The 101734-nt window shown below is 43.5% G+C and carries 81 protein-coding genes and 1 tRNA gene (1 of these 82 only partly in view); 31 read left to right on the top strand and 51 right to left on the bottom strand.

Annotation, left to right across the window (positions count from 1 at the left end; translation table 11 throughout):
• Positions 1-119 precede the first annotated feature (119 nt).
• The 4 genes from NG798_RS11255 to NG798_RS11240 form a co-directional block, all read right to left on the bottom strand.
• The gene (locus NG798_RS11255; protein WP_261222612.1) at positions 120-2162 is read right to left on the bottom strand and encodes a WD40 repeat domain-containing protein; all 2043 of its coding nucleotides are present in this window, start codon (positions 2160-2162) and stop codon (positions 120-122) included.
• 385 nt (positions 2163-2547) lie between these two features.
• A complete protein-coding gene (locus tag NG798_RS11250; protein WP_261222611.1) occupies positions 2548-3747 on the bottom strand; it encodes a homocysteine biosynthesis protein in 1200 nt (399 codons plus the stop codon).
• A gap of 101 nt (positions 3748-3848) precedes the next feature.
• Positions 3849-5066, bottom strand: coding sequence for an AI-2E family transporter (locus NG798_RS11245; RefSeq protein WP_261222610.1), 1218 nt, complete (start codon positions 5064-5066; stop codon positions 3849-3851).
• Positions 5067-5123: 57 nt separating this feature from the next.
• Positions 5124-5318 carry a hypothetical protein gene (locus tag NG798_RS11240; protein WP_261222609.1) on the bottom strand — a complete coding sequence of 65 codons (195 nt, stop codon included), beginning with the start codon at positions 5316-5318 and terminating at the stop codon, positions 5124-5126.
• A gap of 207 nt (positions 5319-5525) precedes the next feature.
• Between NG798_RS11240 and purU the strand changes: the two genes are divergently transcribed.
• A complete protein-coding gene (gene purU, locus NG798_RS11235; RefSeq protein WP_261222608.1) occupies positions 5526-6380 on the top strand; it encodes a formyltetrahydrofolate deformylase in 855 nt (284 codons plus the stop codon).
• Positions 6381-6495: 115 nt separating this feature from the next.
• Entirely contained in the window at positions 6496-7005 is a 510-nt protein-coding gene (locus NG798_RS11230; RefSeq protein ID WP_317619582.1) for a hypothetical protein, read from the top strand.
• A gap of 109 nt (positions 7006-7114) precedes the next feature.
• Here NG798_RS11230 and NG798_RS11225 read toward each other — a convergent pair whose 3' ends face one another.
• The 4 genes from NG798_RS11225 to NG798_RS11210 form a co-directional block, all read right to left on the bottom strand.
• Positions 7115-7954, bottom strand: coding sequence for a TdeIII family type II restriction endonuclease (locus NG798_RS11225; protein ID WP_261222607.1), 840 nt, complete (start codon positions 7952-7954; stop codon positions 7115-7117).
• An 11-nt stretch (positions 7955-7965) separates the two neighbouring features.
• On the bottom strand, positions 7966-9192 hold the full coding sequence (locus NG798_RS11220; RefSeq protein WP_261222606.1) for a site-specific DNA-methyltransferase: 1227 nt from the start codon (positions 9190-9192) through the stop codon (positions 7966-7968).
• Positions 9193-9624: 432 nt separating this feature from the next.
• Positions 9625-10227, bottom strand: coding sequence for a DUF3611 family protein (locus NG798_RS11215; RefSeq protein ID WP_261222605.1), 603 nt, complete (start codon positions 10225-10227; stop codon positions 9625-9627).
• A gap of 127 nt (positions 10228-10354) precedes the next feature.
• Positions 10355-10427: transfer RNA gene (locus NG798_RS11210), tRNA-Thr, on the bottom strand.
• Positions 10428-10663: 236 nt separating this feature from the next.
• On the opposite strand from NG798_RS11210, the gene NG798_RS11205 reads away from it, so the two are divergent.
• Entirely contained in the window at positions 10664-11080 is a 417-nt protein-coding gene (locus NG798_RS11205) for an aspartyl protease family protein (RefSeq protein WP_261222604.1), read from the top strand.
• 105 nt (positions 11081-11185) lie between these two features.
• Here the strand turns inward: NG798_RS11205 and NG798_RS11200 are convergent, their stop codons facing one another.
• Positions 11186-11503, bottom strand: a complete 318-nt coding sequence (locus tag NG798_RS11200; protein ID WP_261222603.1) for a carbon dioxide-concentrating mechanism protein CcmK — start codon at positions 11501-11503, stop codon at positions 11186-11188.
• Between the two features lie 562 nt (positions 11504-12065).
• On the opposite strand from NG798_RS11200, the gene glcD reads away from it, so the two are divergent.
• A complete protein-coding gene (gene glcD / locus NG798_RS11195) occupies positions 12066-13538 on the top strand; it encodes a glycolate oxidase subunit GlcD (RefSeq protein WP_261222602.1) in 1473 nt (490 codons plus the stop codon).
• A gap of 77 nt (positions 13539-13615) precedes the next feature.
• Here glcD and NG798_RS11190 read toward each other — a convergent pair whose 3' ends face one another.
• The 3 genes from NG798_RS11190 to NG798_RS11180 form a co-directional block, all read right to left on the bottom strand.
• Positions 13616-14752, bottom strand: coding sequence for an adenylate/guanylate cyclase domain-containing protein (locus NG798_RS11190; RefSeq protein ID WP_261222601.1), 1137 nt, complete (start codon positions 14750-14752; stop codon positions 13616-13618).
• A 143-nt stretch (positions 14753-14895) separates the two neighbouring features.
• Positions 14896-18411, bottom strand: a complete 3516-nt coding sequence (locus NG798_RS11185) for a GAF domain-containing protein (protein ID WP_263012937.1) — start codon at positions 18409-18411, stop codon at positions 14896-14898.
• A 47-nt stretch (positions 18412-18458) separates the two neighbouring features.
• Positions 18459-19970, bottom strand: coding sequence for a sensor histidine kinase (locus NG798_RS11180; protein ID WP_261222600.1), 1512 nt, complete (start codon positions 19968-19970; stop codon positions 18459-18461).
• A gap of 766 nt (positions 19971-20736) precedes the next feature.
• Between NG798_RS11180 and NG798_RS11175 the strand changes: the two genes are divergently transcribed.
• On the top strand, positions 20737-21219 hold the full coding sequence (locus NG798_RS11175; RefSeq protein ID WP_261222599.1) for a WD40 repeat domain-containing protein: 483 nt from the start codon (positions 20737-20739) through the stop codon (positions 21217-21219).
• 115 nt (positions 21220-21334) lie between these two features.
• Here the strand turns inward: NG798_RS11175 and rnhA are convergent, their stop codons facing one another.
• Both rnhA and NG798_RS11165 read right to left on the bottom strand, forming a co-directional pair.
• Positions 21335-22192, bottom strand: a complete 858-nt coding sequence (gene rnhA / locus NG798_RS11170; protein ID WP_261222635.1) for a ribonuclease HI — start codon at positions 22190-22192, stop codon at positions 21335-21337.
• 62 nt (positions 22193-22254) lie between these two features.
• A complete protein-coding gene (locus NG798_RS11165) occupies positions 22255-23739 on the bottom strand; it encodes a CIA30 family protein (RefSeq protein ID WP_261222598.1) in 1485 nt (494 codons plus the stop codon).
• Between the two features lie 180 nt (positions 23740-23919).
• Between NG798_RS11165 and NG798_RS11160 the strand changes: the two genes are divergently transcribed.
• The 3 genes from NG798_RS11160 to NG798_RS11150 all read left to right on the top strand — a co-directional run bounded on the left by NG798_RS11160 (position 23920) and on the right by NG798_RS11150 (position 26253).
• Positions 23920-24459 (top strand): cysteine hydrolase family protein, encoded by a 540-nt coding sequence (locus NG798_RS11160; RefSeq protein ID WP_261222596.1) that lies wholly within the window; start codon positions 23920-23922, stop codon positions 24457-24459.
• A gap of 345 nt (positions 24460-24804) precedes the next feature.
• Positions 24805-25017 (top strand): chlorophyll a/b-binding protein, encoded by a 213-nt coding sequence (locus tag NG798_RS11155; RefSeq protein ID WP_261222595.1) that lies wholly within the window; start codon positions 24805-24807, stop codon positions 25015-25017.
• 303 nt (positions 25018-25320) lie between these two features.
• Positions 25321-26253 (top strand): alpha/beta hydrolase-fold protein, encoded by a 933-nt coding sequence (locus NG798_RS11150; RefSeq protein WP_261222593.1) that lies wholly within the window; start codon positions 25321-25323, stop codon positions 26251-26253.
• Positions 26254-26313: 60 nt separating this feature from the next.
• On the opposite strand, the gene NG798_RS11145 is transcribed toward NG798_RS11150, so the two are convergent.
• Complete coding sequence (locus tag NG798_RS11145) at positions 26314-27099, bottom strand: GUN4 domain-containing protein (RefSeq protein ID WP_261222591.1); 786 nt, start codon at positions 27097-27099, stop codon at positions 26314-26316.
• A gap of 477 nt (positions 27100-27576) precedes the next feature.
• Here NG798_RS11145 and NG798_RS11140 point away from each other — a divergent pair, with 477 nt between their 5' ends.
• Both NG798_RS11140 and NG798_RS11135 read left to right on the top strand, forming a co-directional pair.
• Positions 27577-28287, top strand: a complete 711-nt coding sequence (locus NG798_RS11140) for a pentapeptide repeat-containing protein (protein WP_375338956.1) — start codon at positions 27577-27579, stop codon at positions 28285-28287.
• 50 nt (positions 28288-28337) lie between these two features.
• Positions 28338-28631, top strand: a complete 294-nt coding sequence (locus tag NG798_RS11135; protein WP_261222589.1) for a hypothetical protein — start codon at positions 28338-28340, stop codon at positions 28629-28631.
• Between the two features lie 194 nt (positions 28632-28825).
• On the opposite strand, the gene NG798_RS11130 is transcribed toward NG798_RS11135, so the two are convergent.
• The 3 genes from NG798_RS11130 to NG798_RS11120 form a co-directional block, all read right to left on the bottom strand.
• Positions 28826-29215 (bottom strand): phosphomannose isomerase type II C-terminal cupin domain, encoded by a 390-nt coding sequence (locus NG798_RS11130; protein WP_261222634.1) that lies wholly within the window; start codon positions 29213-29215, stop codon positions 28826-28828.
• Between the two features lie 135 nt (positions 29216-29350).
• Positions 29351-30391, bottom strand: a complete 1041-nt coding sequence (locus tag NG798_RS11125) for an LD-carboxypeptidase (protein ID WP_261222633.1) — start codon at positions 30389-30391, stop codon at positions 29351-29353.
• Positions 30392-30476: 85 nt separating this feature from the next.
• Positions 30477-31379 (bottom strand): hypothetical protein, encoded by a 903-nt coding sequence (locus NG798_RS11120; RefSeq protein WP_261222588.1) that lies wholly within the window; start codon positions 31377-31379, stop codon positions 30477-30479.
• Between the two features lie 188 nt (positions 31380-31567).
• Here NG798_RS11120 and mnmE point away from each other — a divergent pair, with 188 nt between their 5' ends.
• The gene (gene mnmE, locus NG798_RS11115) at positions 31568-32950 is read left to right on the top strand and encodes a tRNA uridine-5-carboxymethylaminomethyl(34) synthesis GTPase MnmE (protein WP_261222587.1); all 1383 of its coding nucleotides are present in this window, start codon (positions 31568-31570) and stop codon (positions 32948-32950) included.
• 70 nt (positions 32951-33020) lie between these two features.
• Here the strand turns inward: mnmE and NG798_RS11110 are convergent, their stop codons facing one another.
• The 4 genes from NG798_RS11110 to rfbB all read right to left on the bottom strand — a co-directional run bounded on the left by NG798_RS11110 (position 33021) and on the right by rfbB (position 38344).
• Positions 33021-33698, bottom strand: coding sequence for an HpsJ family protein (locus NG798_RS11110; protein ID WP_261222586.1), 678 nt, complete (start codon positions 33696-33698; stop codon positions 33021-33023).
• Between the two features lie 163 nt (positions 33699-33861).
• On the bottom strand, positions 33862-34710 hold the full coding sequence (crtA, locus tag NG798_RS11105; protein ID WP_261222585.1) for a cyanoexosortase A: 849 nt from the start codon (positions 34708-34710) through the stop codon (positions 33862-33864).
• 275 nt (positions 34711-34985) lie between these two features.
• A complete protein-coding gene (locus NG798_RS11100; RefSeq protein ID WP_261222584.1) occupies positions 34986-35702 on the bottom strand; it encodes a PEP-CTERM sorting domain-containing protein in 717 nt (238 codons plus the stop codon).
• A gap of 1547 nt (positions 35703-37249) precedes the next feature.
• Positions 37250-38344 (bottom strand): dTDP-glucose 4,6-dehydratase, encoded by a 1095-nt coding sequence (gene rfbB / locus NG798_RS11095; RefSeq protein WP_261222583.1) that lies wholly within the window; start codon positions 38342-38344, stop codon positions 37250-37252.
• A gap of 183 nt (positions 38345-38527) precedes the next feature.
• On the opposite strand from rfbB, the gene NG798_RS11090 reads away from it, so the two are divergent.
• On the top strand, positions 38528-40210 hold the full coding sequence (locus tag NG798_RS11090) for a CapA family protein (protein WP_261222582.1): 1683 nt from the start codon (positions 38528-38530) through the stop codon (positions 40208-40210).
• 107 nt (positions 40211-40317) lie between these two features.
• Complete coding sequence (locus NG798_RS11085) at positions 40318-40902, top strand: Uma2 family endonuclease (RefSeq protein WP_261222581.1); 585 nt, start codon at positions 40318-40320, stop codon at positions 40900-40902.
• A gap of 117 nt (positions 40903-41019) precedes the next feature.
• On the opposite strand, the gene NG798_RS11080 is transcribed toward NG798_RS11085, so the two are convergent.
• Positions 41020-41562 (bottom strand): pentapeptide repeat-containing protein, encoded by a 543-nt coding sequence (locus NG798_RS11080; RefSeq protein WP_317619580.1) that lies wholly within the window; start codon positions 41560-41562, stop codon positions 41020-41022.
• A 250-nt stretch (positions 41563-41812) separates the two neighbouring features.
• Here NG798_RS11080 and NG798_RS11075 point away from each other — a divergent pair, with 250 nt between their 5' ends.
• On the top strand, positions 41813-43333 hold the full coding sequence (locus tag NG798_RS11075) for a SagB/ThcOx family dehydrogenase (RefSeq protein ID WP_261222580.1): 1521 nt from the start codon (positions 41813-41815) through the stop codon (positions 43331-43333).
• A 7-nt stretch (positions 43334-43340) separates the two neighbouring features.
• On the opposite strand, the gene NG798_RS11070 is transcribed toward NG798_RS11075, so the two are convergent.
• The 5 genes from NG798_RS11070 to NG798_RS11050 all read right to left on the bottom strand — a co-directional run bounded on the left by NG798_RS11070 (position 43341) and on the right by NG798_RS11050 (position 54497).
• Entirely contained in the window at positions 43341-45572 is a 2232-nt protein-coding gene (locus NG798_RS11070) for a fused MFS/spermidine synthase (protein ID WP_261222579.1), read from the bottom strand.
• A gap of 10 nt (positions 45573-45582) precedes the next feature.
• The gene (locus NG798_RS11065) at positions 45583-48186 is read right to left on the bottom strand and encodes a CHASE2 domain-containing protein (RefSeq protein ID WP_261222578.1); all 2604 of its coding nucleotides are present in this window, start codon (positions 48184-48186) and stop codon (positions 45583-45585) included.
• Between the two features lie 262 nt (positions 48187-48448).
• Positions 48449-49201 carry a DUF928 domain-containing protein gene (locus tag NG798_RS11060; protein ID WP_261222576.1) on the bottom strand — a complete coding sequence of 251 codons (753 nt, stop codon included), beginning with the start codon at positions 49199-49201 and terminating at the stop codon, positions 48449-48451.
• Between the two features lie 115 nt (positions 49202-49316).
• A complete protein-coding gene (locus tag NG798_RS11055; protein ID WP_261222575.1) occupies positions 49317-51842 on the bottom strand; it encodes a CHAT domain-containing protein in 2526 nt (841 codons plus the stop codon).
• A gap of 39 nt (positions 51843-51881) precedes the next feature.
• The gene (locus tag NG798_RS11050; RefSeq protein ID WP_261222574.1) at positions 51882-54497 is read right to left on the bottom strand and encodes a filamentous hemagglutinin N-terminal domain-containing protein; all 2616 of its coding nucleotides are present in this window, start codon (positions 54495-54497) and stop codon (positions 51882-51884) included.
• Between the two features lie 180 nt (positions 54498-54677).
• Here NG798_RS11050 and NG798_RS11045 point away from each other — a divergent pair, with 180 nt between their 5' ends.
• From NG798_RS11045 to NG798_RS28000, 3 genes are all read left to right on the top strand, one after another.
• Positions 54678-56834, top strand: coding sequence for a tetratricopeptide repeat protein (locus NG798_RS11045; RefSeq protein ID WP_261222573.1), 2157 nt, complete (start codon positions 54678-54680; stop codon positions 56832-56834).
• A gap of 141 nt (positions 56835-56975) precedes the next feature.
• Positions 56976-59183 carry a serine/threonine-protein kinase gene (locus NG798_RS11040; protein ID WP_261222571.1) on the top strand — a complete coding sequence of 736 codons (2208 nt, stop codon included), beginning with the start codon at positions 56976-56978 and terminating at the stop codon, positions 59181-59183.
• Positions 59184-59259: 76 nt separating this feature from the next.
• Positions 59260-61407 carry a tetratricopeptide repeat protein gene (locus tag NG798_RS28000; RefSeq protein ID WP_261222570.1) on the top strand — a complete coding sequence of 716 codons (2148 nt, stop codon included), beginning with the start codon at positions 59260-59262 and terminating at the stop codon, positions 61405-61407.
• Between the two features lie 7 nt (positions 61408-61414).
• Here the strand turns inward: NG798_RS28000 and NG798_RS11030 are convergent, their stop codons facing one another.
• Together NG798_RS11030 and NG798_RS11025 are read right to left on the bottom strand one after the other, a co-directional pair.
• Positions 61415-61858 (bottom strand): tetratricopeptide repeat protein, encoded by a 444-nt coding sequence (locus tag NG798_RS11030; RefSeq protein WP_261222569.1) that lies wholly within the window; start codon positions 61856-61858, stop codon positions 61415-61417.
• A 210-nt stretch (positions 61859-62068) separates the two neighbouring features.
• A complete protein-coding gene (locus tag NG798_RS11025) occupies positions 62069-63502 on the bottom strand; it encodes a YdiU family protein (RefSeq protein WP_261222630.1) in 1434 nt (477 codons plus the stop codon).
• A 219-nt stretch (positions 63503-63721) separates the two neighbouring features.
• Between NG798_RS11025 and NG798_RS11020 the strand changes: the two genes are divergently transcribed.
• The 4 genes from NG798_RS11020 (at position 63722) to NG798_RS11005 (ending at position 66022) form a co-directional block, all read left to right on the top strand.
• Positions 63722-64045 carry a 2Fe-2S iron-sulfur cluster-binding protein gene (locus NG798_RS11020; RefSeq protein WP_261222568.1) on the top strand — a complete coding sequence of 108 codons (324 nt, stop codon included), beginning with the start codon at positions 63722-63724 and terminating at the stop codon, positions 64043-64045.
• Between the two features lie 36 nt (positions 64046-64081).
• Positions 64082-64255: a hypothetical protein gene (locus NG798_RS11015; RefSeq protein ID WP_261222567.1), complete on the top strand. Its 174-nt coding sequence runs from the start codon at positions 64082-64084 to the stop codon at positions 64253-64255.
• 54 nt (positions 64256-64309) lie between these two features.
• Complete coding sequence (locus NG798_RS11010) at positions 64310-65362, top strand: DUF3326 domain-containing protein (RefSeq protein ID WP_261222566.1); 1053 nt, start codon at positions 64310-64312, stop codon at positions 65360-65362.
• Between the two features lie 81 nt (positions 65363-65443).
• On the top strand, positions 65444-66022 hold the full coding sequence (locus NG798_RS11005; protein WP_261222629.1) for a CPBP family intramembrane glutamic endopeptidase: 579 nt from the start codon (positions 65444-65446) through the stop codon (positions 66020-66022).
• Positions 66023-66046: 24 nt separating this feature from the next.
• Here NG798_RS11005 and purN read toward each other — a convergent pair whose 3' ends face one another.
• From purN to NG798_RS10990, 3 genes are all read right to left on the bottom strand, one after another.
• Positions 66047-66733, bottom strand: a complete 687-nt coding sequence (gene purN / locus NG798_RS11000) for a phosphoribosylglycinamide formyltransferase (protein WP_261222565.1) — start codon at positions 66731-66733, stop codon at positions 66047-66049.
• Between the two features lie 310 nt (positions 66734-67043).
• Complete coding sequence (locus NG798_RS10995; RefSeq protein WP_261222564.1) at positions 67044-69311, bottom strand: heavy metal translocating P-type ATPase; 2268 nt, start codon at positions 69309-69311, stop codon at positions 67044-67046.
• 68 nt (positions 69312-69379) lie between these two features.
• Positions 69380-69574, bottom strand: coding sequence for a heavy-metal-associated domain-containing protein (locus NG798_RS10990; protein ID WP_261222563.1), 195 nt, complete (start codon positions 69572-69574; stop codon positions 69380-69382).
• 134 nt (positions 69575-69708) lie between these two features.
• On the opposite strand from NG798_RS10990, the gene NG798_RS10985 reads away from it, so the two are divergent.
• Positions 69709-70596: a carbohydrate ABC transporter permease gene (locus tag NG798_RS10985; protein WP_261222562.1), complete on the top strand. Its 888-nt coding sequence runs from the start codon at positions 69709-69711 to the stop codon at positions 70594-70596.
• Positions 70597-70825: 229 nt separating this feature from the next.
• On the opposite strand, the gene NG798_RS10980 is transcribed toward NG798_RS10985, so the two are convergent.
• From NG798_RS10980 to NG798_RS10930, 11 genes are all read right to left on the bottom strand, one after another.
• A complete protein-coding gene (locus NG798_RS10980; RefSeq protein ID WP_261222561.1) occupies positions 70826-73111 on the bottom strand; it encodes a heavy metal translocating P-type ATPase in 2286 nt (761 codons plus the stop codon).
• 140 nt (positions 73112-73251) lie between these two features.
• The gene (locus NG798_RS10975; protein WP_261222560.1) at positions 73252-75414 is read right to left on the bottom strand and encodes a PhoX family phosphatase; all 2163 of its coding nucleotides are present in this window, start codon (positions 75412-75414) and stop codon (positions 73252-73254) included.
• A 399-nt stretch (positions 75415-75813) separates the two neighbouring features.
• On the bottom strand, positions 75814-76482 hold the full coding sequence (gene phoU, locus NG798_RS10970; protein WP_261222559.1) for a phosphate signaling complex protein PhoU: 669 nt from the start codon (positions 76480-76482) through the stop codon (positions 75814-75816).
• Positions 76483-76735: 253 nt separating this feature from the next.
• Entirely contained in the window at positions 76736-78055 is a 1320-nt protein-coding gene (locus NG798_RS10965; RefSeq protein WP_261222558.1) for a cell wall metabolism sensor histidine kinase WalK, read from the bottom strand.
• A gap of 65 nt (positions 78056-78120) precedes the next feature.
• Positions 78121-78873 carry a response regulator transcription factor gene (locus NG798_RS10960; RefSeq protein WP_261222557.1) on the bottom strand — a complete coding sequence of 251 codons (753 nt, stop codon included), beginning with the start codon at positions 78871-78873 and terminating at the stop codon, positions 78121-78123.
• Between the two features lie 123 nt (positions 78874-78996).
• Complete coding sequence (arsC, locus tag NG798_RS10955) at positions 78997-79389, bottom strand: arsenate reductase, glutathione/glutaredoxin type (protein WP_261222556.1); 393 nt, start codon at positions 79387-79389, stop codon at positions 78997-78999.
• Positions 79390-79422: 33 nt separating this feature from the next.
• Positions 79423-80559: an ACR3 family arsenite efflux transporter gene (gene arsB / locus NG798_RS10950; RefSeq protein ID WP_261222555.1), complete on the bottom strand. Its 1137-nt coding sequence runs from the start codon at positions 80557-80559 to the stop codon at positions 79423-79425.
• Between the two features lie 196 nt (positions 80560-80755).
• The gene (pstA, locus tag NG798_RS10945; protein WP_261222554.1) at positions 80756-81673 is read right to left on the bottom strand and encodes a phosphate ABC transporter permease PstA; all 918 of its coding nucleotides are present in this window, start codon (positions 81671-81673) and stop codon (positions 80756-80758) included.
• 67 nt (positions 81674-81740) lie between these two features.
• Positions 81741-82703, bottom strand: coding sequence for a phosphate ABC transporter permease subunit PstC (gene pstC / locus NG798_RS10940; RefSeq protein ID WP_261222553.1), 963 nt, complete (start codon positions 82701-82703; stop codon positions 81741-81743).
• Positions 82704-82861: 158 nt separating this feature from the next.
• Positions 82862-83983 carry a phosphate ABC transporter substrate-binding protein PstS gene (gene pstS, locus NG798_RS10935; protein ID WP_261222552.1) on the bottom strand — a complete coding sequence of 374 codons (1122 nt, stop codon included), beginning with the start codon at positions 83981-83983 and terminating at the stop codon, positions 82862-82864.
• A gap of 286 nt (positions 83984-84269) precedes the next feature.
• On the bottom strand, positions 84270-84599 hold the full coding sequence (locus tag NG798_RS10930) for a helix-turn-helix transcriptional regulator (protein WP_261222551.1): 330 nt from the start codon (positions 84597-84599) through the stop codon (positions 84270-84272).
• 93 nt (positions 84600-84692) lie between these two features.
• Here NG798_RS10930 and NG798_RS10925 point away from each other — a divergent pair, with 93 nt between their 5' ends.
• Positions 84693-85439, top strand: a complete 747-nt coding sequence (locus NG798_RS10925; RefSeq protein ID WP_261222550.1) for a creatininase family protein — start codon at positions 84693-84695, stop codon at positions 85437-85439.
• Positions 85440-85737: 298 nt separating this feature from the next.
• Here NG798_RS10925 and radA read toward each other — a convergent pair whose 3' ends face one another.
• Entirely contained in the window at positions 85738-87360 is a 1623-nt protein-coding gene (radA, locus tag NG798_RS10920) for a DNA repair protein RadA (protein ID WP_261222549.1), read from the bottom strand.
• Between the two features lie 171 nt (positions 87361-87531).
• Here radA and rpaB point away from each other — a divergent pair, with 171 nt between their 5' ends.
• The 3 genes from rpaB (at position 87532) to NG798_RS10905 (ending at position 89614) form a co-directional block, all read left to right on the top strand.
• A complete protein-coding gene (gene rpaB, locus NG798_RS10915; protein ID WP_261222547.1) occupies positions 87532-88260 on the top strand; it encodes a response regulator transcription factor RpaB in 729 nt (242 codons plus the stop codon).
• A 186-nt stretch (positions 88261-88446) separates the two neighbouring features.
• Positions 88447-89109: a cofactor assembly of complex C subunit B gene (locus NG798_RS10910; protein ID WP_261222545.1), complete on the top strand. Its 663-nt coding sequence runs from the start codon at positions 88447-88449 to the stop codon at positions 89107-89109.
• A 94-nt stretch (positions 89110-89203) separates the two neighbouring features.
• Positions 89204-89614 carry a hypothetical protein gene (locus NG798_RS10905; protein ID WP_261222544.1) on the top strand — a complete coding sequence of 137 codons (411 nt, stop codon included), beginning with the start codon at positions 89204-89206 and terminating at the stop codon, positions 89612-89614.
• A 46-nt stretch (positions 89615-89660) separates the two neighbouring features.
• On the opposite strand, the gene NG798_RS10900 is transcribed toward NG798_RS10905, so the two are convergent.
• The gene (locus NG798_RS10900; protein ID WP_261222542.1) at positions 89661-90932 is read right to left on the bottom strand and encodes a hypothetical protein; all 1272 of its coding nucleotides are present in this window, start codon (positions 90930-90932) and stop codon (positions 89661-89663) included.
• A gap of 22 nt (positions 90933-90954) precedes the next feature.
• Entirely contained in the window at positions 90955-92304 is a 1350-nt protein-coding gene (locus NG798_RS10895) for an amino acid permease (RefSeq protein ID WP_261222541.1), read from the bottom strand.
• Positions 92305-92363: 59 nt separating this feature from the next.
• On the opposite strand from NG798_RS10895, the gene NG798_RS10890 reads away from it, so the two are divergent.
• From NG798_RS10890 to NG798_RS10880, 3 genes are all read left to right on the top strand, one after another.
• On the top strand, positions 92364-92501 hold the full coding sequence (locus NG798_RS10890; protein WP_261222540.1) for a hypothetical protein: 138 nt from the start codon (positions 92364-92366) through the stop codon (positions 92499-92501).
• A 332-nt stretch (positions 92502-92833) separates the two neighbouring features.
• Positions 92834-94489 (top strand): iron uptake porin, encoded by a 1656-nt coding sequence (locus NG798_RS10885; RefSeq protein WP_261222539.1) that lies wholly within the window; start codon positions 92834-92836, stop codon positions 94487-94489.
• A 194-nt stretch (positions 94490-94683) separates the two neighbouring features.
• Positions 94684-95121, top strand: a complete 438-nt coding sequence (locus NG798_RS10880; RefSeq protein WP_261222538.1) for a hypothetical protein — start codon at positions 94684-94686, stop codon at positions 95119-95121.
• Here the strand turns inward: NG798_RS10880 and NG798_RS10875 are convergent.
• Positions 95118-95612: a hypothetical protein gene (locus NG798_RS10875; RefSeq protein WP_261222537.1), complete on the bottom strand. Its 495-nt coding sequence runs from the start codon at positions 95610-95612 to the stop codon at positions 95118-95120. The genes NG798_RS10880 and NG798_RS10875 overlap by 4 nt on opposite strands.
• 413 nt (positions 95613-96025) lie before the next feature.
• On the opposite strand from NG798_RS10875, the gene aroA reads away from it, so the two are divergent.
• Positions 96026-97372 carry a 3-phosphoshikimate 1-carboxyvinyltransferase gene (gene aroA / locus NG798_RS10870; protein WP_261222536.1) on the top strand — a complete coding sequence of 449 codons (1347 nt, stop codon included), beginning with the start codon at positions 96026-96028 and terminating at the stop codon, positions 97370-97372.
• A 161-nt stretch (positions 97373-97533) separates the two neighbouring features.
• Entirely contained in the window at positions 97534-97956 is a 423-nt protein-coding gene (locus NG798_RS10865; protein WP_261222535.1) for a hypothetical protein, read from the top strand.
• A gap of 320 nt (positions 97957-98276) precedes the next feature.
• Here NG798_RS10865 and NG798_RS10860 read toward each other — a convergent pair whose 3' ends face one another.
• From NG798_RS10860 to NG798_RS10850, 3 genes are all read right to left on the bottom strand, one after another.
• Positions 98277-98708: a CAAD domain-containing protein gene (locus tag NG798_RS10860; protein ID WP_261222534.1), complete on the bottom strand. Its 432-nt coding sequence runs from the start codon at positions 98706-98708 to the stop codon at positions 98277-98279.
• A 185-nt stretch (positions 98709-98893) separates the two neighbouring features.
• Positions 98894-99901, bottom strand: coding sequence for a 2-hydroxyacid dehydrogenase (locus tag NG798_RS10855; RefSeq protein WP_261222533.1), 1008 nt, complete (start codon positions 99899-99901; stop codon positions 98894-98896).
• Positions 99902-100267: 366 nt separating this feature from the next.
• Positions 100268-101734, bottom strand: partial view of a putative Ig domain-containing protein gene (locus NG798_RS10850; protein WP_261222532.1) — the final stretch only. Its footprint extends 2034 nt past the window's final position; only the last 1467 of its 3501 coding nucleotides appear in the window; its start codon lies off the right edge, out of view; the stop codon is at positions 100268-100270.

Here is a 101734-nt window from a genome sequence, read left to right as displayed (position 1 = left end):
TTTAGCTGGCATAGACGGGCCTAATAAATTGCATAAATTTGTTTTTTCATTATACATTATAAGTGCGTAACAGCTTATTAATTGTCAGTTTTTTGATTTTTTGGCTATTTCTATTCTGGCTAATCAAAGCGTAACCATTCCCGCGCTCTATCTAACAATTCGGGTAAAGTTTCTAAGCGCCACAACCGCAACACACCATCTTTATAACCGGCAGCCAAATGTTTGCCATCGGGGGTAAAAGCGGCACTAAAAGCGGGGCTTTCCACCTCAATAAATTGCCCCCCTTCCTGATAGCCGATGAAATCAGCAATTAAATTCCCCTCCAAATCCCAAACTTTAACGGTACTATCCCACGAAGCCGTCGCCAGATAGCGGCTGTCAGCACTGATACATAGGCTTGTTACGCCGTAAGTATGGCCGGTGAAAGTGTGGAGTTTTTCGCCGGTTTGGAGGTTGTAGAGAATAGCGGTATTGTCATCGGAAGCCGTCGCTAGATAGCGGCTGTCGGCACTTATACACACGCTATTTACCCAGCCAGTATGGCCGGTGAAAGTGTGGAGTTTTTCGCCGGTTTGGAGGTTGTAGAGAATGGCGGTATTGTCCAATGAAGCCGTCGCCAGATAGCGGCTGTCAGCACTGATAGACACGCTTGTTACCCACCTAGTATGGCCGGTGAAAGTGTGAAGTTTTTCGTCGTTTTCCAGGCTGTAGAGGATGGCGGTTTTGTCAACCGAAGCCGTCGCCAAATAGCGGCTGTCGGCACTGATACACACGCTATTTACCGGGTCAGTGTGGCCGGTGAAAGTCTGGAGTCTTTCGCCGGTTTGGAGGCTGTAGAGGATGGCGCTATTGTCAGAGGAAGCCGTCGCCAGATAGCGGCTGTCGGCACTTATACACACGCTATTTACCGGGTCAGTGTGGCTGTTGAAAGCGTGGAGTGTTTCGCCGGTTTGGAGGTTGTAGAGTATGGCGCTATTGTCAGAGGAAGCCGTCGCCAGATAGCGGCTGTCGGCACTGATACACACGCTTGTTACCCAGCTAGTGTGGCTGTTGAAAGTCTGGAGTGTTTCGCCGTTTTCCAGGCTGTAGAGGATGGCGCTATTGTCAGAGGAAGCCGTCGCCAGATAGCGGCTGTCAGCACTGATACACACACTCCATAACGCGTCAGTGTGGCTGTTGAAAATGTGGAGTGTTTCGCCGGTTTGGAGGTTGTAGAGGATGGCGGTTTTGTCCCATAAAGCCGTCGCCAGATAGCGGCTGTCGGCACTGATACACACGCTTCTTACCGAGCTAGTGTGGCTGTTGAAAGTGTGGAGTTTTTCGCCGGTTTGGAGGTTGTAGACAATGGCGGTTTTGTCCCCCGAAGCTGTCGCCAGATAGCGGCTGTCAGCACTGATACATACGCTATTTACTGAGTCAGTGTGGCTGTTGAAAGTGTGGAGTTTTTCGTCGGTTTGGAGGTTGTAGAGGATGGCGGTTTTGTCCCTCGAAGCTGTCGCCAGATAGCGGCTGTCAGCACTGATACACACGCTATTTACTGAGTCAGTGTGGCTGTCGAAAGTGTGGAGTTTTTCGCCGGTTTGGAGGTTGTAGAGTATCGCGGTTTTGTCCCCCGAAGCCGTCGCCAGATAGCGGCTGTCGGAGCTGATACACACGCTTGTTACGCCGTAAGTGTGGCTGTCGAAAATATGCCGTTCTCGAATTTGACTGAGAATAGTTTGCAAGGCTAAGAGGGGGCTAGTTGCCGGTTGTTTTGGTAGTTCGGGTTCATCTTTGATTAAAGATTTCCAGGTTTGAAGTAATTTGTGCAAGTCTTCTCCTGCTTTTTTGGCATCGCGCAAGGCTTGCAATTTTCGGTCATTATTTGTATTAAAAAGTTGCAGGGCTAGGATACCGGCTCGTTCAATTTTTTTCCCCTCAAGAGAAGCTTTGATGATTTGATTGGCTTTTTCTTTGGCTTTTTTTAGTTCTTGAATTTCGTAGTCGCGGCTGGCATCAAAAAAATCGGTATCTTCATCACTTAATCTTTTTCCTTGTTTCCATTTCAAGGCATCTTCTAAAGACTTGCCCTGCAAAAGGTGAGATGTATCCTGCCGATCAGATGCTAACCAAGCAGTAATGCTTTCTTGGTAAGGTGGGAGGTTGCTGAGTTCTTGCTGCATTTTCTCCTTTCTCCTTTTTTTATTCGGAATTATTTAGACATTGCGTTGATATGCTTGCTAATACTATAACGATCATTCACCTGTAGCTCTTCCATAATTTACTTTACGCTATGGATAGGGGCAACCACAGCCACCGATTGCGCGTACAAACTACTAAATATACAATTCGTGCGTAACTCCTATTTTAATTAAATCCTTCACGGATGCAGAAACTCTCAGACAAAATTTTGCAGCTTTCCTAGACCGGCTTTTATATTGGGTCAAAGTATGTCAACAAGCCGTTATCGCTGTAGAAATTGGCAGTTTAATGGGAAGCATTTTGCTGTTGATTTCAATTCCCTAAAAAAACCCTTATTAGCCTGTGACATTAACCGGCCTTTTAAAACTACTCCAAAGCCATTTGTCCACCCCAGGCATCTTGAGGTAAAAACGCCCGATCTGTCGGCAACTTAGCCACCGGCTCACTCAACGTAAATTTCCCTTCTTCTATCCATTCTTTCAACTCCAAAGCAACACAACGCGATAAATAAATACTCGCCAAAGGTGCCACGCGAATGCTTTTCCCTTCTATGACAATACGACCGGTTTTTAACTGTGCATAACTAACTAAACCAAAAGTCGGACGTACACGCCGAGGAATCGAAAAATCCACCACCGGAGCCACTAATTCTTCATCTTTAACAGCACAAGCCGCCACCACTTCTTCCCCCAAAACCGGCAACGCCACCCCTACTCCTAACATCAAAGAGGGCCCATAATTTCGGAAATAACAACCCCTCACCCATTTTGCATTCATTTGTTTAGCATCGCCAATTAATGCAACAGTAGCCGCCGGCCCTATGGGAGTACGATTAGGAAGGCGTTTTTGTAAGGGAAAATGTTGTGTACCTTCCCAAGCAATGTAACCAATTCCCCCCCCTAAAAATATGCGCGTACCAATGCCTATAAGCCGCAAATCAGGGTCATTTAGCAGGGGGGAAAGGGCGCCGGTGTTTGAGTAAACAGCATTGGCTAAACGCGGTTGTAGCGGCCCTAAGTAGGTATATAAAGTGCGGTCGCCGCCGTTGACTCCTACAATAAAGTTTTGATATAAGTTGCGGGGATTGTATAAGTAAAATTGGTTGATGCGGTCGCGGCTGATGGTTGTCTCAAAACTCGACCGGGGGTAACAGTCGGTAACAAAGCCGGTGGCTTTCAAGTGTACGGGTTTACCGGCAATCAAATCTTCAATAACGTGCCCGCCGCCGCGCAAAGGTTGGGGGCTGGCGCTGCGGTTTTCTTCGGCTTCTGCGCTTTCGCTAATTTGGCTGGCTCCCAAATATAAATCTACGGCGCCAAAACCTGAGTAGGCCGGCACTCCATCTAACCAACACCGGCGAATTTTAATCGGGGGATCAGTGTGGCCAAGATTAATCATGGCGCCAGAGGCTTCCATTGGTTCAAAGGTGCCGGTGGTGATGATATCAACTTGTTTGGCGGTTTGGGAGATGCCATTTTCGGCGACGCGGCTTTTTAGTTCCTCAATGGTCCAGACTACGGCTTTTTTGTTATTAATTTTTTCGTTAATTTCGTCAATAGTACGCATTGATTTTAGATGGGATATTTATCACTATAAATTTTATCATAAATAGTTTTTTAGAGAATTCTGAATAAATATTTAGCTACTCAGAATTCTCTGGTTTAATGTTAGTCTTTGTCTTCTGGCTCTAAGTATTTGGTCCCATTGTCTGTTGGGGGGTTTTCTTTGTTTTGTTGTTCTGACTTTTGGGAAGTTTGATGAGTTTGATCAACATAAACCGGCTCATCGGCTCTTTCGTATCCTTGGTCGCCGAGAGGTTCGGCGGCTAGGGCTGCTTCTTTTTCTGCGGATAGTCGCCATTTATCGAGTACGTCTTTGATCAAAATTTCTTGCACCCAAACTTGTCCTACGACGGTGAGGGGTAGGGCAAGCAAAAAGCCTAAAAAGCCGAAAAATGTGGCAAAAAAGACTTGTGATAAAAGGGTGATGGCGGGTAATAAGGCGACTTGTTGCGCCATGACATAGGGGGTAAGAAAGTTGCTTTCAAATTGCTGGATGACCAGGTATAAAATAAGTACGGCTAAGGATTTCCAGGGAGCATCTAAAAGGGCGATTCCCATTGGTAAAACGACGCTGAGAGTGGGGCCAATGTTAGGAATAAAGTTGAGGAGGCCGGCTAATACTCCTTGAGCAAGGGCGAGTTGAACGTGCAGAACTGATAAGCCTATAACGCTTAATAAGCCTACAACTGTCATGCTAATTAATGCGCCGACTATCCACCGGCCTAATGCTTCTTCGCAGCGGTCTAAAATGCCTTCAATTCGGCGCCGGTAAAATGAGGGAAAAAGTCGCACAAAAGCTTTTCTATAAGCGATTGGTTGTGCGAGGAGCATGATGGTTAAAATGATGACGAGTAAGAAGTTAATTAAGGCTCCCAAGGAACTTGAGAAAAAGGCAAAGGAGCTATTAAGTAGGCGTGTGGCTAAGGATTGGATGTCTGGTAAAATTTGTTGGTTAAGGGTGTTGATGTCTGGCAGATATTGGTTGAGTTGCGGCGGGATTATGGTTCTAAGTTGATTGCGCCAGGTATTGAGAAGTTTTGCAACTTGGGGTAATTTGGTTGTGGTTAGTTCTTGATATTGGGCAATGAAGGGGGGGACAATTATTAGAAAAAATATGAAGAGGATGCCAACAAAAATGAGTACAGATAAGAGTACGGCTATGGTGCGCCAGATGCCGAGTTTTTGTAATCTACGGGCGAGCCGGTTTAAGGCTGTTGCTAAAACAACGGCGGCAAATACTAATAATAATACTTGACGAATTTGCCAGAGTATGTAAAGAGAAAGTACAAGGGCTAAAAGGCCGATCCATTTACCGAGTTGCACGTTTTTAACTCCTAGTTTGAAGAAAAAAGGGTAAAAGATGGAAGATTATTTTGCGGTTTATTGCTGTTCTGATTGTTGGAATGAACGCCAAAAGAAGATCATGGCTAGGAGGATGCTGGGTAAAAATATGGCAATTGAGGCGTTGAGTGATGTTGGGGGAATGTTTAGCTGAGGGCCAGCATATTTTATGCCGGCGGATAGGGCGAGGGAGGCGATTATAATTTTTGTAACAAAGGTTAAGTTGTTGTTCACGGTGATTGGTTTAGGACGGATGTTTGTTAGTTTACTGCCTTCTGTAGGTTTTATTTCTATTACTGGGGAGGGATGTTAGAGGTTTGTAAGGGGATGAGGGGTGGTGTTTGGGTTATATGTGAGTGTTTGGGTGGTGCTTTAAAGATTAGTTGCGTGGGTGATGATGTGGGGGAGAATATTGAGGAATTGTTATTTTGTTGAGGTTTTATGAGTAGTCCAACTGCGACGCTTTTGGTGTCTTGTCCCGATCAGCGGGGTTTGGTGGCGATGCTGGCAAATTTTATTTTTTCTCATGGGGGGAATATTATTCATGCTGACCATCATACGGATTTTGCGGCGGGTTTGTTTTTGAGCCGGCTTGAGTGGCAATTGGAGGGGTTTGATTTGAGGCGTGAGGAAATTGGGCCGGTGTTTGGCGAGATTGCAAATAAGTTAAATGCTCGCTGGGAGTTACATTTTTCTGATTCGGTGCGACGGATGGCAATTTGGGTAAGCCGGCAGGATCATTGTTTGTTAGATTTGCTTTGGCGCTGGCGCGCTAAGGAGTTTTTGGCGGAGGTTCCTTTGATGATTAGTAATCATCCGAATTTAAGGGATGTAGCAGAGCAGTTTGGAATTGATTTTTATCATCTTCCTGTGACGAAGGAAACAAAAAAGGAGGCGGAAAAAAGGCAGTTTGATTTGTTGCGGGAGTATAAGATTGATTTGGTGGTTTTGGCTAAGTATATGCAGGTTTTGACGGATGATTTTTTGGGGGTTTTTCCGCAGGTGATTAATATTCACCATTCATTTTTGCCGGCTTTTGCGGGGGCAAATCCCTATGAGCGGGCGTATGAAAGGGGGGTTAAAATTATTGGGGCGACGGCGCATTATGTGACGGCTGAGTTGGATGCTGGGCCAATTATTGAGCAGGATGTTGTGCGGGTGAGTCATCGGGATGATACGGAGGATTTGATTCGTAAGGGGAAGGATTTGGAGCGGGTGGTTTTGGCGCGTGCGGTGCGGTTGCATTTGCAAAATCGGGTTTTAGTTTATGGGAATAAGACGGTGGTTTTTGAGTAGATAGGGTGAGTCTCTGTCGGTTGGTGTAGGTTGGTTTTGAGGGAGGTTGATATAATGAGGTTTAAGGTAAGTTTTCAGCCTTTTGTTTTAAAAAGTTGAGAAAAAGGAGGTTTTTATGACTGGAAATGTAGAAGAGACGACGAATTCGCCTGAGCCGGTGGAAAAAAAGGTGGTGGTGACGACTACGCCTGAGCCGGTGGAGAAAAAGGTGGTGGTGACGACTACGCCTGAGCCGGTGGAGGTGAATAGTTTTGTTGTGTGGTTGGATACAGTAAAAATGAGTTTGGGAAATATGTTTAGTAGCTGGCAGTTTAAGGTTGGTTTGGGTGTTTCTGTGGTGGTTGGTGCGATTGCGTCGTTATTTTTGGTGACGTTTTTTTGGCAGCATAATGTTGCAGAGTGGGGGATGAAAAGTTGGGCTTCGCGTTCGGGTGCGAAGCCAATTGAGTGCATGATTAAGGATACGAATGGGGATAAGTATGTGAGTTGTACGGCGCTTTTGAATGAGCAGGTGGTGCCTTTGGAGTGTAGTGCAAGTGTGTTTAATATTGGGTGCCGGGTAAATTTTGGTGCTGCTGCGGCGCCGCCTATTGGCAGGGATGTGAGATTGCAGCCGGTGAGGTAATTTTTGGTTGGGGGAATAAAGCCGCCGGTGGGGTGCCGGTGGCTTTTGGGTGTTGGGGATGGTTTTTAGTTTCAATTTTTTTAGATAGTATAGGGCGATGCGGCTGTTTTTAGAATCCAAAGGCAAGAGCATCAATTATATACTTGCTCTTTTCCCGCCCAACTTCTTCGTAAATTTCTAAGAGTTCTTCATAAGCTGTTTCCCCTCCTACAATATGCCAAAATTCCTGTCCAATGATTACCGAGTCATCAAATGGGGTGTAAGTTTTAACCAGAGAATTTTTGTAATCAGAACGATTGGGGCCGAAATTATTATAAGCCATTGCATAATATGCTTCTACCCTAGGATAATTTTTAGCAGATAACAGATGAAATCTCAAAAGCCGTTGAGTTACTTCAAAGCATTGCCCTTTATTGGGTTGAGGAGATTTTATCTCAAAAAAAAGATGTTTTCCTTCTTTGGTCAGGATGTACAGATCAGCGCGAGATGTTCGAGTTACTAAATCATCATCTTTCCTCGCGTTGAAAACACTTTGAATCATTTCTTCTAACGAGGGTTTTTGACGTTGGCTCTTTGAGGAAATTTCAAAAATTGCTATTTGGCGTTCAATTTCATTAATAGCTGCTTGGCTAACTTCACCTGTAATATCATAACTACGATGAGCTTCCCTGTGATGTTCAAAAGCAATAAGTTTCGCACACTCCTCAAATGTTGTTCCCAAGCTGGTGCTAAAACCGCGTTCAAATTCATTTAGACGCAGCATTTCGGGTGAAATAATAGCAGCATGGAACGGTTTTAGCCGTCCTTTTGATGATTTTTGTTTTAAATAGGGTGTGGAACCATCAACAGAAGGTAAATTTCGCTTTCTATATTTCTCAACAAGGTTTTCGATAAAAACCTCTAAATAGGCTTTTATAGAGGCGCGTGTCCTATAGCTAATAGCTGACATAAATGCCTCCTTTAGCGTTTTCGCCATATAAAAATAGATTCGTAAAAATCACTAGATCGTCTTCCTGTTCTGCGGTTAACGTGCCGTTGAATAATGCTTTCTACTTCAACCCCAATAATGTTAGCGATTTCAGGATATAGATTATCTTTATCCCCGGCTACTACTATGAGCGGAGAACCGCTTGGCATCGCTTCAATTACGCGGCTGAATACTTGAGCAATATCTTGTTGGTATTGGCGCTTGGCTTTTTGGCTACAACCATTAGCAGCAGCACCAATCTCTTCATGTCTTTTATCTTCTAAACCAACCAAATGATAGGCATAAGCGTGTTGTTGGTGGTAGTCTATTAAGCCAACATAGGGGGGGCTTGTAATCATTCCATCAATCGATGGAAAAACTGTTTTTCGACTATCAGCATGGAATACTTTAACAGTAGCTTTTGTACGAACCGCTGCAAATTCTTCTAGCCTTTTAACAGTATCAATACTGTACTGATTTAAAAACTTGAATGCTTCGGTAGTGGGTTGACAATTTTTAGAATGCTTATAACACCAGTATGGTTCGGTTTGTGGCTTTTTAGGAAAATCTAAATCATAATGTTTCGTTAAACGAGCCGACCGTGCTGAGCGAGAAAGGATAATCTTAAGCAAATTTTGATACCTATAACCGTGTCTGCTAATTAACTGGCAGTAGGTAAGCAACTCTTTAAGAGATTGAGGGGCGAACCATTCTTGCAGATATTGGTTATCTGTTTCACATAATGGCTGAATATTAGGGTTGATATCCCACAAACTCAGTTGATAACTCTCTGTTTGAGTAGCCGCTTTTGTTTTTTCTAGGATGTCCGTAACTTCTTGACGAACTTGCTTGATATCATACTCATCTGTTTTGACTTGAGAAAGCATGATATTAAAAGCAGATACATCATAGCCAATTGAATTAATTCCCAACTCATTCGCCTGCACTAAAGTTGTACCCGATCCAACAAAAGGATCAATCACTAATTGGCCAGGAGAGAAGTATTTTCTTAAAAAAACTTCTACTAATTGGGGTATATATTTACCGAGGTAGGGGTGTAGCCTGTGAACGTGCTTTGTCCGTTCTTTTTCCGGCAAATCTTTCTCACTCCAGTTCAGATTTAGTTTTTTTAAATCTGTATGTGGTGTAACTTTTTTTGCGATTGTTGGTTTATCTGCGCTCAGGGATACCGATACAGGATTATCCTCGTTGACCAGCATAAGTTTAATAGATAAGAAGTTTGACACATTTTATTACCGCTAGTGTGTTTTTTACGAATACCTATCCCTAATTAACTGACTTGCAAATTAGGACAGGCTTGTAGACAAGCGGTTTAGAGAAACTATCAAAAATTATACCCTAAAAGAGGGCATTTTTTTAGAAAAATGTTGTGTGCATATTACTTTTAGTAATTGGCTTATATTATCGTAAATCATTAATCTAATTAACCTTATTCAATCAGAATCTTTATAAATAAATTCCCCTTTCTCGTCACAAAAAAAGGGGTAAAATTTTATTAGATTTTGACTGAGTGGGAGCAGTTTATCAAGGTTATTTGCTAGTTGCTAAAAATCTTAGTTAACCGCTCGGCTGAGCGCTTGCGCCGAAGCCCACCCCTACCCAACTACAACCACAAAATACCCAAACCCCAATCACCCCTCATCTTTATTCACTGAATTAATCAGCCATAAGGAAGTGACAATCCCGATAAAATGAGCAAACGTAATATGCGTATTTCCTAACACAACAAAAATATCCACCGGCTGAATAATTCGCGTGTAAGCAGAAGGATCACTCACCACAAAACCACCCTGCGGTTGTGATAAAATTTTGCCAAACAAAATCCCGGCTATCGATTCTGCACCAACCAAACTAAACCCCATTCCTGTCAAATTTAACATTAAACCTTGCCGTAATAAATTTGCGGCGGTGGTTCTTTTTGGTCGGAGGTTGGGATTAGCTGATTGCAGTTGCAACGCCAGGCGAGTATATCGAAAAGACCAATAAATACTTACCCCTAATGCAATTAACCCTAAAACGGCAAATAAAATTCCGGGTCCACTTCCGCTACTACCAGCAGCAGCACCACCAGGCGCTCGCACACTGGCAGAAAAACCGGCAAATATAAAAATCAGGCCGGCAATCACGGCTAATACTAACTGTACCCAAAAACTCGCCCAGCCAAAAAATCGAAACTGCGGTATAACACGCCGCACAGAGGGTGGTAAGGCGGGAGGTTCAAATCTTTCTGTCATAAAGGTTTCCCGAATCGCGCTTGATCTATTATCCTAAGCATTTTTGTGTGACTATGGCTTATGGCTTTCTACGCCACGACATAAAGGCGCTTTTCCCTTTTATGCGTAACTCAGATTTTCTGCTAAAAGCTGGTGAAGGGACTCGAACCCATGACAGGCTGATTACAAATCAGCTACTCTACCAACTGAGTTACACCAGCAAACATTTATGAATATAGCAAAAACCCCCCAGCTTTGGCAAGCCCTGCGGGAAAATTTTTTAGGGAGTTTTGGTGGCCGGTGGGTAGGCTGGGGTATAAAAAGTTATTTTTGATGCTTACAAATAAGCCCTAAACTATTAAGTGGATGTTAGCTTAAATTTCTACAAAACAATTGTTATAATTATTTGGAGATGAGAAGTTAGGGAAAGTTTATCACATCTACAGCAAGGGGAAAAATGGGAATTGTCAAAACTACTATCACGGTGACAAACCAGATTGATGAAATTTTAGCCGAACGGGGATTTATTCGGGCCAATGAAATCCGTTCCCTGACGATAGAGAATGTTTTGGTAGACACCGGCGCCAGTCGGCTTTGTTTACCGGCAGATATTGTTAGTCAATTAGGTTTAACCCAGGCCGGTGAAATTATCGGCCACACAGCAGTCGGTACCAGAAACTTTCGTTTGTTCCAAAATGTCAAACTGTCAATTGCTGGTCGAGAGGGAGTATATAATTGTGTGGAATTGGCTGGCGGTGAGGAGCCTTTGGTGGGGGTAATTCCTTTGGAAGATTTGGGATTAGAACCTGATTTAAGGAATCAACAATTGAAAGTTTTACCCGACAAAGGTAAAGATACTTATCTGCGCGTCTAACTGCCCAATTAGGCAAACTAAGCTTAAAAAAAGGCTGTACTTTCAACAATTAAAGTACAGCATAAAAGACAAGAATTTAAAAACAAATTTTTCAGGTGCGACGGTTTAGAAAACCCGAAACTGAGCGGTTTCTGAGGTTAAACTGGGCAGAAGTACGCATTCGATATTTTCATGGGGGCGGGGGATATAATGATAAGAGAGCAATAAGTCTTCTTGTGTATTAACTGCCTTGACAGCTTGCACTCCAGCCGCTACAGAGGTTTGCACATCTGAGACATTACCCCGGACAATGATCGTATAACGAGCGCCGCTCACCTTTTCATAACCCACCAGCGTAACACGGGCGGCTTTAACCATCGCATCTGCCACCGCAAGCGCTGGGGGAAGACCTTTCACCTCAACCATGCCTACTGCAAATGACATAGCGTTGTTCTCCTGAATCGACGGATTACCAGACTCTCATTGTACGATTGAGTGGGTAATTGCGTACTGTGTGGTGGAGATTCGTGACTGGGGATTTTTGGTCAAAAAATGTTTAATTTGATTTATAAGCCTCACTTATCGGATATTTTAAATGGTTTTTTTACGCTAAGCGTGCTTGATAGGTTTGCCAAGAATTGAGAGCAATTCAACCTAAAAAATTTATTATAATTACCGGCCTAACCACTACGCCTAGCGCCTAGACTACTCCTAAATCAACGCTAATCCTTGCCATTCAATGCACCGGCACCCTGTCTGCCTAAGCAGATAAAGACTGAACAATCACAATAAACATGACAACGATGCCGACAAGGGAAATAACATCAAAGACACTATTCATAAACTCACGAAAGAGGAGGAGAATAAGCCATTTTTTTTATTTTTATGGTGACTCATAGGGAAAGAAATTTTCTAGCTAGTATCGGCAGAAGAAGTCAAAGTGTATTAGGATAAAAAAACACATCCAACTTTAAATATTTTAGCCGCCTCTATCGGGGAGTAACAAATGATTGCCATAGATAAACAACAGACTAACTGGAAACCCATTATCAAAGAATTTGAAGCCGCTCTGGGAAAAACCGGCGTTGTGCAGCGCAAAGAAGAATTACTAACCTATGAATGTGATGGACTCACCAGCTACCGGCAACGTCCCGCCCTAGTTGTTTTACCCCGCACCACAGAACAAGTTTCCGAAGTTATAAAAATCTGCGATAAATATAACATTCCTTGGGTTGCCAGAGGCTCCGGCACCGGCTTATCGGGGGGTGCATTGCCGGTGGAAAACTGCGTTTTAATTGTCACCGCCTTAATGCGAAAAATCCTAAAAATTGATTTAGAAAATCAGCGGGTTGTTGTACAGCCTGGGGTGATAAATAACTGGGTAACACAAGCAGTAAGCGGCGCCGGTTTTTATTATGCCCCTGATCCTTCCAGTCAAATTATTTGCTCAATTGGTGGCAACGTTGCCGAAAATTCGGGAGGCGTTCATTGCCTGAAATATGGAGTTACAACCAACCACGTTTTAGGGTTAAAATTAGTTTTGCCGGATGGTTCGATTGTTGATGTGGGTGGCGAGGTAGCAGAGATGCCTGGGTATGATTTAACCGGCCTTTTTGTGGGTTCAGAAGGAACGCTGGGAATTGCCACAGAAATTACTTTAAGAATTTTAAAATACCCGGAATCAGTTTGTGTGGTCTTAGCAGATTTTACGAACATTGAAGCGGCGGGAAATAGCGTTTCTGATATTATCGCTGCCGGTATTATTCCTGGAGGAATGGAAATCATGGATAACCTGAGCATTAATGCCGTTGAAGATGTGGTAGCAACTGGATGTTATCCGCGAGATGCTGAAGCAATTTTGCTGGTTGAATTGGATGGGTTAGAAGTAGAAGTGGCGACGAATAAAAAGCGGGTGGCTGAGATTTGTTTAAAGAATGGGGCGCGGAATATTACTAGCGCCAATGACCCAGAAACCCGTTTAAAAATGTGGAAAGGACGTAAAGCAGCATTTGCGGCTGCCGGTCATCTCAGCCCGGATTATTATGTACAAGATGGGGTAATTCCGCGCACACAAATGGCGTATGTTTTGAAAGAGATGGAGGAGTTAAGTAAGAAATATGGCTACCGCATTGCAAATGTGTTTCATGCGGGTGATGGCAATTTACACCCGTTGGTTTTGTATGATAATTCGGTGCCGGGTGCTTTAGAAGTTGTCGAAGAATTAGGGGGAGAAATTCTGAAACTTTGTGTAAGAGTTGGGGGGAGTATTTCTGGCGAACATGGCGTTGGGGCGGATAAGAAATGTTATATGCCAGATATGTTCAGCGAGACAGATTTAGAGACGATGCAGTGGGTGCGAGAAGTTTTTAATCCGAAGGGTTTAGCTAATCCTGGGAAGATGTTTCCGACGCCTAAAACTTGTGGAGAAGCGGCGAGGGCTAAGATGGAGAAAAATCTGGCCGGTGTGGAATTGTTTTAACATATATTCCCCTTTTAGCCGCTGACTGGGTAACAGGAATGTGTAGGGTGGGCTATGCCCACCTTCTCCTAAAAGCCTTATAATTTTTTCCCTTTTAACCAATAGGTCATCATCTCACCTTTGCCTTTCACATCAAGCATTCCTCGTGCTTCAAAAACATACTTATCTTTTAATTTTTCTTGCATCGCCTCTGTGACTTGAATAAACCCAGGTAAACCTTGAGATTCCATGCGAGAAGCAAGATTTACCGTATCTCCCCACAAGTCATAAATAAACTTTTTTGTACCGATCACACCGGCCACTACCGGCCCCGTATGAATGCCCATTCTGATTTCAAAATTCTCACCAATATCTGTTTTAAAATTGTTAATAAATTGCTGGATATCTAAAGCCATATTTGCAATAGCCTCCGCATGATCTTCCTGGGGTACCGGCAATCCTCCCGCCACCATATAAGCATCGCCTATCGTTTTAATTTTCTCTAAATTGTACTTTTCTGTGAGGTTGTCAAAATTAGAAAAAATATCATTGAGTAAACTCACCAACTCAAGAGGAGAAATTCTTGATGCCAGCGACGTAAAATTAACTAAATCTGCAAACAAAACCGTCGCCGATTCAAATCTTTCGGCTAAAGTTCCTTCACCTTTTTTCAAATTTTCTGCTATGCGGGCCGGGAAAATATTAAGTAACAAACGTTCCGATTTTTCTTGAGCGACGCGTAAAGCCAACTCAACGCGATTTCGCTCTGTAATTTCTGTTTCTAAGCGTTGGTTTTTCTCTTCTAATAGTTTTCTTTGGTCTTCCAAAATTTTTTGTTGATTTTGAATGGTTAAATGATTAGCAACCCGCGCCAAAACTTCGTGATGGTGAAACGGTTTTGTGATATAATCAACCCCACCCACATCAAAAGCTTTCACCTTATCAGAAACATCATCCAGGGCGCTCAAAAAAATTACTGGGATGCCGCGAGTTTTGGGAGAAGCTTTCAATTTTTGGCAAACTTCATAGCCATTCATTTCCGGCATCATTACATCGAGCAAAATTAAATCGGGCGGAAACTCCTGCACCGTTGCAAGGGCGCGTTCTCCGTTAAGCGCTTTGCGAACATGATAGCCTTGCTTTGTTAAAATTGCCGACAACAAACGCACATTATTGGGCGTATCGTCAACCACCAGAATACTTGCGGGAATTAAAGGAGAGTAATTGCTGTTCATGCGAACACTCGGTTAAAAATTTCCGACAATAGCTATTAAACCTTAAAAAAGGTAAAAGAAGCGAAAAATTTGTTACAAATTTGCTCCAAATATGTCCTTTTTGAATAAGGAGTCGGCAGGAAGTTGGTTTTTATAGCAAGTTTTTACAATTGATTGCTACAAAGCTCAATAATGTCCTCAAACAAAAAGTTATCTGCCGCTTCTTTAATAACCCCAGCTAGAGATGCAAGCTCAACCGGCATTTCTTTAATGAGTTGGAAAACTTTATCATCGCAACATTCGTTAGCAGCTTTCCACATTTGAGCTACCCATTCTCGGGGCATTTTGCTAAGTTCTTCGGCCAAAGAATCCTGACTGTAAACTTGCGATAGGGCAGCTTTTTTATTGACCTTTAAAGCGTCCGTTACTTCATAAAGATATCTGACTCCTAAAAGTTCTTCAATTTTAGAAAATAAAATATTTTGCTGAAAAGGCTTCCGCAGAAAATCATCACAACCAGCCGCTAAAATCTCCGTTCTTTCTTCTTCAAAAGCACTCGCCGTCAGGGCAACAATTGCCGTTGTTTTTCCCCGAATATCCGCTTTAATGTATTGCGTGGCTTCGTAGCCATTCATTACCGGCATCTGCATATCCATAAAAATCAAATGCGGCTGCCAATTTTCCCACACTGCAATCGCCTCTTTGCCATTAGCTGCTTCTCGGACTTCAAAACCAACTGATGACAATAACTTCACTAAAACTAAACGACTTTCCAGCCGATCATCCACTGCTAAAATGCGATATGGGGGTTGATTTGGAGCTAAACCCATCACCATTGGCTGCATATTAGTCATAACAATCGCCCCAGAATCCGCCACTTTCACGCTTATCTCAAAAGCAAAAATACTCCCCTTTCCTAGGGTACTAACAACGCGAATATCGCCCCCCATCAATTGTACAAACTTGCGACTAATAGGTAAACCTAAACCAGTACCTTGTTGAGATTTCAAACCCGATACTGTTTGCCCAAAAGGCTCAAATAACTTACTTATTTCTTGAGGATAAATGCCGGGGCCGGTGTCTTCTATTTCAAATAAAAGGGAAGTTTGGCGAGGGGAAATACAAGAATCAAAAACATTAACCTTACAGGCATTCATTTTGACTTGTAATGTCACCTTTCCTCTTTCAGTAAATTTAATAGCATTTCCTAAAAGATTTATTAAAACTTGTCGCAACTTTCCTTCATCTGTTGTGACAAACTCAGGCAAGTCCTTGGCCACATCAAAAACAAGCTGTAACTTTTTTGCTTCAGCTTTTAATCGCAACATATTTTCTAAGTTTTTGATCATTCGCCGCAAATTAAAACTGCTTTCATTAAGTTTGCTTCTACCGGCCTCAATTTTTGACATATCCAAAATATCATTAATCAGAGCCAGCAAATGTTCTCCAGAGCGATTAATAATTTCTAAATGTTCTTGATGTTCCACTTTTAAAGAAGCATCGCGTCCCATGAGTTGAGAAAAGCCCAAAATAGCATTTAAAGGAGTTCGTAACTCATGGCTCATCGAAGCCAAAAACTCACTTTTAGCCTTATTTGCCGCATCCGCCCTCACCACAGCTTTTTGCAAAGCTTCCTCCGCTAATTTACGCTCGGAAATTTCAGATGTTGCTTGTTCAAATAACATACATTGCTGAATAGCGATAGCCAATTGCACGGAAATTTGCCGCAAAGATTCCATTTCCGAAGATTCCCAAATTCTGGCACTTTTACAGTGATGAGCAATCAACAATCCCCATAATTTTTTACCTTCCAAAATCGGAACCACAAGATTAGCTTTTATCCCCAACCGGGTCAACAAATCAACATGACACTGTGCAATATCCCCCGCATAAATATTATTAATCGCCCGGATACGGCCTTCTTCGTATAATTTAGTGTAACGTTCGCCAAAACAAGGGTCGTGAATATCAATTCCCAAAATTGATAGCCCCAAATCAGCAACAGACTCAACCGCAATAAAACCGCTTAAATCAGGATTAAAACGGTAAATCACAGTGCGATCCGTTGCCAAAAAATGCCGGACTTCTTCCACCGCCATATTTAACACTTCTTCTAAATTCAAAGAAGAACGAATTCGCTCTTGAATGGCATTGACCAACTGCTCTCTTTTTAATTGCTGCTGCAAAGCAAATTCTGCTTCTTTACGAGCCGTGATATCTACCGCATAACCCACGCATTCTACAGGGACTCCCGCAGAATTTTTCACTAATTTAACTGCATCATATACCCAAACATAATGACCGTCTTTGTGGCGTTCCCGGTATTCGTAAGAAATAAATTCTTTTTCTAAAATCTTCTGAAATTCACTCTTGACCTTTTCTCTATCGTCTGGGTGAATTAAATTATGCCAATCCAGAGAACCATCAATGAATTCTTGCGCCTCATAACCGATCATTGAAGCAACATTCTCGCTTACAAATGTGACATCATAATCACCCCCTAATTTGCAGCTAAAAATAACTGCTGGGGTAGCTGAAAGCAAATGTTGCAATCGTTCAGTGACTAAACGTAATTCAGACTCGGCTTGCTTGCGTTCCTGAGATGCAAGCGCCAATGCAGTCATCTGTGCCAAATAACTAGCAAAGTTTTGTTCATCCAGTGTCCAATTTCTCGCTGTTTTTTTATGTTCTAAACAAATCACACCCACCACTTTTCCTTGATGGCTAATCGGAACATCTAGCATCGAAGTAATACCGGAAGCAATCAAATAAGATTCGCTAAACTCTCGCGTGCGTGGATCAGTTATGGCATCAATGGCTACAATTGCTTTTTCCGCATTTACCGCTTGAAAATACGCCGGATAATCAGCAATTTTCAATTCTCCACCCCGGCTGTGTTGATTAGCCGACAAGTGATAAAGATCGGCACATAACATGACTGATTTATCGTGACTATAAAACCAAATACTTCCTCGCTCTACATTCAAAGTCAGGGTTGCTACTTCGGTTATCTCTCTGAACGCCTTGCTGGTGTTTCCTTCATAAATATTAGAATTTTTTGATAATTTTAGCAAGCTGGCTTGTTGTTCTCTCAAGCGAATTTCTTTTTCGCGCAACATAGCTTCGGCAGTTATTTTTTCTCGAATTTCTGCTTCTAAACAAGTATTGGTTTCTCTCAACTCAGCCGTGCGCTCTTTGACTTTCACTTCTAATTCTTCATAGGCTAATCGTAGTGCTAATTCTGCATTCTGTCGCTCTGCAATTTCCTGCTCTAATTTGCTATTAATTAACTCTAATTCTTGGGGTGTTTTTAATGATAAAAATTGCGGCAGCAGCGTTACCATTTGTGCGGCTGTGTAACAAGAAACAATTGCTGTCATTGCTTTCTCAATCCCCGACAACCAATAAGCCGAATGCCAAAGCGTCCAAATTTCCAACAAGTGACCGGTACCGCAGCAGACAATAAATGCACCAAATAACCCAAATATTCCCAAAAAAGGAACATCGCGCCGCTTGTAAACAAAATAAATCAGCAGCGCTGGAATTGAAAAGTAGGCAAGCGCAATCAACAGATCACTAATAACGTGCAACCACACCAAAGGTGTTTGCCACAAATAACAGTGACCGTGCGGCATATACTGTGTTGGAGAAAAGATACTTTTAACAAATTCCCAGATCATACTTCTTTCAAACTTCTCTCAAATGTTCGTTGCCAACCTTTATCATTTTACTGCTTTACCAAAACTTTTTTAGCACCGTTTGCTTGCTGAAACTCCTTTGATCTTAAAGGAATTTCTACAATAAACTCTGTGCCTTGCCCAAACTCGGAAACGCAATGCAAACAACCTTCATGCGTTTTAATAATTTGATAGGAAATTGCCAATCCCAAGCCGGTGCCGTAACCAATGGGTTTAGTGGTATAAAACGGATCGTAAATTTTAGCCATCACCTCCTGCTCTATACCGGCCCCATTATCTTTGATTTTAATCAACACTCTCTGGTTATCTTTCAATTCTGTAGCAATCAAAATTTCCGGAAGAACAGCATCCTCCCCATATTTATCTCTCCCTTTACCAATCCTCATTTCTATTGCATCAATCGCATTAGAAATAATATTCATAAAAACTTGATTGAGTTGGCCGGCGTAACACTCAACATCCGGCAAATTTGCATATTCTTTAGTCACTTTAATTTCCATTCGATTCGGTTGTTCTTTCAACCTATGTTGTAAAATCATTAAAGTGCTCTCGATCCCTTCATGGATCTTAACCGCTTTCATATCCGCCTCATCCAACCGCGAAAAAGTCCTTAAAGATTTCACAATATTTTTAATTCTCTCAGCTCCGATTTTCATAGAAACCAAAATTTTCTGCAAGTCTTCTCTCAAAAAATCTAAGTCAATCAAATTAATTTTTTCTTGAATTTCTAAGGCCGGCTCAGGATAGAACTCTTGATAAAGTTGAATCAGCCCCACAAGTTGCCCAATGTATTCGCACATTAAAGGAATATTAGCATAGATAAAATTCACCGGGTTATTAATTTCGTGAGCCACACCGGCCACCATTTGCCCCAACGAAGACATCTTTTCTGTTTGTACCAGTTGAGTTTGAGTAGATTTTACTTCTTGCAAAGCATCTTCTAACTGCTCCGTTTTTCTTTCCAGTTTCGCTTGAGAAATTCGCAAAGACTCTTCTACTAAACCTCTTTCGTAGTTTTCCTGCTGCAAAAGTTGATTGGCTTTTTCTAACGCCACAGTTCTTTCTTGTACCCGTTTTTCTAAATCCAAAGTCAAATTACTTAAAGCAATTTCTATTTGTTTACGTTCGTTTATTTCTGTTTGCAAAGCTAAATTCGCCATCGCCAGTTGATCAGGACTAGGAATTACCAAAACTTTAGGAATTAAATGCACAACCACCGCCGCTGTACACAAGGATACCGCCGCCGTTACAGCTTTGAGAAAACCCGACACCCAATAATCAGGATGCCACAACGTCCAAATTTCCATAAGATGCGTAATCCCGCAGCAGATAATAAAAGATCCAAATAAGAAAAAAATCCAATCAAACGGAATATCTTTTCTTTTCTTCACTATATAAATTAACTCCATAGGAATTAAGAAATAAGCCAAACTAATAAAAGAATCCGAAAGAATATGCAGCCCCACTAAACCCGGTTTCCACAAGTAACAATGACCATGAGGAATAAAATAATTAGAAAAAATATCGTGGCTGATGTGCATGACAAAATCACCTCTTTTTGTTAGAAAACTTTGATTGATAAACGTTTAAAAACCAGTTTTATCCCCTAATAAACCTGTGAAATGAGGCCGGAGTTCTTCGATAAGTGAAATATTAAATTATTATATCACTCCCAAAAAATTTTGGTTTTTAGGAGATGCTCTATATCAAGCCGATAAAATCTTGTGCTTGACCGGCATTCTTTACACAGATTAACTTAAAGGAAAAAAGGTTTCCAAGTTGAAGTTGTCACATCTTAAAAAGCAGCCCTTGCTAAAGATGTGACATCAATATGACAACCTAAAAAAAAACTTTAATGTAGCCAACTTGGCGTTTAGGTAAAAACTCACATCCGCCATCACCAAAAGACGGGTTTTTCTTTAGACAAATGTTAAATTTTAGAAAAAATGGATTTTTTAGTTAAAAATGTGGTATGCAAAAAACCGGCCACGAAAGCCAAAAAAAGGCAGCTTTTTTGAAATTAACCTACTCAATTTATCTACTTGACTCAAACAGCGGCATTCCTATCAAAAATCCCTTGCTCAACCAAAATGTCACAAATTGTAACTTGCACACTCCCCAACATTTGAGTTTAAACTTTTATCTGCAAAACATAACGGGCACAGCCATTGTAATCTATGACCATAGAAGAGGTAATACAACTAATTCGTGCCAGATGGCAAAAAGATTTAAACTTCGTCCAACACCTCATCCTCTCGCAAGTTTGGGAAGGGCAAACCTATCCCACAATAGCAAGAGCCTCCCACTATGAAACATTACTTGAGAAGCACCGCATCTTCCCTATGGCAGATTCTTGCAGAAATTTTTGACACACCCATCAATAAAGCCAATTTCCGCACAATACTCGAAGCTCGATCCCTTAGCGCCGAAGAGCGAGAATTAATTGAAAAATTTATTCGCAGCCAACACCGGCTAACCCCCCAAGAATTTCCCGACAGCCCCGTACCGATCACCTCTTCATTTTATATCAAACGCCCACCCAAAGAATTAACCGTACTGCGAGGTCAAACTGCGGCAATTCGAGGTTTAGCCTATAGTCAAGATGGTAAATTTGTTGCTTCAGTAAGTGAAGATCACCGGCTGATTTTGTGGAATGTACAGGAAGTTTTTAATCTCGATTTATTTGTTTATGGTTGTCATTGGCTGCGAGATTATTTGCGGACAAATTCTTTAAAGGAGGAAAGTAATCAGCATTTGTGTGAGGGAGTTAATGGGCGGTCGAAAAAGTAATTTAACCGCAAATAAACGCTGATGAACGAGGATATGTTATCTATATGTTATCTGTAAAGCAGGCATCTTTCCTGCGTTTATCTGCGTTTATCTGCGTTTATCTGCGGTTAAAAAATTAATCTAACACTCGTTCTAATTGCCAGAGAATTTGATTCCCTTCTCTTCTCACCCGCGAGATGTGCCAATTTCGCCACACCCAATTGTCCCCTCGACTGGTAACAGCACTGGCGTTAACGTCCATGAGGTTCGCTAGTTCAGAACTGGTGATTAGATAGCCTTTTTCCGCAACTTCATCGGCAATTCGTAGCGTTTCCACCAGATCCCGCAACTGCGAGACTCTGAACTCGCTAGGCACATTGTTATCGGTGGATTCTACAGCAAAAGGAGCATTTGAGTCCGTCATGGCAATGTTTAAAATCGCATTTTCAGAGGGTACTTCTGTCGATTGTATCGTTTTGTTATCAATATCGTGAGTGATTGCTGAATTTGTTAAGGTGGCCTCATTTTGCTTTAGATATGGAGGTTTGCCCATCGAAAAGCCGCGCGCAATTGTATCACAACGATCATTATAAAAGTTGCCAGAGTGACCCCGGACGTGCTGCCAATGCACTAATCGGGTGTTGAGTTGATCGAGAATTTCCCAAAGATCCTGATTTAATACCGGCTTGCCGGCTGATGTTTGCCAGCCTTTTTTTTTCCACCCTTTTACCCATTGAGTAATGCCGTTTTTTAAATATTCGCTGTCGGTATAAATCGTAATTGGCTCGATTTGACCGGCCTGTTTAAAAAATTCTAAGGCGGCGATGGCGGCCTGCATTTCCATTCGGTTATTTGTGGTTTTTTTGTCGCTTCCGCCCAGTTCATAGGTTGTTTCGTCATTGTAGCATACCACGACTCCCCAACCTCCGGGGCCGGGGTTGCCGCTACAGGCTCCATCTGTGTATATGCTTTGAATTTGTGCCGTTGTTTCCATCGGTTTCTTAACCTGTAAAGTTTGTAGTTGAGGCAAAAAGCTCCACTACAAACCTTATCTCTTTATCGGTCTGCTTTCAATCCTGAAATTGATTTTTCTAAGTCTTCTTTGTCTCCCAAATCGTAACTTTCTTTGACTTCAAATGTTACGTTACTTAACTTTGGCTCTTCGAGAACTTGCAAACACAGTTCTGCTATGTCTTCACGGCTGACTTTTCCCCGGATATTATCGCCTTGCTCAAATTTTAAAGCTTTTCCTCCGGGTTCTTCGGTGAGGGCACAAGGTCGGATAATTGTGTAGGTTAATCCACTGCTACGAATGGCGTCTTCTCCTCGCAATTTCCAAGTTAAAATTCCTCCGAGTTGGTCGTTTAATCTGACGGCGGGTGGTTCTTCTTCGAGGTTTATTCCTGGCCGGCCTGGTCTTGTTACTCCTGCTGAACTAATTTGCACAAATTGTGGTAATATTTTGCCGCCATAAGCTTTGATATATTCGAGTTGCATTTGAAAAATTCCGGCTTCAAATTTGGGGTTGAGTGCTCCGTCATATTCAAATTTACTCAGCATGAGTTGAAAGGATGTTATGTGGCTGGGGTCAAAGCTTTTAGCTTCTGGGACGGTTTTGGCTCGAAAAACAGGAATCAAATCTTTAAAGGGTATTCTGACGGTTATCCAAATGTCATAAACGGTGTCAAAGGAATAGCAATAAGACAGGCTATCCCATTGGGGATCGTTGCGGATTATAAATTTATATCGTTTGCCGTCGCCTTTGATTCGTAGGTCTATGCCGGTGTATCCTGTTAAGTCAATGGGGGGGTCAAAGTTTCTTGTCCGCACAGAGGCAAAACCGCCGGAGTTGGCAACGGATACATAGCCGGAAAATAGGCCGGTGTTTTCTACTAAGCGTATTGAACTTTCGCTGGCTCCTCCCATGACTATATCATCTAAGGCTCCCCAGGTTTCTTTTAAGTCTTGGGTGGGTTGGGTAAAGTCAAAAATCAGGCTTTCATCTGTGCCGCGTTTGAGGATTTTGCGCGTGGCTTGAACAAGGTTTTGTATGCCTTTGTATTCGACGATTTCGGGAATGTCTACTACTTCGGGAAGGTAGAATTTTATGCCTTGATAATATTTTTCTCGGTTGGGAGTGTCGCCTTCAACGGGTTGTACACGGGTGCCGGTGCAACAAATGACGGCGCTGATATCTTTCATTACGTTTTCGTTTAACGTTTCGGAGATGGTAATATCTCCTTCTATAATTTCAACTTTGTTACCAAGAATTTCTTTTGCGCGTTGGCTATCTCTGACTAAGGCTCGAACTTGATAGTTTTTTTCTAGCAGTTTTTTGACGACTCTTTTACCTACTCCACCAGTGGCACCGGCCACTAATATGATGCCGGTTCTTTGGGGTTTGGGTGTTTTTTCTTTTTGCGCTTTTCCTTTAAATAGTTGTTGCAACCCGCTGAGGCTTCCAATAAAGGGAATTACGCCAAAATAGGCGAGGGTTTTGATAAATCTGCCGGCATCCCATTTTGTTTTTTCTTGAGTCATAACCGTTGCCCTATTTTTGTTTTGTTGCTTATTTTAACAAATTTATTAGGCTGATGCTCGATCCTCTATTTATGGCCGGTGGGGAAAGCCTCGCTCTACAAAATCACTCTGTAGCAAGATTTAAATTGCCTGTTTTTTGTTGTAAAAGTAATAGAGATTACCGAAAAGGATTTCTTTTATATGTCAGAAGCTTTACTTATTGTTGATGTGCAAACCGGCTTTTTGAATCAATTTACCCATCATATCCCGAAACGGGTGGCTCGTCTCATCGAAACCGGCAATTATAACCAGGTGTTATTCACTCGTTTTATTAATACTAATAATAGCCCCTACTGTCGCTTTTTATCCTGGGATGCTTGTAGTGATGAACCGGATACAAACCTCGCCCCAGAAATTGCCCCGTTTGCTTCAGCAGAGCGTGTGTTTTCTAAACCCGGTCTCTGCGGTATTCCTGATGAGATGGCTAGTTATTTTCGCCAACGTTCAATTCAGCAGATGTATGTGTGCGGTATTGATACGGATATGTGTGTTTTAAAAATAGCAATGGATTTATTTGATATGAATATTGAGCCTATTGTTTTAACAGATTGTTGTGCCAGCACTGCCGGTTTACAGGCACATTTGGCTGGGTTAGCTGTGTTAAGTCGAAATATTGGTGCAAATCGTTTGCAAGAGGCCGGTTTAGGAGATGGAACTTTGGCGGCGCCGGCCCAAGAATAGGATTTTAGATAGCGTGATTTTTCATTTAAAGGTTGGGGTTGAGGGATGGGTGATGGCTAAACATAATTTTACTTAAACAGAGAGGTAAGAATTATTTATGAGTCGGAAAATTTAATGTGATTTTTGTTACTTTATTACGCAAAGTCGCGGCTATTAGGGATGTTTAAACAAGCGATCAAAATCTACAAAATGTGTTTTTTTGGGTGTGTCCTATCTGAAGGTAGACTTTTGGAGAATTGGTGATTATTTTCTTTCACCTAAAAGATAGATGGCATTCCTTGTCAAGATTTTTTACATTACTTAATAACAAGCGTTACAAACTGAAACACAACGGAGATAAACAACATGACAACTAATACACCGACCCCTAACACCGATCCTTCTTACAACAACCAATTTAAGCGTCAATACGGCGAATTTGGCACCAAATTTGAATTTGGCTCTAACCCTACTGCTGAACTGTGGAATGGTAGATTGGCAATGCTTGGTTTCTTGATCGCTCTGATTGTTGAACTTAGCACCGGCCAAGGTGTTCTCCACTTCTTGGGTTTAGTGTAATTGCGAGATAGGGAATTGCCATTTAGCGTTTGTGGTTAAATCTTTTATTTTCTAGGGAACTCTTTTTTAGAGTTCCTTTTTTTTCTTTAATTTTTATTAAATTTGGCTGAGTAATCAAGCATAACTCTGGCTGTGGTCGGCTGTTTAATTGTGTACAAATATTCTTCCCCACTCACTCTTACCCTCGTGGCGGTAGGGATGGGGGTTTGAGTGCCGGTTTTCGGAAAATTATTGCGCTCAACTCCTAAATCGGTAATAATATCATCAATTATTTTCTAAGTTTTAATTTTTCCTCAGAAGAAAATGTCAACCAGTATTTGGACTCTGTTTTTTTTATTGCCTTTAGTTTTAGTAACTGCCAGTTGTTCGGAATCTAAACCTCCTAATTTTCAGGAAAATACCTTTGCCAAGGCTGAAAATACCCTTTCTCCTATCACGACGGAAACCACAATGGCGGAACCTCAAAAAATAGAACTGCTCAACGCCAAACCCGGCTGGAATAAAAACCTGTCAGTTGACGGGGTGAGTTACGATATTTATGTTCCCCAAAAATACCGAAACCGCTCTGTTTTGGTTTTGCCTGGGTGGAATTATCCCCGCACAAGTTGGCCGGAAAATTCCAATTTAGTTAATTTAGCAGAAAAGCATGGTTACGTTTTGATTTTGCCAGAAATGTTGCAAACTTTGTATGAGAGTTCTTATTATCCTGATACTCAGTTAAAATGGAATCAAAAGCCGGGGGGAGAGTTTATTAAAACTCGTTTAATTCCCGAAATTCAAAAGCGACATAATCTATTAAGGCCGGGACAAAATAATACGCTGTTGGGATTATCTACCGGCGGTCGAGGAGTGGCGCTCATTGCCTTAGAAAATCCTCGTTTATTTGTGGCCGGTGCAAGTCTTTCTGGTGATTTTAGCCAAGAAAATACCCCGGATGATCGTTTGATGACTGCCGTTTATGGTGCTTATACAAAATTTCCTGAACGCTGGAAAGGACGCGATAATCCAAGCTTGCGTGCGGCTGAATGGGTGATGCCTCTTTATCTGGCTCATGGTACGGCAGATGATATTGTACCAGAGCAACAAAGCCGACTTTTTTATCAGGAGTTGATCAAAAATAAAAGCAATCTTGTTGTTGAATATCATGCAGTTAAAGACGCCGGCCACGATTATCAATTTTGGGGCGGTCAGTTGCCGGCGGTGTTTGGATTTTTTGAAAAAGTTGTGGATAGTTAGGGTGTCAAAGGCAATGGGGGTAAGTGTTTAATTTATCCTCGTTTGATTTTGATTGAAAAACTAGGGAACACCGGCACACTCTAACAACCGAGATAATAAACTTGAGAAAGTTTCGGAGGCGGTGGATTTTCCGACACCATAACAAGAACGCCGGCGCCATGCAATCACCGGCAAATGCCCTTGGGGTGCATCTATAGAAAAATTTAATCCGTCATAATATATCCAGGCAGTGTTGACTCGCCAGCCCACTCGGTCGCAAAATTCTGTATAACTGCCAACGACACTATCCCAGACGCTTTGCTGTGCTGTAAATCCAAAATAGCCATTACTATATTCATGCCACAGCCAATCAATTGTTCGCAAATCGGTACAGGGGAAATTTTGGATATCTTCGGAGGTTAACCAGCCTTCATCTTCTCTACCGGCTGCTTTTAATATCAAATTCCAGGTTTCTTCATCGGCTTTTCGCCATTTGCCTTTTGCTAACAAGTTTTGCAGGGAGTTGTAATCTATTCCTACTTCTGAACTTAAATAGTTTTGGTTGGTTGTTCCTCCGGCGAGCCATCCGCTTAATTGCGATAATGTTGATTGCATTTGTTCTGGATTTAATTGCTCAAGCCGGTAGAGTACCCAATCTAACTGAGATTGCAGTTGTGTTCGCTCCTGCGCGGCTTGCTGCACTAAACCTAGCAGTTGCGCTCGGTCTTGCGCCGCCAGCAACAGTTGATTTTGCAATTCTTCTACCTGCGCTTCTAAGCGGGTGAAACCTTCGATAAGCTTCTGTTTTTTTGCTGACTTGGGTGAGTTGGCGTCTGTGCCGGTGCGAGTTTTAGATTTTTTTGCCATGATTTTTCTAAGATATACGCTTAATGTGTTTTAAAATACATCCTTTCTCTGGGTGGTGGAATTGCCTGTTGTTGAGTTAATATATCGCTCTGGGCTACCGGCATCCTCTCCTCAACGGCAGTCCATGAGCCCAGCCACCCTGACAGTTTAAACTTTCTTGAACACAACTGCCAAAAGATAGATTTTTTGAGATAATAAAATTATTCAGTGCATCAAGCCTTGACAAAAAAAGTAAATTTTTATAACCTTAATTGACATAACCACTTTTGTATGCTGGAAGCCGCCGGCAACCCCTCACAAGCCCTTCAAAATTACCGCCTAATGCTTTACAAAAGGATACGATCCAGATCACAGCATCGCCGTTAAATCAATCACAGGCTACGACCAAAAATATCACAGGAAATGAGCGATTTCAGGCAACCAAACCCAGAACAAATCATTCATAATAATAAATAGGATTTGTGTGAGGCAGCGAATATGAAACTGGGGATGCTGGCATCATTTGCATTATTATTAGTATTTGGCTTAACGACACCGGCAACGGCAGAAAATGCCGCTCATTTAAAACAATTGCTGGAAACGAAACAATGCCAAGGATGCGACCTCAGCGGTGCAAATCTGGCAGGGGTTAACCTTAAGGGTGCAAACCTCCAAGAAGCTAACCTCAAGGGTGCGAACTTAACCGGCACCAATTTAAACGAAGCCAATTTAATCAAAGCCAATTTAAGCACAGCCCGGTTACAAAATGCAACGCTGCTGGCTGCAAAACTGCACGGCGCAGAGTTAGAGAGTGTTAATTTAAGCAATGCTAACCTCAGTCTTGCAGGGATGGTGATTGCTAATTTAAAAAATGCGAACCTGACAAAGGCTAATTTGATTGGCGCAAACCTAGAAAGCGCCAACTTGACTGGTGCGAATTTACAAAATGCTTTACAAACAACGGCGAATTTTGCAGAGATTAGCGGAAACTTGCAACCAATTGGTATAGGTGGGGTGAATTTGCGGGGTGCTAATCTGAGCAATGCTAATTTAATTGGGGCAAATTTCAGCGGTTCTGATCTGTCGGGGGCAAATTTGGCAGGTGCGAATATTGAAAAAGCCAGTTTCCAAAATGCCCTTTTAGAAAAAACAATTATGCCAGATGGCAAGCCGGTGGAATCGTCGCTGAGTTGGCGGAATTCCAAATAAAGTAGAGTGGCTTTTGCCCACCATCAATTATGAGAAAATAATTGATATTTTTGGTGATTTTTAATGCTATCGCTGCTTATCTTTCACCGGCCCTCAAACTCAGTAGAAACCGGCAACTTGGCAAGAATACAAAGCCTATAGAGATGATGAAACAAATTTTTGCATTGCAGTTGCCGGAAAATGGTACTTATTTGCAATCTCAAGTTTCAACAGCGTTGGAAAAGTTGCCGGTGACTTTGTTTAGACCCTTGGTTCGAGAAAGGAAGCTGTGGTTTTCTCAAAAAATTGCCGGTTTCAAGGCTGACTACGAGGGAAAAATTTGGGCTGTAAGCCAGCTTTACTGAGTTTCCTGGTGAGACTCAACACAAATATAAACTTGTTGCACAAATAGCAAAATAATAGTCTTTTGTTCATTCAATCATTGAATTTTTCTCCTACCCACAAAAACCTTCGTTTCTTTGCGGCTTTGTTGTGGTAGCGGCGGATTTTAATCAGTCACAAATCGTCTAAAAATCCGCCCTACATCAGCCAACAATTCCTAACTTTCAACCACCGGCTCATTCAACCGAATTGTATCATCCTCACCCAAATATTCCCCATTTTGAATTTCAATAATAACCAGCGGAATAGCCCCCGGATTTTCCACCCGATGCGGCGTACATTGGGGCACATAAGTAGACTTATTTTGCGTTACTAAAATCTCCTTATCCCCACAAATCACCTTTGCAGTCCCCGAAACCACAACCCAATGTTCACTGCGATGATAATGTATTTGTGCCGTCATCGTATGACCTGGTTTAATCATAATTTGATTAATCCGATAACGGGGCCCTTCTTCCAAAACCGTCACCTTTCCCCAGAAGCGTTCTTGAGTCGTTGAACTTTCTTCTGTTGCGGTTGGATTTTCAACTGAAACTTCATTTTGCATCTCAGACATAACCTAGCCTCCAGAAATTTTTATTTTGTTTATGGTTTATTGAATAAGAGAGTATGCCGGCAGACCAAAAGCCTACTTTATTATTCAGCATAATTCATAATTGCCTCACATCAATCTCCCATTTCTTCAAACCACCGCCGGCTCTAAAAATTGCACCGTACCCACACTAGCATCAATCTCCACCTCCACCCCCACCGGCACCGTCCACTTATCCGCAATATGACCTATTGCCGCACCATACCACGCCGGCACCCCCAAAGGTTTAATAATATCCAAAAACACCTGCGACAACGAAAGAGACTCCAAAGGATTCTCAGGATCACAATCCGTACATTGACCAAAAATAAACCCTGAAATATTATTCAAAATTCCCGCTAATTTTAATTGTGTCAAAAGCCGGTCAACTCGATAAACCTCCTCCCCAATATCTTCCACAAACAAAATTACCCCCTCCCAAGAAGGCAAATAATTTGACCCCACCATAGCCGCCAAAACCGACAAATTACCCCCCACCAATTTCCCCCGCGCCTTCCCCGCCGTAATCGTTTCTACTCGTAACGGAGGCTGCATTTTTTTTCTATCCAAACGACTCACCCCCTCAATCGGATTTCGCAACATCACCGCTTCCCCCCCAAACAAAATTTGCCTCACCCAACCAAGCGAAAAATCATTCCAAGTTGACGCACCCAAAGGCCCATGAAACGTCACAATTCCACTTTGGGAATAAACTGCCAAAAGCAAACTCGTGATATCACTATAACCCATCAAAATCTTTGAATTTCCCCTAATTAACTTGTAATCCAATAAAGGCAAAATGCGATTACAACCCCACCCCCCCTGCACTGCTAAAATAGCATTTACCGAAGTATCCCCAAACATAGCATTTACATCCGCAGCCCGTTCCGCATCCCTTCCTGCCAAATATCCATAGCGATCAAAAAGATGTTTTCCAAGCTTGACATTTAACCCAAATTGTGATAGAGTTTTCCGCAAATCTTCAATTTCTTTAGGCTCACTAAAAGTCGCAGGATTAATTAACCCCACAGTATCCCCCACCTTCAAACGAGCCGGCTTTAAAACAGGCTGAGTTTGACAAAGTGCCGGTGACGTACTTGCCAAAATTGTTAACCCAAACCCCCTTAAAAAATTGCGCCGACTAAACCTCATAAAACCCCCATACCAGTAACCTATCTGTGGGGCAGGCATCCTGCCTGCCTAAAGGCTGCGTTTAAAAAATCAAACCCCCAAACCATCACCTACCACTATAAAACCGCTTAGACTTCACATCATATTTCCAAACCACACCCGCCGGATCTTTACTACCACTCCACTCCGAAAAATCTGGGCGCATTTTCCACTTACTAACCGTAGTAGCATGAACACCCAAACGATAAGCCAACTCACTTTGAGTTAAAGAACTAGGAACCACAGAAGACGTTTTTTTAGAACCAGAATTCGGTACATTAAAAGAAACCTCAGACTTGCCATTATTCAAATTCAGCGGCTCAGTTTTAGATTGAATCGGAGGTAGCTGAACTTCTTTGCGAGAAGCCGGCTTTAAATTATTATTCAGATCAGAAACAGGCGCTGATGACTCAGTTTTCTTAACCGCAGAAACCGGCACATCAATCGGCGGAGATTCCGTCGGCTTTTTCTCAACAGGAGGCGGACTAGACGGCTGAGGATTTTTAGGAACTTCCGAGACAATAGGCTCTGAAAAAGAAACAACCGGCTCATAATTCGTATCAACAATTGTCGGCGGTTTACTCCCATTCGGAGAAAGAGCAGTTTCAAAATAATAAATCATCCCCCCTTGTTCTGTTATTTCATAATGCGCCGCAAATTCGCGGGCTCGTTCATCTAAATACTGTTGAACTTCTGTCCCCGGCACATTAGATTTCATAGCCAAATCTAACGCCGTCACCCAGCCGTTATTTTCTTGGATTAATTGATAAAAAGTGCTATTTAACTCTTCAAGTTTTTTTTGTTTATTTTGCCAATAGCGGCGAAACCCAAACCCCAAACCAGCAGCCACAGCCACCGGCAAAAAAATTCGTCCCGCCGCCAAAATCACCACCAAACCAAAAGCAATAGGAATAATTAAGGGTAAATATCCCTCAGCATTGCCATTAAAATTGTTACTGTTTTTAACCATATTTAACATTAAGCAACGTGCAGCAAAAAATTAACCGGCCCCTTGGCAAAACCAAGACCAGGTAAAAATATTATCGCTTTTTTACCGCCAAGCCTTCGATTAACCGCAGGTTTTATCCAGGTCTGTCGGTTTATCCTTAAAGATGGAACCATGATCAGCGTGCCAGTTTTATCATCACCTTCGCCTAAATGTCACAGCAACTCCCCCAAAATCAAACCATCGCCGCCATCGCCACCGCCATCGTCCCCCAGCAGGGAAGCATCGGAGTTGTCAGACTTTCCGGCGACCAAGCTGTTAAAATTGCCGAAACGCTTTTTGTTGCACCAGGCCAGCAAGTTTGGGAAAGTCACCGCATTTTATACGGTTATGTCCGCGATCCCCAAACTCAGCAGATGGTCGATGAAGCTTTGTTACTAATTATGAAAGCACCGCGATCTTATACCCGCGAAGATGTTGTAGAGTTTCACTGTCATGGCGGGATCATGCCGGTGCAGCAAGTTTTGCAGTTATGCGTCAAGAGCGGTGCCCGTTTGGCCCAACCCGGAGAATTTACCTTAAGGGCGTTTTTGAATGGCCGGCTCGATCTCACCCAAGCCGAAAGTATAGCCGATCTTGTGGGGGCACGTTCAGCCGCCGCCGCTCAAACAGCCCTGGCCGGTTTGCGGGGAAAATTAGCAACTCCCATCCGACAATTAAGAAATACTTGTTTAGATATTTTGGCAGAAATTGAGGCTAGGATTGATTTTGAAGACGATTTACCGCCTTTGAATGAAGAGTTAATTATTAATCAAATTCAGCAGGTTTTAGCAGAATTGTCAAGGATTTTAGCCACAGCAAATCAAGGAGAATTATTGCGATCTGGGTTAAAAGTTGCAATAGTAGGCCGGCCTAATGTTGGCAAATCAAGTTTATTAAATGCTTGGAGTCGAAGTGACAGAGCTATTGTTACACCTTTACCCGGCACCACGCGAGATGTCGTCGAATCGCAGTTAGTTGTCGGGGGAGTGCCGGTGCAAGTTTTGGATACTGCCGGCATCAGAGAAACTAGCGATATAGTAGAAAAAATTGGTGTAGATCGTTCCCGTCAAGCCGCACAAGAGGCAGATTTGGTTTTATTAACAATAGATAGCTCAACTGGTTGGGTGCCGGCGGATACAGAAATTTACGAACAAGTTAAACACCGCACTTTAATTTTAATCGTCAATAAAATCGATTTAGTTGAGAAATTTACACCGTCAAATTTTCCAGAAATTCCGCGAATAGTGTACACAGCCGCCGCTCAAAACAAAGGAATTGAAGACTTAGAAAAAGCCATTTTAGAAGCCGTAAATGCCGGAGATTTACAAGCAGCCAATATGGATTTAGCGATTAATCAAAGACAGGCCGGTGCTTTAACTCGTGCGGAAATTGCCTTACAACAATGCGCTGCAACAATTGGGCAGCAACTCCCCTTAGATTTTTGGACAATAGACTTACGCGGAACCATTCAAGCCCTAGGAGAAGTCACCGGCGAAGAAATAACCGAATCCGTACTGGAGCGAATTTTTAGCCGGTTTTGTATTGGTAAATGATAATTATCATTTGTCAATAGTCATTTGTTTTTGGGGATGGGTTGGTATTCCCCAATCCCCAATTCCCTGCTTACCGTGCCCAGCCGGTGCTTTTCCAGAGAATGAAGAATAAAACAGAGGCTACCAGCGCCCCTAAATTCCACTTCACAGCATTTTTAAGCAAGCCAGTGCGTTGATTTTGTTTTTCTTGTATTGCCTGTTCTTGCACAGCCTTTCTAACTGGGGGGATTCTTTCTAAAATTTGCTGCTTGAATTGATCAGGATTTGTAGCATCCGCTTGAATACCGAAAGAACCAAGCTGAGTTGCTAGTTGTCTGATCTCTTCTGGCGTGCCTTGACTTACTTGATCTTCAACTTGTTTAAGTTGAGTCAATTGGGCTTGGGCTGCGGTGTTAATTTGGTTATTATTGAGGTCATTAATTCGATAAGTGTTAAGAATTCCCAAAGGAACCAGTGCCAGAAATACAATCGCAAAAAGTAAACAAAGCCAAGATAATATCCTCAGCAGCAACTCCTCTAAACGATTGCGGTTAAATGACTCGCCAAAAAAAATTAAAACGAATCCCAATAAAGGAACAGCCACCCGTTCTACCAAAAGTCCAATGGTTTGAAATTCCCAGACTGGGTTAGTAAAGTTTGGCGGTATAAAAGAGTCGATAACATCGAATAATGCTAACAACAATAGGCCGTAGCCTATCCAACGCAGTCTGTAGATTGACTGACCCTGTTCGCTGTCGCCTCGCGTCATAAAATTTACTCAGGTTTTTGTGAAAAATGTATTTGAGTAAATGGGTAGAGATACTCAAGGTTGATCTTTGTTAGTTTAGCAGGAAGAGGGGCAAAAATTAGGCAATTGTGTTTTTTGATTAATGTAGAATACCTGCTTCGCTCTGATAACTAGCGCCACTCTATCAGGCATCTTTTTTTGGCGGTTCTTCTCGCAAAATCGTCAACCAGCAAAACAACCCCAAAATAGCAACGGCAATCATAGAAAAGATAACTGAGCCTTCGCCAAAATGCCAATATTCAAAAGATTTGGGATTACTAGAGGCTGCTAAAACTGCCATAACTCCCACACGGGCTGAGTTGACAAAAAATGCAACAACAACGGCGGCCACCGGCACCATAATTTTTTGTTTTATGGTGGTGCGGAAGGTGAATAAAACCAGTAGAGACAGCCCCAATAACTGCATGATGGTACTCATTCCAGAACACCCAGAACCAACTTCAACGCTGCCGGTGGGCAAGTGCATAAAAATTCCTTCCCGCTGCACAGGGTATCCTAAATACCACAGCATCATCGTCGCAACTTTAGCGGTGGGAAGGGTAATGTCTATGGTTTTGACCAAAAACTCCGGTGCCGGTGCCACAATTGGCAGACACAGCATAACGAGTTCCTGCCAGAATTTTTTTAATCCTTTTATCCCCGACAGCATCAAAGCTACCCCAATACCAATGATTAAGGGCGCTATTCTCAAAATCGGATGATATACCGACATCGTAATCATTCGGAAAAAAATCAAGGCTAAAATCGTGCCACCAAAAAACCTAGAGAAATTATTACTTTTTAATTCTAAGACACCTTTTTTATCGGAGATCAGAAAAGCAGCAGCACCCAAGGCCATCATACTTGTGCCACCTACTTCTGGGTTTTTCAGTTCCGAACCCAACATTGTTTGAAGAGCCAGCAAGCCAAATCCGGCGGCTAAGATCCAAAACTGCGGCTGTTTTATATACTTTTGCCAATTGTCAAGATTCATTGTTTTTGTATTTTTCTTTGCAAGTTTTAGGAATTTTTTGGGGGCAGTTTGATAAACAATCAGTTTAACAAGAGAATTTTTTCATGCGGTCATCGGCTGGGTAGGTGCCGGTGGCTATGTATTTATTTTATACCCATTTTTTTGCCGGTTCTAACTTTGGATGTTCTCGGAAATAACGCCGGCATTTTTCCTACACACAAAAACAGTTGACCTCAAAGGCCAACTGTTCAAATTTTTGTGTTTCCATGTAAGTCTAAGCCTGATGGCCGTTTACATTAGTTTTTGCTTTCGTTCTTGCTTTCCCGGCGGCGGCGAGCATAAGCCAAACCGGCAGCACCCAAAGCCATACCGGCCATCGTTGTCGGTTCGGGAACGGCTTCAGCAGTCACTTGGAAGTCTTGGAAGTCTGCATCATTGCCATTACCCCGATCATCAAAGCCTATTTGGATTCCTCCTTGGGTAAAGGGGTTAGCAGAGTTATAGTTCGCGGCACCGGCCAAAGCAGCGGTACTGTTGTTGTTCAGCGGTAAGCTAGTTGCAAATACTGCTTGTTGGGTGTTTACTCCACCAAATCTGTTTAAACTTGTCGTTGAGAAAACCGTAGGTCTGTTGTTTCCATTAAAAGTGCTGGCCAAGCCCAAGGTATAAACTCTACCGGCTACAAATTCAAAGCTTGCTTTTCCAGAACCCAAAACTGTGTTGCCCAAAGTGCCGGCCCATTCGTTTGCTCTGCCGTTGTCGGAGGGTTTGACTTCAGAGAATAGGTTGCTGACTAGAGAAGTCACGGTTTGGCGGCCTTGGGTCAGCACTTCATAAATGCCTAACCTTGATTGATACGCACCCTGAGAGCGGATAAAGTTAAAGTTTACAGTGGTGTTGCTATTGAAGGTGATGCCGCTATTGCCGAAGGTGGCAGCTTGAGCGGTTCCTGAAAAACCTAACAGAGCGGTGGCGGCGGCGGCGCTGATGGTGGTAACGAGTTGGAGTTTCATACTTGTTTCCTGTGATTCCTTTCTTCCTATTTCTATTATTCCTTATAATTTTTTGTTTGCAAGTCTTCTGAGCAATCTTTACTTAATCTTTATTGAAAATATCCGAATTCCTGAGATATATGTATTTAGTATTAATTTGCGTGATCTTTTTCTGCACATTATGTGATCTGGCTCACAGTTTAAGGTAATCTCGGTTACAAGCTCCGTAATTTCCCTGATCTCATCTGGATTTCTTTCTGTTTTTTCTATCAAAGGAGCCACTTGCTAACCCAGACTTTTAATACTTTTTTGTTGTTTTATTTGCCTGGTCATTTCCGCCCAAAAAGGTAGATTGACTGTTCAACGCTTAAACATAAAGTAGGGTTGGGTCAACTGACAAATCAACCTTGCGAGTGTTCTGAGCGCCCATAGGCTTGTATCAATATAACCTTTCTCAGTCTAATGAAGTAGACAAACTTTTTCTCAAAACCCGGTTTTTCTCAAAAACCTGCTTTTTGATAGACCCTATTCATCTGATAAAGCCTATAAATCTACAATTTGAATAAGCTTTAAACTCGCTGCCAATAACTTATCTTCCTAATTCTTTTTGCCGACGAATTAGGGGTAGTGCCTAAAAAATTGTTCTCGCCATTTCTTCAAAGTTAAATTTTCTTTTCTCAGCCTAGAAAAACTGGTTTATAGAGCAATATTTTCCGATAGGCGATTAAGGGGCCGGCGAACATAAGCGTTTTTATTGCCCTTGTGATCAAAAAAAATTTGCCTCGGCCCGCCAAACAAGTTAGCTGAAGTATAATTCGGCGGCTTTTTAAACACCACATTGCTGATGCTGTTGCTCGGCAAAGTCGTTTTGAATACGGGCTGGTTGTTTTTCCTGGGTGTGTTTAAACTGGTCTTTAAATAAGCCGTGATTAAAACAACCCCAGAACAGACAAAAAAAACAGCCGGCTGAAATAGCCAACTGCTAAAAGTTACTGACTTACTACCAACTTTAAAAACTTTTTGCGGTGGGGAGAGCCTCAACCACCAGGAGAGACTTCGTTTCAGAATTTCTGGGATGAAGCTTAAAATTTTGAACCTCTATTCTTATTATGGACTGCGAATTCTTGAATTTATTGGCAGAGTAAGACACTTCACTGAATCTTTATCCCGTATTATTGTTTGGCGAACTTTTTGAGCGAAACCTGCCGACTAAAACAACTTTTTTATTATTTTAATAGCATTTTGTCCACAGGCCGGCGATCAAAGTGGGGTAGCCTCTGTAAATACCGTTATTTTGATGTGAATGGAAGCTGGTTGAGCGGACAATTTAAGTAATTTCACGCAAAAAAAACCTATATCCGTTACTCTCCTTCGCTTCTAAGAAGGGGGAAAGCAAAAACGTTTTCCCCCCTCTCGAAAGCCTGGGGAGGGGGTAGGGGGGAGAGGTTCTTGCTCCTCCGTAAAGCCTGGCCGATTACGGTTTTGGCTACACTATATTATTGGGAATTGTTTGGAGCAAAAAGCCAGGGCTGCCGGTCGGCCAAACAAAGCAATATTAGAGAATGCTTCTAGGCATAAACTTTTTGATAATAAGCCAGATACTCCTCAGACAGCAGCGGTTTCCACCAGTCAGGGTTAGCCAAATACCACTCAACCGTCTGGCGCAAACCTTGCTCAACTGTTACCGAAGGACTCCAACCCAACTCAGTTTTAATTTTGGTAGCATCAATGGCATAACGGCGGTCATGTCCGGGCCGGTCTTTAACAAAGGTAATCAATTTTTCGCAGGGACGCACCGGCAACTCTGGGGCCAACTCATCCATTAATTGACACAACATCCGTACTAAATCAATATTTTTGACTTCATTATTGCCGCCAATATTATACGTTTCCCCCGGTTGACCGGCATGAATTACCACATCCAAAGCACTGCAATGATCGCGTACATAAAGCCAATCGCGGATATTTTGCCCATCACCATAAACCGGCAAAGGTTTCCCCAAAAGCATATTAATACACATCAGGGGAATTAATTTTTCTGGAAAGTGGTAGGGGCCGTAATTATTCGAGCAATTTGTGATAATTGTGGGGACTTTGTAGGTGTGAAAATAAGCTCTGGCGAGGTGATCGCTACCGGCTTTTGAGGCTGAATAGGGACTATTAGGGGTGTAGGGTGTTGTTTCGCTGAAGGCTGGATCATCGGGGCCAAGACTACCATAAACTTCATCGGTAGAAACGTGCAGAAATCGGTAATTTTCGGGACGTTCATTATCTTGCCAATGGTGGCGAAAAGCTTCGAGTAAGGTAAAAGTTCCAACCACATTGGTTTGCACAAAAGCCGCCGGCCCTAAAATTGAGCGGTCTACATGAGATTCGGCGGCAAAGTGTGCGACAGTATCGATGGATTCTTCTTTGAGCAGGGTATCTACGAGGCTGCGATCACAAATATCGCCTTTGACAAAGCGAAAATTTTCTTTGGTTTCGAGGTTGCCTAAAGTTTGGCGGTTGCCTGCGTAGGTGAGGGCGTCGAGGACTATAATGCGGTCATCGGGGTATTTTGTGTACCAATGGTAAACAAAATTTGAGCCGATAAATCCTGCACCGCCGGTGATTAGGATGCGGTGGGGTTGCCGGTTTTCGTTTGGGTTAGAGTTAGCAGTCATCTTGATTTTAGATTTTAGATTTTAGATTTGGGATTTTAGATTTGAGGTTGCTGTTAGGATAGCAGACCTTTTCAAAAATAGCGTTAAAACCGGCCCGGATGAGAATTTTTTGCAAAATTAATCTTTTTTAAGCTAATTCAGCCTTATGATCAAGGCATCTACCTGTGGTATGAGGTAAATGTTGTGCAGCAGCAAGATATGATGGCTCTCGCAAGGCAGGGCGATCCTGATGTGATTGGGTTTTTGATTAATCAGGCTTTGCGAAATCAAGGTATTACCGCAAGTGTGGTTTGCGAAGATGGTTGTTTGCATATTTTGCTAGAAGCATCAAGTGTTCCCCCGCAACAAGCTTGTGTTGAGTTTATTGCGAATGGTTTACAAAGGTTGCAACTTAGTTCGGCTCTAAGGGTGAGGGTTTATGGTGGTATTGCCGGTGTAAAACCGTCTTGGAGTCAGGTTTTTGATGTTGGCAGAGTTCCTTTGAAAAAGCCGATTAAAGTTGCTAGGAAAAAGATTAAAAAGCAACGTAATTTACAGTTAATTTTAATAAGACCTCTCTTGATATTTGCTTTTTCAAGCTTGGGTTTTGGGATGGTATGGGCGTTTTCAAACCAGGGGCAAGCAGAGAGTTTAGCAAATATTTGGAGCGAGGTTTCAGGAAGTTTAAATTCGTTTTCGTTTACTTTTCCAACCGCCGAATTTTCCGTGAAAAATCAGCCGAAACAACCGCAGCCACAAGTCAAGGCTGAAGAGAAAAAATATCAAAATAGAGAAGTTGAAGCGGCTGCTATCCCGTTTATTTCTACTCAACTTATCCAAAGCGGGCCGCCGGCTTCTATTGAGGATAAACAAACGCCAAAAACATCTACAAATGTAGAAAAAAATATTGTCAAGACTTTGCCAAGAACCACCATTAATATTAAAGCGGTGGGAGATATAATTCCGGGGAGTAATTATCCTTACAATAAACTGCCGGCTTCCAAGGAAAGTTTATTTAAAGCTGTGAAACCTTATTTACAAGGCAGTGATATTTTGTTTGGAAATTTTGAAAGCACGATGACAAATTATCCTTATTCTGCCAAAGATGTCAGCCGGGGAATGACCTTTGCCTTTCGTTCGCCGCCTAGTTATAACACAATTTTTAAAGATGCCGGTTTTGATGTTTTAAGTGTCGCCAATAATCACTCGTTTGATTTTTTTGAGCAGGGGTTTAAGGATACGATTGAAAATTTAGAAAAAGTGGGAATTAAGACGGTTGGCAGAAAAAATCAAATTTTATACAAAAATGTCAAGGGGGTAACGGTTGCATTTATTGGCTTTAGTACCTACGATGCTCATAACACAATTTTGGATTTATCCGCTGCGAAAAAGTTGGTAAATGAAGCCAAACAAAAAGCGAGTGTGGTGGTGATTTCAGTTCATGCGGGGGCTGAAGGAACCGATGCCATAAATGTACGAAATCGAGAGGAATTTTTTTATGGCGAAAATCGCGGCAATATGGTGTTGTTTTCGCGGACAATGATTGATGCTGGGGCTGATTTGATCTTAGGACATGGGCCGCACGTTCCTAGGGCGGTGGAGGTTTATAAAGGTAAGTTAATTGCTTATTCTTTGGGGAATTTTTTGGGGTATCAAACTTTGTCTACGGTGGCGGAATTGGGGTACTCGCTGATTTTGGAAGTGGCGGTAAATGAAGAGGGAGATTTTGTGGAGGGTAAGATTTTGCCGGTGCATTTGGATGGGCAAGGAGTGCCTTATTTTGACCAAAAATTTCGCAGTGTGGGATTAATTCGGAGTTTGATGGCGAGTGATTTTCCCAATACTCCTTTGACAATCGATAATAAGGGAAAAATTACCAAAAAGTGAGGGTTTATAGCTGATTTATAAAAGAAAGCCGGTTTTTAGAAGCCCCTGCGGTAGCTCATCCAAATGATAACTGCTATAATCGTTGATAAAATTACCAAAAAACCCCTATGTCTCTCACAATTAAAAACGTCGAAAACCTACAAAAGCAACTACAAAACGACCGCAACGATTACCAAATAGAACTGCAACAAGGAGAAATTAAAATAATGGGGCCATCAGATATTGTATCCAGCTTTGTAGGTGCTCAGTTCAGCCGGCTTCTAGGAAACTGGGTCTTCCCCCGGCGCCTGGGATTTATTTTTGATTCCAGCGGTGGTTTTATCTTGCCAAATACCGATTTAACAGCACCGGATGTTTCTTTTGTATCCCGCAGCAGAATGCCTCGCACGGTGCGTTATTTTGGGCAAATTGTCCCCGATCTTGTGGTAGAAATTAAATCGCAAAGTGACAGAATTAGCAAACTCCGCAAAAAAATTAGGATGTATTTACAACAAGGCGCAACTGTAGGAGTTTTAATAGACCCGGATGAGTTAACTGTCAGCGTTTATCGCCTCAACGAAAAACCAGTTATTTACCGCAATGATGAGATTTTGAATATTCCTGAATTATTCCCTGGATGGGAAATTGCAATTACAGAATTGTGGCCGCCGGTGTTTGATGAATCGGAGGAAATTGAGCCAGAGAACGTTTAAAAAGAGAAGGCTGTAGGAGATGATATATAAAAATATTGTGGTTTTGAAAGCCATTGAAAACAATAACCACTCATTAAAAAGATCGCTAAATAAATCAAACTTTACCCTATCCCCTCATTAAGACGACTCGCCGCGATAGCCATCTGGTAAAATGGTTGTTTCATCCACAAAAGCATCAGAAATATTTACGCCTCGACAGCGGAAAAAATTACAGCCTTTTAACTGAGCGCCACTTAACTTTGCCTCCTCCAAATTCCCCAGAGTTACATTTGCGCCGGTGAGATTTGCTTGGCTTAAATTTGCCTTATATAAATTCGCCCCTTGCAAATTTGCTCCTGACAAATTGGCTCCCTGCAAATTAGCATAGCGGAGATTGGCCCGCGAGAAATTGGCGCCTTGCAAATTGGCATTTGATAAATCAGCCTGGTAAAATTTGCCATCGCTGCATTGAGCATCATAAATTTGAGCATTTTGTAAATTAGCCCTGCTGAGATTGGCGTAAGGCAAATAAATTTGGCTTAAATTGCTACCCCTGAGATCGATTTCGCGTAAATCTGCCTCAAACAGATCGGCACCGGCTAGGTCAACCCCCGTAAAATCCCGAACGCCCTCCGCATAACGATCTTTTAACGCCTGAGCGGTTAACCGTTGCATAGTCATGGTTCCTTTTTTCCAGATGCCCACCGTTTGGAGACGGTGACTTTGGTAATTAGTGCGTATTTATACTCATTGCTTATTGTTAAGGAACTGTTTCCAAAATTTGCCTTTTTTAATATTTTTTTAGGTTTTTTGCCCCTCATACTCCGCTTTAGCGCGCTTCAAACCAGCGCATCTTCGCCAGCATTCATCACACATCAGGCAGTAGCAATGTCAAGATCAAAAACAAACCTCTATTGTAAGAAAAAAACCCATGCCAGAACTCAAGCTCTCTATCGCCGAGCACTACCACGAGCGCACGAAGTATGACCCCGAAACTTTGGCCTCCAAAAACCACCAACTCGACTGGGATAAACAACCAATTCCTTTTAAAGAATACAAAATTGGCACGGCAATTGATCTCAAACCCTACCTGAAAGCCAGCCCGAATAAGCCTGAGAGTCAATGGTGGCAACGCTTATCCCGTCTGCTGTTTTGCAGCTATGGGCTGACGGCGAGAGTCCCGACAATGGATAAGCCGCTTTATTTAAGAGCCGCTCCTTCTGCTGGAGGGCTTTACCCGGCGGAAATTTACCTGATTTCTCGCGGCACCGGCTTTTTAAGAGCCGGCCTCTACAACTACCAACCCCAAACCCATAGCCTAATGCGATTTTGGGATGATTCGGTATGGCCGGCTCTCCAGCAAGCTTGTTTCCAGCATCCATCTCTGGAAAAAACCGACATCGCCTTGGCTACCACTGCCATTTTTTACCGTTCAGCTTGGCGCTATCTTGACCGTGCCTACCGGCGGATCTTCCTCGACACCGGCCATTTGCTGGGAAATATCGAACTAGCGGGCAGTCTCACCGGCTTTCGGCCTTACCTGACTGGCGGTTTCCATGATCAACAAGTCAACAATTTGCTTTACCTTGATTCTCAACAAGAAGGTACTCTCACAGTTATTGCTCTGGCTGACTTAGATGATCCTAACCAAAACTTGATGCCGGTTAAAACTGCTCTTGCTTCGGGAACCCAAACCGAATATCCAAAGATACCCGATGGTAATTTGTTGGCTTATTTGCACACAGCAACGGAAATCAAAACGGATATCAGCGTACCCCAAAATTGGGAACTTAACCCAAATGAAACTTCCGATCAAGATAAATACAATTTCCCTTTTTGCACGAAAATTTCCTCTGTTACTCCTTCCATTACTTGGGGTAAAGATTTAGAAGGGCTGGAAAATACGATTTTGCGCCGGCGTTCTACTCGCAGCTATTCGGGAGGCGATATCACGATTGAAGAACTCAAAGCTTTGCTTGATTTTACATACCAACCTCACCATTATATTGACCAAGGACTCGACGGTAAACCCGATTACTTTGATTTGAATTTAATCGAGACGTTTATTGTTGTTTCTGGGGTGCGTGGTTTGGAAGAAGGCTGTTATTACTATGCACCAAAAGCCCAAGAGTTTCGCCAAATTCGCTTTAAAAATTTCCGCCGCGAATTGCATTATTTGTGTTTGGGGCAAGAACTCGGACGCGATGCCGGTGCTGTGGTGTTTCACACGGCGGATCTGAAAAAGGCTGTGGCTAAATATGGCGACCGGGTTTATCGCTATTTGCATTTGGATGCCGGACATTTAGGACAGCGGTTGAATTTGGGGGCGATTCATTTGGGTTTGGGAGTGAGTGGAATTGGAGGCTTTTTTGATGACCAAGTGAATGATGTTTTGGGAATTCCTGCGGATGAAGCTGTGATTTATATTACAACTTTGGGCCGGCCTCGTTGATGGGAAGTTAAAATCGCAACAAACTGAAAATATTTGAATATTCGTCTGTCCAGAGGGGTGCATTTTTTGTTTTGGGGAGGGTTTGCCACCGGCTATCTGCGGTTAATTTGCCAAAGTCTTCGCGGTTTTGAGCAAATATCACCCAGTGTGAGGCGGATTTTCCCATTTCTTTTTCTGCCGGTGACATTTCTTTCTGTAATTGTCGTAAGGCGGCAAAATTTAAGTTTTCTGCTAAGGCTGCTAACACCGGCTCGACATTCAAATATCGGTTAGAAATGTTGACGGCTATTATACCATTTTTTGCTAGTTTTGTCGAGTATAATTCTAGGGCTTCTTTGGTGATTAAATGAACGGGTATTGAATCGGAGCTAAAGGCATCCATGACAATTAAATCATAAGAGTTTTTGCCGACTTCGGCTATTTTCAGGCGGGCATCTCCTAAAATTATTTGATAGGGGGATTTGGCGTTTTTTAAGAAGGTGAAATAACGGGGGTCGCTGGCAATTTTTTTGACACTGGGATCTATTTCATAAAATGTCCAATTTTGTCCTGGTTGGCTGTAGGCTGCGAGAGTGCCTATTCCTAAGCCTAAAACTGCTATGTTTTTTAATTTTTGTTGGCTGTTGAGATATTGAAATAATTGTCCGATGGGGCCGGTGGGATGAAAATAGGTTAAGGGTTCTTGCTGGCGTTTAGGATCTAGGCTTTGTCTGCCGTGTAAGGTTGTTCCGTGTAGTAAACTGTGATAGTTTCCTCGTTTATCGTAGACGACTCTGTTAACGCCAAAAAAGCTCCGTTCGCTATATAAAAGCCCTCCTAAGTTACCGATGGAAAATTGCGCTAACATTAAGATTAATAAAGCCCCGGCTACAAAGCGCCATTTGCTCAAGGTAAAAATATAATAAATGGCTGCTAGTAAAGCAACTCCGCAGGCAAAAACAAGAGCATTTTTGAAAAAGTTATCAAGGGTAAATCCTCCGAGTAATGCACCCAATAATAGCCCTAAACTGAGGGGCAATATTTTGGATTTGGGATTATTTTTTGGAAAGAGGGGTGTTTGCAAGAGTAGCAAACTTAAAAGCATTATTAAAGGATATTCGGAGATTGTGGGAAAGATGGCCGGTGCGAGAAGGGCGTTAAATATGCCTCCCAAAACGCCGCCAAAGGCAACCCAAAGGTAAAATTTGGTGAGGTATTGAACGGGGGGGCGAAGTTGGGCAAGTTTGGCATGAAATAAGCCGGTAGCGATAAAAAAGCCGGTTAAGTGTAAGGGTAATAATAAGCCGATGGGTTGTAATATTTTTAGCAATGATAAAATAATTAGGGGAGAGAAAAATAGCGGTAAACTTTTAGAAAATATCGGAATAGGCAACAAGTTAGTCGGTGCAAAGGCTAAGATAAATGTCAGTAAATATAAGGCTAAAGGCACAGCCCATAAAAGCGGAATTGCTGCTAAATCAACGGTTAAATAGGTTGTTATTCCTAGCAGCAAGCTGGAAGGAATAAAAGCGAGGAATAACCACTGCAATTGTTGTTTGAGTGTGGGGGGATCTAAGCTTTCTCCAGCCTCGGTTTGTAGGGGCAATTCGCCTGGGGTTGCGTCGGCGGGAGGGTACACAGGCATCTCGCCTTTGGTTGGTTTGAATTTTTTTTTAGCCAAAAAACCGGCACAACATAATGTTAAAAATATCAATAATCCATAGCCGGCAGACCACGCCCAACTTTGCTGAGAAAGCGAGAAATTGGGTTCAATAAAAATGGGATAGAAAAGCAACCCTAACATACTGCCGAGGTTACTGGCGCTGTAGAGAAAATAAGGATCATTTTGGGAAGAATTGGGCGTAGAAGCAAACCATTTCTGCATTAAAGGAGCAGTGGTAGAAATCACAAAAAAAGGCAAACCTACGGAGACGAGAAGTAAAGCAAGTAACCAAAAAATAGGATTAGCATTTTGGGGAGGAAGCCAATATTTTGTGAGAGTAAGGGGTAAAAAAGCCACAGGTAAAAATAGCAAAAAGCTGTGAAAAATAGCCTGTCGGCGGAGTCCCCAGCGTTGCGTCGTCAGGTGAGAATAACCATAGCCTAACAATAAAACTGCTTGAAAAAATAATTGACAAGTATTCCAGACAGAAGGAGAACCACCTAAGAGGGGTAAAATCATTTTAGCGACCATCAACTGCACCCAAAACAGTAAGAAAGCGCTGATAAAGAGTGTGGCAGAAAAAATAATCAACATCATAAAAGATTTTTTACCATTCAGAAGACGGGAAAGAATTATTGGTGGGATAATTGTCTTTTAGGCAATTTTGGCAGCGTTCGAGATAAATTTGGGAAACACGATCTTGAGGGTTTAGCTGACAGCATTCTTGAAATTTTTGGCCAGCCTCTCGAAAAGACTGCATATAATAAAGCAAAATTGCTTCTTCAAAAAGTGGTTTAGTGGCTAACTTGCGCTGTTTAATGTCCGGTGGATCGGCATCGAAAACTTCAAAGACTGATACTTTTTCTGATTTGCCTTTGACTTTTACACTATCAATTAAGCGAATACAATATTGGGTGCTATCTTCTAAACGAGAAAAAGTATGATGAGAAATTAATAGAGAAACTCCATAGTTTTTTGTTAAGCCTTCCATGCGAGAAGCTAAATTGACTGCATCGGAAATAACGGTGCTATTCATGCGACTTTCTCCCCCGACAGTGCCTAACATTAATGATCCCGTATTGATGCCTATTCCTATCTGAATACAGGGACGCTTTGGTGTGCCTCTTGTTGCGTTATATTCTGCAAGTTTTTGCAACATAGAAATTCCGGCTTTTATGGCATCATCAGCGCCCCCACTAAACAGGGCCATAATCGCATCGCCAATATATTTATCAATAAACCCATTATTTTCAGCAATGGCCGGTTCCATCCGAGATAAATAAGCATTAATAAACTTAAAATTATCTTCGGGATTCATAGTTTCGCTGAGGGTAGTGAAATCTCGAATATCGGCAAACAAAATCGCCATATCTAGCTGAACATTATCGCCTAATTTGACATCTAAAATGCTCTCATATCCCAAAAAGTAAAGAAATTCGTGGGGTACAAAGCGTCCGTAGGCATCGGTGATATTAAACTCCGCATCGAGGGCTTTTTGTAAATTGCAATTGGCTTTAAAAAGTTCATCGAGCATTTCTGCTAGATCACGTTGGGCTTTTTTGCGTTCTGTAATGTCTTGAAACGCCGACAGGGCATAAGCAACTTTGCCATCAGCATCATAAATAGGTGTTCCCCAAGCTTCCAGCGGTATGACTTGATCCCCGATGTGAATTTCGAGGTCATCAACAGAAGAAACTTCGCCTTTAAGGGCTCTCAGGATTGGCTGCCGTTCGTTGGGGTAAAGTTCATTAGTACCGGCAACATAACAGCCATAAACTTCGGCAATTCTGCTTTTTGTAGCATCGGCCTTGACACCTTGACCGAGCAATTTTTTTCCTAGTTTATTCATAAAATAAGGATGACCTGCCGCATCCAGCACCGCCACTCCCACCGGCATTGCTTCCAAAAATTGCGCCAACTGCGCCTCCTGAGATCGTTGCAATTCTTGAGTATGGTAAGCAAAAACGAGAACGGCTGAACCTGCGAAAGCCAGGAGGGGAGAAACCACCGGCACCCACCAAGTCGCCAGAAAAAATACATAACTACCCCCCATTAAAGACGCACTCAACCCGGCTAAAAAAGCGCCACGAACTGCCCATTTAATAAAAAAATTCTTGTTAAGATTTTTGGCTTCACAGATAAGCCAGCCCCCACCGGCCCCCACAAACGACCACAGCATCAGCCACAACCACTCAAACTTTTCATCCCAAACTTTAATTAAAGGCCGGCCATCCATTGCCGCGCTGATAATTTGGCTGGCAATATTCGCGTGAATAACAACCCCAGGCGTGCGAATGGGTGCCTTGGCAACACTGTTACTGTAGGGCGTAAAAAAAACATCATTAAGGCTAATGCCGGTGGCGCCAATCAACACTAAACGGTCTTTAAGTTGGGCCGGTGAAACTTTGTCTTCTAAAACATCTTTTAGGGAAACCGTATAAAAATTTTCTCGCGGCCCGCGATAATTCAATAAAATTTGATAGCCACCGGCATCCCCACCCACATAAGCACCATCATTGCGGGCAAAAGGAACAAACACCGCTTTTCCTAACCCTAAATGCTGCTTTGCTGGGTTAATCATTCGCAAGGCGATGCCTTCTTTTTCTAAATACATCAGCCCCAATTGTGTGCCTAAACTTAATTTAGTTTTGCCTTTATCTACCCTCACAGAAAGCAAAGCACGCCGCACTTTGCCATCGGCATCCAGAACAAGATCCGCCATTGAAACCCGCTCAAACTCGGCCAAAACCGGCGGTGGTTCTACCGGCTTACCAACCACTTTTTCAACACCAATCAAATTGGGAGTTGTTCTAAAAATTTCCTGTAATTTCTCATGGCCTGGTGGCACCGCTAAATCTCGAAAAATATCCAGACCAATTGCTCTGGGTTCCATCTTACGAATTTTTTCCAACAACTCAGCCAGCACCTCATCAGTTGCCGGCCACTGTTTCACATACTGGATATCAGATTCGTCAATTGTGACGATCACAATACGCTCGTCTGGGGCTTCCAACGGGCGCATCAGAAAAAACCGATCCAAAACAGCCCACTCCAAAAGTTGAAACACGCCTAAATAAGTCGCCCCAATTACCCCCACTCCCACTGCCGGCCCAATTATCAAAACGCCCCAACCTTTGCGATAGCTGAGGTTACTGCTTCTTTTGAGCTTGGCGAGGCGCTTAGCGAATTGCTTTTTTACCTTTTGCCACATCAACACTTTTAGGTAAATTCCCTGTTCAATTTTTCTTTTGCCAGTTTTCCCAAATTTTTCCGCAGACCTCCTATGTCTTCCGTGCATTTTAACAGCCAGCTTGATAAATTGGATTTGTCTTTGCCAAGCCGAATTTATCTGTCATTCCTTAATTGTGTTTTTTTGCTGCCAAACTTTGCTGCTTAAACCTTAATTAATCCCCCTTTAGGGGGAGCTTAAAACAACACTAATAATACTGTTCGTTCCACAGCAAAAAAGATTTTTACAATAAAGGTTTGCTGGCAATAGTTGCATCTACCCCTTCACTGGTAAGTAGCTTATCCCAAGCATTTGTCAAGGTTGGATCAGAAGGTTCTAAGCGTTTTTGTTCGGCAAGGCTTACCATCATATCAAACCAAATGCCTGCTTTTCCATAAACTGCTGCCTGTTCTATCAGGGTTTTGGCATTTTGTAGTTGATTGTTCAATTCCGGTGATGCTGAAATGCGTTTAATTTCTCCTTTCACCCCCGGACTATCGGGCTGGAGTCCTTGAGGGCCGGTAATAATAAACGCCCACTGATAACTTTCTCCTACTTTCAAAGCCTGGGCATCATCGGGTAGTTTAAAACTAATAATTCCGCCGGTTTGGGTGAGAGGAAATTTAGTTTGATATTGGTAATTGCCCTCAGAGTTAGTTAAAGAGAAAAACACTTGTTTGCCAGAACTTTCGGGGATATAAACAAAAAATGTCGGACGTTCTGCCAAAGTTAAACCGCTTTGAGTTGCCGGCATTAAAGCTGTCACACAAGTTGCCGGCATTTGTCTGGAAACGCACCCTATACCGCGTGATGCTCCTCCTGCTGTATCCGCAGGTTTGCCTTCCCCAGGGGGTTCAAACGTAATGCTGTTGACGGGGAGGGGCATTTGAACATTGGTTGTCGAGCTTGACTGTGCCTGGGTTTTTGAGAGCGGAACCATCGCAAGTCCCAAAGACAGGCTCAAAGATAACATAAAAGCGACCGGAGAACGTTTCATGGTGTTTTTCTCTAAAAACTTATTTGGGCAAGCGTCCTGATACTATTTTAGATTTGATATTGGGGATTTTAGATTTTAAAGGCAAGAATTTTACCTTGTCACAACAGCCGCGAATTCAAAGCCAATTTCCCACCAAAATAAAAGCAGCCCAATAAAACGGATGGCTAAAGCGGTCTTGTTTCAAAAGTGATAGCTGTGCATGGCGTAGCGCCGAAGCTTTCGACACACCTGTTAAGGTTAGTTGCTCGTAAAACTCACTCATCAACTTTGCCGTTGATAAATCTTGCACAGACCAAAGCGTTCCCATTGTACTGCGAGCCCCTGAACGCATTGCAACCCCTGCTAAACCTAATGCAGCCCGTCGGTCGCCGGCAGCCGTTTGACAAGCACTCAAAACCAGTAATTCTATTGGATTTTCTTCGCGGCTTCTTGAGCGCAATAAATTTTCAAATTCTCTGACTTTAATTTTTTCATCCCAAGTCAAAATAAAGGTTTCTTCGGGATTAGAACTAAACTGCCCATGAGTTGCAAAATGAACCACAGAATAACCAGAAGAAAGCAGCCTTTCTTGTAATCGTTTCTCCGTAAACTCCTGATTAAGAAAAACCGTTGCCGGTACTTCAGAAGAAATATTCTCCACTTCTAATTTTACTGCCGGTAAGGCCCCAAATCCTTGACGCGCCTCGGTCAAACCCCCCGTCAAAGTTTTTAAATTAGATTTATCCAAAATTTGCGGCGGCAAAAGTTGTAACCCTGGAGTAATCGCTAGACTATATTTTTCTATCAAATACTTTTGGCCATCATAAAGCGCGGCCATTGGTACATTTCGCAACACCCCATCGGGTACAAAAACCAAAGTTTGTATATCGCTGGCGGCTAATTCTTCTTCTGCCGGTTCTACCAACCAGTGATAAACTTTTTGTGCTAGTTCTAACCGCTTTGCTGTCGGAAACAGAATATTAAAAGACTGATAATAATCATCTACAACTTTCTCAACTTCCGGTTTTGCCAAGTCGGTAGAATAATATTGCAGAGGTCTAGCCGGCAAAGAGAAAATCACCGTTAATTTTTCGGCTAAAATAATCGGATAAATCACCGCTGCTTTTGGATCTATCTTCTCAACTTGCTGCGGTTTCACATCCAAACACGCCTCGCGGAAAAAATTATCCAATTCTGCCAATTGTAAAGCTTCGATCACCAGGCGTGCTTGCTTGAGATTTTCTTGGCTGACTTGTTGATCGGGCACCGCCGCAGGATCTAACAACAAACTCACCAATTCCCGATAAACCGGCTCCACACTTTCTTGAAAAGAAAACTGCACATCCTGATTAATTGCCACCAAATTTCGCCGCAAAGTTTGCAAAGTTTCCACTGCTTCTTTGTAAGCATTAGTCGCCGCTGCAATTTCCCCTTGTTCTTTCAATATTTTGCCAAGATTCGCTTGAGATCGAGCGAGAATATCTTCGGCGCTAATGGCTTCCGCCAGAGCAATTGCTTGCAGAGTTAAACTTCGCGCTTCCTTTAATTGCTGAGTATTTTCATACAAAGAACCTAGCTGAAAAAGAGCATAAGATTCTGCCCGCCGGTCTTGTTTACTTTTTGCCTGCTGAACAGCATTTGCCAAAATTTTCGCCACTTCGGGTAAATTTTTTTCCGCATCGGGAATTTTTATCAAACTTTGGGCAAAATTCACCATCGCATAAACCGCCGACCGGCGCACCGGCAAAGAGCCAATTTCCGGTTTAATTTCTTCAACTAAAATTTTCGCTTCTCCCCACTTTTCCAACTCCACCAACAAACTTAATTCATTAACTTTAGCTTCAATTTTTAACAAATTATCCCTTGCTATTTCCGCTGTTTTATGGTAATAATCCAAAGCCCTTGAATAATCCTTTAAACCCCGCGCCGTATTGCCCAAACTCAATAACACCGCACCTTGCTCATTGCCAGCATTTAATCGCAACAAAACCGCCAAACTTTCCTCTAAAACTTCTTGGGATTTCTGCAAATCTCCAACTTTTTGTAAAGCCACACCCAAACTTTGTACACTGCTTGCCTTTAACAAAGAATCTGGCTGCAATTTCTGAGCTTCATAAACATTTTCTAAAAGATTCTTTGCTTGCCGGTAAAACCCCAAACTTTGCAAAGCTTGAGCTTGATTTACCTGGCTTCCCAAAACCCCAACCTTATCATCTAAAGAAGCATAAACTTTTTCAGCCAACTGCCAAGAATTCAAAGCCGCTTCTGCTTCTCCTCTAGCAAGCTGTACACTGCCTTGGCTCATTAAAATTTTGGCATAAACTTGGCTTTTTTCCTGACTTTCTTCTAAATTTAAAATCACCTTTAAACCTTGCTCAATCGCCCCAAAAGCCGGCCCCAAATTCCCCAAAGCCTCATAACCATTAGCCACATAACTCAACGCCAAAACCTGCTTAACAAAATTCCCCTCTTTCTCATAAACCTCCTCACCTTGCTGCCAAACTTTCACCGCATCAAAAAACCGGCCTTCCTGATAAAAAACCCTCCCCGCTTCCAAAAAATCCCCTGGCTTATTTTCTCCAAAGACCGGCCCCCCAATCACCAAGAAAAGCCCCAAAACAACCAAAAATAGATACTTAAATACTCCCTTTATCCCCTTCAAAATCCCTACCTCTTAATTAAAAAACCAACATCCCCAACCCTAAACCCGACAACGCGGCCATTTATACCAGAAACCCTCTTTTTGAAACCCCGCATTACTAACAATCAATTCTACCTGACCCCGTGAATTGAGACGCCAACTATTTGCCTCAAAAACACCACCCCTAACCGGCTCTTTTTCTACCACATCCCCCACTGTTTCTGTTGTTTCCAAAGGACGCATATCCTGCCAAATCATTTGACTCGTTAAAGGTTGAGAAGGATCATCCGGCAACCCCCCTCTGCCGGTGACAACAAATCGGTTGCCCTGAGACGCCGCACAACCTTGTACAATTTGATTGCTTAAATCGCTCAATTGTGAAGGCAATGTCCCCAAACCCGCAGCCGGGTTAGCATTAGGCGTATTAATTTGCACATTTCCACTCAGTTCGGGACTGCCTCCACTGGCGGTAATATCACTTTTTGGCGTCGGAAATAGCCGGTACTCTGTGCCAAAAATTCCTTGCACATTAATCGTAACTTGTCCGCCTCTTGCTTCTTGGGAATTGGCGCTAATATCGCTATTTTCTAAAGCCGTTAAAGTCTCAGCCGACAAGGAAATATTTCCCCCAGTTGACTCACCAGAAGCATTAGTGGTAATTGCACTGCCATTTCGCAATTGTAAGGCTCCTATATTCAGGGTAATATTCCCTTGTTTGCCTTGCACTGTTGCAGCACTTAATGTGCCTTTGTCTTGAAACAAACTGCGGGCAATAATATTAAGGTTGCCGGCTTCTCCCCCTTGTTGAGAACTCACAGAAATTTGCGCTCGATCTGTTATTCTTAAACTTCCCGCTGTCACAGAGAGAGTGCCGGCATTGCCGCTGCCAAAAGAACTAGCAAATAACCCACTTGGCAATAACTGCCCAGACTGATCTTTAAAAAAATCGCGGCTCAAGTTTTCTGCCGTTGGAGTTGCGCCGCTTAATTCAATATTAGAAGCGTTAATTATTAAATTTCCCCCAGTGCCTTTATCAAAGGTTCCTGTGGCAATTTGCGCGCCATCTCTGACAATTAAAGTTTTAGCCTCTATGTTTAATTCTCCGCCGTTTCCCGTGCTAAATGTATCTGCCGATAAAATACTTGGGCTGCCATTAAATGCTGTGCCATAAATTTCTAGGTTCTCTGCTTTTATGCGGACTTGACCGGCAGGATTTGAACCGGCAGTATCTACCCCCACTTTTGCACCCTCAGCAATTTTTAAGGATGAAGTTTCGATGGTTAATTGACCGCCTTTGCCGGTTGATCCCAATTCCGCAGAAGCAGCTAAAACGCTGCTAAATCTACCGTTAGATGACACGCCTCTAACTTCAACTTCTTGGGCTTTTACTGTTAAGTCACCGGCATTTCCTCTGTCGCGGGTAAAGGTTAAAATTTGCGCTCCGTTGCTGACAACTAAACGGCCTGTTTCAATGGTTAAATTTCCCGCGTTGCCGGTGGAACCCCCATAAGCCGCTGTTTCCATGACGGTGGCGGCACTTAATTCTACGTTTCTGGCTCGCACTGTTAAAGCACCGGCATTTCCTTGGCCAAACGTATCTGCTCCAACAATCGCCCCATTTCCTAATAATAAATTCGGTGTTTCAATGCTTAAAGAACCCCCCCCGCCAGTTGCGCCCGGATCAACCGAGGCAAAAATACTACTCGAAAAATTATCAGGACTTCCAATAATTTCCACTGCTTCTGTGGTTTTTACGCTTAATGTTCCGCCGTTGGCTGTTCCTAGGGTATCGGCTAAAATTGTCGAGCCTTCTAAAATTTCTAATCGCCGAGCTTGCATTTGAATATCTCCACCCCCATTGCCACTTGTGGAAGCTGAGGCAGCTTGACTTAAGCGAATATTTTGAAAGTTTTGGACGTTTTCATAGCCAAAGGCAAAACCTTCTGGAATTGGCGTCAATGTCACCAAATTATTGCTAACGCTTCCGAGTTCTATTATGCCTCCTTCGGCTGTAATATTTCCGCCAATTAACTCAATATCTCCCCCCAATAAACCTAATGTTTTTCCTGGTAAAACTTGCAAGCCTGCCGGCCTAGAAGTTCTCACGGTTGCTAAGGTATTTGAGTCAAAACTTAATTGATGTCCTTCTCCCAAAACTTGAATTTTTCCGGGGTTTTCTCCCATTTGTAAACCCACCGGCACATTGATAGTTAAAAGCGGCGGCGCGTTGGGGTTTTTGGCACTAAAAAAACTGCCATCTGATAAAGCAATACTATCGGCTGTGCTGGCAAAAAACGAACCGCCAATATTTAATTTAGCGTTGGGGCCAAAAATAATCCCGTTCGGATTAATTAAAAATAAATTGGCCTTGCCATTGGCTGCAATCAAGCCATCAATGTTAGAAATGTTGGTGCCGGTGATGCGGGTTAGGATATTTTGAATCGTTAGGGAATTATTAAAAATGGCACGATCCCCAGTTCCCAGAGAAAATTCTCGAAAACTGTGAAAAAGATTACTACCGACTGAAGATCCGCCTTCTATCAAAAAAGTGTTGCCGGTGGGGGTAACAATACTATTAACCGGCAAAGTTGCATCGGGGACAATTTGTGCCGGTGCCGGTTTATGCCAAGCAAATAAAATTCCTAGAGAGAGAGCTAATTTTAAAGAGTTTTTCATGCTTGATAATTTGTAGTTTATAGAAATGGATACAGCCTCGATCTCTCCCCTGATGTATTGAATTCCATATCATAAACACAAGGCTTTGTCAAGAATTATTGAGACCATTTTTATCTGTTCCCACAGTTTCTAAAATACAGAAAGAAAGACAATCCGAGTAGGACACATTGAGGGATAGCAGTGATAGGTAAAGTGCTGGATGGGCGTTACCGGATAGTTGAAATCTTAGGCTCTGGGGCGTTTGGGCAAACGTATTTAGCTGAAGACCTACGCCGTCCGGGCGAGCCTCATTGTGTGGTCAAGCAACTTTGCCCCACAAATAACGCCTCTGTTTCTTTGGAAGCAGCCAGCCGGCTGTTTAAACGCGAAGCCGAAACTCTCGAAAAATTAGGCCGCCATGACAAAATTCCCCAACTTTTGGCATTTTTTGCCGAAAATAACAAATTTTATTTGGTCAAAGAATATACTGCCGGCCATCCTTTAACCCAAGAAATTATTCCGGGTCAACCGTTGCCAGAATCAGAGGTTGTCAAGTTATTAACCGAGGTTCTGGATATTTTGGTGTTTGTCCACGCCAACCGTGTCATCCACCGGGATATCAAACCGGCAAATTTAATTCGTCGGGCTTCGGATAATAAATTAGTTTTAATTGATTTTGGCTCAGTTAAAGAAATTACTTCGCAAATCAGCAACAGCGCTGCACCTTGGACCATAGCCGCCGGCACCCCTGCCTATATGCCGGTGGAGCAATTTCAAGGAAACCCACAGTATAGCAGCGATTTATATTCTCTGGGGATGGTGGCAATACAAGCACTCACCGGCCTGCCAGCCGGAGAATTACCCAAACTGCAAGATCCCCACAACGGTAAAATCCTCTGGAGACAGCGAACCGTAGTCAGCACCCAACTGGCAGACATCCTCGACAAAATGATTCATCACAACTATGGGGGACGCTATCAATCGGCGGCGCGAGTTTTGGCAGAATTAAGCCAACTACCTCATGCTAAACCCCAGGGCGAGGCGTACTCGATGCGGACTCAATACGAACTCCCCAGCCTCTTGAAACAGCGCCGGCCTTATATTTTGGCTGGTTTGGCGGCGGTTTTAGTGGGGGTAGGGCTTGTGTGGTTGTGGGTTAAGCCGGATCTAAGCAAATCACAAGACTTTTATAAACGCGGTGCAGATCGGTCTCAAGAGGGCGATTATCGAGGCGCTATTGCAGATTATACGCAAGCTCTACGTTTTAATTCTAAGGATGCAGAACTATATTACAAACGTGCCAATGCTCACTATGATTTGGGAGAACTTGAACAAGCCATTGCAGATTACACGCAAGCAATCAAGCAAAACCCAAATTATGCAGATGCGTACTATAACCGCGCCGAAGCAAAATCGCAGCAAAGCGACTGGCGGGGTGTGATTGAGGATCTCGATCAAGTTATTAAGCTGACTCCCAATGATCCGCAGGCCCACTATAAGCGAGCAACGGCTTATTCTCAACTGCAAGATTATCCAACTGCGATCCGAGATTACACTGAGGCGATCCGATTGGCTCCCAATGATGGTAAAGCTTATTTGGGAAGGGGTTTAGCTCGTTCCGCAGCCGGGGATAAACAGGGAGCCATTGCCGATTATACGCAAAGCATTCAGCGACAGCCAGAGGATGCAGATGCTTATTATAGTCGGGGTAGGGCGCGTTATTTTTTGGCAGATTATCAGGGGGCAAGCTCAGATTATAGTAAGGCGATTGAGTTAAATCCCAAGCATTATCAAGCTTATAGTAGCCGGTGTGGGGCTTATTTGAATTTGGCAGACCGGCGAAGAGCGGTAGCAGATTGTACGCGGGCTATCGAGTTAAATAGAGATGATGCGGTAGGCTATGAAAATCGCTGTGTGGCTTATTTGAATTTGGGGGAGCATCGCAAAGCGATTGAGGATTGCACACAGGCGATCCGGTTAAATGCTAATAATGCTAAAGCTTTTAGCAATCGCGGTTTAGCTCGGTCGCTTTTTAGAGACCGTCTTGGGGCAATTGAAGATTATACGCAGGCAATTCGCATTAATCCCAGTGATGCGGTGGCTTACGGAAATCGAGCGGCTGTGCATTATAACGGCCAAGATTATACGAGTGCTATTGCAGATTATTCGCAAGGAATTCGCCTGAATCCTGAGTTTGCGGTGGCTTATGCTGAGCGGGGGATGGCCCGTGCCAAATTGGGTGATAAGGCCGGTGCGCTGGAAGATTTGCAAAAGGCGGCTAGTTTGTATCTTGAACAAGGCCGGCCTGATGCTTACAGAGATGTGCAACAGCAAATCAGTAAACTTAAATCATCCTGAAAAATCGCGCCTGGCTGCGGCGTTTGTCTGCAAGTTGGGCGCTAGAAACTTTCCCTTCTCTCGCAGGGTTAGGGGGTTGGGGAGGAGAGGTTAAAACGCTTAATTTAAAATCTAAAATCTGAAATACTGACGGGGTGTTCAATGATTGGTCAACTGTTAGATCGGCGTTACCGTGTTATTAAGGTTCTCGGATCTAGTGCATTTGGACAGACTTATCTGGCCGCAGACACACACCGGCCCGGTTATCCTGAGTGTGTGGCTAAACAACTGCGACCCCCCAGCAATACGCCGCGCACCTACCAAATCATTCAATTATTATTTAAAAAAAAGGCAGAGACTTTAGAAAAATTGGGCCGGCATGACCGCATCCCTCAACTGCTGGCTTTTTTTGAAGAAAACCGCGAATTTTATTTAGTTGAGGAATTTATTAATGGTCAGGCTTTGAGCGGTGAATTAGAGGCCGGTGTACCTTTAACAGAAGAAAAAGTGGTGGGTGCAGTGCGAGAAGTTTTAGAAATTCTCGAATTTGTTCACTCTTCTGGAACTATTCACGGCAATATTCAGCCCAATAATATTATTCGCCGCGCTTCTGATAAAAAATTAGTTTTAATTAATTTCGGTTCAATTAAAGAAATTACGTCTCAACTTCCCTCCAGTAAACAAAAACGGATGTCTTATTCTGATGTAATTAGTCAGCCTTATAAACCCTTGGAACAATTGCAAAATAATTTGGTTTCTAACAGTGATATTTATGCTTTGGGGATGATTGCTGTCCAAGGGCTGACCGGCCTATCAACAGAAGATTTAGCGAAACTGCAAGAATCAGCCAATAATGGCGGTGAATTCCTCTGGCGGCATCGCGCTCAAGTGAGTGAACAATTGGCCGATATTGTTGACAAAATGATCTTTTATGATTGCGAAGAACGTTATCAAACGGCGGATGAAGTGTTAGCGGCTCTCAATGTTATTTACAATCAACCTAACACTACTAGCCTGTTTAATTATGGCAATTACACCCAATTTACTTACAGCGGATTTGGAGGAGAACAAACAACTTTAAAAAGTCCTGATAAGGTTAAAAAATCCTTTGCCAAAAAACCGGTTATTTTTGGTTTAGCTGCCTTGTTGGTAGGAGCAGTAATTTGGGCTTTGCTGGGCGGCGACGCGCAAAAAGCCACAGTTTTAAAAACTCAAGGCAGTGAAAAACAAATCCGGGGAGATCATCAAGGGGCAGTGGAAGATTTAAGCCGTGCCCTTCAGCTAAATCCTAACGATGCTGAAGCATATTATAAACGGGGTAATGTTAATTATGATCAGGGAAATTTTGAGGCGGCTATTGAAGACTATACAAAGGCGGTTCGCCTGGATAGAAATCTGAATGATGTTTATTATAACAGAGGTTTAGCTTATTTTGAACTCAAAGATTACCCAGCCGCTATTGAAGATTATAATCAAATAATTCGGCTTAATTCTAATGATGGGGATGCTTATTATAAGCGGGGGAGAGCTTATTTTGAGCTTAAAGATTATCGCAAGGCTATCGAAGATTATACCGAAGCAATCCGCAGGAATTCAAACAATGAAATTTCCTATATTAACCGGGGTTTAGCATATTCGGCGGCGGGAGATAAACAAGGAGCTATTGCAGATTATACGCAGGCAATACGGCTGAATCCCCAGAGTGCGGATGCTTATTATAGCCGGGGGAGAGCGAGGTTTTTTTTGGCAGATTATCAAGGGGCAATGTCCGATTATAGCGAGGCGATTAAAATTAAGCCTGACTACGGAGAAGCTTATAGTAATCGTTGCGGCGCTTATGTGAATTTAAGTGAATATCAAAAAGCGACAGAGGATTGCACGAAAGCTTTAGAACTAAATCAAAAGGATATGGTGGCTTATGAAAATCGCTGTATTGCTTATTACAATTTACAGCAATATCAAAAAGCCATAGAAGATTGCACGCAGTCAATTTCTCTTAATCCGAATAATTCTAAAGTTTATAGTAACAGGGGGTTAGCAAAGGCGGCGGGGGGAGATAAAGCCGGTGCGATTGATGATTTTTCGCAGGCAATTCGGGTGAATCCTAGTGATGCGATTGCTTATAGTAACCGAGCAGGCGTTTATGCCGGTTTGGATAATTTTCGTAATGCAATTGAGGATTATACCCAGGCAATTCGGCTCAAGCCCGATTATAATACTGCCTATTATGCTAGAGGTTTGCTTCGCGCAGGGATGGGCGACAAACAGGGTGCAAAAGACGATTTTCAAAAAGCCTCGAAGTTATGTTTAGATCAGGGAAACACAGGGTGCTATAACGATGCTCAATACCAAATTAAAACGCTGCCGTAGAACCTTTGTTTTTCTCTCTACAATTTACCAGAAAAATCAAAAAGCTATACTTTAAAACTTCATTATTGTTATCCCTGTGATTGGAAAAATTTTAGACCGGCGCTATCAAATTCTCGAATTTTTGGGGGAAGGATCGTTTGCAAAAACTTATTTAGCAATCGATACACGGCGCCCAGGAAATCCTCAATGTGTGATTAAGCATTTGCGTCCAACTCGTAATAGTGCCAAGTCTTTACAAGCTGCGCGCCGTCGGTTCCAGAGAGAGGTACAAATTTTAGAAAAGTTGGGACGAAAACATGACCAAATCCCGACTCTTTTGGCGTATTTTGAAGCGAAACAAGATTTTTTTATTGTTGAAGATTTTATTCCGGGCCCCTGTTTGGTGAGGGAATTGGTAGCGGGGAAACCTTGGGCTGAAAAAGCCACGCTTAATTTATTGCGAGAATTGTTAGAAATTTTGGTTTTTGTTCACAGTCACGGTGTGATTCATCGGGATGTTACGCCTAAAAATATTATCCGCCGATTGCCAGATCGCAAGTTAGTTTTAATTGATTTTGGGGCGGTGAAAGAAATTGCTAAGGATGGCTTAGAAATGCAAATTCCCCGCACAATTGCCACCGGCACTCCTGCGTATATGCCTCTGGAACAATTTCAAGGTAATCCACAATTAAATAGCGATGTTTATGCAGTGGGGATGATCGGGATTCAATCCCTCACTGGTGTTACCGCAAAAGAGTTGCCAAAACTTAAAAATCCTTCCGAAAAAAACCCGGAATTATCTCTGTGGCAAGAACAAGTAAAAATTAGCCACCAATTTGCAATATTTTTGCAAAAAATGGTTGACGATGACTGTTATCTTCGCTACCATTCGGCGGCGGAAGCCCTGACAGATTTATACAAAATGTGTGATGATGCTGAGGGTTTTCAACTACCGACAACGATTATAGATATGCCCCAAACGCCACCGCAACCAATACAGTTTTCGGCGACGCGAGAATGGTTTTCTTTTGGGCCGGTGGATACTCTTTTACGTTGGGTTTGTTTAGGCGGAATTGGGGCGATAATTTTAGGAGGATTGGGCTTACTTTTTCACAATCAAACTCAAATGAAAGCCGAAGAATATTATCGGCGCGGGATAGAAAGGGCTAAACGAGGCGAAGTAGAAAAAGCCCAGGAAGATTACAGCCGAGCCATAAGTTTAGAACCCGATGATGCCGGGGCTTATAATAGTCGTGGGGCTGTGCGTTTCCAACTTGGAGATTATCAGGGTGCGGCGGAAGACTACTCTCAAGTGATTCGCCTGAATAGTGATGATGCTGAGGCTTATAATAACCGCTGTTTAGCCCAATTACATTTATCAAAATTAGAAGATGCTTTGTCTGATTGCAGTCGGGCAATTTCACTTCTACCCACCCATGCAAATGCTTATAAAAATCGCTGTTTAGTTTATTTACATTTGGGGGCATACCAGCGGGGAATTGAAGATTGCACCCGTGCTATATCTCTTAACCCCAAGGATGCTGAATCTCATAATAATCGGGGCTTAGTACGGTCGGCAATGGGCGAAAATAAGACGGCGATTGAAGACTTTACTCAAGCTTTGCAATTGGGTTTAAAGGAGGAAACATCCCCCGCATCTGTTTTGAGTTTAAACAATGCTGTTACTCATACAAATCGCTGTATTGCTTATTTGAATTTAGGTAATTTTACGGCTGCTATTGATGAGTGTAGCCAAGCTATTACCATTAATCAAAATCACGGGCCGGCCTATCAACAACGCTGTTTAGCTGAGTATCAAAAAGCTGCCTATCAAAAAGCTTTGAACGATTGTAACCGCGCTATTAGTCTTAATAAAAATGACAGCATTGCCTACATTAATCGCGGTTTAGTGCGAACAGCAACCGGCGATAAACGGGGGGCAATTACTGATTTTACGAGAGCAATTAACCTCAATCGAAACGATGCTGACGCTTGGACAAACCGCGCCAGAATTTATGTCGAACTCAGCGACTACCAAAAAGCCATCGCTGACTATTCCCAAGCCCTTCAGTTAATGCCTACAGCGGGCGATCTTTATTACGAACGAGGCCGAGTTTTTGCCCTCATCAATGAACATACTTCAGCTATTGAAGACTTACAAAAAGCTGCCAAAAGTTGTATCGATAAAGGCAATACACAATGCTATAACAAGAGCTTAAATTTAATTAAAAAATTGCAAATTTAATTCAAATTTATAAGCCAACTTCCTGCAATAAAGTATCCAAATTATGTTTGGCTGCGGTGTAATTGGGATTAATCATCAAAGCCCGGTCATAAGATGTCATTGCTTCTGCATATTTACCAAGCTGCATCAGCACAAAACCGCGATTATTCCAGGCTTTATCATAGTTTGAATCTATGGCAAGGCAGCGGTCATAAGCTGCTAGAGATTTTTGATAATTTCCCAATTTGCGATAAATATACCCTAAATTATTCCAAGCTTTTGCATATTTGGGATTAATTGCTAAAGATCGGTGATAGGCTGCAACGGCTTCGTCATAGCGTCCAAGCTGCATCAGGAGAAACCCTCTGTTATTCCAAGCTTTGGCGTGGTTAGGGTTGAGGTTGATCGCACGCTCATAGACATCAAGAACTTTTTCGTAACTTTCGGGCTGTTCCAACACAGTTTGCAACATGATACTCCCTGGGGTGTAAATAATGCTGTTTGGGCTGATGAAATCATAAAACTTTTTGCAGGGGTTGGGCGTTCCTAAAGCCTTTTATCTATCTTTAGATAGAGGGAAACGTCTTTTAGGAGAAATATTAAGGGTTTTTTTAAGCCAAAAGACAAACAGGCAAACACAAGGTACAAAAAGTTTTTTTCCTCTACCTTGTGTTTTGATGTTCTAGTCTTTTATTCGCTTCAACAAATCATAAAAAGGCTGCCAATTATCATCCTCGGTAATCGGTTTCCAAATTGCTTCAATTTCCGGGCGAATTATTACTGTTGTTGGGTTATACCGGCTCAATGTCTCCTTAATTTGATTTAGTTCATCTCTTGACAATTGCTGCAAACTGTGGTAGTAAATTTCTCGCCAAGGTTGAATTAAGTTTGCCGGTTCAGCTTCGGTAAAAATGGCATTCATATCCTCTCGCCACTCAGGGGAAAACTGCCGGCTTAACTCCGCAAAAAAATCGGGATAACTAATTTGCGTTTCGGCTAAAAGCTGAATCGTTGCCTTTAGCAAATCATCGCCCCATTCCCCAGAAATTTCTTCAAAACCAAGCTTATTTAGCATTCGTTGCCGATAAGTTTGGTGATAATATTCCTCAAATTTTGCTAAACCGCTATCCAAATCTTTTTGCTCAATTACTCCAGAAAGCGGACGTTGCAACATTTCTAAATTCAGCCGGCAAATTCCTGGTTGATTTCCATAGCTATACCGGCCATAATAATCAAAGTAGGCGGCAGTGAAATTAGGGTCATAAGTGGGGATAAAGGCATAGGGGCCATAGTCAAAACTCTCGCCGGTTATGGACATATTATCTGTGTTCAATACAGCATGGCAAAAGCCGGCTGCCATCCATTGCGCCGTTAGTTCCGCTACTCGCTGCACTAATTCTGCATAAAACTCAGCATATTTATCGGGCGAGTCTTTAAGGTTGGGATAGTAAGATTCTATGACGTGATCGAGCAGTTTTTGAATTAAGTCTTTGCGCTTAAAAAATTGTAAGCGTTCAAAGGTTCCAAACCGAATATGAGACCGGCTAAACCGAATCATTACAGATGAACGAGTCGGGGAAGGTTCATCACCGCGCCATAATTGCTCGCCGGTTTCTACTAAACTTAAACACCGCGAAGTTTTAACTTTCATTCGATGTAACATTTCCGCTGCGAGCACTTCTCGGACTCCACCTTTTAAAGTTAGCCGGCCATCAGCAGTACGAGAATAGGGTGTGCGACCACTGCCTTTTGTGCCAAAATCATAAAGTTCGCCATCTGTCCCGCGCACTTGGCCGTAAAGAAAGCCGCGTCCGTCGCCTAAATTCGGGTTATATTCGCCAAATTGATAGCCATGATAGCGTAGTGCTAAAAACGGTCGTACACCCCAAAATTGCCCGAAGGCTTGAATAAAATGCTCGTCGGTGACTTCTTGGGGGTCAAGTCCTAAAATGGGTAAAATTTCGTCGTTGCGAAAGCGCAAAAGATGCTGGGGAAATTCTGCGGCTGTGACTATATCGAAATAGTCGCCGCCTAAAGTTTCGATTGCCGGCTCGTAGTTGAGGTTTAAGAACGGATTCGGATAATCTGTATTGTGTGCAGTTGGAGTTTGAGTCATGGAAGGTAAAAATTTATTTCGCTTACTTCCATGTTGCCAGTTGTTTTGGTGAGTTGGCACTTTTTGTCCCCAATTGTGGAAAAATAGAAACCAGAGAATTTGACCGCGCTACCTGTCGGGTCTTTTTCAACATGGCGGTTGCGTAAGCAGTTAAAATTGCCGGTGGCCGTTTTAAAGTCACGTTAAGCGCCTGATAAATCACGAGGAAACACTACAATTATGTCGAAGACTTACAAGGTTGAAATTGTCCATCAAGGTAAAAGCCAAACGATTGAAGTAGCCGAAAATCAAATTATTCTTAAGGCTGCTATGGCGGCGGGTTTAGATGTGCCGAGTTCTTGTAATGCAGGGGTTTGTACGACTTGTGCTGCTAAGATTATTGGCCAAGGAAAGGTAGATCAGACGGAGGGTATGGGTGTAAGTCCTGAACTTCAAGCAGAAGGATATGTTTTGTTGTGTGTGGCTTATCCGCGTTCGGATATGAAACTTGAAACTGAAAAAGAAGATGAAGTGTACGAACGGCAATTTGGTCAGCCGGCTTAAGACAAACTTCTTCAAAAATTTACCCCAAAAATTGCCATGATCACGCATTTTATTACGGCGGAAATTGATTTACAAGATTCGCATGAGCTAATGCTGGTAGCTATTGAAGCAGAATTGAAAAAATGCGGTGAACCTTTGCGCTGGGCTGTTACTGATGTGGATGTGAAAAAGCAAAAAGCTTTCATTGAAGCGGTTGTAACAGTACAGTAGGGCGATGATCTGCCTGCAATTTAGAGGCCGGTGGGCATAGCCCACCCTATACAGATGAAGCGTTTTTTTACTGTTGTTTTGATTGTTCCCACCGGCATTGGTGCTGCTGTTGGCGGTTATGCTGGCGATGCAATATCGGTGGCGCGGGCTTTTGCGGCTGGCTGCGACCGGCTGATTACTCACCCAAACGTCCTCAACGGCGCTCAACTTTATTGGCCGGCTGAGAATATGCTTTATGTTGAGGGTTTTGCTCTTGACAAATTTGCCGCTGGGTGCTGGGGGTTGAGAGCGGTGCATCAAAATCGCATTGGTTTAATTCTCGACCAGGGGATGGAGGAGGAGTTACGTCACCGGCACCTGCAAGCGGCGGATGCAGCGCGGGCAACGCTGGGGTTGAGTTTGACGGATTATGTTTTGACCGATGCGCCTTTGAATGTCGAGTTGCGGACGTCGCCGGCGGGGGCTTCTTGGGGGACGATTGGCAATCCAGATAGTTTGCTGCGGGCAGCCGAGGTGTTGATTAAAAAGGCGGGGGCACAGGCGATTGCTGTGGTGGCTCGGTTTCCTGATGATTCGGGCAGTGAGGCGCTGCAAAGTTATCGCTATGGGGAGGGGGTTGATCCGCTGGCGGGGGCTGAGGCGGTGATTAGTCATTTGATTGTGCGGCAGTTTGCGGTGCCTTGTGCTCATGCACCGGCCCTTTCCCCGTTACCGCTTGATCCTGGCATTTCGCCTCGCTCGGCTGCTGAGGAGTTGGGTTATACGTTTTTGCCTTGTGTGTTGGTGGGGTTGAGTCGCGCTCCCCAGTTTATTACCACAAAAGCTGATATTTGTCAAGGGTTGAATGCAAAAGATGTGGATGCGGTGGTGGTGCCGGCCAGTGCTTGTGGAGGGGCTGCGTTGTTGAGTTTGAGCGGTCGAGGTGTGCCGGTGATTGCAGTCGAGGAAAATACAACGCGAATGCGTGTACCAGCGGAGGCGTTGGGGATCAAGGCGTTGCGGGTGAGTTCGTATTGGGAGGCGCTGGGGGTGGTGGTGGCGCAACGTGCGGGGGTTAATCCGGGTGCGTTGAGGCCGGTGATTTCGCGGCTGAATTGCTTAAAATAGTGGATCTTAAGAGGGAATTAGGGAGTGGGAAAGTGTACAATTAAAGTCTGCTCGAATCCCCAATTACTCATCCCTAATGCCGTGACTGAACCCCTCCGCAAAGAACCAGAAATTGAACCGCTAACTCGTTTTGAAATTTTGGGTTATATGGCAATCACTGCGGTGATTTTGCTTGTAGTTTCTAAGATTTGGATACATTTTAGATCGCTGGCTTTGGTGCCGGTTGATGTTACCCCAAAAGCGTTTTTTATGGGTTTAGGTGTGGGGTTAATTATTACAGTGGCGAGTTCGATTATTTACCGATTATGGCCGAAGTATCGCCAAAGTGCAGATCAATATTTAGCGATGGTTTTAAAACCTTTGGAATGGCCGGATTTAATTTGGTTGGGTTTATTGCCTGGTTTGAGTGAGGAGTTGTTGTTTCGAGGTGTATTTTTGTCAGATTTTGGCTTAAGTTTGCCGGCAATTATTGGTTCAAGTGTGTTTTTTGGGGTGCTGCATTACAGTGGTAAAGAACAATGGCCCTATGTAGTTTGGGCTTCGGTGGTGGGATTTTTCTTAGGTTATAGTGTGTTTGTCACCGGCAATTTATTTGTGCCAATTGTGGCTCATGTTTTGACGAATTTTGTTTCTGGTTTGATTTGGAAATCGGGCCGGTGATTGCCAGCCCTAAAACTTTTAAATTTACCCATTCACGATTCCCAATTCTCCATAACCGGCCTCTTTTGCTGCGGCTAAAATGATAGCTTGAGGATAAATTATATGCTCTTGAATTTGAATTCTGGCGTGTAAAGTTTCTGGGGTGTCGTTGGGTAAAATTGGCACTGCTGCTTGCATGATAATCGGGCCGCTATCAACTTCTAAACAGGCTAAATGTACGGTGCAACCTGTTACTTTTACCCCAGCTTTTAAGGCTTGTTCTACACCATGAATACCGGGGAAGCTGGGTAATAAAGAAGGGTGAATATTAATAACGCGGTTAGGGAAAGCATCGAGTAAAATTTGGGTAATAATTCGCATCCAACCGGCCATAATCACCCATTCAACATCATAGCTTTGGAAAGTTTCGACAATTTTTGTGTCTAATTCTTCGCGGTTTTTGAAGTTGCGGTGATTGAGTAAAACGGCAGGTACTTTGAATTTTTCGGCACGTTGAACAACTTTAGCATCAGGGTTATTGTAGATAACAACTTGTATTTTTGCATTGATTTTGCCATCAGCAATAGCTTGGGCGATGGTTTCAAAATTGCTACCACTTCCTGACGCCATGATTCCTAATTTTAGGGGTTGATCAGCCGGTGGAAATTCGGCCATTAGGTTCGGGGGAAGTGCGGGGGAAATAAAGCTGGGAGTGTCTTGGTTGGAAGCCATAATCTAACTGTAGATTTTTGATGCAGATTTGATATTAACAGAAATGTAGGCGAAGTTATACGAATATAAAAAAATCTTGCTCTGCTTCTGTTGAATTTCTCGCAACAACTAAACCTACTCTATGCTACTGTTACATAATTTTTGAGTTATGATTAATACCAAATCCGGTAAAAAAAATAAGACGTTCCAGCGGAACGTCTCTACGGCGTTCATCTGCGGTTAAAAAAAACGCCCTTTAAAAAAACCGGGTTTTTACTAAGTCTTTGCCTCAAATATAAGCTTTTCCTTAAAAAAACCCAGTTTCTCAAAACTATCTTGTTTGAGGCGTAAAATTTCGTAACCTCAAAGCATTTGTCACCACAGAAACCGAACTAAAAGCCATTGCCATACCGGCAAAAATTGGATTCAACATAAAAGGATACAAAATTCCCGCTGCAATTGGAATCCCCAAAGTGTTATAAACAAAGGCAAAAAACAAATTTTGACGAATATTTCTCATCGTCGCCCGACTCAATTCTATAGCCGTAATTAGACCGCGTAAATCGCCAGAAATTAACGTAATATCACTGGCTGCAATTGCGACATCTGTGCCGGTGCCGATGGCAATTCCTACATCAGCTTGTGCGAGGGCCGGTGCATCATTAATTCCATCTCCCACCATTGCCACAATTGACTTTTGATTTTTTGAGTGCATTTGATTTTGAAGGCGTTGGATAATTTCCGCTTTTTGATGCGGTCGAACTTCTGCAAATACCTGCTTAATTCCCACCTCCCTAGCAATTGCTTCTGCCGTTTTTTGGTTATCTCCTGTCAGCATTACCACCTCTAAACCAAGCTTTTGTAACGCTTTAACTGCACCGGCAGAAGAAGATTTAACTGCATCCGAAATCGCCATTAATCCCTCAATTTCTCCATCTACAGCCAACCAAATAACCGTTTTTCCTTCCCCCTCCAATGTGGCTGGACGTGCTTGTAAAACCGCCGTGTCAATGCCTAATTCTTCCATCCATCGCTGAGTTCCAATTTGCACCAAACGATCAGAAACAATACCCTGCACACCACTCCCCGGAATTGCTTCAAAATTCTCTACATTATTTAAAGAAACTTCCTGAGATTTGGCATATCTTACCACCGCTTCAGCCAGCGGATGTTCAGAATTATTTTCAACAGATGCAGCTAAACGTAACAGCTTTAACTCATTACGATTTGCTGTTCCCCCGACTGTAATAAAATCAGTAACAGTTGGTTTTCCTTCTGTGATAGTGCCGGTTTTATCTAAGACAATTGTTTGTAACTTCCCAGCAATTTCTAAACTTTCTGCACTTTTGATTAAAATGCCATTTTCTGCGCCCTTGCCGGTGCCAACCATCACAGAGGTAGGAGTAGCTAAACCCAAAGCACAAGGACAAGCAATAATCAAAACTCCCACCGTTGTAATTGTCGCAAAAGTTAAATTACCAAGGATACTAAACCAGACAAAAAATGTCACAACTGCAATTAACAAAACTGCCGGCACAAACCACCCAGTCACCTGATCTGCTACTCTTTGAATCGGTGCTTTTGAACCCTGCGCGTCTTGAACTAACTTAACAATTTGCGCCAAAAATGTATCTTTTCCTACCCGTGTTGTGCGGAATTTAAAACTGCCAGTTTTATTAATTGTTGCCCCAATTATCTCATCCCCGACTTGCTTTTTAACCGCGACACTTTCCCCTGTCACCATCGACTCATCAACACTCGAACTTCCCTCAATTAACTCGCCATCTACGGGGATAGTTTCCCCAGGACGTACCAGAATAATATCCCCAATTTGCACCTCCTGAACCGGCACATCAATTTCCTCACCATTTCTAATTAAACGTGCCGTTTTTGCTTGCAAACCTATTAATTTACGAATTGCCTCCGAAGTTTGTCCTTTGGCGCGATTTTCCAAAAATCTACCCAACAAAATTAAGGTAATAATCACAACAGCAGTTTCATAATAAACATCGGGTTTTAAGTTTTGCTGCGTGAAAAACTGCGGATAAATTGTTGCCAAAACCGAATAAAAATAGGCGGCACTCGTTCCCAAAGCCACCAACGTATCCATAGTGGCTTTTCGACGTTTTAAAGCTTTCCAAGCATTCACATAAAAAGCTTTTCCGCACCAAAACTGCACCGGCAACGATAACACCAATTGCAACATCGGATCATGTAACCACCCCGGAATAAATGGCAAATGTAACCCCAACATTGCCGGCAATGAACCCACCACCAAAATCACACTTATAATCCCACCAAACCAAAGTTTTTTTAGCAATTCTTGCGATTCAGCTAAACGTTTTGCTTGTTCTTCATCATTTTCGCCGTGTAAAATTTGCTCTTCATCAACCGGCAACGAACTATAGCCGCTATCCTCCACAGCTTTTTGAATTTCGGTTAAATTGGTTTGGCTGCTATCATATTTAATAGCCGCCAATTCAGCCCCAAAATTAACAGCACATTCTGTAACTCCCGGCACAGCTTTAATCGCCTCATCAATAGCCACAGCACAGCCGGCACAACTCATTCCCCGTAATTTTAAAGTTAAGTTTTCCATGATTTTATTTCCTCATTTTTTATGTCTAAAAGTAGGGGCAGTGAGATGATTACTGCCCTCATAATTAACTAAACTGCTGGATAACCCGCCGCCGAAATTGCAGCTTTAATTGCACTTTCAGACAACTCAGTTTCAACAGTAATTTTCTTGTTTTTTGTATCAGCTTGCACCCTAGCAAGCGGATCTATTTTCTGCACCGCTTTTGTGATAGTATTCGTACAAGCAGCACAAGCTAGTTTGGGGACTTTTAGCTCTACTTTCATTGCTTTGTCTCCACAAATTCAACAGTTTTATTTCCTTACCTCTATTTTGAACTCTCTAGTGAACTGGAGAGTCAAGAGGTAAACGTAAATTTTTTTTCGTAGAGCGATAATCAGCCCACCGGCCTCTACCACTTATGACTGACAAAACCCCAAACCGGCAACTATTAGATAACGACACCCTCGCCGCTTGGATATTCCTAACACCGGCACTCCTATTTCTTGGCGTATTTATTATTTGGCCAATCGCCTATCTTTTTTATCTCAGCTTCACCACCGGCAGTTTTACTTCCGCCGGCATTCGTTTAATTGGAATCCGAAATTATCAACGACTTATTTTCAGTCCCGACTTTTGGCAAGTCTTATTTAACACCGCTTATTTCACCATTTTTACAGTTATTCCAAGCTTAATCATACCCCTCGGACTCGCCACCCTTTTAAACCGTTCTTTTGCCTTACGAGACTTCTTAAGAACAGCCTATTTTATCCCCTCCATCACATCTCTTGTAGCAGTCGGTTTAGGGTGGCGGTGGATGTTTCAAAACAGCGGGCCGGTAAACGCCCTTTTAACAGCCTTAAAACTGCCGGCAATTGACTGGTTAAGCAGCACAACATGGGCAATGCCGGTGTTAATTTTACTCAGCTTTTGGAAACAAATCGGATTTAACTTAGTTGTCTTTTTAGCCGGCCTGCAAACCATCCCCCAAAACCGTTACGAAGCCGCAGAATTAGACGGCGCAAACCCCTGGCAACAATTCTGGCACATCACCCTCCCAGGATTACGACCTACCCTTATTTTTGCCACTGTAACCACTGCAATTTTCACCCTCCGAAGCTTTGAACAAGTTTATGTTATCACCAACGGCGGGCCTTTAAATTCCACCAACTTACTCGTTTATTACATTTACGAAGAAGCCTTTGGATTATTTGATTTTGGCTACGCCGCCGCCGGTGCAACAATCTTACTTTTTTTCACCCTCATTCTGGTTTATTTGCAGTTAAAAGTTTGGGGAGAATCTGAGTAAAAACGAGTCTTTAATACAATACAGTTCAGTTAACGCTAAAAACCTTAAACTGTGTAGGTTGGGTTGAGGAACGAAACCCAACTTTTCCGGGGCTTTGTTGGGTTGCGCTTTGCTTAACCCAACCTACGATTTTTCTTAACTGAACTGTATATACGAATTATAAAACTTTCCCAAACCCCGTAGGAGATTTTATTACTCGTATAAATACCAATTCCAATCGCCGCCTTCTTTACATTTTCACCGGCTTAAACTTCCGCAACCTTAACGCATTCGTCACCACAGAAACCGAACTCAAAGCCATCGCCACCGCCGCATAAATTGGATTCAATAACCAACCCGTAAACGGATATAAAACCCCCGCCGCAATAGGAATCCCAGCAGTATTATAAACAAAAGCAAAAAACAAATTCTGACGAATATTCTTCATCGTAGCGCGGCTGAGTTGAATTGCCGTTACAATCCCCATCAAATCCCCAGAAATCAACGTAATATCACTAGCAGAAATAGCAATATCCGTCCCCGTACCGATAGCAATTCCCACATCAGCTTGTGCAAGGGCCGGTGCATCATTAATCCCATCTCCCACCATTGCCACAATTCGATTTTCCCCCTGCAACTCCTTAATTTTATCCGTTTTTTGCTCAGGGCGAACTTCAGCAAAAATCCGATTTATCCCCACTTGTCGCCCAATTTCCTCGGCAGTATCGCGGTTATCTCCCGTCAACATCACCACATCTAAATTCATTTTTCTTAAAGCTTCAACCGCTGCTTTTGATGTAGATTTAAGCGCATCTGTTACCGCAAAAACAGCCTCAATTTTTCCATCAATCGCCACCCAAATTAGCGTTTTACCTTCCGCTTGTTTAAACCAAGAAACAAAATTTGATTTAAAAACCTTCAAATCAATTCCTAAATCATCCATCCACCGGCCACTACCAACCCGCACCAAATTACCCTCCACCAAACCCTCAACACCGGCCCCAGAAATCGCTTCAAACTTAACAACATCAGGCAAAGGAAATGTCACCCCTTGCAACTTTGCATACATCACAATCGCCTCAGCAATTGGATGTTCAGAAACCCTTTCCACCGCCGCCGCCAACCGCAACAATTTTATCTCATTACTATCTGCCGTACCCCCAATAGTTAAATAATTTGTCACCGTTGGTTTGCCCTCCGTCAGAGTGCCGGTTTTATCCAAAACCACCGTATCAATTTTGCCCGCAATTTCCAAACTTTCCGCATCTTGAATTAAAATCCCATTTTCCGCACCCTTGCCGGTTCCCACCATCACAGAAGTCGGAGTTGCTAACCCCAAAGCACAAGGACAAGCAATAATTAAAACCCCCACCATCCGCGCCAAAGTAACCTTTAAATTCCCCGTCGAAGCAAACCAAATAACAAACGTTAAAGCCGCAATTCCCAACACCACCGGCACAAACACACTTGTCACCCGATCTGCCAAATTTTGAATCGGTGCCTTAGATCCCTGCGCCTGTTGCACCATTTGCACAATTTGCGCCAAAAACGTCTCCTTTCCTACCCTTGTCGTGCGAAATTTAAAACTGCCGGTCTTATTAATTGTTGCCCCAATAACCTCATCCCCAGGCTGCTTTTTCACCCCCACACTTTCCCCCGTCACCATCGACTCATCCACCGTAGAAACTCCATCTAAAACCACCCCATCAACCGGCACCTTTTCCCCCGGACGCACCAAAATCACATCCCCCACAACAACATCATTAACCGGCAAATCAATCTCCTCAGAACCCCGAATTACCCGCGCCATTTTTGGCTGCAAATTCATCAACTTATGAATAGCCTCCGAAGTTTGACCCCTCGCCCGACTTTCCAACCATCTCCCCAACAAAATCATCCCTATTACAATCGTCACACAATCATAATAAAGATCCCCACACGAAAGCGGAATTAACCGGCCCTCCGCCGTTCTTCTGGCAAAAGACTCAGGAAAAATTGTCGCCACCGCCGAATACAAATACGCCGCCCCAGTTCCCAGCGCAATTAACGTATTCATATCCGCCGCGCCATTTTTAAACGCCTTCCAACCCCGGACAAAAAAATCCTTGCCGGCAAAAACTATCACCGGCGTTGCTAACATAAACCCACTCCAAGGACTATGTAACCAATCCGGCACCGGCAACGGCCAACCCGTTGTTAATTGCAACGTCGCCGCCAATAAAACCACACTAATAATCCCCGAAATAACCACCTGTTTTAATAACTCATCTTCCTCTGCCCTTCTTTCTAAATTTTCCTGGTTTAAACTTTCTTGAGTTAACTCTTCCACCGGCCCCACACTATAACCCGCCGCATCTATTGCTTCTTGAATTTTCTCTAAATTCGTCTTTTCAGGATCATAAAAAACCGTCGCTTGTTCCGCCCCAAAACTCACACTACTTTCCCCAACACCAGCAACCGATGACAATACTTGATTTACCCGTATTGCACAAGCAGCACACCCCATCCCTTTAACTCGCAAATGAAGTTTTTGCATTTTTTTGAATACTCATTAAAAACTCAAAATAACAAGCAACCACAACCATAAGCCGGTGTGGTTCTAACCATCTTTTCCCCAATCTAGCCTTTCAGGCCAACCAATTGCCACCCTCCCAACACCGGCCCCAACCAGAAAAATTAAATCATCCCCCCATCAACCCGCCGAATCGCCACAACCGCCGGCCTAGGAGGCGCATCAGCAACCTTTCCCGGCCAATTTGAACCCACCGGCACCACCCGACTTTGGCCAAACTCCACCCCCTCAGTAGTCCGCATCACAAACTCGCGCGTTTGGGCCGCCATCTCCTTACGAATACCCCCCACTTCCCCCGGATGCTGAACCGCAAGAAACAAAGTCTCCTCATCCCGCGTAAAAAATGGCCCAGTCAACTCCGAATCAACCGGCCCATAACCAAACAAAAACGCCTTCCCCGCCAACTCACCCAACACCGGCATCCACCAAAGCGAATTACTGCCAAACAACCCCAACAACTGCGCTAACTCCAACCCCGTCCGCGTTGGAACCGCCTTATTTTGACTCCTCCCCCCCATATCCGTAACCATCCAAACATTAGAACGCCGGTCAATCAACAAATTATCAGGGTTAGAAAAACCCATCCCACCAGAAGCCGGTTCCCCCCCAGTCGCCGCCATCTTCCAACCAAACCGCATCGCCGCCGGATCATTCCCATCCTCCACAAGCTGCATCACCCAGCCAAACGGATAAGGCACCTCCCCCTTTGGCCCCTTAAAAATCCGCTGATCTGGCCCGCCTTCCTTCCCCGACATCCCCGCCGTAAACGTAATATAAAGCGAACCATCCGGCGCAATTTCCGTATCCTCTGGCCGCGCCGTACAAGTCACCCCCGCCGCATTCCCCGCATAATGAGCATCTATCAAAATCGCCCCTTGTTTTTCCTCAGCGGTGCCGGTGTATAAATCTCCCAACTTTTTATACTTTTTCTTAAAAGCCTCAATCGCTGTCTCTTGTCTCACTTGCTGATATGCTGCTTTGCCTTTTTCCCGGTTCGGCAACAAAATCAACCCCCCCACCATATCTGCCGGCCTATCAGGATTCACCGCCGTATCTGCATTTAAAGCAATCCAAGTCCCTGTCCCATCAGCATTAAATTTTGCTCCATAAAGCATTCCATTTGTCAAGAGCTTTGAGTTAGATTTATCCGTTGGATTTTTCACCCCATCGCGGCTCACAAATTTATACAAATGACCGCCCATCCGGTCGCACCCAGAATAAAAAGCCAAGCGTTTACCGCTCTCAACTCGCACACCCACCGCCTCATGGCGATAACGTCCCAACCAAGTATGCTTTGTGCCGGTGTCGTTTGGGTTCGCTGGGTCAAGTTCCACCACCCAGCCGTATTTATTCCCCGCCAGTCCGAAAACATTTCCCTGTCCATCAATGCTTTCGGCGCTGAAACCCAACTCGCTTGGATCAGCAGATGTTCCATCAGCATAAACCGGCTCAGGTACTTGGGCTTGAAAATTCTCTTCCCCACTCAACATCGTTCCCCAAGGCGTCGTACCCCCCGCACAATTGGCAAAAGTACCAATAATTCGTTCACCAAGTTTATCGATATAACCCAAACCTTGTTTTTTCTTGAAAATTGCCACAGCAGGGCCGGTGGCTTTCAAATAGCGATTATCTTCTAAACCAGAAATGCCGGTGATCCGCCGGTCAGCCTTTGAAAAAGTGCGTTCCCAAGTTCCATCACTTTTGCGGCGCAGCGAAATCACTCCTAAACCTTGATCAATCAACGCTTGTTTACAAATTTCGCGGATTTTTGCCTTAATTGGGTCATTTTCCGGCAAAGCAAAGGCATTGATTTCTTTTTTATTGGTTTTTTTCAGCGCCGCCATCACTTCCTCAACCGGCACACTAAACCCCAAAACTTGCTCTATCGTTTGCATCCAAGCTTTATCACTGATGTATTCAAAGTTAACGCCTAGATAACCTTCATTGGCTGCCGTTTCCACAAACGACAGATAATCATTGTTGTAACCAAACCGAGAATCCCCCACTTTATCCCCCCAAGCCGCGATTACCTGGTAGCTAAAACCGGCCGGTAACACCAAATCATCCACCACTTCAAAGCTTTTATAAGCTTCTGGTTGTTTTGCCGGTTCTAAGCCGTCGGTAGTTAAAGGCATGGGCCCTTTAATGGGAGAAAAAGGCAGTTTATTCTTATTTTGTGGAACACAAGAGGGCAAAACACCACCGGCAGCAACAACACCGGCAGCCCCACTCAAAAACATCAACAAATCACGGCGTTTCAAAGACATAACAAATTTCGTGCTTAGATATTCTAAAAAATAGCAAAACTTGCCAGACAGCCGACAAACTTTCCCTTATAAAATACTCATTCAATCGGATTAAAGATAATTTTAAATTATACAGCTATTTGCTCGCTTGAATTACAGCAATTTTTCTTTGACCACTTCCTTTTAAATAGGCCGGTATAAGAGGCAAAATTGGCCGTGAAATATGGGCCAAAAAACTGTCATTTGCAGACAGGCAAGCCGCAAAAAAAAGATTTCAGGCAGGGATGGAAAAAACGGCAGAAAAAAGCCATCACCATCCTACAAACCCAAAATTAAAAAAACATTAAAACCTTGATAACCTTCAGTTATCCCCTCTCGATAGCTGCTGTAAGCCCTCTGGGGTGAGAAAAAAGCCCCCAATCAACAGCGATGACCGGTCACAATATAAGCCACACGCTGACCAATATTTGTAGCATGATCAGCCATCCGCTCAATATGACGAATCACCAAAACCAGCAGTAAAATCGGCTCAATCACGCCTTGGATATCGCGTTGGTGGGCCAGAGTATCATAAAGATTACTGTAGGCATCATCAACAACAGAATCTTGCTCCTTAAGGTGAATTCCCACCTCAGCATTTAAATCAGCCAGCGCCACCAAACTCGTCGCCAGCATAGCTTGAGCGTGTTTAGACATTACCTCAACTTGAGGCATACAAGCGTGGGGAGTGTAAGGGAAAAGCTTAATCGCAATTTCGGCAAGATCCTTAGCATAATCGCCGATGCGTTCAATATCGCGCACAAGCTGCATAAACGCACCCAAAAGCCGGGAATCCTTAGCAGCAGGGGCTTGGAGAGTCATTAACAAAACACAATCCGACTCAATTTGCCGATAAAACTGATCAATTTGTTTGTCAAGATGGGGGATAGCCTCAGCCGCCGCCAAATCTCGCTCAAACAAAGCTTTATGGCTGAGACGAAAAGTATTTTCTACCAAAGCACCCATCCGCAACACATCACGCTCTAAGCGTTTGATTTGCCGCTCAAAATGGGTTCTTTCAGAATTGGGATTAGAAGAAGCAGAATTCACCTCTAGTCGCTCAACAATAAAATAGCTAGGTTAAAAACAAAAAATCAGGCTGGGTAGGGGTTTAGGAAACCAAGGTATAAAACCAAAGAAAACTCACTTTCAAAAGCCGTGATGGGCCGCTTATAGATAGCCGGTGATTTAGGCAAAAAATTTTTCAGCGAGTAAGTATCAATAATAGCGAAAATTGTAAGGATTGGAGTAAAAATTTTATAGATTAGCTGCCTAAAGTTGGACAGCAAAAAGTGCACACATATCAAGGCAGATCCTCCTCCTTTACATAAGGTAAGATAATTTTCAACCAAGCGCCGCCAGTACGGGGATGATTTTGGGCGCTGATTTCGCCACCATGAGCGATAATAATTTGACGGACAATCGCCAAACCCAAACCGCTGCCGTTGCTAACGGTCGATAGGCGAGATTGTTCTGATTGTTCGGGAGCTATAGAACTGTTGCGAACGCGAGAAGGTTCACCTCGGTAAAGCCGGTCAAAAACATAAGCTAAATCAGTATCGGGAAAACCAGGGCCGGTATCTATCAAATCTATTTGCAAATTTATAGGGTTTTCCAGCGAAGGTAAAAGTTTAACTTCCACTTGTACCGTCTCACCGGCCCCACTATAGCGAATACTGTTATCAAACAAATTCAGAAACACTTGCATCAAGCGTGATTCATCTGCAACCAGGCTGATGTTTGTCGGGCCAGAATAGACAAAATTAAGTTGTTTTGGTCGAGCAAGCGGTTCAAGAGTTTGCCACGCAGTTTGAATTAAACTGTGAACTTCCAGAACTTTCAGCGAAAGATTTTTACTTGGATCTGCTTCAATTGAAATCAGATCCAGCCAATCTTGGACTAATTTAATCAAGCGGTTGGTTTCGCCCAGCATTCGCTCAACCCAAGTCCGGGTGGGAGGTTCGAGACGCAATTGCAAGGCTTCGGCTACCAGACGAATTGAAGTAAGCGGCGTTCGCAGTTCATGGGCCAAGTCCGACACCCAGCGATTACGAGTTTGGATCAATGTCACCGCATCTTGCCGGTTTTCCAGAAAAACACCGACTTGACCATTCGGCAAAGGCCAACTATAACCCCGCAGGGTCAAACTTCGCACCCTTCCCATCGCCTCCGCATCCGCCACCGCCGGATGAAACACCCATTCTCGTTGAGAAGGTTGGGCGTTGGTGCGGGTTTGTTCGATGAGGTAGTCAAGTTCATAAGAACGCACGACTTTCAGCAGCAAGCGCGAGCGTTCCGGTTCCCAGTTTTGAATACTTAAGAGTTGTCTGGCTTGCTGGTTACACCACAGCAGTTGATTTTCTTCATCGACTTGCAAATAACCCACAGGCGCAACTTGTAAAATTTGTTGCCAGGTTAGCAGTTGTTCTGTGAGGTTATGTTGATGTTGGTTAGCAATAGCAATAGCCCGCCGCAAGCGCACCAGGGCTGGTAATGAGTCTCCTAACCCTTCATCTGGCAACGTTCGCAACAAACTTTTATACTGCCGGTTAAGCCAAAGCCGTTGTACCACAAACAAGCCAAGTCCAACAGCCAAGCCGAGTAAAAATGCAACAAAGGCCATCCGCGTATGTGTGTGAGGTAGATCAGTACAGGCTAGATTAAGAAAGTTTAACTAACCTGTAATCACTACCCTAACCGATATCCAAAGCCTCGAACTGTGATGATATATTCTGGTTGGCTGGGGTCACGTTCGAGTTTTTCGCGCAACCAGCGAATATGCACGTCTACAGTTTTGCTATCGCCGATAAAATCAGCCCCCCACACTTGATCTAGCAGTTGATCACGCGACCAGACGCGACGGGGGGAACTCATAAATAAATCCAGTAAGCGGTATTCTTTGGGCGAGAGATTGAGTTCTTCTCCCCGGACAATAACGCGACATTCTTGGGGGTAAAGGGTGATGTCGCCAAAGTTTAGGGTTTGCGGTTGAGGTTGGTAGTTTAAACGTTGCCGGCGCAATAAGGCTCGCATTCGGGCGACCAATTCCCGCATACTAAACGGTTTGGTGAGATAGTCGTCTGCGCCTACTTCTAGCCCCAGAACCCGGTCGGTTTCGCTGACTTTGGCACTTAAAATTAAAATCGGAACGTTATTACCTTGATGGCGTAACAACCGGCACAAATCCAGACCGTTGACTTGCGGCAGCATTAAGTCAAGTATCATGGCATCAAAGGGAAATTCCCCCTGTTTTTGCGTGGTTTCGCTAATTAAGTTTAAGGCTGTTCGTCCGTCGGGGGCGGTTGTTACCGAGAAGCCTTCTTCTTCTAAGGCTAAAACGAGCATATCGCGGATCAATGCCTCGTCTTCCACGACTAGAATTCTGCCTGTTTGTCCGATTTCTGGCATGGTGGGACTCTTTGATGAGTCTATAGAAAACATACTGGGGGAAGTTAAGGGTTTACATCTACCCCCATAAATACACTAAAATCTGTCTCTTCTGCTTATGGTCTATGCTAAAGATAAGTTATTTTAATCTCTGGCTGTGGTCACTGGTACAAATGACTACTGGCTATTGACTAATTTTTCTACTTTTTCTTTGATTTCATCCCGTACTCTCTGAAAAGTTTCCCAGGGTTTACCATCGGGATCTTCGAGTTGCCAATCTTCAAAAATTTCTCTTGTTACCCATTCTTCGGGTAAGTTTACTCCACACCCACACAAGGAAATGACTGCATCAAAATCTTCGGCTTTAAAATCACTCAAGGCTTTGGATTTTTGGCCGGTGATATCTATATCAATTTCTGACATAACTTGCACGGCTGTGGGGTGAACTCTACTAGCTTCTAATCCTGAACTGACAACTTCAATTTTACCTTTCCCTAATATTCTCCCAAATCCTTCTGCCATTTGCGACCGGCAAGAATTTCTTTTGCACACAAACATTACTTTTTTCATTTGTCATTTGTCCTTCGGAAACTGTTTTTTCAATCACAAACACCGGGGATCTCTTAAACTCGCTTTTTCGGGATTTCTGGGAAACCAAAAAGCAGTTTTTTTGCAAACTTCTACCAACATTAACATCACCGGCACTTCGATTAAAACTCCCACAACGGTTGCCAATGCTGCCCCAGAATTTAAACCAAATAACATCACGGCGGTAGCAATTGCAACTTCAAAATGATTGCTGGCACCAATTAAGGCTGCCGGTGCTGAATCTTCGTAGCTAAGCTTCATTTTTTGGGCTGCTACATAAGAAATCAGGAAAATAAAGTTAGTTTGCAGGAAAAGCGGCACGGCAATTAACAATATATGCAAAGGGTTTTTAACAATTAAATCTCCTTTAAATGCAAATAGCAAAACTAAGGTAATCAGCAAAGCAGAAATGGCTACTGGCGTGAGATAGTTAAGAAATTTTTTCTCAAACCATTCTTTGCCTTTATTTTTGAGTATCCAATATCGGCTATACATACCCGCTGCTAAAGGCAACCCGACATAAATTAAAACCGATAAAACAATTGTTTGCCAGGGTACAACTAAATCGTTTGCTGCCAGTAACCATCGGCCTAATGGAGCATAAAGAAACAACATTGTCAAGGAGTTAACTGCAACCATGACAAGGGTGTGTGCTTGATTTCCGTAGGATAAATATCCCCACATCAGCACCATTGCAGTACAAGGGGCAATTCCTAATAAAATGGTGCCGGCAATATAGGAGTTTGCTAGGGAAATTTCAGCGCCGCGTACTATCTCGGTGCCGGTGATCAATGGCCGGAATAATTGCCCTAAGAAAAATTGAGCTAAAACGACCATTGTAAAGGGTTTAATTAACCAATTGACCACCAAGGTTAAAATCACCGGCTTAGGTGCTCTAATGGCATTTGTTGCCTGGGTAAAATCAATTTTTACCATGATGGGATACATCATAAAAAACAGGCAAATTGCTATTGGAATCGATACCTGATAAATGCTCATCGCGTCAAGAGCGACGGCTACGCCAGGGAACAACCGGCCTAAAGCAATGCCGGCGACAATGCAGAGAAACACCCAGAGCGTGAGGTATCTTTCAAAAAAACTTAATGAGTTGCCGGCTTTGACTGCGGGGCCGGTGCTTGCTGGGCTGTTCATTTCAGCTACCCTTACAAGGTTTATTTTCTTTTCACTTTTATCTTATTTCAAGAAAAGTTGATATGTCAATACCGGCCCGAAAAAAAATCAGGCACGTTTCAAGCGAACGTACCCGACATTGGGGGGTGGTAGAGACGTTCCGGCGGAACGTCTGTACAAAGCGCGCAACGCCTGTACAAAGCGCGGAACCAAAAAATTAATAAGTACGGCGAGCAGTGGCCAAACGAGCGATAATACTGGTTGTCAAAACTAACAAAACCAAAATCAAAGAAGCAGCCCAAGCCAACTCTTTTTGATTTTCATAAGGACGAGTGGCAAAGTTATAAACCAAAACCGCCAAAGAAGCCGCCGGCTGATTTAAAGCCCCCACTCCTTCTTCGCTTACCGGCAAATAAAACTGACTAAAAAGAGCCGTAAACAAAAGCGGTGCAGTTTCGCCCGCAGCGCGAGCAATTGCTAAAGTTGTGCCGGTAACAATAGCAGGAATAGCTGCCGGTAAAACCACCCTAACAACAGTTTGAAAATTCGTGGCCCCCAAACCAATCGCACCTTGGCGAATTTCCAGCGGAACCAACTTCAAAGCTTCCTCAGTTGCCCTAACAATAATTGGCAACATCAACACAGAAAGCGCAAAACCCCCAGCCAAAGCCGAGTAATTTTTGAACGTTAAAACCAACACCCCGTAGGCAAAAACCCCGACAATAATAGAAGGAACCCCACTAAGGACGTTGGTAAAAAATCGAATCCAATCAGCAGCTTTAGTATCGCGGGCAAACTCAGTCATATAAATCGCCGCCAGTACCCCAACAGGAATACTAATTAATGCCCCAAGCGCCACCATAATTAAAGTGCCTTGGATAGCATTACCAAAACCGCCGCCCACCAACTGCATTGGGGTGGGTGGTAATTCCGTAAAAAGCGCAAAACTGAGCCGGTTTCCGCCGCGAATTACTACATAAGCCAGCACCAAAAACAAAGGCAAAAGCGCAACAAAAGCAGCAAAAAACGTTAAGCCTGTCATCGCCATCCCGAACAGTGTGCGAGGAGAATTAGCCGACTTTTTGAGGCTTCTGCTGGGATATCCACTTTCAGAAAACTTGTCAGATTGATCCATAAAAGTAGGGGCGCTCTGCCCACCATTCTAATTTTTTCCAGTTGTCAAAAAATCCAGTAAAAAACCCTTAAATTCTTTGAACTCTTCGCACCAATAACTCAGCCAAAATATTCACCAACAAAGTCAGAGCAAACAACACCAAAGAAGCATACATCAACGCCGAAACTTGTAATCCACCGGCTTCCGCAAATTGATTAGCCAGCAAAGAAGCAACGGTGCTAGCCGGTGTCAAAATAGACGAATTAACTTGATTAGAATTACCAATCAAAAGGGTAACAGCCATTGTCTCACCCAACGCACGACCTAATGCCAACATTACAGCACCAACAATCCCAGAAAAAGCAGCAGGCACTAATACTTGAATAATTGTTTCCCAGCGCGTGGCACCAAGCCCAACAGCAGCTTGTCGTAAATCGGGAGGTAAAGAAATTAAAGCATCACGAGAAATTGCAGCAATGGTAGGTAAAACCATAATTGCTAATACTAAACCGGCTGGGAACATTCCGAGGCCGGTGGCGCTAGGAGGAGTGCTAAAAAAGGGCAACCAACCAAAAGTGCTGTACAACCAATTTCCTACTACTTTAAACAAGGGAACAATAACTGCAAGTCCCCATAAACCATAAACCACGCTAGGAATAGCTGCAAGTAATTCCACCAAAAAAGCAAGAATCACCCGAAGTTTTGGCGGCAAAAAATCTTCACTCAAAAATAGCGCCACACCCAAACCCACCGGCACAGCAAACAGCAATGCAATAATCGAACTAACGATAGTGCCATAAAGTTGTGGAAAAGCACCAAACTCATCGCGTACCGGGTCCCAATTTGTCGCACTCAAAAACCCCAAACCAAATTGGCTAATAGCCGGCAATGCTTGCGTCCCCACCACAAAAGTCATCCACAGCAAAATGCCAACAATGGCAAACGCACAAATTTGAGTCAAGGGGATAAAGAAGATGTTCATTATCCGCTCAACGGTTTCTATAAAAGTAAGCGAACGAGTGTCCCCGCCGTTTTTTAGGTGAATGCTCATAAATGATTTTGCTGAAAAACAAGCCCCGCAAGGGTCAATGTCTATTCTAAGTTTAAATGTGTCCCAAAATGCACTCTTAGTACAAGAAACCCGGTTTCTTTGAACAAACCGGGTTGCTAAACTCTAGTTTTTGCTAATCGCCAGTCATCAATCACTAATTACGGCGCAATAGCATCAACTACTGGGGTAACTTTGTCAACGACTTCTTTAGGTAGGGGAACATAACCAAGTTGAGAGCTCATTTGTTGCCCCTCTGTCAAACCCCATTTGATGACATTTTCCAGCGCTTGCGCTTTGGCTGTGTCTTCAATTTTCTTGGGAACTAACAACCAAGTGTAGCTAACAATTGGATAAGAAGCTTCGCCTTCAGGATCAGGAATAAAAGCGCGGAAATTCTCAGGAAGTTGCACCGCAGCCAGAGTTTTTGCTGCCGCTTCTGGCGTTGGTTCTACAAATTTGCCGGCTTTATTTTCTAAAGTTGCCATCGATAAACCATTGTTTTTGGCATAGCCATATTCAACGTAACCAATCGCGCCTTCAGTTTGTTTGATCAGTTCAGTAACGCCTTCATTTCCTTTACCGCCATTGCCCACCGGCCAGCTTACACTTTTACCTTCACCGGGGCCATTTTTCCAATCTTCACTAATAGCAGTGAGGTGTTTTGTAAACACGCCGGTTGTACCGCTACCATCAGAACGATGTACAACAGTAATCGCTTTATCCGGCAAGTTTACACCAGGGTTTGCTGCCGCAATCGCTGCATCATTCCATTTCGTAATTTTGCCCAAGAAAATATCGGTGTAAACTTGGCGCGGGAGTTTCAAGCTAGTAACTCCGGGTGCATTATATGCCAAAACAATACTACCCGCACTCATGGGAACCATCAAAGCGCCATTCGGTGCTTTGGCGATTTCGTCATCTTTCATCGCCGTATCACTAGCACCAAAATCTACCGTTCCTTTGGTAAATTGTTCTACCCCAGCACCGCTACCGACCGACTGATAGCTAATCTGAACATTGGGGTTTTTCTTGTTGTATTCCGCAAACCAAGTTTCATAAAGTGGCGCAGGGAATGTTGCACCGGCACCACTTAATCTCACAGTTTGACCGCCACCCGCCGCCGTCGTTGCAGCCGGTGTATTTCCTCCTGCTGCTGGAGTAGATCCTGTTGTGTTACCGGCTTCTTTTGTCCCAGAACCGCTACAAGAAGCTAAACCGAAAGATAGAGCAATTGCCGAGGCGACAAAAGCAGTGCGTTTTGAATAAAGTTGAGAAACCATAAGATTTCCAAAAAGGCAGTTAAAGGGAACATTCCCAAGCGTACTGGATAACTTTAAACAGCCAAGTTAATCGCTGGTTTAAACCAATATTAAATAAAGGTTAAATTTAGGTAAAGCTATATTTTTACTATTAGTAATTTTTCTCAGACAAGGCTACAAGGGGGATCTTTCCTCTTGCTTTTATGTACCTTATATGTTATTTACCTTAAATCAACTTCTATCAAAGTTAAAAACAAGGTTAGAAAATTCTTCAAACCTCAGAATTAATAATAAAAAAAACAGTCAATTAAGATTTTTCTTCACACCGGCGAGCCGGCAAAATCTCACTAAAACGCCGGTATTCCGCCAAAAACTGCTCAAGCGCCACAAACTGCTGCAAATTCAAACAATAATAAATCCACCGGCCCTCCTGACGCGACCGCACCAAACCAGCCTCCTTAAGCGTCTTCAAATGAAAAGACAACTTAGACTGAGCAACCTGCAAACTTTCGCTAAGTTCACAAACACATAACTCACGTTCGCGCAACAGATCCAAAACCTGCAAACGCAGAGGATCAGACAAAGCATGAAACCCAGAAATCACATCAGCCGGCGCACTCGTAGAAACTTTTAACATCAACTTTTTTTAAAACATCTTCTCAATTCTAACTCCCAGCCCCATCCAGAACCCCGCTAGGATCATGCAAAGTACAATTTCCACAAACCATCAATGCAACTCCACCTAAGTACCTGGCCCGAAATCGAAACCTACCTGCAAACCTCCACCGGCATCATCTTTCCCATCGGTTCCACCGAACAACACGGCCCCACCGGCCTCATCGGCACAGATGCCATTTGTGCCGAAGTCATCTCAAAAGGCGTAGCAGAAGCCACCGGCGCCCTTGTTGGCCCCACCATCAACGTCGGAATGGCCCTACATCATACCGCCTTTCCTGGCAGCATTAGCTTCAAACCTAGCACCCTAATTTTACTTATCCGAGACTATGTAAGCAGCCTCGCCAAATATGGCTTTACCAAATTTTATTTCATCAACGGACATGGAGGAAACATCGCCACCCTCAAAGCAGCCTTTTCCGAAACCTACGCCTATCTCGACGATTTAAAAATCCCCAACGCCGACCGCGTACAATGTCAAATAGGCAACTGGTTTATGTGCGGTTCCGTGTACAAATTAGCCAAAGAATTATACGGCGATCAAGAAGGTTCCCACGCCACACCCAGCGAAGTTGCCTTAACTCAATTTGCCTATCCAGAAGCCATCAAAAAAGCACCCCTTTCTGAAGAAGTTTCCCATCAACATAAAATTTATGGGGCTGCTGATTTTCGCCGCCGGTTTCCTGATGGCAGAATGGGGTCAAACCCAGACCTCGCCACCCCCGAACACGGCCAGAAATTTTATGAACTTGCTGTTAAAGAGTTAAGCAATTCCTACTTAGAATTTTTGAGCGCCGAGTAAATTTTTTGGGGCCGGTTTACCCAAAACTAACACTTTTAAACCGGCTCCAACCTACTACCAAACGTCAAAGGAATAAACACACCAGAACACGCAAACTTTCTCAAATAAACCACCCGCCATAGTCTCAACCCCTAAAAAGCCGGTTTATCAAACAAATCCGCTTTGGCGATTATCCACCAAAACCCCCCGCTAAACCTCAAAGTTCCGCCTCAAAGACGTTCCGCGCCTTACGTCTCTACTACCTACATCTGCGTTCATCTGTAGTGGGGCAGGCATCCTGCCTGCCTAACATCTGCGGTTAAAAAACCGGCTCATCATCATCCTCCCCAAAAATATCCCCATCCTCATCCTCATCATCAAAAGAAGGCCCATTACTAACAGAAGTAGACGGCCCAGGAATAGCCTCCAAAATAGCATCCAAAACCTTAGCCACCGGCACAATCTTCAAACCCAAATCAGGAGGCATTTGACCCTTCGGAATAATCGCCCGTTTAAACCCCAACTTCGCAGCCTCCCGTAACCGTAACTCCAACTGAGAAACCGCACGAACTTGACCACCCAAACCAACCTCACCAATAATAACCGTATGAGGATCAACCACCCGATCACGAAACGAAGCAACCACCGCAATTGCTACACCTAAATCCGCCGCCGGTTCATGCACACCAATACCCCCAACCGTCGCCACATAAGTATCAAGCTTAGACAAAGGCACACCAACGCGCTTTTCCAAAACCGCTAAAATTTGCACAAGTCTATTACTATCCACCCCCGTTGTAGCGCGACGCGGAGCCCCAAAACTAGCAGGACTAACCAACGCTTGCACCTCCACAACAATAGGACGAGTACCCTCACAAGCAACCACCGTAGAACTGCCAGAAATTGTATCCTCTCGACTGCCTAAAAACAACTCCGAAGGATTAGAAATTTCCCGCAAGCCATTAGCAATCATCTCAAAAACACCGATTTCGTGAGTCGCCCCAAAACGGTTTTTCATCGAGCGTAAAAGCCGGTGAGAAGCAAAGCGATCTCCCTCAAAAAATAACACCGTATCCACTAAATGCTCCAACACACGCGGGCCGGCAATTCCCCCCTCTTTGGTAACATGACCAACAATAAATAAAGTGATATTTTCTCGCTTTGCTACCTGCATTAAAGCATTTGTACATTCCCGCACCTGCGCCACAGAACCCGGTGCAGAAGTTAGCGAAGGAAAAAAGATCGTTTGGATACTATCAATAATCGCTAAATTTGGTTTCAGTGATTCCAGTTCGCGGAGAATTTCTTCTAAATTTGTTTCTGGTAATAAATAAAAATTTGTTTCGTTAGCAGCCGGTTTTGTTGCCGGTTCTTTGTTGCCATTGTTGATAGTATGGGGCAGCGCTAACTGTCCGAAACCTTGAGGAGCAGAGGGAGGTTCCTGGGCCGGTTCTTCCGCAGGGGCCGGTTCATAAACTTGTAACCGTTGTGCTCGCAATTTTACCTGCTGTCCAGACTCTTCGCCAGAAATATACAAAACACGAGAACTATAAGAAATTTGGTTAGCAACTTGTAGCAAAAGCGTCGATTTTCCAATTCCCGGTTCACCGCCAATCAGTACCAGAGATCCGGGGACAATACCACCCCCCAGCACGCGGTCGAGTTCGCTAAAACCCGACCCAGAGCGGCTAATAGCGGTATCGGCAATTTGCGATAACTTAAAAGACGAACGCGGCTGGCCTTCTTTGGCTTCCGGGTTGCGCTTGGAGTCTTTCATCCAAGAACTACTACTCATGCTGGCGCGAGCGGAAGTAGTCAGCGCATCAGACACGGTTTGCTCTTCAAGGCAGTTCCAACTATCACAAGCTGGACATTTGCCAAAAAACTGTGGGAACTCGCCACCGCATTCGGTACAAACGTAGAGGGTTCGAGACTTAGGCATTCTTTTAGGTGTTAAAGACGTTTTGTTAGGTGAAACAAATCTTAAAAAAACTTGAAGGCTAAGAATAGCAATATTTTCAGCTTAATTGATACCTTGGAAAATCAGACAATTGTAATGGTACAGTAGTAAAAATTAATCTTTAGAAATCACACTTAAGGAGCGATAGGCAGCTTGGAAAACCATAAGGAAAAAATACTGGTCGTGGATGATGAAGCCAGTATCCGCCGCATTTTGGAAACTCGCCTCTCGATGATTGGCTATGATGTGGTCACAGCAGCCGACGGGGAAGAAGCCCTCGAAACATTCCGCAATGCTACTCCCGACTTGGTGGTGTTGGATGTAATGATGCCTAAGCTCGACGGCTACGGCGTTTGTCAGGAGTTGCGAAAGGAGTCTGATGTTCCCATCATCATGCTAACAGCCCTTGGGGATGTGGCAGATCGGATTACCGGACTCGAACTTGGTGCCGATGATTATGTGGTGAAGCCTTTTTCGCCAAAAGAACTTGAGGCTCGCATTCGTTCGGTTTTGCGGCGTGTGGATAAAACCGGAGCCAGCGGCATACCGAGTTCTGGAGTAATTCATGTTAGCAGTATCCGCATTGATACGAATAAGCGTCAAGTTTATAAGGGTGATGAGCGTATTCGTTTAACCGGCATGGAGTTTAGTTTGTTAGAATTACTCGTGAGCCGGTCTGGCGAACCCTTCTCTCGTTCAGAAATTTTACAAGAAGTTTGGGGTTATACTCCCGAACGCCATGTTGATACTCGTGTGGTTGATGTTCATATTTCTCGTCTTAGGGCCAAGCTGGAAGACGACCCCAGCAACCCAGAACTCATTTTGACCGCTCGCGGCACCGGCTACCTTTTCCAGCGTATCCTTGAACCCGGAGAAGAATAATTATTTGTCATTTGTCAATTGTCATTAGTCCTTTGTTGAAGGGATAAAGTATCACAAAATATTAATTTTGTCAAGAGATGTTTTTGATTTATCGATGACAAATGACCTGTAGGCGCCTTGCCGCGAGTACCCACCCCTGACACAGGACACGCGTACAATTTACAAATGACAAAGGACAAATGACAAATGACAAAATCAGATCCTAATCAAGTGCTGCGCCGGCTTCCCCTTGTAGTCGGTTCCCTGTTTGGAGTATTGCTGTTTCTTAATCGCCTCCTGACACCAGATTTAACAAATTCTCAAGCTCGCTCGGATGCCCTGGGGGTGATATTATCCGGAGTGTTAATATTAACCGGCTTAATATGGCAACAAGTACAGCCAAAATTGCCCGATTCAGTGCAACTAATTGGCGAAGAAGGGTTTGAATTAGAACCCAGTTTACCAGAGCCGGTGAAAACAGAATTAGCCTGGGCGTCGCATTTATTGCTTACCAATACTGTCACCCGTTCAGTATTGGTATGGTATGGGGGGCAAGTCTTATTAAGACGGGGAATTTTAGCACCCAAAAAAGAACTTACTCCGGGGGCAATTGTCAAGAGAGTATTAGACAAACAAAAGGCGGTTTATTTAGTAAACTTAAAACTTTATCCAGGGAGCATAGAGTTTGATTATTTACCAGAAAATACACAAGGCATTATTTGTCAGCCCTTGGGAGATAAAGGCGTTTTCATATTAGCCGCCAACGCCCCACGCTCCTATACAAGGCAAGATGAAATCTGGATTGAAGGAATTGCCCAGAAATTAGAAAACACCCTAAGCACTTATTTATCCCCCGCCAAACAAGAATAAAACAGCCGCCGGATAGTCAAAAAATTACGGATAAAAAATAACTGTCCTGAAAAGTTAATTAGTTAAGTATAAAAAATTTAAAGGCGGTAAAAATATGGCAACCATCAATCAAAATGAAATTGCCAGCCTCGGCGCTTCCTTACACGAAATCAACCCAAAATTATTAAAATCCGAAAAAGATGGCACAACCAGGCTTTGGTATCAAGGAGAAGAGCCATATTTTGACATATTTCTCGATATAAAAAATCAGCAAATCGTTTGGTTTCAAGTTGCATTGCGGGGAAAAAATCTTTGTTGGAGCCAAGAGAAAGAAAAAATCGAAACCGGCAGAACCAATGAATTAAAAGCCGAAGACATAAGTTACTACCCCGCCAGCAAACTCATTACCCCCGACACTACCCCCGACCAAAATTTTATTGTCATAGTCCGCTCAATCTTAGAAACTCGCGGCGATTTTCCCCTCTTCAAACAAATTATCCAAATTTTTGACAAAATGAGCAGATAATTTAAAAACCCGGTTACTGCCAGAAACCGGGCTTTTAACATTGTTTCTAAGGTTTAGATGCCGAACGTTCCTTAGACTGCGCCAACATCAAATTAGACTCATTAACCTCATACTTATAACCAATGCCAAAAGTAAGCGGTTTAACATTCTTATCTGATTGGTACATTTGGCGTAAATCCGATTGATATCTAACACTAAACAAATCAATCGGGCCGGTGTAATTACCAAACAAATTAACATCCCACTTAGCCTTATCAAAATACTTGATCGGCATCCCCGAATCATCTTGAAAAACACTACTACTTTGCGCCAAAATAAAATCTCGAATTGTCGAGAAACTATCATTGTGCATCAAATAAGAAGCCGCCTTCAAATAAGTATTCGGATTCGGGAACTGCTTAACAAACTCCTTAAACTCAGGCGTTTTTTGCAAACCCTCATTAGATAAATCCAGCGAAAAATAATAAAGAGTTTGCGGGACAGACTTACCCGGAGAAGTAAAAGAAACCTTCACCCCCGGCACCTTAGAACCTTTCGCCTTTTGGGCATTCTCAAAAACCTGCACCTTCCCATCCTTATCTAGCCCAATATACTGCACATCCAAAAGATTATGATTTGTGCGGGCCAAAAACACCATTAAAATCGGAATCACACCCTTTTCCGCCAGATCCACCTTCATATCATTAGTGCGGAAAAAACTTAACTGCAAAATGGCAAACATTGAAGAACTAATTCCCTTCAATTTTTGGTCAAGTTGCCCCTCCGATAAATTGATCAAATCAGGAATTTCGCCCACCGGCTCCAAACCCGCCATCACATAATCACTGCCATTTGGAAAAAACAAATTAGCATACAAAAAATCAGGGCCACTAAACGGGTAAAAAATCGGTGTTGAGGCTTGATTAAGCGACGCTAATTCTGTTTTAGACCACTTACTAATTTGCGATAGTTGTTGAGCATCCAGCCTTTTCCAAGCATTCTCAAAATAACTAGCGTGAGCATTCCAAGAAGCAGTTTTTTCCACCCCCGCCAGCGGACTACCTTCGCCTACCTTAATCCCCGCCAGCGCCTTCGCCGTATCCGTCAATTTTGTAGCCTTAGCCTTATCCACCGGCGTCGCCGTTGGCGTTGGTTTGGCAGTTTTTTCAGCCTCAGCTTTTGGCGTTTGATTCGTAGCCGCTTCAGCCGTTGGTTGAGTAGCCGCAGCCGTAGGGTTTTCCCCCTTAGTTTCCGGCGTAGCAGTACAACCAAAAATCAAAAAAGGCAGCGCCACAGTCGCGCTCAACAAATAGCGTAAATTAATTTTCTTGATCATCATTTCCTCACACTTCCACCAGCATCTAAAGATTAGAATCAGGCGAAACAAAATTCTTATTTCGCCGCGCCACAAAATACACCACTAAACCCGCAGCCATCGTTGCTAAACCAGTCAACGACTCTAATGGTTTTCCTTGAAAAGTAAAAACCAACATCCACAAAGTAATAGCCAAAAACACCAAAGGAGTCAGCGGATAACCCCAAGTTTCGTAAGGACGTTTAACCTCTGGAAATCGAAATCGATGCACAAAAACACCCAACACTGTCAAAAACGAAGACAGCGTAAGCGTAAATCCCAAATAAGTAACAACCGCATCAAACGAAGATGTAATAATAAGCACAATCACAATCGCAAGCTGCAACAAAAGAGCATAAAAAGGAACCCCCTCTTTATTTTTCTTTGCCAGCCCCCTAAACAACGGGATATCCTCACCAATCACCTGCGTAACTCGTGGGCCCGCCCAAGTCATTGAGCTAATCGAAGAAACCAACCCAAAAGCAATCAGTAAGCTAATAATATTGCCCCCCACATCGCCAAAAATATATTTAGCCGCCAGAGCAGCTACTTTTTCCTTTTGGTTTGGTTCCAAAGCTTCTATCTGAGCAAAAGGCGTAGCATACAAAAACACAAAATTGATCAGCAAGTAAAGCGCCATTACAATTAACGTGCCTAAAAATAAAGACCGGGGAATCGTTTTCTCCGGTTCTTTAACTTCACTGGCAAGATAGATAGAAGCATTCCACCCTGAATACGCATACATCACATAGATCAGCGAAATAGAGAAGGGAACGCCTAAAATAATGTTCGCATCTTCCGCCTTTGGCAAAAAATTCATTTCTTGGGGTTTAGCTAACAGAAACCCGCAGGCGATCAATCCAACAATCAGCAAGATTTTTAAAACCGTCGCCCCATCTTGAAACTGGCTTCCTATCTTCACATTTTTACTGTGAATAAGGGCAACGCCAATCACCACAATTAAGGCAAGAGCAGTAGTGTTGACAAAGGGAAAAACTGACTTTACATACGCTCCTAACGCCATTGCAGCAAGAGCAATAGGTGCAGCAAAACCTACGGTTACAGAAATCCATCCCGAAACAAAGCCAACCGCTGGATGATAAATTTTGGAAAGATAGTGATACTCGCCACCAGATCGTGGCATCGCCGAAGCAAGTTCACCGTAGGAAAGGGCACCACACAGGGCTAAAATTCCACCGACTATCCATAAGCAAAGCAGGGCAAAACCTGATTTTATGCCCTCGGCTTGGTAGCCCAAACTTGTAAACACGCCTGTGCCGATCATGTTGGCAACGACAATGGAAATTGCCGTAAACAGGCTGATAAGGGGTTTATTTTGGTTTTCGTTTGAATTCACACGCTTTACTCTATGAAAAACAGCAAGCTGCGAAGCGATCCCCCAATCACGGGGATTTTATGTCATCCAATCCGCAGATGCACCAACCCGGATGGATTTTGACTGAACTGAGTTTAGCAGTAAGTGGGCAATTGGTGAAAAACTCAGCCATGATTGCTCTGTGTGAAAATATCTCTTGCTCATTTGACTTGCATTAAATCTCTCTGTTGTCTTTATCCCTGTCAATTCCAATTTTTGATAACTCTCTGCATTTATCCAAAAATTATAAACTCAGGTTATTCTTACAACAGGCTGGCTAACCCAACCTTTTATAACTGCAAATTAACTGCAAAGTTTCCCCACCGCGCCAAACTATCAAGTTTTTTGACTTAAAGTTGACAAAATTATTCATTATCATCACAATGGAATTTAACTTTCTTGATCGGCCTTTGAAAACGCTTGATTAATTATTAAATCAAGCCAAATTTAGACAAAAAATCGGCCCAATTATTAGGAATTTTTTGCAACTATAATGGTGTGAGTGAAAAAAATGGCAAAAAACTTTCGGAACTCTTTACAAAATAACAAACTTGTGCTATTAGCAAGCCTGGCAGTCTTAGCAGGCGGGCCGGCAGTGGCTTTACCGGCACCCGAACCGCTCAACCAAGCTATCCCGAACGTAAGCGATCTCGAACCAGAACCAAACGAACTTAAAAATCCATCTCTGTCTCAAGTCACCTCGGTTTCCCAACTCTCGGATGTTCAACCGACAGACTGGGCATTTCAAGCCTTGCAGAATTTGGTAGAACGCTATAACTGTATAGCGGGATATCCCGATGGCACCTTTCGCGGAAACCGCGCCATGACGCGCTATGAATTTGCAGCCGGTCTAAACGCTTGTTTAGAACGCATCACCGAAATCATCAAACCCGGTGGAAATTTCGTCACACCAGAGGATTTATCTAGCTTACAGCGATTATTAAACGAATTTTCCAGAGAACTCGCAACCCTGCGGGGACGGGTAGACTCCCTGGAAGTCCGCACTCGTGAACTAGAAGAAAATCAATTTTCCACCACCACCAAACTCAACGGGGAAGTTATTTTTGCCGCTGTTGATGGTATTGGGGAAGGTTCGCGGGTTGTTCCCTTTGTTGGGAGTCGGGTACGTTTAAATTTTGATACCAGTTTCACCGGCGAAGACATCTTAAGAACTCGTTTGCAAGTCGTCAACCTCGCCTCGTTTTTCCCCGAATATCACCCATCCCCAGAAGGCGAACTGCGCTTTGGGGCCGGCGCTTTGGGCGAAGCGAGCACCGACGTTTCTATTGATGCGCTGTTGTATGCCTTTCCCCTTACCGATAAAACCACCGTTATCATTGAAGCTAATGCCGGTGCTGCTGACGACTTCACCAATACCATTAACCCATTCCTCGACAACGACGGCACAAGCGGTGCTTTATCTAACTTTGGCACCCGTAACCCCATTTATTACTACCTCGGCGGTGCCGGTGTGGGGCTTCGCCACGAATTTAGCGATAACTTAGAACTCAGTTTAGGTTATCTCGCCCCCAATGCCGCACTTCCTACTCCCACAAATGGCATCTTTAATGGCCCTTATGGTGCTATTGGTCAGTTAACCATAAAACCGAGTGACCGTTTTGCGGTTGGTTTAACTTATGTTCACTCCTACAACTTTGAAGGACTCACCGGCAGCCGGCGGGCCAACCTCCGCTCAATTTTAAGCGAAGAAGCTGATTTAGAGTTGCCGGTTTCTAATGATTCCTTTGGCGTTCAAGCCAGCCTCCAACTTTCTCCCCGATTTGTTGTAAACGGTTGGGTTGGCTACAGCAAAGTTAACGCTTTGTCAACCCTTGGCGGACAAATTGATCGCGGTACAGCAGATATTTGGAATGGCGCTTTATCTTTTGTTTTCCCTGATTTAGGAAAAGAAGGCAGTATGGGTGCGATTATTGTAGGGATCGAGCCAAAAGTTACTCGTTCCAGCATAGCCGCCGCAGTGGACGGCCTACCTGATGTTTTTGGCGAAGATAAAGATACTTCTTTTCACATCGAAGCGCTTTATCAATACCAACTCACCGACAACATAACTATTACACCCGGAGTTATTTGGATCACAGCACCGGATCACAATAACAATAATTCTGATATCGTGATTGGGGCGATTCGGACGACTTTTACTTTTTAAGCAAAATTGTAGGTTTGGTATATTCTCCCAACCAGCCTACTTTACTTGGGCTTGATTGCTTGCTATCATTGAAAATGGTTGATGGGTGCTAATCATTTGCTGTTATTCTTTTTGAAGCCAATTTTTTGTAAGCAATTGTAAGCGGGAGTGCCGCCGTGATCCCAAAAGACCAGGTTTTGACTTTGATTAGGACTATGATGCTTGCTTTATTGATGGCCGGTTGTGGCAATCAAAAAGCGGACGAATGTAATAAACTCATCACAGGGATCAATCAGGGGCACTCCCTGGTTAGCAATTTTAAAGGCAAGGATGCACCGGCAGCCAACCAGCTTGCTCAGGACTTAGATAAAGTAATTAAACAACTCGAAAATCTGGATTTAAAGGATAAAAAGTTAAAAGATTTTCAGAAGCAGTTTAGCGAAATTTACAAAAATTTGAGCGCTGCTTTTCGCAATACAGCCCAAGCCTTGCGAAGCGCTAAGGCGGCTAGCAGCCCAGGGGGAATTGAACAAGTGCAAACCGCAAAACAACAGGTGGAAGCAGCCGGGGAAGTGGCAGAAGAATCGGCAGAAAAGGCGGATCAATTAGGGAAAGAAATTAATAAATATTGCACCGGCAAGTCGAAAAGTTAAGCGTGGATTTCTAAGTTTAAAATAAACCGGCCAAGCTGCATTTTGTCTGACCACAGTTCGTATTCTAACCGCAGGTGTTCCGGTAGAGGTTTGCCTGTGAGGGTGAGGTTACGGGTAAAGTTTCTCAGTCTGATTTGATTATGACCGCTGAGGGATTCGTTTTGTAACCAATAGCGACTAATGCCGTACATTCCTTTTTCCCACAGATGTCTGTAGCTAAATTGGCCATTTCCTTGCATGGTCATTATGACGCGATAGGGGGAAATTTCTAACCACAATAGACGAGAAGATTTTTCAGGCAGTGCAGGAGTTTGTTGTGGGATGCCGGCTGTCATATATACTGGTTCAGGGATTGCAGGCTCGCTTAAGAGTAAGTGAAAGCGGTCACGGTCTTTTTGATAAAGGGTGCCGGCGGTTTCAACAACTGACCAGATCGGCAGGTCGGTCGAAATTACCGATAAACAAACAGGCTTGCGGTGATGGGTCAGCATAGCTTTACAAAAAGGTAATTTTTTTTGAGCGGCGAGTCAAGAATTTTAGTTTGATAGAACTTAGGCAAAAAGCCGGTTTCAAACGAAAATTTAAGGCCGAGGATCGGGATGTCTCTACCCAGAAACCGGGTTTGTGGCAGCCTTTTGTGCGAGTTGTGTTTTAGGGGATCTTAGGCAAGGGGACAAGACATTTTAGGGGAGGGGAGAGTGCCCACATCACTCTGGGGAATTGGGAATTACTGGTTGGTCTTCCGCTTTATTCCAAACTCCTTATTCCTAATTGCTCTTTAGACCAAACAGCCAACCAGAACCGCTGCTACTCTTTAGACTTGGGGCTATAGCTAGTCAGTGGTTCCATCGGTGTCAAGAAAACGGTAGGATGACGCTTAAGCATCCCTCATCAGTCTATCCCAATGCCTGACCTCTACGTCATCTCTAAAAATACTGATTCTCATCAACAATTGCTTGTTACTACCCCGCCGTCGGGTTTATCTTTGTCTGGGCGTATCCGCGTCCCAGGGGATAAGTCTATTTCCCATCGCGCTTTAATGTTGGGTGCGATGGCTTCTGGCGCAACGACTATTGAGGGGTTGCTTTTAGGCGAAGACCCCCGGAGTACGGCAGCTTGTTTTCGCTTGCTAGGGGCAGAAATTTCTGAACTTAATACTCAACGGGTACAAGTGCGGGGAGTTGGTTTGGGCCAGTTAAATGAGCCGGTGGATGTTTTGGATGCCGGCAATTCTGGGACAACAATTCGTTTAATGTTGGGGTTGTTGGCCGGCCACGCTGGGAAGTTTTTTAGTATCACCGGCGATGGATCTTTGCGTTCGCGCCCTATGTCTCGTGTTGTTAAGCCGCTACGAGAAATGGGTGCTCAAATTTGGGGCCGTAATGGCGGTTCGCTTGCTCCTCTTGCGGTTTCTGGTCAAGCATTAAAACCAATTCATTATCATTCTCCCATTGCCTCGGCTCAGGTTAAATCTTGCATTTTGCTGGCCGGTTTGCTGGCTGAAGGCGAAACCACTGTCACAGAACCGGCCCTCTCCCGTGATCACAGTGAGCGAATGTTGCGAGCTTTTGGGGCAAAAGTTCACGTTGAGCCAGAAACAAATAGTGTGACAGTAACCGGCCCAGCAAATCTTCACGGGCAGCCGGTGGTGGTGCCTGGGGATATCAGTTCGGCGGCTTTTTGGTTGGTTGCTGCTTCCATTGTACCGGGTTCGGAGTTGGTGATTGAAAATGTCGGCGTCAACCCAACTCGCACCGGCATTCTTGAGGCTTTGCAGTTGATGGGAGCCGATATTGAGTTGCAAAATCAACGTGAAGTAGCGGGTGAGCCGGTGGCTGATTTGCGAGTTCGCCATACGTCGTTAAAAGCTTGCGAGATTGCCGGTGATATTATCCCTCGTTTAATAGATGAAATTCCGATTTTGGCGGTGGCGGCTGTATTTGCCGAGGGGACAACGGTGATCAAAGATGCGGCGGAGTTACGAGTTAAAGAAAGTGACCGCATTGCTGTCATGGCAACCCAACTCAACCGTTTAGGAGCCAAAGTAACCGAGTTACCAGATGGCCTAGAAATCGTTGGTGGTACTGCTTTGGCCGGTGCAGAAGTGGATAGCGCCGACGATCACCGCATCGCCATGAGTTTAGCCATAGCAGCCTTAAACGCAAAAGGGACAACAACAATTACACGGGCTGAAGCGGCGGCTATTTCCTACCCAGACTTTACGGCCACGCTACAACAAGTTTGTCAGTAATCTAAAGTAATTAGTCAAATATCTTTGGTATGAAGTCAAACAACAAGGATTTCATACCATTGGAGTAATTACCAATGGCCCATCACAAACCTGATAGAGAATAGTTCAGTTGGGAATACTGGAGGAAAGTCTTTAACCAATACGATTGGTTTTCCGGGGAAATGTGGCACAACCTCAATAATGTTTTTTCCGCTGTCAGTACCTATTCTGACTTGTCTCCAGATATTGAAACTCGCCGGTGCGTAAATCATCGCTTGCGTTTACGACCGGCCTTGAGTTTAGATCAGTGGTTTGATTATTTTTGGCAACCTCACGGTATTGCAAAGCCGACCGTTTTCTTTGTTTATACCTATTTAGAAAAATATTCTGGCCTGCAAATGTCCTGCGTGATGCCGGGGGATCGTTTAGAGCAAGATTTAAAATTAACCCTGGTCTGTTGGTTTGATTGGCAATTGAATTTATGCGACGATTTTTTATCATATTTTGGCATAGATATTAGTGACCGACTGGATACTTATTCACTTTCAACTGTAGAAGATTTGGTTAAATTTCTGGATAGTGAATTGCTGGCGCTTCATTGTTGAGATTTTTTAAACACTATTAAGTACAAAAAAAACACAGAGGTAGTTTTTACACTTCCCCTGCTTTACTTCGTGAAATTTTCTCGCTTTATACTAAATCCGCTTTAAAAATGTAGAGACTTCGCAGCAGAAAGTCTGTACGAAACTTAAGGCGCGGAACGTCTACATCTGCGTCTATCTGCACTGAGACGGGTGAAAAAAAACCCAACAAAGACCCTATTAAAATCGTATCTGGTATTATAAATGCTTTTATCAAAAAAAGGTAAAAGCTGACAGATGGCTGCCTACTTTTACCTTTTGCGAGTTAAATTTGAGGGGGGCGATTAAACTTTGTGTTTATTACCTATCACTTGACCTTTGAGAGTGTCTATCTCTACAGATAACTCTTTACGATTGCTGGCTCGCAGTAAATAGCGATTGACAAACCAAGCCGTATAACCCAAACCAATTAATTCAAAAGTTGGGGCCAACAGTGGAATATCATTAATGGCATCCAAAACCGCAGCAAGCACGCGCAGAGAAACAATGGCCGATAAAATTAAACCGACTGTTACCAGAGGTTTTTGGTAGGAAGAGAAGAAACTGCCTAGATATTCTGGCAATTCAGACAAAATTTGCAAAGCTTGATCTCTGATTTGAGTCCAGCCGTCTTCTGGCGGAGTTTCAGTGGTAATTGTGGCAATCGGGCCAGCGGGAGTAGACTCTATTTTGACGTCTACTTTGGTTTGTGTTGCGTCTTGAGTTTCTGAAGTCATAATCGTTTCGTTGGAATAACGTCCTCGTTAATTATTGCAATCCTTGAAATAGCAGGTGAGATGAGCGGCTTTGACAAACCTGGGTTTGGAAACAAGCACAGCTTTTTACCTTGCTAGGCTATGATCAGCCGAATCAAACTGCTGCGTCAAGAGAAATTAAGCCATTTGGGTTGATATTTCTCAGCTTAGCGTCTCAGCCGATCAATAGAGACGGTATTTTGAGGTGCTGGCTGTCCTGCTTCAAACTCTGTAATATTTCGGATGGTGGTTTCGGCAATGGTTTGTACAGCCTCAGCGGTAAAAAACGCCTGATGGCCGGTAATCAAAACATTGGGGAAGGTTAAGAGGCGCTGGAAAACATCATCTTGAATGACAATCGTTGATAAATCTTCAAAAAACAAATCGGCTTCTTGCTCATAGACGTCTAATCCTAAGTAACCGATTTTGCCAGATTTGAGGGCGGCTACGACGGCGGGGGCATCAATGAGAGCTCCCCGGCTGGTATTGATTAACATGACGCCATCTTTCATCTGTTGAAGGGTGTCATCGTTGATGATGTGGTAAGTTTCGGGCATTAAGGGGCAATGCAGGCTAATGATATCGGAGGCTGCAAAAAGTTCTTGAAGAGAAACGTATTGCATCCCAATTTCTTTACATTCAGGATTGGGCATCACATCATAGCCCAGTAATTTTGTGCCAAATCCTTTGAGGATTTTGGCCACAATTTCCCCTATTTTGCCGGTGCCAACGATGCCAACGGTTCGCCCATGTAAGTCAAAGCCTAGCAGTCCTTCGAGCGAGAAATTGCCCTCGCGCACGCGGTTGTAAGCGCGGTGCATTTTGCGGTTGAGGGTTAACATCATGCCAACTGTGTGTTCTGCTACGGCATAGGGCGAATAGGCCGGTACTCGCAAAACGCTCATGTTGCAGTCTTTGGCGGCTTGGAGATCGACGTTGTTAAAACCGGCACAGCGCAAGGCGATGAGTTGCACTCCCTCGTTTGCCAGTTGGGTAATGGTGGGCCGGTTGAGTTCGTCGTTGACAAAGACGCACACGGCGCTACATTCGTGGGCGAGTATGCAGGTGGAGAGGTTTAAGCGTGGTTCTAAAAAAATTAACTCATGTTTATTGTCGTTGGCGGCTTCTAAAAACTGCCGGTCGTAGGATTTGGTGCTGAAAACAGCAACTTTCATCGGTTTTTTTTGTTTTTAAGAGCAGGGTTTGGGTTTAGGGTTTGTGGTGAGTATGTTCTATTTTTAATTGCTGTTGGTGTTGCAAACAATCTTCCCCTAGTAACATTTTGTGGTGAGGGGGCCGGTTTCACTGTTGAGGATTTTTATAAAGAGTTTGTTGGGATGCCGGCCTCTACAATAATCTTATTTATTTTATGATAGTTCTTCCTTATCAATTTTAGCATACCACATCGGCCTGCGTATTGTCAAGCGATTTTTGGCAGAAACCAGGGTTTTTCAGGTTTTTTTGATTGGCAAAAGTTGAGGAAAAAAACCGGCTTTCTCAAAGGTTTACTTACAAATGAAAAAGCCGCTTTCTTATCCTAATTACATAGGAATGTCAAAAACGATATTTCCTCCTATGGAAATGTTTTGAGTGACATCGTTTTCCACAACTAACTGCAAATTGCCTTTAGTGTAGGTGGTTTCAGTTGCACCAACGCTGCGAAAAAAATCCAAGTTGGTTAAATTAGCAGTGATAATATCGCCGGCATCACCACGCACCGTTAAACGATTGAAGCCACCATTGGCACGAGTTTCTGCAACCAAATTCAACAAAGCTCCGTGACTTAAAGCTAGGGTGTTATTGCCGGTGCCGGTTAAGTCGATAGTTTCAAAAGAGGCGATTTTGGTATTATCTGAAGTGCCGGTGAGGTCTAAAGTTATGCCAGTTCCGGCTAACACTAAAGTATCATTTCCTAACCCCCCATCTAAACGGCGGAAATTAGCATTGTTGATGCTGATAGAATCATTACCCGCACCACCATACATCAGGATATTGATGAAACCACCATCGCTGAGAATATCATCGCCGGCTGCACCAACTAAAGCTTCACTATCTGCGGTGCCGGTGAGATTATCAATAGCATCGGTACCTAGTTGAGTGACGGCGCCGGTGAAGTCTCCACCAAATATGACGTAAGACTTGCCGGTGGAGCCAGCACCAGAAGCACCAACAATTAAATCAGCCAAACCATCACCGTTGACATCACCGGCACTGCTGACTGATGTGCCGCTCAAGTCACCAGCCGCCTCACCATTGATGATAAAACCACCCGTACCGAGAGAACTTAAATTAATTGCCGTAGAGTCTGTTTTGCCAAACACCAGGTAAGACTTGCCGGCATAAGAATCAGCAGCAGTATTATGAGCTAAGAGAGCACCAACAATTAAATCAGCCAAACCATCACCGTTGACATCACCGGCACTGCTGACACTCCTACCGCTATTGTCCGACGCCGCCTCACCATTGATGATAAAACCACCACTACCCAGAGAGCTTAAATTAATTATTGTAGAGTCTGTTTTGCCAAATACCAGATATGACTTGCCAGCAGCCCTACCAGAAGCAGGATCAGCACCAGAAGCACCAACAATTAAATCAGCCAAACCATCACCATTGGCATCGCCTGTACTGCTGACAGAAATCCCCATCTTGTCATTAACCGCCTCGCCATTGATGATAAAACCACCACTACCGAGAGAGCTTAAATTAATTGCCGTAGAGTCTGTTTTGCCAAATACCAGGTATGACTTGCCGGCATAAGAACCAGCAGCAATATTATCAGCAAAGGGAGCACCAACAATTAAATCAGCCAAACCATCACCATTGACATCGCCTGCACTGCTGACACTCCAGCCGCTATTGTCCGACGCCGCCTCACCATTGATGATAAAACCACCACTACCCAGAGAGCTTAAATTAATTATTGTAGAGTCTGTTTTGCCAAATACCAGGTATGACTTGCCGGCTCTAATACGAAAAGCAGGATCAGCATTGGGTGTACCAACAAT

The sequence above is a fragment of the Ancylothrix sp. D3o genome, assembly GCF_025370775.1.
GTDB lineage: Bacteria > Cyanobacteriota > Cyanobacteriia > Cyanobacteriales > Oscillatoriaceae > Ancylothrix.
Note: the sequence above shows the minus strand (reverse complement) of the source record. Positions and strands in the feature narration are given on the sequence as shown.

Excerpts from the sequence above, each read along its gene's own strand:
- NG798_RS11015 (WP_261222567.1), top strand. The coding sequence starts at position 64,082 with ATGATCACGCATTTTATTACGGCGGAAATTGATTTACAAGATTCGCAT.
- rfbB (WP_261222583.1), bottom strand. The coding sequence starts at position 38,344 with ATGACTGCTAACTCTAACCCAAACGAAAACCGGCAACCCCACCGCATC.
- NG798_RS10900 (WP_261222542.1), bottom strand. The coding sequence starts at position 90,932 with ATGATGATCAAGAAAATTAATTTACGCTATTTGTTGAGCGCGACTGTG.
- NG798_RS10985 (WP_261222562.1), top strand. The coding sequence starts at position 69,709 with ATGACTGACAAAACCCCAAACCGGCAACTATTAGATAACGACACCCTC.
- NG798_RS11140 (WP_375338956.1), top strand. The coding sequence starts at position 27,577 with ATGAAACTGGGGATGCTGGCATCATTTGCATTATTATTAGTATTTGGC.
- NG798_RS11230 (WP_317619582.1), top strand. The coding sequence starts at position 6,496 with ATGACTGGAAATGTAGAAGAGACGACGAATTCGCCTGAGCCGGTGGAA.
- NG798_RS11250 (WP_261222611.1), bottom strand. The coding sequence starts at position 3,747 with ATGCGTACTATTGACGAAATTAACGAAAAAATTAATAACAAAAAAGCC.
- NG798_RS10910 (WP_261222545.1), top strand. The coding sequence starts at position 88,447 with ATGACAAAATCAGATCCTAATCAAGTGCTGCGCCGGCTTCCCCTTGTA.
- NG798_RS10965 (WP_261222558.1), bottom strand. The coding sequence starts at position 78,055 with ATGGCCTTTGTTGCATTTTTACTCGGCTTGGCTGTTGGACTTGGCTTG.
- NG798_RS10980 (WP_261222561.1), bottom strand. The coding sequence starts at position 73,111 with ATGCAAAAACTTCATTTGCGAGTTAAAGGGATGGGGTGTGCTGCTTGT.
- NG798_RS11010 (WP_261222566.1), top strand. The coding sequence starts at position 64,310 with ATGAAGCGTTTTTTTACTGTTGTTTTGATTGTTCCCACCGGCATTGGT.
- NG798_RS11125 (WP_261222633.1), bottom strand. The coding sequence starts at position 30,391 with ATGAGGTTTAGTCGGCGCAATTTTTTAAGGGGGTTTGGGTTAACAATT.
- NG798_RS10855 (WP_261222533.1), bottom strand. The coding sequence starts at position 99,901 with ATGAAAGTTGCTGTTTTCAGCACCAAATCCTACGACCGGCAGTTTTTA.
- purN (WP_261222565.1), bottom strand. The coding sequence starts at position 66,733 with ATGGCTTCCAACCAAGACACTCCCAGCTTTATTTCCCCCGCACTTCCC.
- NG798_RS11120 (WP_261222588.1), bottom strand. The coding sequence starts at position 31,379 with ATGGTTAAAAACAGTAACAATTTTAATGGCAATGCTGAGGGATATTTA.
- NG798_RS11110 (WP_261222586.1), bottom strand. The coding sequence starts at position 33,698 with ATGACGCGAGGCGACAGCGAACAGGGTCAGTCAATCTACAGACTGCGT.
- NG798_RS11030 (WP_261222569.1), bottom strand. The coding sequence starts at position 61,858 with ATGTTGCAAACTGTGTTGGAACAGCCCGAAAGTTACGAAAAAGTTCTT.
- NG798_RS11155 (WP_261222595.1), top strand. The coding sequence starts at position 24,805 with ATGACAACTAATACACCGACCCCTAACACCGATCCTTCTTACAACAAC.
- NG798_RS11100 (WP_261222584.1), bottom strand. The coding sequence starts at position 35,702 with ATGAAACTCCAACTCGTTACCACCATCAGCGCCGCCGCCGCCACCGCT.
- NG798_RS11070 (WP_261222579.1), bottom strand. The coding sequence starts at position 45,572 with ATGATGTTGATTATTTTTTCTGCCACACTCTTTATCAGCGCTTTCTTA.
- NG798_RS11255 (WP_261222612.1), bottom strand. The coding sequence starts at position 2,162 with ATGCAGCAAGAACTCAGCAACCTCCCACCTTACCAAGAAAGCATTACT.
- NG798_RS11215 (WP_261222605.1), bottom strand. The coding sequence starts at position 10,227 with ATGACAGAAAGATTTGAACCTCCCGCCTTACCACCCTCTGTGCGGCGT.
- glcD (WP_261222602.1), top strand. The coding sequence starts at position 12,066 with ATGATTGCCATAGATAAACAACAGACTAACTGGAAACCCATTATCAAA.
- NG798_RS11205 (WP_261222604.1), top strand. The coding sequence starts at position 10,664 with ATGGGAATTGTCAAAACTACTATCACGGTGACAAACCAGATTGATGAA.
- NG798_RS10925 (WP_261222550.1), top strand. The coding sequence starts at position 84,693 with ATGCAACTCCACCTAAGTACCTGGCCCGAAATCGAAACCTACCTGCAA.
- NG798_RS11160 (WP_261222596.1), top strand. The coding sequence starts at position 23,920 with ATGTCAGAAGCTTTACTTATTGTTGATGTGCAAACCGGCTTTTTGAAT.
- NG798_RS10880 (WP_261222538.1), top strand. The coding sequence starts at position 94,684 with ATGATGCTTGCTTTATTGATGGCCGGTTGTGGCAATCAAAAAGCGGAC.
- pstS (WP_261222552.1), bottom strand. The coding sequence starts at position 83,983 with ATGGTTTCTCAACTTTATTCAAAACGCACTGCTTTTGTCGCCTCGGCA.
- radA (WP_261222549.1), bottom strand. The coding sequence starts at position 87,360 with ATGCCTAAGTCTCGAACCCTCTACGTTTGTACCGAATGCGGTGGCGAG.
- NG798_RS11085 (WP_261222581.1), top strand. The coding sequence starts at position 40,318 with ATGTCTCTCACAATTAAAAACGTCGAAAACCTACAAAAGCAACTACAA.
- NG798_RS11190 (WP_261222601.1), bottom strand. The coding sequence starts at position 14,752 with ATGAACAGCAATTACTCTCCTTTAATTCCCGCAAGTATTCTGGTGGTT.
- NG798_RS10990 (WP_261222563.1), bottom strand. The coding sequence starts at position 69,574 with ATGAAAGTAGAGCTAAAAGTCCCCAAACTAGCTTGTGCTGCTTGTACG.
- mnmE (WP_261222587.1), top strand. The coding sequence starts at position 31,568 with ATGTCACAGCAACTCCCCCAAAATCAAACCATCGCCGCCATCGCCACC.
- NG798_RS11175 (WP_261222599.1), top strand. The coding sequence starts at position 20,737 with ATGAAACATTACTTGAGAAGCACCGCATCTTCCCTATGGCAGATTCTT.
- arsC (WP_261222556.1), bottom strand. The coding sequence starts at position 79,389 with ATGAAAAAAGTAATGTTTGTGTGCAAAAGAAATTCTTGCCGGTCGCAA.
- NG798_RS11145 (WP_261222591.1), bottom strand. The coding sequence starts at position 27,099 with ATGGCAAAAAAATCTAAAACTCGCACCGGCACAGACGCCAACTCACCC.
- NG798_RS11080 (WP_317619580.1), bottom strand. The coding sequence starts at position 41,562 with ATGACTATGCAACGGTTAACCGCTCAGGCGTTAAAAGATCGTTATGCG.
- pstA (WP_261222554.1), bottom strand. The coding sequence starts at position 81,673 with ATGGATCAATCTGACAAGTTTTCTGAAAGTGGATATCCCAGCAGAAGC.
- crtA (WP_261222585.1), bottom strand. The coding sequence starts at position 34,710 with ATGAATCTTGACAATTGGCAAAAGTATATAAAACAGCCGCAGTTTTGG.
- NG798_RS10995 (WP_261222564.1), bottom strand. The coding sequence starts at position 69,311 with ATGGAAAACTTAACTTTAAAATTACGGGGAATGAGTTGTGCCGGCTGT.
- NG798_RS10975 (WP_261222560.1), bottom strand. The coding sequence starts at position 75,414 with ATGTCTTTGAAACGCCGTGATTTGTTGATGTTTTTGAGTGGGGCTGCC.
- NG798_RS11020 (WP_261222568.1), top strand. The coding sequence starts at position 63,722 with ATGTCGAAGACTTACAAGGTTGAAATTGTCCATCAAGGTAAAAGCCAA.
- NG798_RS11130 (WP_261222634.1), bottom strand. The coding sequence starts at position 29,215 with ATGCAAAATGAAGTTTCAGTTGAAAATCCAACCGCAACAGAAGAAAGT.
- pstC (WP_261222553.1), bottom strand. The coding sequence starts at position 82,703 with ATGAGCATTCACCTAAAAAACGGCGGGGACACTCGTTCGCTTACTTTT.
- rnhA (WP_261222635.1), bottom strand. The coding sequence starts at position 22,192 with ATGGAAACAACGGCACAAATTCAAAGCATATACACAGATGGAGCCTGT.
- NG798_RS10930 (WP_261222551.1), bottom strand. The coding sequence starts at position 84,599 with ATGTTAAAAGTTTCTACGAGTGCGCCGGCTGATGTGATTTCTGGGTTT.
- NG798_RS10890 (WP_261222540.1), top strand. The coding sequence starts at position 92,364 with ATGTCATCCAATCCGCAGATGCACCAACCCGGATGGATTTTGACTGAA.
- NG798_RS11185 (WP_263012937.1), bottom strand. The coding sequence starts at position 18,411 with ATGATCTGGGAATTTGTTAAAAGTATCTTTTCTCCAACACAGTATATG.
- NG798_RS10960 (WP_261222557.1), bottom strand. The coding sequence starts at position 78,873 with ATGTTTTCTATAGACTCATCAAAGAGTCCCACCATGCCAGAAATCGGA.
- NG798_RS11150 (WP_261222593.1), top strand. The coding sequence starts at position 25,321 with ATGTCAACCAGTATTTGGACTCTGTTTTTTTTATTGCCTTTAGTTTTA.
- arsB (WP_261222555.1), bottom strand. The coding sequence starts at position 80,559 with ATGAACAGCCCAGCAAGCACCGGCCCCGCAGTCAAAGCCGGCAACTCA.
- NG798_RS10885 (WP_261222539.1), top strand. The coding sequence starts at position 92,834 with ATGGCAAAAAACTTTCGGAACTCTTTACAAAATAACAAACTTGTGCTA.
- NG798_RS11225 (WP_261222607.1), bottom strand. The coding sequence starts at position 7,954 with ATGTCAGCTATTAGCTATAGGACACGCGCCTCTATAAAAGCCTATTTA.
- NG798_RS11220 (WP_261222606.1), bottom strand. The coding sequence starts at position 9,192 with ATGCTGGTCAACGAGGATAATCCTGTATCGGTATCCCTGAGCGCAGAT.
- aroA (WP_261222536.1), top strand. The coding sequence starts at position 96,026 with ATGCCTGACCTCTACGTCATCTCTAAAAATACTGATTCTCATCAACAA.
- NG798_RS11075 (WP_261222580.1), top strand. The coding sequence starts at position 41,813 with ATGCCAGAACTCAAGCTCTCTATCGCCGAGCACTACCACGAGCGCACG.
- NG798_RS11040 (WP_261222571.1), top strand. The coding sequence starts at position 56,976 with ATGATTGGTCAACTGTTAGATCGGCGTTACCGTGTTATTAAGGTTCTC.
- NG798_RS11060 (WP_261222576.1), bottom strand. The coding sequence starts at position 49,201 with ATGAAACGTTCTCCGGTCGCTTTTATGTTATCTTTGAGCCTGTCTTTG.
- NG798_RS10875 (WP_261222537.1), bottom strand. The coding sequence starts at position 95,612 with ATGCTGACCCATCACCGCAAGCCTGTTTGTTTATCGGTAATTTCGACC.
- NG798_RS11065 (WP_261222578.1), bottom strand. The coding sequence starts at position 48,186 with ATGTGGCAAAAGGTAAAAAAGCAATTCGCTAAGCGCCTCGCCAAGCTC.
- purU (WP_261222608.1), top strand. The coding sequence starts at position 5,526 with ATGAGTAGTCCAACTGCGACGCTTTTGGTGTCTTGTCCCGATCAGCGG.
- NG798_RS11180 (WP_261222600.1), bottom strand. The coding sequence starts at position 19,970 with ATGCACATCAGCCACGATATTTTTTCTAATTATTTTATTCCTCATGGT.
- NG798_RS10865 (WP_261222535.1), top strand. The coding sequence starts at position 97,534 with ATGTGGCACAACCTCAATAATGTTTTTTCCGCTGTCAGTACCTATTCT.
- NG798_RS10860 (WP_261222534.1), bottom strand. The coding sequence starts at position 98,708 with ATGACTTCAGAAACTCAAGACGCAACACAAACCAAAGTAGACGTCAAA.
- NG798_RS11165 (WP_261222598.1), bottom strand. The coding sequence starts at position 23,739 with ATGACTCAAGAAAAAACAAAATGGGATGCCGGCAGATTTATCAAAACC.
- NG798_RS11050 (WP_261222574.1), bottom strand. The coding sequence starts at position 54,497 with ATGAAAAACTCTTTAAAATTAGCTCTCTCTCTAGGAATTTTATTTGCT.
- NG798_RS10905 (WP_261222544.1), top strand. The coding sequence starts at position 89,204 with ATGGCAACCATCAATCAAAATGAAATTGCCAGCCTCGGCGCTTCCTTA.
- NG798_RS11025 (WP_261222630.1), bottom strand. The coding sequence starts at position 63,502 with ATGACTCAAACTCCAACTGCACACAATACAGATTATCCGAATCCGTTC.
- NG798_RS11200 (WP_261222603.1), bottom strand. The coding sequence starts at position 11,503 with ATGTCATTTGCAGTAGGCATGGTTGAGGTGAAAGGTCTTCCCCCAGCG.